The following is a 115,343-nucleotide window of genomic DNA, read 5'->3' as shown; positions in this document are numbered from 1 at the left end:
CGACATAGCCACGGCGCTGAATTGTATCGAGGGTCGGTGCATATGTGGACGGGCGCCCTATACCTAACTCTTCCATTGTTTTTACAAGACGCGCCTCTGAATAACGTGGTGGTGGCTGTGTGAAATGTTGCTTCGGCTCGATTTCAAGTGATTTTACTTGATCGCCAACTTCCATTTCAGGTAGAAGCTTGTTTGTCTCTTCTGTTTGATCATCTGTACCCTCAATATAGAGTTTCATAAAGCCGGCAAATTTAACTTGCGAGCCGTTTGCACGGAATAAAACATCACCATTTTGCAAATCAACAGCTACTGTATCAAGTACGGCCGGTGCCATCTGACTTGCGATAAAACGCTCCCAAATTAAACGATATAAGCGCAATTGATCGCGACTAAGCACTGCCTTTAATTCATCCGGAGTTCGCATCGTACTAGTTGGACGAATAGCCTCATGGGCATCTTGTGCATTTGATGCTTTTTTAGCCTGCTTCGACTCTGTTGAGATGAATTCTTTGCCGTATTTGGATTCAATGTAGGCTACTGCCTCTGTTTTTGCTGTATCTGAAATACGTGTAGAATCGGTACGCATATAAGTAATTAAACCGACTGTCCCCTCTTTTTTACCAACATCAATACCTTCATATAATTGTTGCGCAAGCATCATCGTTTTCTTAGCACGGAAATTTAACTTACGTGCTGCCTCTTGCTGTAAAGAAGATGTTGTAAAAGCAGGTGCTGCATTTCGTTTACGTTCTTTTTTCGATACATTAACAACTTCAAAACTTGTACCTTTAACATTTTTTAAAATAGATTTTACTTGTTCTTCATTTGTTAATTTAATTTTTTCTTTGCCATTACCGTAATAAAGCGCATCGAACGTTTTCTTCCCTTTTTCAAAAGAACCTTCAATTGTCCAATATTCTTCCGGTTGGAAGTTTTTAATTTCATTTTCACGATCAATAATCATGCGTAGTGCTACAGATTGTACTCGCCCTGCTGATAATCCCTTTTTAACCTTTTTCCAAAGAATCGGACTAATGTTATAACCAACAAGTCTGTCCAATATACGACGTGTTTGCTGTGCATCTACTAAATCCATATTAATAGGACGTGGGTTTTTAAAGGATTCTACAATCGCATCTTTTGTAATTTCATTAAAAACGACACGACAATCTGATTGAATATCGATATTTAATGCAGTCGCAAGGTGCCAAGCAATCGCTTCTCCCTCGCGGTCTGGATCGGCCGCTAGAAAGACTTTCTTCACTTTTTTAGCCGCAGACTTTAAGTCCTGTAAAACAGGCCCTTTACCACGAATAGTAATATATTTAGGTTCATAATTATTTTCTGGACTAACGCCCATTTGGCTACGTGGTAAATCACGAACATGCCCGATCGACGCTTTCACCTTATATTTTTTCCCTAAATATCGTTCAATTGTTTTTGCTTTTGCTGGTGATTCTACAATCACTAAATAATCCGCCATCTATGTCTCCCCCTTAGCGAGGTCTATTGCTAATTTTTTAAGTTACCTGTTGCAAAATGTATAACAGATTTTAAGATAATGCAACTTTTTTTCAATTTTTGTTAGAAAAGAGCGTAAGTGTTTCAACGATTTCGTGACCATTACACGCTGGAATAGCTCCTTCTAATAGTAGTTTATTTGTGCCCTTTGATTGCTCCGCATTAATTGGACCCGGTACAACAAATACATCTTTTCCTTGCTCTAATGCATTGTCCGTTGTAATAAGCGTGCCACTTCTTAATGCCGCTTCGGTTACAACTATAGCTTTGGACAATCCACTAATGATTCGGTTGCGCATTGGAAAATGCCATTTCTCAGGCTTCATATATGGAGGATACTCTGTGACAAGTAACTGATGCTCCGCCATATGCTCAGCGAGAAACTGGTTTTCCTTAGGGTATATATAATTAAACCCGTGACCAAGCACTGCAATTGTGGAACCGCCAACTTTTATAGTTGTCTCATGAGCGATCGTATCTGCCCCTCTTGCAAGCCCGCTTACAACTGTATATCCGTGTTCAACAAGAGGTGGCACGATTAGGTCCATCGCAGTTTTTGTATATGATGTAGCCTTTCTAGAACCTATAATGGCTACTTGTTTTTCTTTCGTCAATAGAGAATACCGACCTTTCACATACAATACAGTAGGTGGGTTGGATATTTCAAATAATTGCGCCGGGTAAAAAGGATGCTGAAAAGGTATCGGGGAAATATTGGCCCTTTCATAAGCTTCTGCAAACGACAATGTCATAATTTGTCGAAAACTCTTGGATATCTCCAAAGCTCTACTCGATGATAGTTGCAGAGCTTTTGCAATCTCGTAGGGGGGCGCTTCCTCAAAATAACTTAGTAAATCCACCGGGGACAATAATCGCTGAAGTTTTTGAAGTGGTAATGGGTATATATAATGTAAAGCTAGCAATCTTTGTGTATCAACTGAAAAAATCATTTAAGAGCCTCCTTTTATAATAGAAGAAATTAAATGACCGCATTTTTAATGACACCGCTTTTTCTAAAAAGTAAGTAGGAAGTTAGAAACATATTAATGCAGAGTCCATGACATCCGCCGGAAGCTTTAACTTCTTTCAGCATGTGTCCAAACACCCGCTGAAAGAAGTTAAAGAAAAAGATGTAGCCACAATGTGCTACATCTTCCATTTTAATGGGTTTTACACTTTTCGTATAGCCCTTTTTCTTTGATTACTTTAATAAGCGTGTCACCAATGACAGATGGCGTTTCTGCTACTTCAATACCAGCAGCATTCATAGCCTTAATTTTCTCTGCTGCTGTTCCTTTACCACCTGAGATAATAGCACCAGCGTGACCCATACGTTTACCTGGAGGGGCTGTTTGTCCACCGATAAAGCCAACGACAGGTTTCGTCATATTCGCTTTAATCCATTCAGCTGCTTCTTCTTCAGCTGTCCCTCCAATTTCCCCAATCATCACAACTGCATATGTTTCTGGATCGTTGTTAAACGCTTCCAAAACATCGATAAAGTTTGTACCATTGACAGGGTCTCCACCGATCCCTACAGCTGTAGTTTGACCGATACCAGCTTGTGTTAACTGGTGTACCGCTTCGTATGTTAATGTACCAGAGCGTGAAACAACTCCTACATGCCCTTTCGTATGGATGTAACCAGGCATAATACCAATCTTACATTCATCTGCCGTAATAACACCAGGACAGTTAGGACCGACTAGACGCGTATTTTTACCTTCCATATAACGTTTTACCTTAACCATATCAAGTACAGGAATATGCTCAGTTATACAGATTGTTAATTCTAATTCAGCATCAACAGCCTCTAAAATAGCATCTGCCGCGAATGGAGCAGGTACATAAATAACTGAAGTTGTTGCACCTGTTGCAGCCACAGCTTCCGCTACAGTGTTAAATACAGGCACTCCTTCGATTTCAAGACCGCCTTTACCCGGCGTTACACCAGCAACAATTTTAGTACCATACTCAAGCATCTGCTTCGTATGGAAAAGCGCTGTTTCCCCCGTAATACCTTGTACAATTACCTTCGTATCTTTATCAATAAATACAGCCATTGTTCTCCCCGCCTTCCTTAGCCTACTAGTCCCACAATTTTTTGTGCACCGTCAGCCATTGAATCCGCTGCAACGATGTTTAAACCAGATGCATTTAAAATCTCTTTTCCAAGCTCTACATTTGTACCTTCTAAACGTACAACTAAAGGCACAGTTAAGCCAAGTTCTTTGGCAGCTGCTACGACACCCTCAGCAATAATGTCACACTTCATAATTCCGCCAAAAATGTTTACAAAGATGCCTTTTACATGTGGATCAGAAAGGATAATTTTGAAAGCTTCTGTTACTTTTTCAGCAGTTGCACCGCCACCTACATCTAAGAAGTTAGCAGGGCTTCCGCCATAATAACTAATTGTGTCCATTGTAGCCATTGCAAGACCAGCTCCATTAACCATACAGCCAATGTTGCCATCTAATGAAATATAGCTAAGGTCATATTTTGATGCTTCGATTTCCTTTGGATCTTCTTCATCAAAATCACGTAATTCGACAATATCTTTATGACGATACAACGCGTTTGCATCGAAATTGAATTTTGCATCTAATGCTAGAACTTCTCCTTGTCCAGTGATAACAAGTGGATTAATTTCTACAATAGAAGCATCCTTGTCGATAAACGCTTGATACAAGCCTAACATTAATTTAACAGCTTTCCCTATTAGGTTAGCTGGAATATTCATATTGAACGCCATGCGACGTGCCTGGAAACCTGTTAACCCCACAACAGGATCCACAACTTCTTTGAAGATTTTTTCTGGATGTGATTCCGCTACTTCCTCAATATCCATGCCGCCCTCTTCAGATCCCATCATTGTTACACGGGATGTTGCGCGGTCTAATACTAAGCTTAAATAGTATTCTTTTTGAATATCAGAACCCTCTTCAATATATAAGCGTTTTACTTCTTTTCCTTCAGGACCTGTTTGATGAGTCACTAAAATTTTACCTATTAATTCTTTTGCATATGTACGCACCTCGTCAAGGTTTTTAGCGATTTTTACGCCCCCTGCTTTCCCGCGTCCACCTGCATGAATTTGCGCCTTGACTACAGTTACATTAGAGCCAAGTTCCTTCGCTACTTTCACAGCTTCATCAGGGGAAAAAGCAACTTTTCCGTTTGGTACAGCTACACCATATTTTCTAAGAATCTCTTTCCCTTGATATTCATGGATATTCATAATACATCCTCCCATCAAACATTTGCAAAATTGTTTTACTAACATAATCTATTCTAACGAAAGATTCTGATAAAGTCTATACCTTGTCTTTTATTCATTTTTTACATAAAAATATGACGGTTTTTTCTACTTCGTGTACTAAAACAGATATTTCCGAAAATCAGAATTCTCTATTTTTTCTATATTTTTGCGCATGTTGTTGATCTAGACGATAAATAAATGCAAAAACCTCAGCGACGGCTTCGTATAATTCTTCAGGAATTGACTCATTTAAATCTAATTGTCCGAGTAATTGAACAAGGTTAGGATCCTCATATATCGGGACATCGTGCTCATTCGCGCGCGCTAATATATTTTCTGCTACTTTCCCTTTTCCTTTTGCTACTACCGTCGGACTATCAAAACGACCTAACTTATAAGTGAGGGCGATAGCCTCTTTTCGAGTAAATTTTTCTTCACTCATATGCGGAAATCCACCCCACTATGTTCCTCCTGCTGTTCTACTACAGGGTTTTTTTCAGGTTGAGCTTTCTCAAATTGTTTAATAAAAACGCCTGAAAGTTGATACTCTTTTTCTGCTAATCCTATTTTTAATGCTGCTTTTAGTGGCTCTGCAAGCGGAATAATATCATTGTTTTCATTAAATACTGTCACAGAAACGACACGGTTTTGGACTTGCATATCAATAACCGTTTCTTTCATAGATTCCATTTGTAAATAAAATAATATGCGTGCGTAATTGGCGTCAATTTTACCATCTTCTTTCATGCGTCCATTCCACTGTAATGTTGCATCCATTTTCTTGCCGAAAAATTCTAATGGTACTTGCATAATAAGCTGATGCTGATGGCCATTTTCTCCTGAGGCTAGCTGCATGCCATTCATACGTGCCATTAACATTTCTGCAGCTTCCTTCAGCTGCGGAGTAACGTGCGCTTCCTGCAATAATGTATGTAATTGCGGTTTTAATTGATGTGCAATCTGCTGTAAATCGGCTGACTTGTTACTAAGAGTCGCTTCATAGCTAACTCCTAAATTTTTTAATACCGTTTTAAGCGCATGTTCCATTGCTTTACTGTCCATAGAATTTTGTACATGAGCATCCGCTTGTGTAACAATCTGCTGAATCATTGCTTGTGGGGATTCAACACTATTTCTCATGAGATTTCGCATAAATGCTTCGTTTTGTAGCGGAGTAGTTGCTTCATGCTTTAAAAGCGATAATAAATGGTCTTTCATAGAAAGAGCATTAGCGTCTTGTGTAAATAAACGCGCCGAAGAATTTTCTGCAAATGCCTTTATAAGGTGTTCTTGCATTTGTTTTGCAAAAATCTCTAGCGTTTGTTTAGTTGCTGGTAGCTGTTTAAATCGATCGATAAGTTCATTTAATGATTGCTTTTGTTCATTAGTTAACAAGCTTTGATTCGCTGTCCATGATCTAAGCTGATCAACAAGATGATGAATGTTGTCAGGTTTTGTCGTTAAAATTGTTTGAATAACTTCTCCAGCCTGTTGCAGCTGATTTGACTGTATAGGCTTTACATCGCTAAGGCTGGACCAATTTTGCAAGGTTGCCTGCTGAGGTAGTATCCCCGCCTCTTTTAAACTATTCATAGCTTGAATCTTTTCACTCATAGAAGACGCACTATTAGTTAATATTTGTATGGACTTAGCAAGGACTAAACTACCTGTTTCTACTTCAAAAGGCTTTGCAATTGCTTGTATTTGTTGCATTAGATTTTGCTTAAGATTTTCTGGTAAAGCTATATCCTTCGTTAAAAGCTGTGTAAAGTTTTCCATTATGGAAACCATGCCTGCAGTTTTTTGTCCACTTAGAAGAGCTTGAAACACATCATTTGTCATTGGCATTTTAAACTCTACCATTTTTTGAATGGCTTGCAGGGCATCCATTTTTGTTACGCCCTCAGGTAATGCCTTTAACCACATTTCTGCCTGCATCAGCTGCTCTTTTGAAATCGGAAGCTGCACCTTCATAAAATGAGCTAGAAGCTGCTGTGATTCAGCTGTTTTAGGTAAATTCATTGATTCAAGTAACTGATTAATCTGTTGACTTTGGGAAGCCGTTTGCGCCATAGGACCCGTAACAACTTTTAGTTCGGTTTGTGGGCTTGTACCAGTTACTTGAAAGAAATGTGCATCACCTGCTTTTAGCGGCACTTCGAGTTTAGCAATAAACTTTTGTTGACCAACCTGTATTTCTGCCATTTGATCTGGATATAATTGTTTGATTGTTCCTTGAAATATTTGTCCTTGTTTTAAAGTAAGTGGCTGATTAGCTGAGGTTATTGCAGCTTGTTGCATTTGAATCGGATTAAAAGATGTGGCTGTCATATACATACTCCTTTCATCAATTTTCTATTTTATTTGGCTTATCACTTAGAGCATTGACTTTATCGGTTCAAAGGACTTACGATGATGATTAGTTGGACCGAATTCTTCAAGTGCTTTTAAATGTTGTTTTGTGCCATACCCTGCATGCTGAGCAAAACCATACATAGGAAATTCTTCGTCCAATTGATCCATATAATCATCTCGCGCCGTTTTCGCTAATATCGACGCTGCTGCAATCGCTAGGCTTTTCGCATCCCCTTTAATGATTGAATCCTGCGGAATAGAGATTGGCAGCGTCATAGCATCTACTAGCACATAATTAGGTTTCATAGATAACGATTCTACACTTGTCTTCATCGATTGCTTCGTCGCTTCGTAAATATTTAACGCATCAATTTGTTGCGCTGGTTGAAAATGGATAAAATAACTTAATGCATACTCTTTTATTAAAGTAGCATAGGCATTGCGTTTATCTTTTGATAATTGCTTTGAATCATTTAAGCCGATTAGCGCCTCACAGTTTGCAGGTAAAATAACAGCAGCGGTTACTACTGGTCCTGCTAACGGTCCATTTCTTATTTCACTTTTTAAACTCATACACAAATAAGGTGACTATTTTGAAACATATGACACCCTAAGTTTTCAACCTAACTATCGACTATTTTTTGTCTGAGTACGTTAAATTAAATATGTCTAAGTATAACCAACTGAACTCAGGCTAATCTATCGCTTTTTCATACTAAAATGTATGACTTTATTTATAGTTTATTAAGATAATTGTATGTTCTCTAAATGATTATAAAAACATTAGAAATTATTTCTAATTATTAAATATCCCTTCTATTATATATTACTATTTTTCTGTACAAACTATCTCTTTTTGTATCGGCTATTTTTGCTAGGTATATATACGATTTTTCAATTTCATCAAAGATCCTGTTATCCTTTTTATAGATTTCTTATACATTGTTCATTTTCCTTTTCGCTATTAATGTTAAATACAATAAGTATTCTAAAGCTCAGAAATTCCACTGCTATTTCTGCATCTCACTTTTGACCTTATTATTAATGGATTATTTAAAAAAACATTATTTCGTTTTATACTTTTTGAAAAAATGTTACAACACGGATTTTCTAGGGTAGCATTTAACCTTATTTTAAAATCAATTCCTGTTGCTTTAATATCGTAATTTCGGAAGTGTAATAAACGGAGATATCTTCCTGTTTATCTATCCTTTTTTAATTCTAGGCTGTTTTCTCAAAGTTTATTGTTAATACACAAGGACCAAGTTGATTCTTCACATTTTGTAGATTAACTTGACCTTTGTTTTTTTACATACATAAATGTTTAACTTATTAGAAAACTTACCAAAAAGGAGATAGAATTTATGAGTAAAATTTTCATTTTTCTTATTACCTTATTAGTTACACTATTTACCTTGAACATACAAGGATTTGCCCAGTCTAATTCTGATGAAGAACCTTGGAGTAAGTATCCTGATAATTCAAAAACAAAATTCGAAGATGTAAATTCATTTTATGATTCTCTAGATAAAGAACAGTATGTTGAATTTAAAGATGCTCAATTGAATATTCGAAAAAAAACTTCTTTTAAAGATATTAATACCATACTATCAAAAGCAGATATCAATGGTTATTAATCAAGATCCAGTGGACAAGGTTTTCATCCTAATAGGCAAGTGTATGTCTTTGTAACAATATCAAAGTCAGAAAAGGAAAGAAGCAATATTTGATCCTGAGACTAAAAGACCAATTTCATTAAATTCAAATTAAATAAACGAAAACCAACTCATATTATTATTATCTAAGGTGAAATCTTTATAATCAAACTATTAAAAAGGTATTACATTTTAATGATGTAGTACCTTTTTATTGTAGTTATAAGTAAATATCAATGGTATTATATGTAATATTATAATCAAACTATAGGCATAGGTGAATATATATGAGATATGTTCAGGTATCTTCAAAATCATATAGGGATAATACAGGCAGGAGCATAGACTTTCCTACTCTTCTAGTAGAGTTTAATGGAGAGACAATGGTTTTTGAGCAATTACACAGATATCAAATAAAGAATCGTAGTAAAAGTAGAAGTTGGCATAAGAAGTTAGTACAAGCTGTTGGACTATTACTTGATTATATGGAAGCTAATCAGAATTATTATTCTTCCCCAAAAGAATTCTTTGATACATTTACGGAGTCTGTTTATTCAGGAACAATAAATGATGAAGGGTTAGCCCATCGGGACTTTATTGGTTACCAAAAAGAGTTGAAACAGCGAATATGCTTTTATCTGCTTTAAATGGGTTATCAGATTGGTTATATGAAGAATATGGAGCTGTTCAATTAAACCCTTGGAGAAAAGCCACAAGATATGAAGAACGACTTAACTGGATGGCACAGATAAGCAAAATAACCATTAACGATGATATCTTAGCAAGTATCTCCGAACCAACAACAAAAGCATTGGTTGGTATGCTTATGGCAGAGAATAAAAAGCTCAAAAGAGAAAACTCTCTGCTTAAAGAACAAACAACCTTTACGATTGATATGCGTCCTATAAACACTCTTAGCAAAAATAAGGATGTTGTTATAGTCGAGCCTTCTTATAAACTGACAGATACCGAAATAGATGCTCTTAGATATGCCATATCAAACGAATTTATGAGCCATCAGGGTTGGACTACCGATAATTATGGCAGAGTTAAAGAAAACGGGATTCAGATATATAAGGCTGGATATGTAACTGCCATACAAAAAATTCTTAATGGAATATAAAAGTAGCTTTAAAATAAAGTTTGAACAAAAACACCTCGTAAATCCTTACACTAAGATTAATAAGAAGCATCATTTTGAAAAAAGATTAATCAAAATGGATGCTTCTTTAGCATTTTTTAGTTTGCCTATTATAAAAAAGTTTGATCATTTTCTACAGCGTTACTTCATAATCGCGACCGATCGTATTATAAGGTCAGCCAGAAAATATTTCTGGTTGACCATTTTTTATATCGATATATGATAACGGTAGCCGGGGTAGAACGTTCGCGCCCGTGGGGCTAAGACCCCGTCCGCAAAACTGTTCGCCCCCTACTTGTAGAAATATGTTTGAGGCTAGTTGGGACAATGATCTCGTATAACAAGCGAAGCTATGACACTACAAAGAGGATTTAGGGGTTACCGGCAATTATCATTTTGAAGGAGGAATTATAATGAATCCAGTCATCGGTCTGGATGTAGCAAAAGGCGAAAGTCAGGTTCAAGCTTACTTGGAAAGAAAGAAGCCCTACAAGAAAAGTTTCAAAGTAAAACATGATCTTGATGGGTTAGCTAGTTTATTAGATTTTATTAAAGAATTAGAAGATATATCAGGAGAGCGTCCCCCTCTTGTTATGGAATCAACAGGCCATTATCACACACCAATTGTTCAATATTTTGAGGACAAAGGCTATTTAATAATTATCGTAAACCCACTCATCTCCTATAAAGCAAAAAATTCTAGTTTACGAAAGGTAAAAACAGATATCATTGATGCTAATCATCTCTGCGAGCTGTATTATAAGGAGGATTTAGAGCCTTATAAAAAGCGTGGTATCCAACTTACGAACTTACGTAACCTTACGAGACAGCACGATAATATTACAGGCATGTTTGTACAAACTAAACTACAATTTCAGGCAGTTTTAGATCAAGTTTTTCCTGAATATAGTAATGTTTTTGGAGACTTATATTCGGATGTTTCTTTGAAAATACTACATGCATTTCCTACTTCAGAGGATATATTGAAAGCCAATAATGAAGTATTAGCAACTAAAATAAAAGAATTCTGTAATTCTCGTTCTTTACAATGGGCATACAAACAGGCTGAAAAGCTAATGACTGCAGCAGCTCAAAACCCTTTTCAGAAAACTTTATATTCTAGTCTTGCCCTAAGCTTAAATATGTATATTAATATGCTCTTTGAATATAAAAAACATCTATCCATGCTTGAAAATGAGATAGATGCTTTATCAAAAAGTATTGAAGAATCTAAGATTATCCGATCAATTCCCGGTATCGGAGAAAAAATCGCTGCCACGATTGTATCTGAAATTGGGGAAATTGAAAGGTTTAATCATCCTAAGAAACTAGTCGCATTTGCCGGTCTTGATCCAAGTGTCTTTGAATCTGGTACATTCAAAGGTACTTACAACCGAATAACCAAAAGAGGCTCTAGCAGACTACGGCAAGCTTTGTATATGGCTGTTAAATGTGCTATTCGTGACTGTCGAAAACAGAAAACAACGGATGAAATCCTTCCTCGTAATAAGAAATTACGGGCGTTTTATGATAAAAAACGGGAAGAAGGGAAACCATTTAGAGTAGCTGTAATAGCTTGTGCAAACAAACTCTTACATTGGATTTATGCACTTTTAAAAAGCAAAACTTCTTTCCAAGACTTAGCTTGATTTAACAATTTAACTAAGTAGACCCGAACTTTCCAAATTAAGTATTTGGACGGTTATTTGGTATACACAAATTTAGTATAACATGATATTTTTATTATTTTTAATGAAAATTATTGACAACTATTAGCTGGTTTTGTTGAATTATGAAAATTAATTTTAGCATTATTTCACTAACATAAAATAGATATTTATTTTTTATTATTCAAGATATTATATCTGTCTTTTTTCGTGTTAAAAAGTAAGCTGTAATCCAAGCTGTAACAGGTATAACAAGGGTTACACCGATAGCTGAACAACAGATGGTAATCAATTCACTGCTGAATACCTTAGAATTGAAGATTTCTCCAAATGAATAAGATAAATCTTTAAACCATATGAGTAAAGCTAAGTAACTTCCAAAAAAGGCAAAAAATAGTGTATTGGTACTTGTTCCTAAAATATCACGACCGATGCTTAGTCCGAAATGAAATAGTTCTTTTCGTTCAATACTCGGATGATGAATATGCATTTCACGCATAGGAGAAGCAATCGCAATGGCTGCATCTGTAATCGCACCAATCGTACTCATAATAATAACTGATACAGCAATTTTCACAAAATCAATACCAATATAAAATGAGAACATTCCCATTTCTTCGGTTTCTTCCTCACCAAACCCTTGTATCATCGCACTATTCGTGATGATGCTAATAAAGATAACTAATACAATGGTTGTTACGATTGTTGCGTAAAAAGCTGTTTTTGTTGTCCAGTTAACTTGATTAATATAAAAAAGATTAATACAACTAATGAATATACAGGCAATTAGTGTGATGATAACTGGATTGAAATTTGGAACATTCATGAAAAATAGCACCATAACGATTACACCAAAATTTAAAAATAGCGCAATAAACGAACGAATCCCTTTTTTCCTCCCTATTATCGCCATTAAAACGAATAATAGTCCCGAAAGTAAAACTAATACATTCATGATTTTGCCTTCTTTCTATTGATAAAAAATATAGCAGTGTATAATCCAACTGGAATCGTTAAAACAATACCAATCCCACCAGATAATGCACGTACAAGCTCTAAGGATAGATTGATGGACATTGTGTATCCAAAGGGAGCCGCATTTTTAAAATAAAGTAAAAGGGTTGGAATCGATCCACTGACATATGCGAAAAATAAAATATTGGTCATTGTACCCATTATATCTTTGCCAATTTCTAAACCTGATTTAGTCAGTGCCTTAATTGAAATCGTTGGATCTTTTTCATACAATCCGAATATAGAAGAAGACATCGTAATTGCAACGTCCATTACTGCTCCTAAAGAGCCGATAAATAATCCAGCTAGAAAGACGGTTTTATAAGGTCGCGTTATAAATTGCAATTCTTCATAATGCAGCCCCTTTTCACTTGTGATCACTAAACATAAGTATGTAATGGCAAGTGATAAAAATGTGCCTACTAAAGTAGCAATAATTGCTGCAAATGTCTTTTCATTTCTGCCATTTACAAGTAATAATGAAAAAATTGTAAAGATGATAATGCTCAGTACACATATCCATAATAAGCTTTGGTTGGCATATTGAATATAAATATCAAGTGCAATCCATAGCAATGTTGCATTGAAAGCCAAGCTAATAACAGATAATAGACCTTGTCTTTTACCAACTGCAAGTAGGATAAAAATAAATACCCATAAAACGACGACGAGATATTTATCTCGTTTTACACCTGTTATTGATCCTGTTTGTATTTGATGTTCTTCCTGTACTGAATCAATAGATACAAACACTTCACTACCAACTTCAAATTTCTGATCAAATCCTTGTGACATTGAATAGTCATTTGTTAAATAAATGCGTGAGCCTTTTTCAACCCCATTTTTTACTTCAGCAATAAGTTCTTGTTGATATAACTCATCTTTATTTTGATAATTATCTTCTACTTTTGTTGAGCTATTCTCTGAAACCTCTATAATTTCTGCAATAGAGCTGTTGTAGAAAGAATAATTATGATGTACCCATAGTATTGAGCCTATAGCAAAACAAAAAAAGACTGCTAAGAATAGTCGCTGCTGTTTTGTATTTTTTTGATAAAACAATTGCAGAATTTGCATACATATCCCCCTCTTAATAAAAAGTTATTATATTATTCAATTTGAAAAAAAGCCATTAAAAAATATTATTTATTTACAAAATTCACCAATAGAAGTACACTATAAGTTTTATTTACAAAAAACAACCTATAAGAAAATAGCCAATGCAAAAAAGGGCCATTCCTTTTATTCCAGGAAAGCGCCCGTTTGTTGAACAGTTAATTTACACTTGACACTTATCTTTGTTAACCGGTAAACTAATATTATTAACCAGTTAACAAAAAATAAAAAGTTAGGTGATACATTATGAATCATATAGACAAAAAAATGGAAGCGTTGAATGCTTTGCAACGACTTATCCAAGAAAGAGAAGCCGTTCAAAAGAGAAAAAGCTTCAGTAAAAAAAATGAGGAAAACTCCATTATTATGGATTGGACTCTCACTCAATTACACATTGTTTCAGCCATCAAGGCGCAGGGTTCTGCGAATAATACATTCCTTTCGGAAACGTTAAACGTCTCCAAGCCAGCCATTACAAAGGCAATCAAAAAAATGCTCGAGAAGAACGTTATTGTCGAGACCAGACAGGAGGCCAATCAAAAAGAAGTTCACTATCTCCTTACTGCTTTCGGGAAGCAACTTTCCTCTATCCACGAACAATTACATGAGAAGGCAAGAAATCGATACCTGCGCCTATTGGATAGTTTCAATACAGACGAGTTAGAAACCATTATAACTTTTTTAGAAATGATTACTGATAAACTAAAAGATGATGACGTTCCAGTTGGAGAATAAATATGCAAAAGAGTGTAGCGCAAGAAAAATCGTTTGTCTTATATGCCTTGAGTATTAGCACGTTTTTTGCTTCTTTAAACCAGAACATCTATACACCGATCATTCCCCTTATTCGGGATTCGTTTGAAGTTTCAATCAGCTGGGTGAATTTTACGGTCAGTAGCTTTATCTTTATTATTGCGGTGATACAGATTGTTCTGGGGACTGTGGTTGATCATCAAAATAAAAAAAGATTATTGCTCATTAGCCTTCTTTTGATGGGCGTATCAGCAGTCATTTGTGCTTACACCAACAGTTTTATGTTGTTTACGCTGTTCAGAATGATTCAGGCAATCGGGGCAGGGATAATCCCTTTAGTTGCAATCAGTATGATTGCACAGTTATTTGAAGGTGAAGCAAGAGGAAGTGCCATGGGAACGTATCAAATCCTGCTTACCCTTGCACCCGCCGTTTCACCTGTGGTTGGAGGTTTTATTGGAGAGTTTTTTGGTTATGAGGGAATTTTCCTTTTTCTTTTGTTCATGGCGGTTTCCTTGCTGATGTTCATTGTTTATCTGCTGCCAAGTGAAAAACAGGATGAAACTGAAGTAAAACAGTCCAAAGGATTTATCCATTCCTATAAGGCAGTCTTTTCACATTATATTGGAACAAGTATTATGACCGTCGGCTTTTTAGTGTTTTTCATCTATTTTGCTATTCTCGTCTATCTGCCTGTCTTGCTCAATGATCATTATCATGTATCTTTACAGTTCATTGGATTATTATATTTACCTTTGACAGTCAGCATGATTGTCGGAAGTATTTTATTTAAAAGGTTGCAGAAAAAAATATCCCTAAATACTTTGTTTATCTCACTGTTAATTGTTATGCCATTGCAGGTCGTACTATTTGGTGTACTTCACGCTCAATCACTTGTGGCGTTAAGTATTATCCTATTTGGTTATGGAATTATGGTTGGATTTTCCGCCCCCCTTTTCTCAACGCTTATTAGCAATGAGTACAGCGAGCACCGAGGGACAGCTTTAGGAGTTTTTAACTTCGTCCGTTATTCAGGAATGGCGATTGGTGGAATGTCCTCCGCATTATATCATGTACTGCCTGGTTCTGCTTTATTTGTGCTGTTTGGTGTTTTACTGCTCTTGGTTTCCATTCTGCCTTATAAAAGATTTCAAAGCAGGAATGCTTCATAAACAAACAAAAAGACAACGGATATAGACACTTTTAATATCTGTTGTCTTTCTAGTTTTCACTTCACAATCTGGCCCTTTCCATGAATAAAGATGCTTTCCTTATTTCAGAAAAGCGCCAGATAATGGAATAACTAAATATGATTTCAATCAGATTATTTCTCCCAAATTAATACAGCACGTTCTAAAGCTGAATCCCAAGAATCCTTTCCTCCAGGAACCATCTCTTCTGAATCAAATTCAACATAATATACCGCATCGTTATTTCCACTTTCAGGTAGAACGAAGGTATCTTCTTGTCCAAGCCTCTTTTCATCATCAATCAGGTTTCTCGAAGGCGAATCAGCCATTGTTTTTGTATAATAAATAAAACTCACAATCTTTTTCTCTCCATCAATTTCAAATCCCATAGGAAACGTTCCGTGAACACCTGCACGGCTTTTGCCATAATATCGGGAAACCAACTGATGATCATTTTGTCTTTCGATTTTGATCAAATCTTCCGAATAAGGAATAACCGTTTCAAAATAGAAAACAGACAAATAGGTCCCCAATAAAATAAGTGCCGTTATGAAAACGGAAGTAATGGAAATGATCACTTTTTTCTTACGCCATTTTTTACTGATCTCTTTAAATTGAAAAGCCTTATTTTCTGCTGGGATATAAAGTTCCTGTTTCATGGCGTCATATTCTTTTTGACATTTTTCACAATGCTGTAAATGTTCGTCTACCATTTCTTTTGTATCTTGACTAACTACCTCATCAACATACAGAGGTAAAACATCTTGAATAATTGTGCATTTAATCTCTTTCATAATTCATCGCCTCCATATACTCGATAATTTGTTTTCTCGCTCTGTAAAAGGTAACCCTTACCCACCCTGCACTTTTTCCAAAAAGACGTCCTATCTTTTCAAAAGGTAATTCTCCAAAAGTACGTAATGAAAAGACCTCCTTATATGGCTCATTCATCGAGTGAAGAAACTGATGAACCATGAAGGCATCTTCTTCATTCATCAAATGCTTTACAATTTGCACTTCCATACTTGATTCTTCTACTGCACCTGAGTCTACTTGTCGTTTCTTTCTTTTGTAGTGTGAGAAATATGTATTTTTCGCAATTGTAAAAAGCCATGCTCGAATATCCTTAGAACCATCAAATTTTTTAATTGCTTTTAATGCCTTAAAAAATGCTTCTTGTGTTATTTCCTCGGCTATGCGCTCATCGTGACTTAATGATAGGATAAATAAATAAACTTCTTTAAAGTATTCGTGATAGATTTCCTCAAAGTCCACCTATTTTCACCCCTTTCACTTATATAACTCTTAGAATTTAATTACGTTACAAAAATATGTTATTTTCGATTATCAATCTATAAATGATTCAGGGGTAATATTGTTATTTTCACAAAAATAACAATAGGCATATTCAAAATAATATACCTCATCCTTCTTTAACTTCTTCTATCATTTAAGCACAATATCATTATAAGAATATTAATTTCTTTTAATATTCTTCCTCTATTAAATGGGCCTTTTATGAAGAAAGACGCTTTCCTTATTTCAGAAAAGCGCCAGATTCTGGATTACTCGAAAGTCCCCCTGTATGCATTTTATCTTTAGACCTAATTTCTTTGAACAAGAAATGTATCGAAGAATCATCTTTTATATTGAGTTAGTATCAAAATAATGAAAACTAACGTCAATCCTATTACACTGATTAATGATGCAACTTTTATATAACGGATTGCACCATCCGATTTCAGGTTCTTCTTTGTACATCCACCATTTTCCCCATAATAAGCTCTCTTGTGGGTAGAAATAACTCCATATTAATATCGCATATAATGGAATAGTTAAAAAAATATTAAAATTGTTTCTAACATTTTTAACATCTCCCCAGAAAAATTAATATTTAATATACGATTGAGTTTTCCATTGGTTTCAGATTGCTTCAGGCAATGATATAAATAACTAGCCTAGATCTGCACCCCAATGTTAGACACAAATCTAACATTGGGGGTGCAGATCAATTTCAGAAAAGCGCCCGTAAGTTAAAAAAACTGGTTTTCCAGTCATTCCTGTACATGTTTTCTAACCATTTCAATAAACGCTTTGACCGCAGGAGACAACCATTTGTTCTTATGATACATCAAATAAGTAGCAATTTTACCACCGGTTTGATACTCCATCCCCGATAATTTTTTTTCACTAAGCTCATTTTCCACAGTAACGTATGGAAGCATGGATATTCCAAGTCCACTGATTATTGATTGTTTAATAGCCTCAATACTCCAGAATTCAATAGTCGATTTTGAAGGAATATTATATTCCTGAATATACTGTTCAAACAGAAAACGATAGCTGCACCCCTTCTCTGTGTAAAGTAAATTGCTACAAGTATTATTCCAATCAAAATCATTCGGATACAAAAACATCATCCGTTCATCCCAAAGTTTTTCTGTCAGTATGTCTACATCATTTAATTCATTCCCCAATAAAAACGAGATATCTGCATTCCCAGTAATTAATTCTTCTTTAAAATTCATTGGATCTAAATGATGCCATTCAATATTTACATTTGGATATTTATCCTTAAATTCTTTAATTATCGGTGGAAAACGATAGATCAATAATGCTTCAGGTGCCGAAATAACAATATCTCCACCAACCTCTCCATTTACGGAAGTGACTTCTTTTATATCTTTGTAAAGTTGAAGCATTTTATTGGCATAGGGTAATAGTTGTTTTCCGGTTTCTGTTAAAATGATTTGTTTACCGATTCTATCGAAAAGTGGTTGATCGAGTTCAATTTCAAGGGATTTAATATGTGAAGTGATCGTTGATTGTGCATATCCTAGTTTGTCTGCAGCTTTTGTAAATCCACCAGTTTCAACTATCGTTTTAAAAGTTTTCAAATGGCGTATTTCCATTAACCAATTCCTCCTTTCAATCCATCAGAAAACATGATGGATATAATTCAAATTATCAATTTTATTAATTGAATGCAAATACTTATACTTGAAGTTATATTACATAAAGGCAGTGATGAATGATGAAAATAAATATAGTTGGGATATTTTATGCTTTTATTTGGGCGAGTGGAGCAATCGCAACAAAGATAGGTCTTTTTTCAGCCAGCCCATTGATTTTTGCTTCTGTACGATTGCTATGTGCAGGAGTTATACTGTTTTTGTTCGTATATATCTTCAGAAACTATCGATATCCTAAAGGGTCGGAATGGGCAAATTTAATTATACTTGGTATTTTAAATACAACTCTTTATGTTGGCTGCTCGTTCCTATCCCTTGCATATGTGGATTCCACAATTTTTAATTTATTTATTACAATAAATCCATTTATTGTAGCTTTTCTTTCCTCCATTTTTCTTCATAGAAAGATAGGACAAAAAGAAATTCTAGGAATGGCCATTTCTGCATTTGGAATCATGATTGCTATTGTTCCCTATTTAGAATCATTGAATGCCACATTATTTGGGCTAATTACTCTGGGAGTAGGAGTATTATCCATGGGCATTGGAAGTGTGTTTTATAATAAAATACAACTGAATCTGCCTCAAATTGTCGTTAATACCTGGCAAATTATTTTCGGCAGTTTAATTGCATTCCCCTTTGTTTTCTTATTAGAGCCGGATTTTTATATTCAGTTTGATCCATATTTTTTGATCGGACTTTTTTGGCAGGTTGTTATGACTTCTATTATTGCCATGATCCTTTGGTTTTACCTGCTTAAATTTGATGCTGTTAGAGCAAATAATTTTTTATTTCTAACACCTATTTTCGGTTACATCTTATCGGCAATATTCTTAAATGAGATGCTTACTGTTTACCATTACGTGGGTGCTTTATTCGTTATTGCAGGTACGTTCTTTAGCCAGTCAATGAAAAAACGACAACATGGAAATTCATAGCTCGTTCTAAATATCAAAGAAAAAATTTTAAAAAGTTGCATATCGAGTTATTTATTGAAGTGAATTATTCTTCAAAACCGAACAAAAATCTTGGCTACTTACTTCACTATTAAGCTATAACTGTGAAAAAGAAATATATTTTATTTTTGCACATAAGTTTTTCAAGATAATGGCCCGATTGTGGAATAAGAAACCTGCATTCCATACAGGTTTTTTATCAAACTTTATTATAAACGATCAAATTTATTTATAAATTATCAATCTTTATTAAAAGACCACAATAAAAAATACATCCATTATCTCAATAAAGATTTAGTGGATGTATTTTTATATACAAATAAAAGTTTGATTATAAAGTTTGGTTATATATAATCAAACTCAAATCCTCTAAATATAAGGTCTGGTTTTATTTTATTATACTATTTACCCTATATTATTAATGTTGAGTTGGTTTTTTATTCTAAACTACTCTTTTTAATCTTCTTTCTCGTAAATATGGGTTCTTTTTTTACGCTACCTTGCCAACATAATTATTATTATCTTACCCATACTATCTGGAGTTTTTTGGGTTTCCTTTTTATCTTCAAAATTATTTACGAACCATCTCCAGTAATACAAAAAAGACTCTTCTGATGCATATATTCGGTGTGCCAAGCGCCAACAATTGAATCTTTTTGAATACATAATACAAATGCTATATTCATAACTTTCCTTTCATTGAAAGCATCAAAAAGACTTAGGAATATCTCCTAAGCCCAATCCTCACATACTATTTCTATTTTAAATATCCTTTTCTTAGATGACAAATATAGATCAACTCCTTTATCATCATATTTTGAGATACTTTTTTATATTTCATCAAACGGTTAAATCATTTGCCATTGCTTTTAGGCTTTCAAAACCTTGCTACGCAAAACTTCGAACTCCCAGAAAAAGAAAGAAAACACGCCTTTTTGGGGCGTGTTTTCTTTCTACTCCACAATCTCTTGAACATAGTGGTTCATGTTCTTTTTATTATTAACTTACTTTAACAATTCTTACAGATACATTTGGAATGCTTGCAAACTGAGAGTTATAAATATTTCCTCCTAGTGAATCCGCTGCAATTTCCAAAGTATTAACAAGATTAGGTGCTACAACAAGAAACCCCGAACTTAAAGTTTGAAACGTTCCAGATGCTACTTGAGGACTGACAACAGTGGCTCCAACAATAGAAGAACCATTAAGGAGAGCTCTAGTAGATACAAAATTAGCTGTTGGGGCTGATGATTTGGTAGTATATTCTACCCAATAAGTACCAGCTTCTATATTTATAACACTAGAACCCGGTGTATGTGTTATTCCTGGTGTCAATATTAGATTAGTATCTAATGGTATCCCTGTACCCTGAGGAATGAGTCCAGTAGTAGTGAAGTTTACTATAAAAGCATGGATGTTAGTAGCTAATGATTCAGGAGGTGGACAACACATAGAACAAGGAATTGCATGAAGTTTGTAATTTCTTTTTGGACAACACATAGAACAAGGAATTGCATGAAGTTTGAATTTTCTTTTGTTATTTAGGCTCATATACAAGTCATACTCCTTTATCTTAGTAGTATATTTTATAAGGAATAAGTTTTTTTCTCCTGTATCTTTATCCATAACGATCGCGATAACATTTTTCAAAGTTTAACAGCCAAGCATGGACGCCGTTCGAAAATTCGTAGGGAACCTCAATTTTCATAAAAGTTTTCGATATTGTTCTCTTTCATTTTGCCACTGGCACGCACAACATCAAAGCTACGCTCTTGTAAAAATTTCGGCAAAGCACCATGAATGTAATTAATTTTTGCTTTGTTCATTACCACTCTTGCCTGCAATTTTCAGTTCTCTTTATTGACTTTCTCAAAGTACAAATGCATGTCATTCTCTTTTCCGAACTCCTTACAGAAAAATTCGTAGCAACCTTAAAATAATCATCTGCTTTTTTCTCGCCCCATTTTTCAGCTTGCTCTTGAGGGATCGTTAAAATATTGGAGTATATCACGACCGAATTCCTCTCTCTTTTAATTCGTCCACTCGCTGCTTATACAAATTTCCCTCTGACTCTACTAGGTCATAATTATTTTTTGTACGCTCCAGATCAATGTCTTCATTTTATTTAAAGGGTTGGTTCTGCAACAACCAACGGTATTTTAATAATTGGAGTGGAAAGTGGTGAAGCGATTACTGGAGTATTAGCACTATATAATTGTGTTTGTTCAGTTGATGATACGGGATAAGGGGGGAGAGGGTTGGATCTGATTATCAATTCATTACTCAAAAAAATTCCCTTTTCTCTTTATAGTAATAAAGAGGTCTCTATATAGCTAGAATATGTAGCAATCAAATCTATGCATGGACGTTTTACTAACATTTTTACTCATCTTAATAAAAGAGTTTTTTGAGCTTAAAGATTGATTTTTAATTATCCTCTAGTCCATTGTCTATCATTACTGCCTACTAAAACATTATTGACAGTAAATTACACTTCGCCTTTCTTGTAAAACACAATGCTTGAAGCGAATCACCTATAATCTTGATAAATTTGATTTCTTTTCGTACACTTTTAATACATTAACGGTCTTACAAGTTAAATATTTCCAAAATAAGAAACTCTTCAACTTTTCGGTGTTTAGCTCTGAATAAATCACTTTGTTTTTCAAACATAGTAATTGTCTAGACACTTACATTCACAAGTTTGTCGATCTCACCATTACAACTTTAGGTTCTTCTTTCTCTATAAAGTATATTTCTTTAGTTGAGTAAGAAATATGGCCCGATCGTTGAACAAAACTAAAAAAGTCAATTAATTCATTAGTCCATGGATAAAAGCCCCATAAACGAACGTTTACGGAGCCTTTGACTATTTTAAAAAAAAAACCTATCAACATTATAGCCTTCAATTTTAAACTCTACTTGCAGAGGACGGGAATTAATCACTCCCTCCTTCTCAATTTGTTAAATACTATTTTTAATTAGTCGGAATACAAATAGATAATTTTTCTATAATAAGATTAAATAGAAACTGTATATTCTTATTTAAGAAAAACATTCATTCTCTATGTCATTACTTAAGATAATGTAATCGTAATTTAAATCTAACCGTTAATCCAATAACTCCAGGTTTTATTCCGCCAAACTCAAAAGACACATCTAAGTCGGGTATTGATAAAAATAATACCTCTGTTAATTTGCAGAGGTATACCTTAATTAATTCCAGTAATTGTTTTGATATATAGATATCGAGACTAAAGAAAAAGCAATTACCATAATTAGGGAAGAGTTACTGAAAAGCTTTTAAATTCGACATCAGCTCCTTCATAAGGTTGGATTTCAGTTTTCGTTTCATTAACTTCAATATCAACTTCCACACTAGTTCCTCCATCAAGGAATTTAATATACGGGATAACTGTCAATGACTTTACATTATCTGTGATTGGGTCAATTAGTCGAGTACCAGTTAAATGTTCCTTGCCATCGATTATTTGTATTTTACTGCCACCTGAATGAGACTTCAGCTCGTTTCCTTTGTCATCAATTACTTTATAATCTAAATATCCATTAGATAAGTAATTTATTTGTTCTGATTTTGCACTAAAGGTAAATTGCATTCCTGCTGGACTTACTTTTAAATCAGAGACTGTTAGTTCTATGCCTTCAACATTCTGAGAATGATTAATGGCAACGGATCGGACTTTAGATTTTTTACTAACAGGAGTAGAAAAATCCCACTGTTTACCGTCAATACTTGTAAAGTTTACACCTAGCGTAAATGCTTCAGGCAAATCATCAATGAATCTATGTTAATGATGCCTGTTCGTTGGGTAGATGATATTTCAGATTCATAATAAGTACCAGCATGTGAAATTCCTTTTCCATTGATTGTGATATTAGGGGCTGAAAAGGATTCTTCAAAAGGTTCCTCGGATGTTATTGAAAATCCTATTGTAAAACGTGTTTCGTCATAGAAAACTTCATCAAGTGTGATTGAAGTTTTCCCAGTACTTTTCGTAGCGCCAATTTTATTAGTTAAACCTTGCTCATTTACCTGCTCTAAACCAGGATCTCCAGATTCACTAAAAACTGTACCTATAAACGGAATTTTTGATACTATATTAGCCATTACAGGTGAAACAAATGTCGAACTAATTAATAACATGGTTGCAACAGCAACAGAACTTACGCTATAAAACATTTTCTTTCTAATAGACTCTTTTCTTTTGCGTGAACTCCATTTATCTGTTTTCAAAATAATTTCGTCAAGTTTATCGATTGGGGCGTGAATATTATCAACTTCTTCTTTAAACAATCGAATTTTGTCTGTCATCGATGTAAACCCCCTTTAATTTTTGCCTTAATACTTGTAGCCCGCTACGGATATTCGTTTTCACAGTACCCTCTGGGCAATTGAGCAATGTTGCAATTTGCTTAACTGTATAATCTTCATAAAAACGTAAGAGTAGGACCGTTTTATACTTCTCATCAATTTCGTCCATTGCTTGAAGAAGATCAAGATGCTCCTCACTCTGAAAATACAGTATTCCCATTGTGAACAAGTAATTCATTACTAATCGGAATTACCTTTTTCTTCTTTTTAAGAGTTGCTATAGCTGTGTTAATAAGTATTCGGATTATCCAAGTTGAAAAATAATCGTTGTTTTTCAAAGTATCAATCGAAATAAAAGCTTTATATAGACTTTCCTGAAACACTTTTAGAGCATCGTCTTCATTTTGCATATACACATATGCCATTCTGTACATTTTTTCTTTTTCTTGGTGAATTAGTGTTTGAAATGCTCCAGAATCACCTTTCTTGGCACGTTTTACTAACTGTGATTTACTCTCCAATTTGGTTACCTCCTGGTTCGAATTCTTGATATAATATTTTTATATGAGGTTCGATAACGTCTTTATAGTTTGTTAACTGTCTACATCTGATTAGATAAATCTTCAGGTAGGAGGTAAAAAAAAGGAGAGGTTAGAATAATCACTCTTGTCTTTATCAACCCTCATCTTTTTCCTTTAGCGAATTTCATATAAAAAATTAAAGAGGTAAGGTTAATCAATTTGAAAACAAATAAAAAGTTTTATCAGAAAAAACGGTGGATGATTCCTGTCTACATTTTTGTCATTCCTGTTCTGTTTATATTTATGATTGGACAGTTTACACCTGTAGTTAATACCTTTATAATTAAGCAGCTTTTCGAAGCTGATTCTTTTTCATCCCCTAAGAACATTGAAAAAATAAAAAGACAAGTCCATGTTGAAAAAGATATTATTTACGATAAAAATGGATTTGAGAATAGTCTTTTAGATATTTACTATCCAAAAAATATTAAAAAAGAACTTCCTGTTATCATGTGGATACATGGTGGTGCATTTGTATCGGGTAGTAAAGAACAAACGCAAGAATATGGAATGGCATTAGCAAATGAAGGATATGTTGTAGCAAATATAAACTATGCTATTGCACCGGGACAAAAATATCCTATACCAATCATACAAACTAACCAGGCTCTTAAATATTTACAGGACAATGTCTCAAAATACGGCGGCAATATGAATCAATTATTTATTGGCGGTGATTCAGCAGGGGCTCAAATTGCCAGTCAAACAATTGCAATAATAACTAATGAAGTTCTAGCAAAATCAATGAATATTCAACCTTCTGTTGATAAAAAACAGGTAAAAGGTGCTCTTTTATTCTGTGGTGTCTATAACATGGAGAAAATAGGTGTTCAATCATCTCCAATAATAAAAAAAGGTATACAATCAGTATTTTGGGCATATACAGGAAAAAAAGATTTCAAGTCCTTCTCTAGATTAAATGAGATGTCTACAGTTAACCATATAACACCTAATTACCCTCCAACTTTTTTGACAGTTGGAGATGCTGATCCACTAGCTCCACAATCCACGGAGCTTATAGATGTTCTCCAAAAAAATGGTGTGGAAGTAGAAAGTGTTCTATTTGACGGAACAAATACTGACCTAGGTCATGAGTATCAATTTGATTTTACTACTACACATGCTGAACAAACGCTAGGAAAAACGCTTGCCTTCATAAAAAAACATAGTGAGAAATAGCTCAATTTATTTTTGGTTATATTACAATAAAACTTAGCTATAAAAATACCCTATGGTATTTCTATCTCTTTTATAATTTGAATAAATAAAACCGATTTCCAACTAATGAACTGAACCCCGAATAGTGGACACTTTAAAAAAAGTGGACCTATTCGGGTTTTTTCTATTTTCAACGTTTGAAAACCCCGTTATACTATCCATACCATTTATGAACGGGAGAACATCATGAGTAAAATAATTTTTAACGAACATCAACGCAGACAAATTGAAGCGAATCCAAATGTCGCCTCAGTATCCGACCGCTCAATTCAATATACAGCCGACTTTAAATTGAAAGCTGTTCAGGAAAATTCACAAGGAAAAGGTCCAGTCCAAATCTTCAGAGAAGCGGGATTTGACTTAGAGCTGATAGGAATTAAGAAAGCTAAAAGTGCAATTAGCCGTTGGAAGAAAACATATCAAACACATGGTAAGGAAGGCTTTTTAGAGGAACGTCGTGGAAAAGAGAGTACTGGTCGTCCACGCCTTGAAAACTTATCCGCAGAAAAAAAACTTGATAAAGCGGAAGCGCGTATTCAACTATTAGAGGCAGAACTTAATCTGCTAAAAAAGCTCGACGAAATGGAAAGGTAGGCGAAGAAGAATCGTTTTTAACACCAAAAGAGAAATACCAAGCCATCAATGAAACGATTCGTTTATATCAATTAAAAAATATGACTCGCCATCTTTGTCAGGTAGCGAATGTCAGTCCAAGCGGCTATTATAAATGGCTTCAAAATAGGGAGAAACACGCTTTACATGAAGAAGCTGATTATCAAGATTACATCTTATTAAAATCAATTTATGATCAAGCGAAAGGGAAAATTGGTTATCGTGGATTTTATATGGCACTGGTAGATGTACTGGACACACCGATGAACCATAAAAAGATTCTTCGTCTGATGCGTAAGTTCAATTTATATGCGAAAGTACGTCGTGCCAATCCGTATCGTCTGTTAGAAAAAGCAACAGAGGCGCATCGCCGTATACCGAACCATTTAAACCGTACATTTAAGCAAGAAGAGCCAGGAAAAGTATTCTTAACAGATATTACGTATCTGCAATATAGAGGTGGTCAAAGGGCGTATTTATCATGCGTGAAAGATGTCGCAACACGAGAAATTGTAGCATATGAATTATCTACTACGTTAAAAATGTCCCTTGTCTATAAGACGCTTGAAAAGTTAAAAACACATCTAGATGGCAATCTCCATCCGGAAGCGATGATTCACTCGGACCAAGGTATTCATTATACACACCCAGAATATCAGCAGCGTGTAAAAGAAATGGGACTTCTCCAGTCAATGTCCCGCAGAGGAAATTGTCTTGATAATGCGCCAATAGAATCGTTCTTCGGTCATTTCAAAGATGAAGTAGATTATAAACAAGCAGAAAGTTTGGCAGAATTACACACAATAGTGATGGACTATATGGACCATTATAATCACACACGAAAGCAATGGACATTAAAAAAGATGGCTCCGGCAATTTACCGAAGCCGTCTCATTGCGGCTTAACTTACAACTACATCCCTTTTTATTAAACTGTCTACAAAATAGAGTTCAGTTCATATACAGGTAATCGGTTTTTTCTTATCCTTTAAACTTAAGCCTTTCAATCTTCTTATAGTGTCTAACCGTACAACAGACCAAATTGACCCGATCTACTACCTCATTACATACAGCTAATAAACTTTTTTATAGCTTGTTCTCCCGCATGTACCCATTTATTTTTATTCCTAATGTAACCGTCTTTATCAAGAGGATCTTGAAATTGGTTAAATCCCGTGGCACTCAATAAAGAATTTTTATCATTGTCCAAACCAATATTTACGACGTGCTTTATAACGTATGGTTTGCTGAAAATAATGGATGCATCGTATTCGTCGAGCTCTCCTTCCAAAACTGAAAATGGAACTCTAAGTAAATGGTTTCTCCTCCTTCTCTCCACAAAATGGAATCAAAACATCCCCGATCATAATCCCAATTTCCTCCCAATGTATATCCTATTTCTTTAATTCGGCAAGAGATGTATGTCAAATATCTCAAGAGAAGCCATGTATTCAAGTACCACTGGCACCGAAAATGGTAACTTAATGTTTTGTTGATACTCACGAACTTTTTGATAATCACATGTTTTTAGACGGTTTGGAAACAGAAGTTGTATTTGAAGATGAAACATGTAATCACAATAAAACGTTAATTACTGTTACATCTGTAACGCCAACAGATGTCCAAACTGATGCCCAACCTGTTCAAGTTACCATTCAGACAAAAGGGTGTGATCCTCCGCTTATAGCGGTGATCACTCCATTTAATTCAAGAGCGTTTCAAATAGAAGATTTTGAAAGCTTAACTTTGACCAACCTTTCTACACTTCCTGCTGAAGTTGAATATAGTATACAAAAAACTCTCTGTATTTGTTGTGAAGATGATGATAAAGGAATGTTTCATTCCTGTGATCAAGGAGTAGGAGAATTATTTACTGGAAAACACATCCTTGATATCGATGCGATTTTTTCAGAAGAGACTACACTAATATTATTTGAAGATTTTACTTGTAATCACAATAAAACTCTATTAACGTTCAACGCATTCAGGAGCGCTGCTTTTACAATTAAAACAAGAGGCTGCTTGCCGAAGACAATAATCGTCGAGGGGAATCGCCTTAATCCACATGATCGTGCAATTCAGGTAGAGAATCTTGAAAGCGTTATTATAACAAACCTTACTTCCAGTCAGAATTTTATCTCTTTGATTGGGAGTAAAACGTTTTGCATATCCTATCCTGGTAAAGATCATAACCAGAAATGTGGTTCCTGTTGCAAGAGTTGTAACAACAAGAATAAATGTCATACATGTAAACGATGTAAAAAATGTAGTTGTTCTTGTAACCGTATGTATTAAAATAGTGAGGGTACCACCAATTGATGCAGGTGGTGCTACAGAAATCGTTTTTGAGGATTTCACCAAAAATCATAATAAAACCCTTTTGGTTTTGAAGAATAGATGATTTTCGGGGTATTTCCAGAACAATTAAAATAAGAACATGTAATACCCCAATTACTGCTGATATCCCCAGAAGAGAGTTACGTATTTTTCGGGTAGAGAATTTTAAAAGTCCCAGTTTAACAAACCCAATTCTTGGGCTCTCTGAAAAGGTGAAAACAAGCTCATCACCAATGACAAAAGGACTACAAACATGAAGAATACTAAATTAAAAAACTTTGCACCTTATTTTCTTATGTTGCCCTCAATCTTTATAGGGACTCTAGCAATGATATCGTATGGTGTTACGTCAACTATTTGGATGCAAAATATAATAATCTGGATTTTAGGAACAGTTTTAGGTTGTACTTTTTTAATTAGATCCAGGAAAAAACATTTAAATAAAAATAATTCTATACCCATCATTATGATAATAGCTGTATTAGTCTTGCCTTTTTGGTTTATTGGTTTAAATGGTGTTCAGCGTTGTTTGTCTTTTGGACCAATAAATCTTTATGTAGCAAGTGTTTTTTTACCTTTATTTATTGTATATTTATGGAGATTACTATTGAACCATCATGAAATTTATGTAATAGGATTAACTTTTATTGCATTAACAATATTGCTTTTTCATCCAGATGCAGGGCAAGTAACCGCATTTGCGTGTGCAGCTACAGTTATTTTGTGGAAAAAGATTATTAATAAGACGTTAAGGTTACTTATTCTAACACTTACAACTACTATGGTTATCGTATCATGGATACTTCTCGATGATTTAGCACCAGTTCCTTATGTAGAACAAATTATTTTTTTAGTTGCAGATATGGGAGAAGGCTGGTTCATTTTAGGTATTCTGTCGCTCATATTGTTATTATTTCCATTCTTTTTTTTCGGTAAAGTAACAATCGTCTCTCTATCGCTAGGAGTTTATTTTCTAATGACAATGATTGTAACTTTCTTTGGGAATTTCCCAATGCCAATCATGGGATACGGAACATCACCAGTTATCGGTTACTTATTTGCTATCACTTGGGTTAATAAAATCAATAGAAGTGTCTTAAATAAAGATTAAATGTAGTAAAGTGCTTAAAAAAGAAAATATTCTTTCACGAAAACAAATCCTAATTTTCTACAAAAGATAGTTGGGATTTGTTGATTTTTTGAATTAGGGGGAAAAAAATTAATATTATGTATGATTAATGTCCACTAAATTGTTTCGTGATTTGGTTCCATTGCTATATAGATCAAAATGAAGGAATTTTATCAAAAAACAAAGGAATGCATTGGACATAAAAGGATGACTAAGACCTACTTTTACACATATCGGCTGTACCTCTATATTCCTTCGACCATTGCGCGAAACCTATCCGTTGCTCAAAATGCCCTGACGCTAATATCCCCCCATACTAAATCGCATGATAGTAATGAAACAGATTGTAATATGGGAATATCAAATTATCGAATTCCATAGCATAACGATTAAGCCGTTCATTCGTAAATTCCTTCTTCTCGCATAGTCCTTTTCCAAAACCCTGTAAATAAAAGAACTTCTCCTTTTAAACCTATCTCAAATTATTATGGAGTGAAAGTTTTATTTAGAGATATAAGAAGGTTTATTTGAGTCAATAATAATAAATACTAAGACATGTCCGGTTAAGTTATTTGGCAACAAACATGGAGAGTATTGTTAGGAGGAGGTTTAAGATAAAATGAACAAAGTTATACAACCAATACATGTATATTGTTTGCTATTTTTATCCGTTAGTTTTTTAGCGCATTTTGTTTTAATTCCCACGATTTTCACAGTAGTCGAACGAGAAGCATGGATAAGCGCCTTGGCAAGTTTAATTCCAATATTTCTTTTTGCATTATTTATTTCTAGAATTACATCTTCATTAAATAATATTCCATTCCTTGAATTAAGTTCAGTCCGTTCAGTCCAAATTAATAGACCACTCTATTTATTAATAATTGTATCATGTATATTTTATTTAATTTCATCAACTTTCGTCTCCCTCAAATTTACAATTATTTGGGCTGAAGAAAGCTTTAACTCTGATTACCCATATTTTATAACAGTTATTTTATTTATATTATTATGCTTTTATGGTTCTCTAAAAGGTATCAAAACCATAGCTATCCAATCATTGGTTATTTGTTCACTATACATTTTTTTGTTTATACTCCTCAATTTAGGGAACTCAATGAACAATGAATACGAACTAATATTACCAGTAAATACAAGTAATACTCCGTCCGTTTTATGGGGAATATTATACATATGTATCGGTATTTTAGAAGTGGGGTTTATTTTAATTGTTTTAAATGGTTATGTAAAAGAGAGGTTGAATGGTAAAGGAATATTCGTTTTCTATATACTATTTGTATTATTTGTTTTTATTACAATTGTGACTACTATATCAGAATTTGGCATTTATATAACTCAAAAAATGCTCTTTCCTATAAACGAACAATGGAGAGTTTTGTCATTCGGTAAGTACTTTACAAGAATGGATTCTTTATCTGTTCTACAAATTTTATCAATGGCTTTTATTCGAATATGTTTATTTATGTATATTGTATCTACCTTTTTTAATAACCGAAAATTAATATTATTCATTTGCTATCTTTGTTTAACAATAGGATTATTAATTCCTTGGTCTGTTTCTGACTTTTTATCATTTATAAAAAACATTTATCTTCTTTTTATTTTTGTGTTTTTATTCTTATTTATTACTGGTATCTATGTATTAGAAAAAAAGCAAAAGGGAGTTAAAAACTTTGACTGAAGTTAGTAATAATAAGGATTTTTTTTATAAAGAATTTAGTCATCAATCCAATGTAACGATAAGTAGTAAATACTTTATTTTTAATAACGAAAAACACGAAGTGATTTTTATATATTGCCATAGTTTAATTGATAGTGTTATTTATTTTAATTCTTTATTACCGAATATTAGACTCCTGGCTGAACAAGGGAATTTATATGATGAAGAAATAATAAATCGTTATTTAGAGGTAAAAGAGATAAAAGAGTACTCAACAGATGAAATAAATAGCCAAATTTTCACAGGATTTTTATATTTTTATCATGTTCAATCAAAAAGGTTATATTCAACCAATTTAGCTAAACTACCTGAACGTTCAATTGAAGAATCAAATATGGAAGTTTCATTAAGAGGTCCACGAGATGGGTTTGTTGAAAATATAGATACAAATTTTTCATTAATAAGAATGAGATTAAAGAGTAAAAATTTAACAAGTGAAAACTTCACAATTGGAGACGCGAGTAAAACAAAAGTTTTATTACTCTACATTGATAACTGTATTGATCAAAACACTTTGATTAATGTAAAAAACAAACTAAATAAAATAAAAGTAGATAATATTGCAAGTAGTTACCATATTGAAGAATTACTTTATGATAAGTTGAGCCTCTTTCCCCTCCTTGATTATTCAGGAAGACCAGACTTTGCAGTAAATTCTCTTAATAAAGGTCGTTTTGTCATATTGGTAGATGGAAGTCCAAGCTGTTTAATTGGACCAGTAAATTTATTACTTATTTTGAAAGCACCAGAAGATGATCAAACTAATTTTTTATTTGTGAGTTTTTCACGCATGTTAAGGATTACATCTTTACTAACAAGTATATTTTTACCTGGTTTCTGGATTGCATTAACTGTCCATCAACTTAACCAATTACCTTTTCCCTTATTAATATCGATATCTGCATCTAAAATTGGACTGCCCGTCTCTTCTTCGTTCGAAATTCTTATAATGCTCATCTTTTTTGACCTCTTTCGAGAAGCTGGAATACGTTTACCTAAAGCTGTAGGTCAAACCGTTGCAGTCTTAGGAGGTTTAATAGTTGGTGATGCTGCCATAAGGGCAGGATTTACATCGCCATCAACGTTAGTAATTGGAGCACTTACAGTTATATCTAGCTATACACTAATTAATCAAAATATATTAGGGAATGTATTTTTAATAAGAGTTGCTACGTTAATAATTTCCTCCTTTTTTGGAATGTACGGCTTTGTTTTAAGCGTCATATTTTTCTTAACATATATCTCTTCATTAGAAAGTTTCGGACATCCTTACCTTTCTACATTATATAAAGTTAATATACCAAATCTTATTAAAGGTTTTTTTAAAATGCCATTTAGAAACAAAATAAAAGACTGACTGCTTTTTTAGCAGAAGGGAGTTTATAAATGTCCCATTACTATACTTCCACATTCAAATTAACAATAATTTTTCCTTTATTATTTGTTCTAGGCGGTTGTTTAGGTACGAAGGAAATACAAAGTGAAGTTTATATTACCGCCCTTGGTATCGATTATTCCAATGATACGTATCATTTATATTTTCAAGCTTTCGGATTTACTAATGTTGCGGGCTCAGATCCTGGCATTGCAACAGAGCCTGCTCCAATTGTTGTTGGTCATGGAGAAGGTGAAACTATTCAGGGAGCATTTGATGATATTGAAAAGAATTCTGTTAACCCTATGTATTATGGGCATATACAAACTTTCTTTATTTCCAAAAATGTTTTGGATGGGCATCTGGATGAATTTTTTGATTTTTTTAGCAGGGACTATTATCTACGTTACAATACTCTAGTTTATGGATTTGAAGATGATATTAAAGAGTTAATGAATGTACATGGTCTCTTTTATAAACCACCTTTATTAACATTTCCTTATGATCCAAATGAACAATTATTCTTTAATTCATTCATCTCAACCAGTACTGTACAAGATATGATTAAAAGATATTATGAACCAGTTGGATCAATTATGGTCCCCTCAATAAAAATTAGTAATGATTATTGGATGGAGGATAGTAAAACCAAGGAAATATTAAAAATAAGTGGTGCCTATTTTATTCCACGTCAAAAATTAAATGGTTGGATAAACGAAGAAGAACTATCAGGGTTAGATTGGTTTAATAAAGATTTTAATAACATGAAATTATCAATAAAGGATAAGTCTGTTTCTACGTTTATTGATAATATAAATTATGACATAGAAATTACGGATAATAAAATTCCTAAATACAATATTAATTTGGAAATAAAAGCATCAATCAGAGAAAATCCAAAAAATATTAAAAAAGAAACAATTGAAAACGATATTAAAAACATTGTTATATCACAGTTTCAAAGTACATTTAATAAAGGCTTGGAAATAAACTCTGATATCTTCAATTTTTCAGAAAAGGCTTATCGTTTTAAGTCCCAATCACGGACTATAGATGAATTAAATTCCATTACTGACAATTCTATCGAGAGATTTAATATAAATGTTTTCATAAAAGATGAAGGAGCTAAAAAATAATAAGTTCGTTATTAATAGTGTAGTGTAATTTTAAAAAAATTCTTTTGTTGCATAATCTGAATTAAATATTATATATTTTATGTTTATGAAGTACAAAGTAGAAGACGAGGAAATTTAAATGAACAAATTAGAAGAAGCAACAAATGCATTACTTCAGGCAGGCTATACAATTGAGGAAATTAAAGAAGCTTTTGATGAAGCGTTTAAAAAAGCTATACAATCAGAGACTAACGAGGAAACAGATAACTAATATTGGTTGTCTGTTTTTTATGTACTTTCATAATTCTCCCTTATAACCATCCCTAATTTTGTCTATGCTATAAGTAGCAACTTTTAAATACAAAATACTAAAAGTAGGGATTATAAATTGAAGAGTAAATTTATTTTAATCATAAGTTTAACCGTAATATTGTTACTCTCTGGATGTTGGGATGTCACTGAACCGCAGAGGATGTACTATGTCCATGGAGTCGGTGTGGATTTTAAAGATAATCAATATGAAGTTTTTTTACAATTAATTAATTTTGCCGATGTTGCAAAATCTGAATCGATGAATACGCAAGCAGCAAAGGCAGAAATTGGTCGTGCTAAAGGAAAAAACTTAGAAGAAGCTATTTATAAATTATATAGATCCATTGATCAAGAAGTATTTTGGGGACATATGGCTTATCTAGTACTTACAGAAGAAGCTATGAAAAGTGAACTTGCTATTCCTGTAATCGATAGTTTTTTACGTTTTAGAGAAACAAGATATCAAATGTATATACATTGTACACAAGAACCGCTAGAAGAGATTCTTTTAATATCACCTATATTAGATAAATCACTACCTAATTCGAAACTATCTAGTCCATTAAAAACCGGTTTTTTGGAAGCATATATTGAACCAGTTACTTTTCGAAAGCTAATTGTCGACTTAAATGAACCAAGTCATGAAGTTGCGTTACCCCTAATTTCAATAAACAAGGAATGGAAAGATTCAGAAAAAGAATCATCAAAGGAAACTCACTTACAGGGTATAGGCATACTTTCAAAAGATGGATTTAAAGGAATGATAAAAGGTGATAAAGCTAGAGGTGCTCAATGGATGCGAAAAGAGACAACCCGGGGGGATTTAACCTTCAAGTTAGACAGTAGTGAGGAATATTTAACCGTAGATTTAGAAAAACGTGCTCTTGATATAAAACCAATTGTAAAAAGTAATGAAGTGCAATTTGAAATAGATATCCAAGTCGATGCTACAGTTAATGGTTTTAAAGGTAAAGTTACATCAGATGAAATAAGAAAAGGAATCATTAAGGAACTATCAAAAGAAATAAAAACAACATATGAAGCAGGAGTGAATTTAGACGTTGATATTTACCGGTTATCCGAATACCTTTATCGAGATAATGTTAAAGCATGGAAGCGATTAGAGAAAGATGGAAAAGTACCTTTAACTAAAGATTCGATTAGTAAAATAAATGTAACTGTTAACAAAATAAATCCAGGCAGAAAAACATTTCAAGAAACGATTAAAGAATAAGCTCAAAAAGCACAGGTACTCACCTTTCAGTGAGTGCCTGGACTTTTGTTTATCTAGCTTAATCAAAATCGTTTTCTTCTTCTATTTTTCGAATTACCCCTGTTTTCGCATTTACTTCTACTTCATATATCTTATTTTGAGAAGTCAAAATGAATATTTCATATACTAAAGTACCGTTTTCCATATCCATACCATAATGTATGATTTGACCTGGTACTCTTTGCACGGCAATCTGCATTGCTTGTTGGGGAGAAACTCTTTGATTATATGATGGCAATACCATAAATACATCCTCCTCAATAACTCCTAAGCCTTTCAATCTTCTTAAATTGTCTAGATCATCAATCAAGCACCGATTGAATATCGACAAAAGATGGCAGCATAGTCTTTTTCAGATGCCTACTTGGCAGGTGTAAGACCATCATGAAGTGATCTTGTTTTATAACTGCTCAACTTAAATCAAATAACATTTAAATAAAATATTTCATTCTCTTAGCTTTATCTACTAGTCATTTTCTACATATTTTTACTTTGTTGAAGGAGTTTAGATTCTCCTGTTCTTTCCCACTCTTCTACTGTCTCATACGCTTTTTCAGGAGAATACCCTTTCCCTACAAGAACTCCCATTAGAATAAATTCTTGAAGAATGTGTGTAGAATTTATTCCTCTCTTAACATCCTCTAACCCTTCATTCACCAAAAATTCCGTGTGCTGTATCCATTCATCTGGAGTCTTGCCAAAAATTTTAGTATTTTCTTTACCATGGTCTATTTCTTTTGCCATTGCATCAGCCTTCGTAACATGTACAGTACCAAATGGATGATTAGGAGGAGCATATATCGTGTAAAGCTTTAATGGTTCATTCCCTGTATTCGTGACGTTATGCCATGTTCCTGCAGGAACCATTATTGCAAAATCGTCATAGACATTTTTTTGGAAGTTTAAATTATCAATACTCGCCCCCATTCTAACAACACCCTGACCTTTTTCTATGCGTAAAAACTGATCAACATCAGGATGCATTTCCAAACCAATATCTTCACCTACTTGTAGACTCATTACAGTAACTTGTAATTTTGATCCTGTCCATAATGCTGTACGATAATTATTGTTTTGTTTAGTTATTTTTTCAATATCAATAACATAGGGTTTAGGTCCATAATCCTTTAGTATGTTTCTTTCCTCGAAATAAGGATTTCCTCCTGTGTGCTCTAACTGATTTGGATAGGTCCAGTAAACTGGATGATAACTATAATAATACGTAGGGGCAATACCATAATAAGGATAGTGCATTTACCTCAATCCTCTCAACGTTATAAAATTATATTATGCAGTCTGTTGAAAGAATGTGTAGCTTCAGACATAGCGATATTATTCTAACCATTGTAGAATAGCACTTGACGCTCTTTGTACGCTTTGTCCTCTACCGATAATTTAACGAAGACAAAAAACCCCCGTAAAAGTTAGATTGATGTCTAACTTTTACGGGGCAGTTCATCACGGAGTGGTTTTTTTTTGAGATATTTAACTGAAGAACTCGTATATTTAATGCAACTTATTAACTATTGGTTATTATTTTCGTGATTATTACGCTTATCATTTTGCTTTAGATCTTCTTGATGTTCAGAAGGTTCTTCAGTTGGAGCTGGCTCAGTTTCATCATTAGGTGTATTACATCCAAACAATAATCCAGTAGATAGAATTACTGAAAACGTACCTAATATTATTTTTTTCATGTATTCACCCCATTATAAGAAATTTTTATTCCCTTTATTATTGTCCAAATTATTTTTACGCATACAATATTTTTTAACGACAAAAAAGTTAGATTTAAAATCTATATCACCCTTAAAACTTCAATTCAAAAGTCTCATTGTAAACGTGAAATATTTTATGAGTTTAAATAAGACTTACAATGTAAATACTTAATTGTGTATTTACCAATTGTTATGAAGTTCCCTTTCGAACTTTCATATGACTCCCCCAAAGTCATAACAATTGGTTCTTTTTAATTTTCGTAGTAACTTAGTAACTATAGATTAAAACAATATTTTGTTTAGGTCTATAGAAGAAGAATTGAACTTATACCCTATTGTTTTGAATTACTAGTTAAATTATTTGCTTCAGCTTGTAAAGGTTGATTCATTTGTTGTAATGGCTGCATCATTTGTTGTGCGTTCTGTAGATTTATTTTGTGGGAAATATTCTTTGTGAACTGTTGAAGAGTACCATTTTGCAACCCTCTAGCTATACCCAAAATAGCAGCTCCAATTACACCCCATGTGAAAAATCTCACTAATAAAAGCCTCCTTCCTCAATATTTTTGAAAAAGGCTTAGTATTGAAAATCATGCTAATACTATACTGAACATTTTTTGGACTATTTTTAGTATCTCGAATCATTTACATATCTTTTTTAGAGTAATTGATTGTTTAGATTAAACTTGTTGAGTGAATACTAAAATATGTTAGGGGGAATCGCTATGAACATTAGTTTGATTAACTCCGTTTTCCAATCACCCCAATAGTTTATAGCGATTAACGTTCCAGCCAATTTTCTATATTTGAACTGTTAGTTATTTATGTACGGCTTTCACGTTGTTAAAGCCAGTTATAAAAAGGCACAGGACTTCTATGCGAGCTTCGGCCTCCACAATTAAATTGAATATCCAACAAAAAAACCACTTTCATCAGAGTGGTCTTTTTATAAGATATTTAACTTTAAAGTTCTAGTTAATCTTTTCTTAACAGTTTTTTTCAAACCATCCAAATGCCATTTCTGCCTCGATATATTCATTGTCTGTGTCTGCTGAAACTAAAAAAATAATAAATGATTCTCCTGATGGGAAAATATATTTTCCATCTTCATCACTCGCCAAAGTACTTTGCGGGGGTACTATTCGCTTAAATGCGTTTACCCCTTTTTTAGGAAACCCGTCAACAAGTTCAGCAAACTTAATTTTTACTTTAGGCTTTGGAACTGGAGAAAGGGCTGTGTTTGCAGATGTCACGTTTTTCGAAATCACTGAATTTCCAGGAGGTATTGCATTAAACCAAATTTCAGCAACAAAAGGTTGGTTAGAATGATTCGTAATGGTAAATACATTTACAAATAAATCTACATTCGAATGATGAGGGTTACTTAAGCTCCCCCAAGCATTTTTTCCTTTTCCTAAACAAATTGGTTCAGTTTGACCAACAAAATATCTACCCTGTAATGATTGATATAATGGGTTAGGTATGTTAACAGACTTAATAAAACGGTCATCATTTTTCATATTTACACATCACTCCTTTCCACACTTTATGTAGCATTATTAATTCTTGTGAAACAAAGTACGATTAAAGCTGAAGGTATTATGCTTGAACATTTACTCCTTTCATCGGTCCTTTTATAATTTTATTTGGTTTCATTTCTATTGTGATTGTAACCAAATAATCAATAACTTTACTATCTTATCCTTAATTTCTATCCCCTACTGTTCTGTTATTATAATTTGTATCCCTTCCCAGAACCCGTAGGATTATTCCTTTTTAAACTAAACTTTCATAATAGACACCAAGCGTATAAAAAATAAACCAATTTGGTATTTTACCGCAAATACCATGCTTTTTTTGTAAAATGTACTCGTTTTTAGTTTTTATAATTTAATTTCCTACGATAACCAGAACCACCACCAACTTCGATTTCAAGTTTTCCACGTAGTGGGCTTTCTCCTACTAAATAATCGAAGATATCAATACACTTGTAGAGAAGAAACAAAACAGTTAAAAAAAATATTAAAAACTAACGGCGTTGCTCTCCCACCTGCACCACCGGAGAGACCAGTTGCACGAATTGAGGATATCCCTCATGGCGCTAAATTTAATGATCCAGAAATTAGCGCTGCTATAACAGGTGACATTGCTGCTGGACCAGTTATATGCTGTCAAGTTATGGGGATCTCAACTAGGGAAGATATTGATCTAAAGTGCGATCAATTCCACACAGGTATGAAAACATTTTCATGGTTATCAAAAACTATTTGTTGTATTTCTTATCCAATGAACATGAGATTTTATGATTTTTTAGAGCGATGTTTCAATCGCTCTTTTTTTCATTAATACATCATATTGATCAGTACCACTATCAAGCCTACAATAAAATTTATATCGTCACCTTTATTTCCTTTAATACATAACATACAGTTGAGGTAATTTATCACTATGAAAATAAAGGGGATAATGTAATGAATAATTATAAAAAATATCCACAACAATCTTTAGAACCAACAGAAATTCAAATAGCCAGACTTGCATATCTCGGAGCTTCAATCGCAACATTAGGCGACGGTCTGTCTGCTGTTGCAGCAGGTCTAGCGCTAAATGCTTTAGAAAAATCGAATAACCAGAATCTTCAAAACCAAAATAGTGATCAATCTAAGGAGCTAGATGATCTTCAAAAACAGATAGATTTTTTAATAAAAGAATTAAAACAAGTAAAAAAAATGATTTGATAACTGTAAGTTCCTTTTAAAAAGTGGTTTTGAAACATTAAAAAATGGGGTGTAATCTTTGCAAAACGTTGTACAACCAAATTCAAACAATAAATTTTCTATCTTGTTAAAGCCATTAATGGCGAATATAATGCTATTCGATTTTACGAACATTTGGCTCAACTTGCTCCAAATGAGGAAGTTAAAAATCGTATTCTAGAAATAAGAGAAGATGAAATAAGACATTACAAAGGCTTTGTTTATACTTATACTTACCTTACTGGTCAACAACCTTCTCCACAAATAACCGAGCCATTACCACTTGATTTTAAAAGTGGCATCGTAACTGCTTTTAAAGATGAACAAGAAGCAGTTGAATTTTACCACCGTGTAGCTAGAGAATCTAATATTCCGTATATCAGGAATCAATTTAGTTCAAATGCTTCAGACGAACAGAATCACGCAGTTTGGTATTTATTCTTTATTAACCAATATTGACGGAGCCATCACCGACTATTCGGTAGTTTCTTTTATTTCTTAGCTTTATGTAAATACTGAACAATATCTTTCTTTTGGTCCTCACAATATTCTGGAATCACATTCAGAATTACAAATTATGGAATATTGAAGATAATTAATTATAGGGTTTTCTTAAATCATTATTGAAAAAACATCATCTTATTATACAAAATAAGGTTCTTTTGATGCATATCTTCGGAGTGTCAAACGCTAACAAAAGAATCTTTTTAAATACATAAAAAAATGCTATTTTCATAACTTTTCTTTCATTAGAAGACCTCAAAAAGGCTTAGGAGCATCTCCTAAGCCTTCATTCATTTTTTAAAATCTCATCTATCCTTTCACATCAGATTAAATTGAATTTGCAATTTAACCGAATGTTTCAGGTGTTACTTTATTGGCTTCTTCTTTATATATCCCGAGTATATATTGTAAATTTTTTTTTTAAAAGTTAAACATTCGGTGTTCAAAATATATTCCTTTCGTTCCATCTTGAAGTGTATATTTCTTACCTTCAAAGTTCAATTTATCTTTTAGTAAACAAATATCAATTTTAAATATATTTTCTTTGATATCTTTATTAACAAACCTTATTGCAAAGTTATCATTCATTTTATATTCTTCGTCTTCAAAAAATCTACCATACTTATGCGGAAAAGAAATAGGAAGTAATAATGTTGCCAACTTTACAACACAATTAGCATGTTCCCCCGTATTCTTCAAAATTATATTTTCATAGCTTTCATTTATTTTAGGTATTGAAAAAATCCCATCTTTTCATAAAAAAATTATTTAGTTCTCTTTGATAGACATATTACCAATCACCTTCCACATTAATTCATAAAATATTAGTGAATGAGCTTTCTTAATTAATAAGTAACAAACGCCTATAACTTACGGGGTTACCAACATATTACGAAATGGAGGTGACAAATAATGAAAAAAGTGGACCCACAAAATTTGATTTGTGACAGTTGTTGTGAAAATAACCGAATATTTTTGCCCCGTATAAAAGCTGTTGACATATGTTCTATTCAACCTCCGCCAGTGGTTATCCCTGAAGGAACTATTATTCCAACGATAAATAGATATTTCTATATTGTTACAGAAGATATTGATTTAACAAATGGAGTAACCCTTCTAGCTAACTTATTTACAGATGATAATGGCGATCCAGTATCAGAATTCAAACTTTTTAATCCCAATGGCTATGTCAATCTTTACATTAATGCAGTGATGCAAGAGGGCGGTGCATATAAAGTAACCCCTGATTCGTTAATCCTTAATCCATTTAGTGCAACAATTTTCGCTGGAACTCCCATCATTATTGAATCATTGGGTTTCCAACAAATGTGATATAAAAATCCACTAAATTATTCTTTTTCTTTTGAAAGGAGGTGAAAAAAATGGCACTTTCCATTATTAATATTCATGTAAACGTTAATAGTACTTCCACAAGATTTTTTGATGTGTTAGCAGCAGATTTAACAGTTGCTGACGGTACTACAGTCCCTGCAACTGCCTTTCTAGATGATAGTGGGACTGCTGCGACTGCTTTTCCTGTAGTAACACACGGCTACTATAATTTCTATATCAACGGTGTATTACAAGAAGGTGGTTCGTATACCATTTCTGCAACAGAGCTAACTTTTAACGGTGTTACTGGCACAATCTCAGCCGGAACTCCATTAGTAGTAGAAGCTGTAGAATTAATTACACAAACTTAATGATTAATTTTTACCTAATCGCAAGTTGAAAATGTCTAGCCTTTCTTCTACTTTTTGTACAAGGGTCACTTTTATTTCAAGTGACCCTTTATTTTTAATCGGCGCTAAACTTTTCGTCTTAATAAAACTAAAGGTTGGTTAGTGCCACCACCATTACATGTAGATTATCCAGAAAAGTAAAAATGATTTACCTGACAAACCTTCTCCTGCAACTCAAAAAAGGTTCTTTTGATGCATGTCTTGGGTGTGCCAAACGCCAACAAAAGAATCTTTTTAAATACATAAAACAAGTGCTATATTAGAAGACATCAAAATGGCTTAGGAATATCTCCTAAGCCTTTCAATCTTCTTGTAGTGTCCAACGTATATGAAGACCAACTTGACCCTATGCTACTTTTGCACAGTTACGCACCATTCGCACGTAGTTTGTTTATTTATATACTGACATCCTTGTAAAGGGTTATATATTTTTGTTGGATGTTCATGTGTAACAATATACTCAGGTTTTAACGTTTTTGAAATCCATACTGCAAAGTTGCTATTTCGAGGATTATAATGTTCAGATATAAGATCTACTTGATATTGCGGTAATAAGTCTATCGGTATATCACAAACAAAAATGGTAGGGATTCCGCTATTGGACAACATATCGTGATATTCCCCATATATGCCTTTATCTAATTGCCCAGCAATTGCGGCAAGGTATTCACTCCCCCAACATAAAAGTGTCCGCTTAAGTTGAGTAGTTCTTCCTTGAACAAGCTAAAATAGACATGCTTGGAATCGGAAACTTGCAGTGTAGAGTCATTATCCATAACCATGTCTACTGATATTCTAAAAGTGTCAGCTGCAATTTTACGCATTTCCTCTACTTGAATAGGTATTATCCCCTCTACAAAGTAGCTTTCCATATCAATAGGACGACAGGCATGATATGCACGGATATGCGTGTAATTTCTAAGGTCAATTCCTTGTTTTTTATTTTCTTTATCATCAGGAACAAATACTTTTTTGTTGCTATACTCCATCGTTCTATCCTCCTTGGCAATACTTTTCAATTATTCATTGAATAGGACATTTAAAAAGTTTGATCTTTTTTGCTACGTTGCTCCCCAACAACGATTCCTTGTTTTTATGTATTAATCTTAGACATTTTAAAATAAGTCTCTTCTTCTTTTAGTTTATTATACAATCAATATATAATAGGATGACCCTTTTCAACGTTTCTAATTGGATAGTTGCCTTGTATGCTTTCTTATTTTCCTTATATCTATAACTAAATCCTAAACTATCAATACAATCTATTTCTAAAGGGATTTTACTGAAAATCAACTCAGGAAGCACTTCTATATCATTATCAAACCTTATCAATAGTCTTACTGGATGAGGACTTTCCTCTTAAAAGAATGCTATTGTATCCAGGGCTGGTATCAGCATTGGTGAAATTCTATCAATTATTCTATTATCATGGATACTAACGATTTCAATGTCGAAATAATCAGTCAATATGTATTTGGGGCTATTTATTTTTAATATAACATTCTTCTTATAACATTCGTTCTGAAAATCTTTATCTCCTTTTAATAGGGTGAATATCCCATTAATATTTTCTAATTGATCATCAAAATAACTTTCCCAATACTCCGGTATTTAAAATTCGGTTACATCTAATAATTCTAATAACCATTCTATAAGATTTTTGAAGATGTTTAATGGATTCAGAGTCAACATGTAAATAATTTAAATAGAACTCATTAATAAGTCTGTAAGCATTATCAATGTCCACCATTATTTTATAAAACTGCATTCCGGAAACATATGCAAAATGAGTAATTGAATTACGAACTTTATTAAGTGCTCTCATTGTTTGTACAACATGAGAATCTTTTAAATCATATAGAAACTCAATTCTATTTATTGTTTCTTCATAAGTAATAGTTTTAACACCAGAATTTTGAACCAGTGATACAAACTCATGTAAAGATCCATTTAAGCCTAATTTTTCTTTTCCTTTTATAACTTTTAATATATCATCTGATTTGCTAATATCAAAAATCAATAAATCATTGTGATTACTTAAAATCAATTTATTGAATATTTCCAAAGCATGCTGTAAAAATATAACACTGGCTTTTAAATGAGTACCTGCTGCATGTTCATATTTATTATCAAAACTCACATATTTTTGATATTGTTCAAGTGAAAATCTATACGAATCAATTCCGTTTTCAATCATACCAAATTCCAATTTATATCAACTCCCGAATAACCCCTTTTATGAACTATCTTCTCATATAGGATTTAAAATTATAATTCTAACGGTTATAATACAAGTCCTTTAATCAGACCTCTTGTATTTCCACCATCGAAAAATTATACCAAATAGAGGATAATTTAGAAATCGAAATCCAAAATATGTTCTATTTCACTAGATTATTTTCACACTTCTTTTCTCCATTATAATCGTATCATGCCATTTCCCATGTATCTGAGCAATTTTTTCTCTCGTACCCACTATTCTAAAACCCATCTTTTTATGTAATTGAATACTAGGGGTATTTATTGCAAAAATAGATGATTGGAGCGTCCAAAAACCTTGTTTTTCACTCTCCTCAATCAACATACAAAACAACTTTGAAGCAATCCCTTTCCCTTTATTATCATTCGATATATATATACTTACTTCTCCAACTCCCCTATAAACCTCTCGAGTAGATACAGGTGAAATCGCAATCCAACCTACCACTCTATTGTTGATTTCTGCCACAAAGCGTAAAGTTACATGATGCCTTTCGTCCCATACTCGTTCGCTTGGTATATTTGTTTCGAAGGTTGCCATCCCTGTTTCTATTCCTTCTTTATAAATCTTTAATACCTCTGCTAAATCTTTTTGCTCCATCTTACGAATAAATACTGCGTTCATTCAAATCCCCCTTATTATGTTCAAAAGGACTGCTAGCTTTCGCTAACAGTCAAGTAATTAAACTTTATAGATTTTCCACATCGGACTTACCTATTTTATATTGGTACTAGTTATGTTTCTTTTTTCTTATCCCAAATGACATATATAATAAACGCTATAGGTCCAGTTAAAAAAACACCAATTAACCATATTAGAAAATGTTGTTTACTTATTTTATTTTTCAGATATTCAAGTGTAAAATATGAAAGCATTAAAATAATTAACAAATATATTCCCACTATAAATAGCTGATCAAACAAACATATCCCCCATTCCAATTAACTACATGTATTTGATTTATTTACAAGATTAATACTACATACCCCTGTTTCCGGTAACTCTAATTCTACACGTTGGGAAGCTTCATCATCCCCTGAAAGATACGCAGTTATTGAACGGACTTGTTCATAGCCTGTTGCCATTAAAAATGTTGGTGCGCGTCCATAACTTTTTGCACCGACAATATAGAAGTCCTTTTCTGGTTGTCGTAGTATTTCTTCTCCATGCGCTCGAACTGTTCCACAACTATGCTCATTAGGATCAATTAGTGGTGCTAATGCTTGCACACTCTCCGTTGTAGTATCAACGGAAAGACGTAGTTCGCTGTTAATTGTAAAATCTGGTCTATTTCCTGCATTTACAATGAGCTCATCGAATCCTGTTAATACTTTCTGTTCTCCATTTAAAGTACCAACAATATTTATTTTTCCATCTTTTTTCACCATTGAAATAAAGAATGGTGTAACTACTTCAATCTTACCTGTATCTACTAATTCGTGAATACGTATACCTAGAGCACCACGTGCTTCCAACGCATCTTTTTCTTCGCCACCATATGCTTCTTCTACAGATTTTTTACGCATAATCCAAACAAGTTTCGTTGAAGGATTCTCTTTTTGTAATTCAGCCAAAGATAATAAGGTATTGATAGCTGAATGACCGCCTCCAATAACAGCAATCTTTTTGTTCGCGTATCTAGTAGAATTCCTTTTTATATCAGGAATTCCATACTCGATGTGATCTACTAATACTTTTTCAGTTTGTAGCCAAACACCTGTTGAGTTTGCTGGATTCGGATTCCCCCACGTACCGGTTGCATCAATAACAGCTTTCGCCTCAATGATATTTACGTCTTCCCCCTTTTCAACATAAATCTTAAAGGACTGATTTACTCTATTTTTTGATTTCATCTTATCATTCAATTGACGTGAAATCCCCACTACTTTTGAGTTTAGTTGAATGTAAGATTTTATTTGTGCTAACTCTGCTAAAGGTTTTAAATAGAGATCAATTAACTCATGTCCTGTCGGTATAGTTTCTAAGTCAGGCTCTTTCCAATCCGTACCCTCCAGTAAAGCTTTAGCAGCTTTATTGATGTTATATAGCCATGGAGAAAATAATGTGACATGACCCCAAGTACGAATATTATGAGCAATTTCTTTACCAGACTCTAATAAAATAAAGGACTGATTTTGTTCCACTAAATGAGCAGCTGCAGCTAACCCGATTGGACCAGCACCAATTATCACAATAGGTAAATTCTTATTTAAATCATTAAAAGTTTCTTCTACCTCAATGTCTTTAGCAATAGTACAACAAGAATCATTTTGTTTGAATACTTTAAGTGTTTTCATAAATAAACCCTTCTTCTCTATAAATTTTTAACATAAGCATTTTCTTATATATAGTGTATTTTTATTCAAAATTTCCTGACGCAATCAACATGCTTCAATCTCACACATTTTTTTCTCAATTTCTATTTTAGCTTTCTCGAATTGGGACCATGTTGAAGAACCATACCGTTCTTTATCTCCTTTAAAGAAGAAATCAAAAGCAAACGAATTGGCTTGAGCTACTGTATATTCCCTACTAGTCATAATAAGAGTCAAATAGGAAATGAAATATTCTTTTGTTAACACACTGGCATGATTTACTGGCATGATTTACTGTCATGATTTTTCATCCCCCTATTTATCAGCTTAAAAATTTGCTGTGACAATGTATTTTTTACCTTTACTCATTGATGCGGAATATCAACTTCATCAGCAAGATTTTGGTGAATACCCTAATAACACTAATCCTAGTTCGCCATTCTCTTCTTCTGCATGAATTGTGACTTCTATTAATTGCGGTGCAATATCTGGATGGATTGCAACTTCGATACCTTCAATTGTCTGTACAGCATCTTCATTTGTTGGTGCTTCTAAGCCCACACCTAAATTAACTCCACAGCATCCTGGAATGCCGAAGAAACGCAGTGTTTTTACCTCAGAATCAGCTAATACTTGCTCTAAATAATTTTTACCTTCTGGACTCATTTTCATTTGATGTTCTCTCCTTTAAGTTCATGTAAACCTTTTGTTCCTACTGGTGGCGTTTTTACCCATGGAATTGCCACGAATTGATTGTTGCTGATGGATTTGATTTCTTCTAACCATTTTGTTTCAGCTTGTTGCTTTTGTATTAATGTTGGACTAGTTGTTTCAATAGATGAAAATGTCTGATTGACAACCCACCAATCAACGGATAATCCAGCACGTTGTAAATCTTCCCGTAATCGTGTTGCTTCAAAAACAGGTGTTGCTTCAGGCAATGTTACTATTGCTACACTTGTATAACTCGCATTACGTAACCGTGGTAACAGGTTTGAAACAGCTGGAGGGATGTCACCTTGCGAACGGCTTATCTCACGATGATAGGCTTCAGTCGCATCTAGTAACAACAATGTATGTCCTGTTGGTGCAGTATCAATAATAATGACTTCATCTTGATGATTTTCTACAACATTGGCAAAAGCTCGGAATACGGCAATTTCTTCTGTACAAGGGGAAGTCAAATCTTCTTTAACAAATGCTATGCCTTCTTCATTCATCGTTTCACTTGCCTTTGCAAGCACTTCTGCCTCATAGTTTGCAACTTCTACTTTCGGATCAATACGACTTACCGTTACATTTTTAACTTGGTCATCACCAAATGTCCAATTTAAATGAGCAGCTGGATCTGTCGTAGTTAAATGTACGTGCATACCCTCTTCTGCTAATCGAAGGGCAATATACGAAGCAACTGTTGTTTTACCAACCCCACCTTTACCCATCGTAAAAATAAGCTTCGGTTTACGTTCTACATAATCGGCAATCATTTCTTCAACTTCAGGAATCGTTGTTCCTTTTTCTAATTCATTTTCATGTGTGATATCTTGGTCTGTCATCCATGCTTGCATACGCTCAATACTTGATAATGAGTATGGTACAAACGGTAAGTAATATTGTTCAAACTGTTTTAGCTCATTAGGAATCACCTTTAATGCCTCAGTTTGACGAGCAATGAATGCTTTCTCAATTTCATCATAAGAATTAACATTTTCCATATATCCATTAATTAGTAAAATCTGATTTTGAATACCGATTTCATACAGTTCATGAGAAGCACGTGCTGCTTCTTTTAAAGGGTTTCCATCTGGACGTGTCACTAGCATTAGTGTCGTTTGATTGCCATTTTTCAAACGTTCAACTGCCTCTTTATAGATTTCACGTTGTGGCTCTAGTCCTTTTAACGGACCTAAACACGAAGTACCAGTAGTGTTGTCATCTAAAAACGTAGACCATGCAGAAGGTAGTTGTAATAGACGTAATGTATGCCCTGTTGGAGCTGTATCAAACACGATTGTATCGAAATTTTCAATCACTGAACGATCTGTTAATAGTGTTGCAAATTCGTTAAATGCTGCAATCTCAACTGTACATGCGCCTGAAAGTTGCTCCTCCATATTTTGAAGGACCACATCAGGAAGTTTCCCACGGTACGGACCAACCATTTGCTCTTTGTAATGTTGGGCTGCCTGTTCAGGGTCTAAATTTAAGGCAAATAAATTATCTATACCTTCTATTTTTGTCGGTGTATTAGAAAGCGTTTGATTGAAAATATCTTGCAAGTTGGATGCTGGGTCCGTACTAATTAACAGCACCTTTTTTCCTTCACTTGCAATTGCTATTGATAAACTGCAAGCAACAGATGTTTTACCAACGCCCCCTTTCCCTGTAAAAAAGAGGAAAGGAGTGTCCGGAAATTGACTTCTTGTAAAGCGTTCCACTTTTACGCATCTCCTTTTAGTGATAAACGTACTTTTGGTTTTTGTACTAATTCTTCTTCAGAAAGTCCTGACCACTGTGAAAATTGTGCATTAGTAGGGTATTTTCCTTTGCAAATTAGCTCTCCATCTACAAATGTTGCTGGTAGGGCATCCATACCTTCTGACATTAATAACGCATTAACAGCTTCATTTTCTACAAAAGCACTAGGCTCATTTGTAAGATTAAATCGTTCAGCTTCTATATTTGTTTTCTTTAAATTATTCATCACAAATGACATACGTAATAATTCTGGATCAATAGATGGTCCACATACACCTGTAGAACAGCACATTGCTGGCTCATAAATATGAATTTTTTTCAATTTACTTCAGCTCCTCAGTTATAAATTGTTCAATACGTTTTCCAATAGCATCGCGTACGTTTTGGAAAACTGCCCACTTCTCTTCTTCTGTACCTGTAGCTTTCGCAGGATCTTCAAATCCCCAATGCTCTCGCCGAACGTGAGATGGCGTCATCGGACATTTGTCAGCTGCATCTCCACAAAGTGTAACAACTAGCGTTGCGTTGTTTAATGTTTCGATATCAATTAGGTCTGATGTATGATTCGAAATATCAATTCCTACTTCCGCCATAGCTTTGATAGCATTCGGATTTACTCCATGTGCTTCTATACCAGCACTTTTAACTGTCCAATTACTAGGCAATAATTTTCTTGCCCACCCTTCAGCCATTTGACTACGACATGAGTTTCCTGTACATAAGAAATAAAGTGTGTTTGTCATATTAAGTGCTCCTTATGATTCTTATAATTTAATAGTTTTAAAATATTTCTTTTGCCATCGTAGAGCAACCCATACAAGTCCAATGAGTACTGGTACTTCGACAAGTGGACCAATAACAGCGGCAAAAGCTACGCCACTATGAAGTCCGAAAACGCCTACAGCTACAGCAATTGCCAACTCAAAGTTGTTACTAGCGGCTGTAAAAGAAAGGGCTGCTGTGACGGGATAAGATGCACCTACTTTACGTGAAGAAAAGAATGAAACTGCAAACATTATCACAAAGTAAATAAATAATGGAATAGCAATTCGTACTACATCAAGTGGTAGTTCCACTAATTTCTCGCCCTTTAAGGCAAACATCATCACAATAGTGAAAAGCAGTGCAATCAAAGTAAGTGGAGAAATCTTAGGTAAGAATTTTTCTTCATACCACTGTTTCCCTTTTGTTTTGATACCGATCCATCGTGTTAGAATTCCGGCAGCAAATGGTATTCCTAAGTAAATAAGAACACTTTTCGTAATTTCCCACATTGAAATTGACACATTAAAATTCTCTAAACCAAACCAACCAGGTAATACATTTAAGAAAAAGTAGGCAAAAATCGAATATGTTAAGATCTGAAAAATTGAGTTAAATGCAACTAAACCAGCTACATATTCACGGTCTCCACGCGCTAAATCATTCCATACGATTACCATAGCAATACATCGAGCTAAACCAATCATAATAAGCCCAGCCATATATTCGGGATAATCTCGTAAGAAGATTATCCCTAAAAAGAACATTAAGAACGGTCCAAGTAACCAGTTTTGAAATAACGACAGTAAAAGTACCTTCCAATCCTTAAACACTCGCCACATTTCCTCATATTTCACCTTCGCTAGTGGTGGATACATCATCACGATAAGTCCTATGGCAATCGGTATGGATGTTGTACCAACCGACATGGATTCTAATGCTTCACCAATATTGGGCATTGTAATACTAAATAAAACGCCAATACCCATAGCAACAAAAATCCAAAGAGTAAGGTAGCGATCTAAAAACGAAAGCTGTTTTGTTAAAGATTCATTACCCATTAATCTCCCTCCCCTATATGTGTACAATCAGAGCCACAATTACATCCATTTAATGGCTCAATTTGTTCTAAAATGCCCTCCATAAGTGGCGTCTGTTCCTCCACTAAACGATAATGTTTCCATGTACCAACCTTTCGTTCGGTAATAATACCTGCTTCCTTTAATTTCCGAAGATGCTGACTAACTGCTGGTTGTGAAATGCCTAAAACATCCACAAAATCACATACACATACCTCCCCTTTTTTCATACATGCAAGTAATTTAATACGGTTCAAATCAGCTGCTGCCTTTAGTTGTTTTTCTATTAGTGTGTTTTCCATATCCGCTCTCCTTATATAACCATTTGCTTATATTTTTATTTTAAATAAAATCACCCAAATACTTCCAGGTGATTAAATCAATATATAACTATACGCTTATATTATGCTTCCATTTCTTAAATTGCAATAGTTATATGGGAAAAATTTTTAAAAAAATTACTGCTTACAAAAAAAGAACTGTTTTGGAAATTTAAATCTTCCACATGACGATGGGACACTTATATAGGCACAATTTCTCCACTGTTTTTTGTATCCTTTTTATCTTCAAAATTATTGTCGAAACCTTCTCCTCCAACTCAAAAAAGGTTCTTTTGATGCATGTCTTGGGTGTGCCGAACGCCCACAAAAGAATCTTTTTGAATACATAAAACTTATGTTTATAATCATAACTTTTCTTAATTTGAAAACCTTCAAAAAGTATTTAGCCCAGTCACCTATTGTGAAAGATTTGTTGCTTAAAAGAAAAACCAGAGTGAAGAAATCCATTACAAAGATAAATTGTAACTTTACTTATGACGTAGATTGAAGATTCAAGCAAAGTTAATTTTCTTTTTCTCCTAATTTTCTTAAAGTGTCTATAGTAATAGACTGAATATAGAAGTAATATTATTCCTGATACTTGGAATATGTTTCCCAATACACTAACCAAAAAAATCATCTCCTCACATTAAATCTCCTGAGATCAGTTAGTACACTCCCCTTTTAAATTTAGGCTGTTTTCTCAAAGATTGTTGCTTCTGGTTTATCTATCTTATTCAACTAAACCAGCTAATAGGATGTCAATATTTTTCTCTAAAATTCTAATTAACCTTATGTTATACTATTTTGAGCATGACAAATAGCCCTCCAAAAACCTTTTGGAAGGTTTTCTCTTTATTACTTGTAACCGTTAATTACGCTATATCCAGGAAAACTTCCTTACTATTTAATAAAGCATAAATCCAATGAAGCAGTTTGTTAATGCAGGCTACTATCGCTACTTTGGCTGGTTTTCCTTCTGATTTCTTCTTATCATAGAAATCTTTCAGCTTTTTGTTTCTTGATCTTCTAATACCGCACAATAAGACAAGATACAAAGCATGGCGTAATCTACTGGAGCCTCGCTTTGTAATACGATTGGTTGTGGAAGTAAACTTTCCTGATGAGTGAATACTGGGATCTATTCCTGCAAGGGCAACCAGTTTCTTCGGGTGACTAAACCGATCAATTTCACCAATCTTGTAATCTTCCAATTCATTTGCCAAGGTCACTATACGAATTTCTAATTTCTTCAACTAAACTGCACCGATAGTTCAATAACGAAAAAAGGCTACCTTATGCAACTCAAGTAACTTGTTAGTTGAATAAAGTTTTTCACCATATAAATCACATTCAAATTCACATACACTACTATATTTTTCCGTCTAGTGTTTTATTTTGTGTTTTCATACGTGAAAAATCAAATAAAATGCAATAAAACCTGATTTTATAATAAAAAATGCACGGTGATTTCTTATGAGAAATACCGTGCGTATTAGCTGGTTATTGACTTATTTGCACCTCTGGATTAAACCCGTTCTATATCCTTTCTTTTTTTATTTTTAAGATTCTAAACAACTTAAAATATCACTTGCTAAAACTTTTGACCCTGCCGCACCTTTTAAATACTTTAAGTCTCCAGTAGACAACCAATCAATCTCGATTAAGTTCACTAGAAGGTTAGCAATTTTCGCAGAATCTGGTTGTTGCGATTTAACTAAATAATTATCATTTATGATTCTGTTACCCGCTATAGCAAGTGCATTTAAACAAGTTATATGCGTCATTCTATATAATTTGTTGTCCTCCCACTGCTCTGGAAACAGTTCCTTTATAGTATTAAAATAAAACAAGCAAAGATTCAACTTTTTCTCTTTCGAAAGCTTTTCAAGATTAGATTTTTTCGTTAACAATTTTACAATGTTGTATAAATTTTGTAATGTAATATTTTTTTCCTTGCTGCGTTTTCCTGTTAATGTCCCCTTGCTAAAAAATGGACTTTCTGGCTTTAATATTAGATTGGTTGCAACCCAACTTAAATCATCGTTATCACGATTTAAATAACGACTTAATGAAGTCCCAATTCCCTTTGCTTTCGTATTAATGACATCAAATAACTTAATTTCCTCATCATCATCTAAATAATGAAATACCAGAAAAGGAACGTTTAATGTACTATCAGTTTCCCTAATATACTCCTTTATTCCACCAAGACGGTGTTGACCATCCATTAAGGTTGCTTTCTTTTTACAAATTAGCCTTCCTAAGTTTGGTCGATGTTTATCATATGCATAGAATTCCCAATTACCTGCTGCATTTAATAATATCGGTGTATATAGTGAATCCTCCCCTTTAGATAAATAATTCGCAAAATCCGTGCAACGCTTTTTATTAATTGGTCGCTGATACCCCTTTCCTGAAGGATCATTATATAACTTTGAATATGAAAAATTAACAGCTACTTGTGAAGAAACAAACCCTTGATAAGCAACCCGTCCTCGAATTTTCGATTGAATTACGTTCTCTATCGCTATATTTGATGGTAAATTATTACTCATTACTCTGCTCCTTTTATATTAATTAATATCATTTTAATACCAAAAGATAATATAAATCAATTAAATTTAACTCATAAGTTATTTTTTTTATATTTCAATGGTATGTAATGTTTGTTTTACCTCACATAGGCTTAAATTGAGGTGATGCAAAATGGATTTAACAAAACGAGTAGGTATGAACATTAGATCAATTAGAAAGGTACAAAAGTTAACAATTGATGAACTAGCAGAGAAATGTGATTTTCAAGCGCCTTATTTATCCGATGTTGAACGTGGAGAAAGAAATATTACATTACAAACTTTAACTAAAATTTTAGATGCACTACAGGTAGATCCAGGAAGTGTCCTTATACCTGAAAATAGAGCAAATAACGGTCAAGAGAATGTTAGAGAAGAACTTCTAAAAATTCTATTGAACACGCTTGAAGATAAAAATGAAGACGATATTCGTATGTTGCTAAATATATCAAATGAAATCTTTGGGCGTTTCAAACAACTATAAAAAGCAGCTTGCGAGTTTATTCACAAGCTGCTTTTTCATTATGCTATTCTTTCTTAGGGTGACAGAAAGTTTGGATATCTATTTACTCTTTTAATAAAAATCTAGCATCTTATATCCAAAATAAACCAAACGTCAAAATTTAAGCCTTCAATAAGCTTATATGTTAGTATCAAATTGATAAAAAAATAGCCGAAGTCTATATAGCTGCCTAAGATATCTAACATCCTTTTAGCAAAATATTCATACGAAATCTTATAGATGAATCTCAGAGTCATCATCATTTTTGTTTTCAAAAACTTTAAATATTTCTTGGTTAACTGGGTCTTCAAGTACATCTAATAACCCATTATGAAAATAGCGATTCACCAAATGGACATAGTACTTATATGTTGTTTCGATATTCTCATGTCCCATCCATTCTCGTAATTCGGCGTCTATGACAGCATTATAAACATAAGATTTCCCTAACATTTCATATTGATTTAATCTATCGAGTATAAAATATGTTGCAAAAGCATGTCTAAACATATATGGAGTAATTTTCTTCTCGGGACATCTTGGATTTTGAGCAACTTTATTAAAATTGTCTCGAATCATTTTTCTTGTAACAATCGTCCCATTCTCCGATAAAAACAACGAATTATTTGGTGGCATTTTACCGTTATTTTTTTCTTGATATCTTGCAGCACGTTTAACCCATTCAGGCATCCATTTTTTGCATATAACTGCCCATACATCAGGCGGGAACTTTATATCCCTATTTTTCCCTTTTGATTCAAACCGAAACAGGATTGCTTTTAGATTTGCTAAATCTTCCTCCCGATAACGCTTTAGTCCAGCATTTAAGACTGTACCCTTATATGGTAACTGAAGTAATTCTTTAGGTCTTAGTGCCGTTTTCCATAAAACAAGCACAATGAAGGAGTATACAACATCATCGAATAATTCTATTATTATTGGAATATTTTCCCTATGAATAAACTTATCTTGCTCACGATTCAAATGCATAGTTGCCCCGTTTCCTATACGCATTCGTTTTTCTAGTTGTTTCTCCATTTTAACCATTGCGGAGCTACCCTTTATTTTAATAGTTACCTTCTTTAAATCCATTTTCCAATAATGTTTATATCCTTTTTCTGTTGCCCATTTAAAAAAGTAACTCAATGTAGCTATATAATCCTCAATAGAATTATTACTAGGCCTTCCTTTAATATCTCTATTATTTATTAAATATCCGATATAAGCATTTATTACATCCTCATCTGTTAATTGCCAATCGGTTGCTTTAATCCCATTATCATCTCGCCATTGAAGGAATCTCGCTAAAACTGTTGTGTATTGCTTTAGAGTTTCTATGCTTCTGGACCTTTTTTGCGCTAATGCAATTGCCCAATAACTTGGTCCTTCTATAACCTGGAAATTGTCATTTAGAAAAATTGGGACAGTATCTTTAGGGTATATATCAGTGTTTTTTAAGCCGTCAGTATTAAACAGATGCATATGATCTTCCTCTACCTATTTTATTATTCAATCCTTATGAGAAGGTATAAGTTATTTCCAGAATGTATTAATCTAATTTTTCCAGTTCGGATTGGTATAAAGTAATCATCTTTCTAACCATATCCATATTATCTTTAAGTTTAATTAACTTTATGTCATAAAATTCAACAAACTCTTCCTGGTCAGGGTAACTAAATTCTTCCACATTCAAGGAAATATTTCTTAACACTCCTTTGTGCATTAACTCCAACTCAAGATTCTTTAGCATACCTTTAATGCGTGGATTTTGGCTCAAGACACTTTTACTAAAGCCACATTCTTCACATATAGCCGATCTCCTTACCTTTTTTTCACTCGAATTAAGGTAATTAAGCCAATCTTCTTGTTGATTATGTAGTTTAATAAATTCAGCAAATGCCTTTACGTTGTTAGCGCCTTTAGTCCGTCCCGATTTAGACAATATGCGTCCCCCCGATAATAATTTCATTGAATCCTTCATTAATTAAAACCTCTTCAAAGTTCTCTCCAAGCCCCTCGATTAATCGGCTGTGGATAGAGGTTTTGAGATTAATCCTACTCTCGTTTACATTTCTCTCCAAACACTCTCTCGTATCACACAAAATTCTTACACAGACAATCTTACACTCTGAATTTAGGTTTCTTATATACCTCAATATAATTCTCCTAATTGCTTGAGTATGATTTGTTCCTTCAAAGTACACCGCAGAACCCGCATTCTGAGATTTGTGATTTGCTATCCAAGAAGATTTGCCACTTGCGAAGTTACCGCATAAAACATAAACAATAGTAGGTGGATAACTCCTAGCGAATAATTTGTTGAAATCTAACAATGCTTCATATGTTAATTCAAGTAAATCCAAATTACTTATGTTTGCTCTTTGGGTTTCCGAGTAAACGTCTATTATTTCTTTTTTGACAAAGGGAACCATCTTTGAATTATGATTTGAATCGATTTTTAGTCTTTTAATCTCTGTTTCATAGAATTCACAACGATCCTTTAGTTCTTTTAACTCCAGAAGAATATTGGTTTCTCTTTGTGTTTGTTCAGGTGTTTTTTTGGCTAAGTACATATATTTGTGAAGTTCATCAAGAAGTTTTTGGAATACATTATCAGCCTGTCTACTTATGAAATCCAACTTTTCTTGACAAACACCTAATTCATTTTCAAGACGTTGCGCTTCTATTTTCCACTTCGTTTGTTCATAATTTTTTGATGTAGCTAATTTAAGATGTGAAGATGGCTTATTATTTTTTATAACATCACGTACTTCAACCCAATCTGAATGTTTGGAGTAAATAGTAGCACGACTAACTCCAGAAATTTCAGCTACCTCTGTAACTGAAATTTTTTCTTTTCCGTTAGTTCGTAACGATGCAATCACGGAATATACGAGTTCAAGAGCTTCGTCATGCTTTAATATCTTGTTTGTCATTTTTATACCCCCATGTTTCCGACATAAGAGCATTTTCTTTTATGAAATCAGGAAAACGTCTTCTTACATAATCAATTCCCTTTATTTCATACAATCTTTCAATACAATCCCTTATAGTTTTTTTCGAAAAACGCTTCTGCCCATCGCTACAATAAACATCTTTTATAAAGTTCGTATGAAATTTGATTGTATCTTCAAGATCTTCTATTGAGTTATCAGTGAACACAGACCAATTGCAATCAGTAACATTGCAATTACAAGATTCCGGAGCTAAATGAACTAATCCAGAATGAGTATTTGTACAAATTGCTCTAAAGGAAGTCCGATGTAAAATGTTTAAACCATCCTGTAGTAAGATTTGAATATACTGCCCTAGGCCCTCCCAACCGTCATCATTCAATTTGGCTTTTATTACCGATGACTCCTCAGCTATTCTTTTAATCCTGTTTCCTGCAATACCACCAATACAATTTTTGTCTAAAGCTTCAAGCAACTCACTAAGTAACTCTTTATTTTTTTCAATAACAGCTAGTTTGATTTCTTCAGTCATCCCAGGCATTTTCACGATATATGAGAGTGTCATCGCTAGACTTTTATGTGAAAATAGTCTCCTAATAACTCCGATGTAATTCGGATTCTGGTAAATTGCAAACATCGCAATTGTTTTACGAAACTGATGGGGATAAATATGTTCGATTCCAAGTTTTTTACACCAATTTGATAGAAATTGATTGATACTTTGAGCTAGAATTTCTTTACCAAAATTCGTAGTAGGACTAACCATTAATTTTTTTGATTTCCCTCGTATACGTGCCTGTTCTGTTAAAGACTCTAAACATTTATATGCTTTATATGCTATATCTGGTAGTGGAAGAACTATTGGGTCACCTGTGGAACCTTCAGATGTTTTAGAAACTGTAATCCTAATTCGAAAATCATCTTCAGCCCCGTCAACTTGCCAACAATTATCGGCTTCAAGAAGGTACATTTCACTCTTTCGCATTCCCGTAACTAAAAAGAGAATGACTACACATGAATTTCTTAAATCAGTTACAAGTTCAATAGCTTTTCTCTTAATTTTTAATACATCATATACAATAGCAATGTCTAGACTCTCTAATTCAATCCCAAGTTTCAATGCTATATTTACTACTTCACTTTGCTGTACTTTCATAATATTAGAAATGTAAATTGGATTCGCTTCATGCCAATTAGGGTGAACCTTAACAGCATTTCTAAGTTTGTTACTTAAATCTTGACTCATTGTAACTTGACGATAATCCGTGAATTTATAACTTTGTAAATCTAATATCTTCAGATCCATTTTTAATAACTTAGAAATAGCGTTCCCCCATTCAAAGGACTGGATTTTAACATCTTCCCCACCAGCAATAATGGGCCAAAGGACGCTGTAGAGTTTTAATATTCCGACAGATTTTTTTTCAATATTATTTATACAATAAGGAATTAACTTAGAAAGCGTATCAATTGAAATCGGCAAATACTCACCCTTATTATTTTCTGCATTTTTAGCAATTTTTGAGTACATATCATCATCGAATGGTTGAAAATTCAGACGATATTCAATAGGAATTAATTTACTTTTAGATAGTCCTGCCCAGTGTTTAACTTGCCTAGCAAAGTCATAGATAACATTAGGATTTTCTAAATCATTATTTATAAAATCTATAAAATGTTCTTTTGTTAGGTAAACAGTGTTAGTAAAAAATCCATTTCCTTGAATATCAATAAATAACCTATGTTTATAAAGAAACTTTCCTAAAAATTGAAGTTGGCGCAAAATTACTTTCGATGAATTAAAAGATTTTACATTTTGTAAACAAGCATTTTGAGGTAAGGAATAAAAAGCTATCATTTTGAGTAAACGACAGAGGTATTTATTCTCATTTACAAGTAGTGAAACGCCGTCTGAAACTTCTTTATCCCAATTAAAAAAACAATTATCTTTATAAATTTGGCTTCCTTCTTGCCTCCAATCCCAAAGAACATCTTTAAAGCTGCTTAGTTTACTAACCTTAAAATCTTGTATTTTATCAAATGGGATTTCTGATAAACTATAGAAATTTACAGACACTTCATCTACGTCTTTGTCCTCAAATTGAGGATTAACATCGTCTAACTCTTCATCCATAAGCTCTGCCTTATATTTATCTGCTATTTGATTAATAGCTAAATCATACAGATTATTCCCCATCCTACACACCTCTCATTATTTGTGGTAGCACTACAAAACCCAGCCTAGCCAATTCCCAAGCTTCTTTTACTTGTTCATTATTGTTCCAATATTCTAAAATTTTATTCCATGCGTCATACTCATCACCGTATTGAAGTACCCAATCAGAAGAACTATGTGATTTCTTTAGCTTATCCAAATCTAAAATCCTGCGTGCAATATACGGTAGAGCTTCTGGGAACACAATAGCTTGGCTACAAAGGGCGCATTTGTTAAAATATCTACATTTTTTCCCTTCACCAATATAATCATCCCACCCCGGCCATGATGGATTCAAAGCGTCTTCACAAGCAAGAATATATTTTTGTGAACCTGCATCTAGTAAGTGTATTATTGTTTTTTCGTCTAAGTGAAGTATTGAAGCTTCTTTTTTTATTAATTTAAGCTTCTCTTGCTCTGTTTTGGTATCATTGATAGCGTTGCGTAGGGATTGAAGTGAAGTTGATTCAACTAGTCTAATTTTAAAATTAGTTAAATCTTCAATAAATTGCTTTTGAATCTCTTTTATCGTTAGATCAAGTACAAAATTGGTACTTTCATCAGATATATAATGTTCGATAGACTCTATGGCATTATGACTTAAATCCTCACTGAGTTCACGTTCTGTTGCACCTAAAAACTGTTTCAGTGAAACATATCCTGACCGAACTTTTGGATGAGAAACACCTGTAATATCACGAAAATATTTAAAATTATGCCTATTAATGAATCTTTTACTAATCAATGTAAAATAAGGTTGTTCATTGAATGATGAAATAATTTCTTTTTGAGATTCAGGTATAGTGAATTGCCATAAATATCCTTCCCTATAATAAGGACTATCCTTGTACTGCGTAATTATACTTTCAACATATTTGAGCAACTGATAAGTGTCTAACATTTTGTTTTTATTTGAGCGACGTGTAACGTTTAAAAATTCCTTATCATTTGCACCACGTATTTTTCTACCGTGAATTATTACATAATTTTCAGGATCTATTAAATCCGGCGTAATATGTGCATCTACATCATCACTTATTGAGAGTAGAGTTTCAACATTCCATCCAGTATTTATCAAAGCGAGAAGGAAGAATGGATATAAAGTATCTCCTACAAAGTGTTTTGCTGCGTAAACTGCCATTTTCCCTAAGGTTCCTTCCATGAATTTGATTTTCGTACAACTGTTAAATACAGCTCTATTAACCATGAATTTCAATGGATCTTTGGCCATTTGTATTGCAGCTTTGTTAGAATGTTTGCTATTTAATAAATCCTTAGCCTCATCAACAGGTAAATAATAAGGGAAAAGTGGGAACCTTTTCTTTAATGTGGCTAAAGCCAAATTAAATTGTGATATAGCTCTTTCTTGATCAGGAGTTTGAGAAATTCGAGTCGCATACGGTGAACGTCCTTGGGAAGCTAATTCTGCTCCTCTTTGTATGTATAAATCTTGTAGTTGCTCAATTGTATACCCTATTTCTCCCATTCTTTTTTGAACATTTTTGGACCTATTAATAATCCTTTTAATCCAACCTTTTTCCGTTTGCCTACTCTTAATACGACCCTCCCCACTTTTCAGCATACTATCACGTAAATAATACATAAAGTTCTCTAAATTCCACTCTTCAGTTAGAAGCTCTTTATCTAGGCGGCTCAGATACGCCTGATGAAAACTCTTAATTTCCTTTATATCCTGTATACAAGCATTAATTAGCTCTTTCATTTCTCTAGGATGATACCCCTCTATTGTACCCACATTTTTTCCCGGACCATTAGGCCACGTGAAACCCACTCCTATTGACGGATCTTTCGGAAATAGCTCTTGTAGTCGTTGTACAATTCGTTTAATTGCTGAATACCATCTGCGACTACGACTAGCATTCGGATAGGTACTCCGTAAGTAATTAGAGAATGATTTAGCTACCAAGATATTAATGTCAATTATATTTGTTACATAATTATTACTCAAATTGGTTTCACTATTCAGAAACTCAAGAAAAACTTTAACTCCTTGAGTATTAGTTCTAATAGTATCTTGGCTACAATTTGGTACTGTAATTTCGTTAAAGCCTACAATAAGTTGCTCAATTAAAGCCTTATTTTTAGGATATTCACGGATTAATTCAGAGAAATCAACTGTGTAGATACCAGTTTTCCCTCTATCCTTTACACGATAATTATTTACATATGTTACAGAAGGCAAATACTCTCTTGCAGCAGCCCTTGAAAGTATGGACTCCTCAGAAACATCCAGTTTTAGAGATTTAACACTCGATTGTTCTTCAGCCTGCTTTACTACCATTTTCTTTAACTGTGCTTTTTTGGCCATCAAAACAGCTCCAATTGTTTTTCTAATAACTCACGAATAGGACCATAGGTTTTTCTATGGATAGGACAAGGCCCGTACTCACTTAATGCCTCCATATGAGCTTTTGTTAAATAACCTTTATGCTTATCAAATCCATATTGGGGATACATTTGATGTAACTCCTTAATAGCTTTATCCCGTTCAACTTTTGCAATAATAGAAGCTGCACTAATGGAAGGGATTAAGTCATCTCCCTTCACGATTGCTTCTGCTGGAATATCAATATTAGGTATTCTATTCCCATCTACAAAGACTTTATTAGGCTGAATATTTAGGCTTTCTATAGCTCTTTTCATTCCAAGAAGAGTAGCATTTAAAACATTCAGGTTTTCTACTTCCTCAAGAGATGCTATATTAATACTCCAACTAAGAGCTTTACTTTTAATTTCTTCAGCTAATTCTTCACGTCGTTTAGCAGACAGTTTCTTAGAATCTTTTAACCCTTCTATAGGATTGTTAGGATCAAGTATACACGCTCCAACCCAAACTCCTGAAATTGCCGAACCTCTTCCTGTTTCATCCACTCCACATACAATCATTACTCATATTCCTCCATTTAATTACTTAATACTTAGATCTATTATATATCATCCTATATGATTATAAATTTATAGATTATATCCTTAATAGAGCATCATTAAATCAATCATATCTATAAAACCATAAATTTACTTCCTCTGACCTCAAACTACGATCCACTAAATAACAAAAAAAATCACCTCTTCAGGTGATACATAACTATATTCATTCTAGATAACACCCCATAGTTAGTCAAACAAATTATTGGTAATATATTTTTTAGTTAGACACTCTTATCTAAAGTCATATAACACGTCCCGCTTCGTCTACCCCTGCAATGAGTGCCCCTATTCCTCCATAGCTGTGGTCAAAATCGACTTTCGCTTGATGATCCTGGAGTAACTGTTGTTTTTTCTCTTGGCGCTTATTCCAGCTTTGCCAAGCCTTTTGCACCCCTGCCCGTTCATCAGTTGCTACGCTTGTCATCCAGTCCTGCCATTCTTCAGTTTCCTTCAACGCTGTCGTAATTTCTTTAATCGTTTTCATCTATTTACTGCTACTTAAAATACGGACAAATATACCCATATCAAGAAATTTGCGGAGCTTATGCCAATCAGTTTAGACCAATTGTTTATTCCACATTACTGCTTCCTCGAACTCCGCCTTGCCAGTTGCTCGCTACTACGGTTTGTATAGCTCTCCACAGTCGTTAATTCCCGACTAGCCATCGGTACATATATACAGTTGCGTTTTGCTTTATAGCGGTGCTAACACTGTGTATTCTTTCGCATCTCTCAAATTTAAACTCGCATTGAAATCTCGGTCTGCGGTATAACCACAATGTTCGCACTGGTATGTCCTGTCAGATAGTTTCAAGTCTACTTTCTTTTCACCACAATTATGGCAAAGTTTCGAACTTGGATACCAACGGTCAACCATGCGTAATTCGAAGTAGCCTTGTTTCGCTTTCCATTCAAGTTTTGTACGCAATCCGTATAATTTCTGTTGAGCGACTGCTTTTGAAAGATGTTTATTCTTCATTATGGCCTTGATATTCAAATCTTCGATTGTAACGTATGACGGCTTGGTTTTCGCTATGTCTGCCACAATCTTGTTTTGAAAATCATTACGCAAATTCGTAAGGCTGTAATGAATACGTTGTACCTTTAAGACTTGTTTTTGGATATTTCGTCTAGTAGCTTCTCCTTTTTTAATTTCTTTATTTTTGATACGCAATTTTTCCGCTTCGTATTTTCTCGATAGCTTGCGTTTCCGCTCAAGTTTTCGCACTTTCGCACTTTTACTGATGTTTTTATGAGTTACCCTATCACTACGGATTGCCGTCTCTTTAATACCCAAGTCAGCACCAAGCCCCTCGTTATCGAGATTGAGTTCTGATTTGGTATCAGGTACTTCCACCAATACGGAAACGAAGTATCGGTCAGCCTTTTGACTAATCGTACCGCTTTTTACGATTGCACTAGGCGAATGCGGTGGGATATATCCCTTTTCTTTTAATTTCACCCAACCAAGTGTTGGCACTTTCATACGATGACGTTCCACCTGGATAATGGTTTTAGCGTCATTTTTCACAAAATACATAGACACATCTTGATTGCGTTTCTTCTTGAATTGGGGAAAATCGCTTTCACCTTTGAAGAATTTTGTGAACGCTGTATGAACATTCTGTAAACCACGTTTAATGGCTTTCGCATATACATCTTTTATCCACGAAAATTCGGGGTGCATAGGCACGAATGTATTGTTAAGCCATTTCGAATAGTCCATATACCCTACGAAAGAACCACCATTTTCATAAACTTCAATGTTATGTGCGAGGTATTTATTTTCGACAAAGCGAACGACACCAACAGTGCGATTAATCTTTGTCTTTTGTTCGTTTGTCGGATTGATTTCCGTCTTGTATGCAATTAACATCTTTGTCACCTTCAATCTGTTTTTTATACTTCCTTAAGCCGTAAATACGACAACTGAATACATGGATAATCGAAATCAACTCTTCGACTAATTCCTATTGCGGAGATAAGTCTGGATTGTTCAAACCAGCCATATCCAAAACGCACAAACCTATCTTTGAACGTGATATAGATTGCTTCAACCTCCCCACGCATAACTTCATCAAGAAGTACGTTCCATTTTTTTCGTTTGTAATTCAGTCCACTACTCTTCGGTATAGTACCTTTGATTGGTCGGTGTTCGATGTGCTACAAGCGTTCCATCGTTATCCCATCTTTGGAGTGTTTTAAGCGAAACACCTAAGCGTTTCGCCATTTCATTTGGTTTAATCATCTTTATCACCTCATGAACGCCATACCACTTTTGTCTATATTTGTTCATGTTTGTCCATGAAAATGACTACTGTTTAAACACTCCCAACTCGTTAATTTTACGTTCTAGTACGTTTTTCGTTTCTTTTAAGCTAAAATACTAATCCCAAAATAATTATAACTTTTTTTTCATGCTCTATATCATTTATCGGCAAGAAGAAGTATTCCTAAAAGAAAAACTGTCACGCTCACGATTTATGACGTGAGTATGACAGTTTTCTTTATTGCTGCTCTGTTTCTTTTTCAAGTTGTTCGTCAACAAAGTCAAATGTTAGTTTGCCTAATTGTAAACCACGAATATCTCGAACGATTAGTTGAGCTACTTGATCATAATCGATTTCTCCACCAGGACCGAACACACGACGAAGTTTACCGATATGGTCGAAAGTCTCAACTAAATCTTCATGTACAAACTGGAAGCCATAGCGCTCTTCCATTCGCGCTGGATAATGAATGGATAAAAAGCGTAGACCATATACAGCTAAATCCTCCATATTCGTTATAGTATCCTTTATAGCACCTGTTAGGGCTAATTTGAAGCCTACTTCTTGATCTTCAAATTTCGGCCATAAAATACCTGGGGTATCGAGTAATTCAAGCTCCTTCCCAACCTTTATCCATTGCTGAGCCTTAGTTACCCCTGGCGTATTACCTGTTTTGGCTATATTTTTCTTTGCAAGACGATTAATAAGCGTAGATTTCCCTACGTTAGGAATTCCAACAATCATTGCGCGAATAGCTCTTGGCTTCATCCCACGTGACTTCATACGGTCAAATTTTTCTTTCAATATTTCTTGGGCAGCCTTTGTCACCTGCTGTAAGCCTTTGCCTTCAAGAGAATTGATTGCTACCGCCTTATGACCACGTTGTGCAAAATACTCTACCCACTTACGTGTTTCATGCTCATCTGCCATATCTGATTTATTTAAAATAAGAAGACGTGGTTTTTGATTTATCACTTCGTCTATCATCGGATTTCGGGAAGATAGAGGTAAACGTGCATCTATTAATTCAAAAATAATATCAACGAGCTTTAATTTTTCTGTTACTTCTCTGCGGGCCTTTGCCATATGCCCTGGAAACCATTGTATAGTCATACCTATACCTCCTAAACTAAAAGAAAAAGGGAGTATTTAACCCTCCCTTTCAAGAATTACTTTACAATTTTAATATCACTAAACGGCCAGAAAATCAGACTTGTATTACCAATAATCTCTTTCTGATCGACAAGTCCAATATGACGACTGTCCTTACTGTATCGACGATTATCTCCCATAACAAAAACATAACCTTCTGGAATTACATCATCTTTTAGGTTTACATCAATGTCGTTTAACTTAAAATCCTCTGTTAAAGTACCTTCTGTAATTTCTGATTTGTAAGCATCTAAATAAGGTTCGTCTATCGGTTCACCGTTAATGTATAATTGATCATTTTTATATTCCAAAGTATCTCCTGGTAGCCCAATAACACGTTTAATATAGTTCTTCTTTTCAGGAGCGTGGAATACAACAATATCAAAGCGTTTTGGTTCACCTATTTTATAACCAATTTTATTCACAATCATACGATCGCCATCTTCAAGGGTTGGCATCATGGACTCTCCATCTACTGCAATAGGTGTAAATAAAAAATATCGAATAATCGCTGCAATCGCAAATGCAATTAGAAGTGCCTTAGTCCATTCCCATAGTTCATTCTTTTCCTTAACCTGCTTTTCCATCGAGAATTGCCCCCTTGTCTATCCTCATTTTAGTTGATAGCTATTTAAGATGACAAGCAAAAAGAAAAGGGGCTTGTTGTACAAGCCCCTCACTTTTAAGTCATAATTATCGAATTTCTTTAATACGAGCAGCTTTACCACGTAGGTTACGTAGGTAGTAAAGTTTAGCACGACGTACTTTACCACGACGTACAACTTCTAAGTTAGCGATTTTTGGTGTGTGTACAGGGAATGTACGTTCAACACCTACACCATAAGAAATTTTACGAACTGTGAAAGTTTCGCTAATACCGCCACCACGACGTTTAATTACTACACCTTCGTATACTTGGACACGTTCACGAGTACCCTCTACTACTTTCACGTGTACCTTAACAGTATCACCTGGACGGAAAGATGGTAGATCAGTGCGAAGCTGAGCTTTAGTAATTTCTGTAATAATGTTTGACATTGTTTTCTCTCCTTAGACAGATGCTCTTGCACGCAATCTATGCCACAGCGGAACACCGTAATTCAGTACTCCACATAGAAGTACAGATTAGATGTTATCATAAAAATAGATAGCAATCAAGCATCTTTATTATTGTTTTTAAGTTTTTCTAAATACAATTTTTGCTTATCTGTTAACGGATAATTCTCGAGTAAATCTGGACGACGTTCGAACGTTCTTTTCAAAGATTCTTCCTCGCGCCATTGCTCAATCTTCGCATGATTACCCGATAGTAAAATATCAGGTACTTTCATTCCGCGAAATTCAGCAGGTCGTGTATAATGTGGGTGCTCTAGAAGGCCTGTTGAGAACGAATCTTGTATGTGGGAATCCTCTTGTCCTAAAACCCCCGGCAGAAGTCGTACAACGCTATCTATAACCGTCATAGCCCCTAGTTCGCCACCAGTTAATACGAAATCTCCAATTGAAATCTCGTCTGTAACAAGATGTTGGCGAATGCGTTCATCATAACCTTCATAATGACCACATAAAAATACTAGTTCTTGTTCTTGCGCTAGCTCTTCTGCCTTTTTTTGAGTAAAACGCTCACCTTGTGGACACATCAAAATGATACGAGGATTTCTTCCTTCTGTAATAGACTCGACAGCGCTAAACATAGGCTCTGGTTTTAATACCATGCCCGCACCACCGCCATACGGATAATCATCTACTTGATTATGCTTGTTACCCGAAAACCCACGGATATCAGTTACTTCTAGCTTTACAGCCCCTTTTTCCTGTGCTTTCTTTAATATGGATGCACCAAAAACGCCTGTAAACATATCAGGAAATAGACTTAACACATTGATATTCATCATAACAAGCCTTCCATTACATGGATCACAATTTTCTTCTCATCCACATCAATTTCCTTGACGATGTCTTCGATATATGGGATGTAATGCTCTTTTTTACTTGCCTTGACTACCCATACATCATTTGCTCCTGTTTGAAGGATTTCGGCTACTACTCCGATCGTTTCGCCTTCTTCAGATACAATTGTACAGCCAATTATTTCATGGAAGAAATATTCATTTTCCTTTAATAAATCATCTGTCATTTGATCCTTCGTAATTTTAAGCATTCCTTCTTTAAAAGGTTCAACAATATTAATGTTGTTCATGCCTTCAAAAGTTAATAAGATGAAGTTTTTATGACGACGCATTGATTCAATCGTTACCCATGTTGGCTTTTTATCGTCTTTTTTAAACGCCGCAAGCTTATTTCCTACTGCGAAGCGTTCATCTTCAAAGTCTGTTGTTGATAACACACGCACCTCACCGCGAATACCGTGTGTATTGACAATACGACCTACATTAAACCATTCCATTCAAATCTCACCTCGTATGCATTTCGCCTTGACATAATTGTGCTGTCACTTCTCTTTCGCACAGTACACAATTGCTAAACATGCCTATCCCCGTCAAGCTACTAGCTAGCCAGAACAAAAGTAACCTTCTCTCACTTTCACCTAAAGTAGCAGATTAACTTTTGGCGGACGATGTTATAGCTAAGAAGTCCCTTAATGTCATTATGTTCAATTACTTCTCAAAGTAATGATGATAATGAAAAAAGGAAGGAACCGGCAAGCTCCTTCCTTTGTAGTCCAGATTTCCCGCTTTACCTCAAAGCCACTTCGAATTCCTAAGTGCATGTAAACATACCTATCAGGACTCTCCAGTGCTTGTTGCATGTAAAAGAGCGTGAAAATCTTTTCTATCAATCCAATATATCGACGTAGGTCTTTTTTTGATGGTGACTACCCGCCGCTGAATAAACAATTGTACGAATTGCTTTCGCTACTCGCCCTTGCTTGCCTATGACTTTCCCTCGATCCTCTGGATGAACAAAAAGTTTATAAACAATTCGATTTGCATTTTCATCCGTCTCAATACGAACTTCTTCTGGATAATCGACTAACGGTAAAACGATTGCTTCAATCAGCTGCTTCAAAGACGTCGCCCCCGATTATTTACTGAATTTTTGGTTATGGAATTTTTCCATGATTCCTTGTTCTGAGAACAAGTTACGCACTGTATCTGATGGTTTTGCACCGTCAGTTAACCATTTAAGAGCTTTCTCTTCATCGATGTTTACAGTAGCTGGTTGAGTTAGTGGGTTGTAAGTACCAACTGTTTCGATTGAACGACCGTCACGTGGTGAACGAGCGTCTGCAACTACGATACGATAGAAAGGAGATTTTTTAGCTCCCATACGTTTTAAGCGAATTTTAACTGCCATTTTAATAGCACCTCCGAATAAGTTTCACACAAGATAGTATATTATCAATGTTTAGGTTGTTTGTAAAGTGTTTTTTCTTAACACCTAAAAATTATTATTTAAACAATGAATCGAAGCCTGGTAGTTTCATCTTTTTCTTTCCTTTGCCACTTGCCATGCCTGTCATTTGCTTCATCATTTTTTTCATTTCATCAAATTGCTTTATTAAACGATTTACCTCTTGAATTGATGTCCCAGAACCCTTCGCTATGCGCTTTTTACGGCTACCGTTAATGATTTCCGGATTCGTCTTTTCAGCAGGTGTCATCGAATAAATAATCGCTTCTACGCGGCCCATTTGCTTATCATCAACTTTAACATTGTCTAAGCCTTTGATTTTGCCAGCGCCTGGTAACATTTTTAAAATATCCTCAAGCGGACCCATTTTCTTTACTTGCTGCAATTGCTCAACAAAATCATCGAATGTAAAGCTCTGAGTTTTAAATTTTTCCTCTAGTTCTTTAGCCTTAGCTTCATCAACATTTGCCTGAGCCTTTTCAATAAGCGATAAAACGTCACCCATACCTAATATACGAGATGCCATACGCTCTGGATGGAAAGGTTCCAGCGCATCCATCTTCTCACCCATACCGACAAATTTTATCGGCTTCTGCGTAACGGAACGAATTGATAACGCCGCACCACCACGTGTATCACCATCAAGCTTTGTTAAAACAACCCCCGTAATACCGATTGCTTCATTAAAACTATCTGCCACGTTTACAGCATCCTGACCTGTCATAGCATCTACAACTAGGAACACTTCATCCGGCTCTTTTAACGCACGAATATCTTTTAACTCTTGCATTAATTCTTCATCGATATGCAAGCGACCCGCTGTATCAATTATGACAACATCATGATGTTCTTCTTTTGCCAATTCTATTGCCTGTCTTGCGATTTCTACTGGAGATACATCAGTACCTAACGCAAAAACAGGTAGAGATAACTGCTTCCCTAATGTTTGTAGCTGTTGAACAGCCGCTGGACGATAAACGTCAGCAGCAACTAGCAATGGCTTACGATTATATTTTTTACGTAACACATTTGCCAATTTACCAGTAGTAGTCGTTTTCCCCGCACCTTGTAAGCCGACCATCATAATAACTGTCGGTGGCTTAGTATTAAATTTGATTGGGCTTTGCTCGCCACCCATTAATTCTGTTAATTCGTCTTGTACGATTTTAATAACTTGCTGACCTGGCGTTAAGCTTTGCATAACATCCACGCCGACAGCACGTTCACTGACCTTTTTAACGAATTCTTTGACAACTTTTAAGTTAACATCCGCCTCGATTAAAGCAAATCGGACTTCTCGCATCATTTCTTTAACGTCTTGTTCCGATACTTTACCTTTACCTTTAATCTTTTGGATCGTTCCTTGGAGTCGTTCCGCTAATCCTTCAAAAGCCATTGCTTTCGCCTCCTAATCCCATTCTTTCAACTGTTCTATAAGCGCTAACTGCTCTTCACCTGTCATACTTTGTTCTGTAATCCCTATTGTTAGCTGCGCAAGCATTTGTGTACGTTGTTGAAATTTTTCCAATAAACATAGTTTTTCTTCATATTCTTCAAGCATCGCTTCTGTTCGACGAATATTATCATAGACAGCTTGGCGTGAAACTCCATACGATTCAGCGATCTCTCCAAGAGAGTTGTCATCTAAATAATATAGCTCCATATAACTTCGTTGCTTATCTGTTAATAATGCTTGATAAAAGTCGAAGAGAAAGTTCATGCGTGTTGTTTTTTCAAGTAGCATCGAATGTTTCTCCTCCCGTTATTAGTCATTTGTATCATATCGAAAAGCGCCCGTCTGTGTCAAGGTAATCTCCTTGTCTAAAAGCCTTAATTAACTGCTTTTTAGGTGTTTTTCACCTATAGCTAGTATTTCCCTTTTAAACAACGCGATTCCCCTGCACAGACGAGCGCCACAATTAACAATTATTTGTTAATCCTCATTATTTTGTAATTCTTTATCTAAACCCTCCGCAAATAAACCATACACATAGCGTTCTGCATCGAATGGTTGTAAATCATCCATCTTTTCACCAAGACCTACAAACTTCACAGGAATGTGTAATTTATTTCGAATAGCAAGAACAATACCACCTTTAGCAGTGCCGTCAAGCTTTGTTAAAACAATTCCTGTTACATTTGTAGCTTCCTTAAATGTTTGTGCTTGAACAAGTGCATTTTGACCTGTTGTTGCATCTAATGCTAATAGTACTTCATGCGGAGCATTCGGTATCTCTCGAGAGATTACTCGATGAACTTTCTCAAGCTCATTCATTAAGTTCACTTTATTTTGCAGACGTCCTGCTGTATCACAAATCAACACATCTGCTTTACGGTTTTTCGCTGCACGAATAGCATCGTACATAACCGCTGCTGGATCTGAGCCTTCCGATTGTTTAATCACTTCACAGCCAACACGGTCTCCCCAAACTTGTAATTGGTCGATGGCACCAGCACGGAAAGTATCACCTGCCGCTAAAACAACTGTTTTACCTTGTGATTTTAGACGATGGGCAAGTTTACCGATAGTAGTCGTTTTCCCAACACCGTTTACCCCCACGAATAAAATGACAGTAAGCTCCGCTTCAGGTTGCATATTAAGTTCGATTAAATCTTCTTCTCCTTGCTCATAAATTTCCACAAGTTTTTCAGAAATAATCGTTTGAATTCCGTTTGTATCTTTGATATTTTTACGCTGAACCTCGAAGCGTAATTTATCCATTAGCTCCATTACTGTTTCAAAACCAACGTCTGCCTGTAATAATAAGTCTTCTAACTCTTCAAAGAAATCTTCGTCCACTTTTCGATAACGAGCAACTAGATCATTCACTTTTGAAGTAAATGAATTACGCGTTTTTTCCAGTCCAGCCTTGAACTTTTGTGTAATAGACCATGCAGAAGGCTTTTTCTCCTCTACTGGTTCTTCCACTATCGCAACTTCTTGCACTTCTTGTTGTTCAAGTTGTTCAAGTTGTTCAAGTTGTTCAAGTTGTTCATGGTCAATTTCTTCAGGAATTTCTGTTTCAATTAAGCTTTCCGTTACAGAAACTTCCTCAACTTTTTCAGCTTCCTCTACAGTTGCTTCCGTTTGAACGGGCTCAGTTGCTTCCGTTTGAGCGGGCTCAGTTGCTTCGTCTTCCTTCGGTTCAGCAACTTCTTCTTCATTACTCTCTTCTACCTTTTTTTCTTCCTCAACTGGGTTGCCTACCAATTTATCTTTTAAACGTTTAAAAAAACTCATGCTTGTTCGCTCCTTTGCTCCGCAAGTACGGGTTCATCTTCTAATTTTACTGATACAAGTTTAGATACACCAGATTCCTGCATTGTAATACCATACAGCACATCTGCTCCCTCCATCGTTCCTTTACGATGTGTGATCACAATAAATTGCGTATTACGGCTAAATTTCTTCAAATATTGGCTATATCGAACGACATTTGCCTCATCTAAAGCCGCCTCTACCTCATCGAGAATGCAGAAAGGTACAGGTCGTATATTTAGAATGGAGAATAATAAAGCGATTGCAGTTAGTGCCCGTTCGCCACCTGAAAGCAAGCTTAGATTTTGTAGTTTTTTTCCTGGCGGTTGAGCTACAATTTCAATACCTGTTTCAAGCAGGTTTTGAGGGTCCAATAATACTAAATCTGCCTGACCTCCACCAAACAATTCACGGAATACACGTTTAAATTGCTCTCGAATGGCATAGAAAGTTTCACTAAATCGTAGCGTCATTTCTTCATCCATTTCTTTAATAGCCTCATGTAATGTTTCCTGTGCAGCAAGTAAATCTTCACGCTGCTCAGTTAAAAATGAATGGCGTTCAAGTACCCGATCGTATTCCTCAATAGCGCTCAAGTTAACCGGACCTAGCTCTTCTATAGATTTCTTCAGTAATTTCACTCGACGTCGCATATGCTCTTCATCTTCAATGGCTAGAGCTAACTCTTCAGCTTCCGCAAATGTTAGCTGATAATTTTCTTCTAGCTGTTCATTGAAATTATTGATTTCGAATTCTACGCGACTTCGTTTCAATTCATTTGCACGAATCGCCTCAAGATAACCTTTATGCGTACGTTGCAATTCTTTCAGCTGTTCTTCTAAAGTAGTAAGCTCTTGTTGTTGTGCTACTTTTTCATCTTTTTTCTGTGAAATAGTATCCTGCAGCGAATCTCTTCTCACTTTCCACGTAGCAACCTGCTCATCCACTTCTTCATCGCTTAAAAGTTTTGTCGATTCATCAGATTGAAGCCAGATTATTTCCTGAGAAATATTGTCGACTTTTTGACGAGCTTTGTTTAATTGTAGGGCTAACTCTGCTGTAGCAATTTGCACTTGTGACATTTGCTCCTGCATTACCGCTAACTGCGAGCGTTTTTCTGCAGACTGCTCACGAATTACATCTTTTTCCGATTCACTTTGTAGCTTCACTTTACTTAGTTGTTCCACTGTTTCATTTATTTCTAACAGCTCTGTCGCTAATGCCGTTAAACGCTCCGTGGCCGCTTCCTTTTGAGCTAATAATGCTTCTTCGCGAGTTTTTACATCTTGCGTTTCATTAGAAGCAAAAGATACTCGGGCAGATAAGCTTTTCTCAACAACCTCTAACTCACGAATACGACTCGCTTGCTGCATTTCATCTTTTCGTAGTTGTTCACCGTCAAGTTTCAATTGCTCTACTTTGTCTCGCAATACTGCAAGCTTCTCTTTTTCATCCGAGACAGACTGTTCAGCACTATAAATAGATGCTTCCAACGATTCTAACTTTACTACTAAACCATCTAATTCTGCTTTCCTTGTAAAAAGTGAAGATTGTTGCTTCGTTGCACCACCTGTTAATGAACCACCTGCATTGACGATATCACCATCAAGTGTTACAACACGATATCTAAATCCGCATAATCGAGCAATTTGACTTGCACCTTCTAAATTTGATGCGACGATGACATTGCCAAGGAGGTTCTCGACAATTGTACGGTTCTCTTCACCGAACGTGACAAGTGCATCAGCCATTTGAACAAATGCTGGGTGCTCAGTAGCTAACTGGATCATAGATAGATTAATTTTTCGTGACTTGATAACTGTCTTCGGTAAAAATGTTGCGCGTCCAGCTCTCTTTTGTTTTAACCAATGAATCGCCTGTTGAGCATATCGTTCATCGGTTGTCACAATATGCTGAGAAGCTGCCCCTAATGCCGTTTCAATAGCCTGTGAATATTTCCCATCCACTTGGATTAACTCAGCAACAGCTCCCTCAATCCCAGCTAATTCACCTTTATCACGCGCTAATAATACTTCTTTTACTCCATGGAAGAACCCAGAGAAATCGGCTTCTAGTTCAGCTAACGTATCTTTTCTAGCCTTAAGTTGCTGCTGATGCTGATAAGCTTTATAAAGCATATCCTGCTTTTCATTAAACGATGCATTCACATTCTTAAGCTGTATTTGCAATGCTTCATATTGCTCAAGCTTGTTCTGTAATTCGCTTGTTGTTGTAGTATGATCAACAACTAGCTTCTCTTTTTCCGCTAAAGCTTGCGAAAGTTCTTGCCCGATTTCATCCGTTTGGCCTGACATTCGTGCCGCCATCGCTTTTTGCTGTACTATTTGTTGTTCAATATTTTTTAATTCATTTTTTACTGTTGCTTCTTCGTTTAAGGAGTCGATATATCGGTTTTTTTGTTCTTCAATTTCTTGTTCAATTTCAGAAACAGAGCGATTTAAAGATTGTTCTAATTGCTTAATGCTTTGTTTCAGCTCCGATACCTCTTGCTGCTTTTCTCCAAACAATTCTTTTTTCTCTTGCTCTTGAGCTATAAGAGACTCAACCTCATCTTTTGCTTCTTGTAATGCCGTATTTAATTGAAGTAGTTGATTAGAAGCATTTTGTCGCTTTTCAGCCATTAACGCTTTACGACCATCCCAGCGCTCTACCTCCATCGTTGCATTAACAAACTCAGCCTGAGTAGTATCTAAATAATCATCTAGCTCTTTTAAAAGCTTTCGAATACTGGCAGTTTGCTTTTCTATCGAAGAAATATGATGAGCTTGTTTTTGCTCTGTTTCATAAAGCTCTGTGTACTCTGTTTTTAGAGCATGCAAAGATTGTGCACAATTTTTTAAATCGTGCACAAGGATGGCAATATCAAAATCCTTTAACTCTGTTGACATTTGCACATAATCTCTTGCACTTGATGCCTGAATTTCTAACGGCTCCAGACGACTATCTAGCTCATGTAAAATATCTAAAACACGATACAAATTTTCATCTGTTTCAACAAGCTTATGCTCTGCCTTCTTCTTTCTTAATTTATACTTTAACACGCCAGCTGCCTCTTCAAAAATTGAACGACGGTCATCAGGTCGGCTATTTAAAATTTCATCAACACGGCCTTGTGAAATAATGGAGAAGGCCTCTTTCCCAAGTCCCGAGTCCATAAACAAGTCCGTAATATCCTTCAGGCGACACTGCTGGTTATTAAGTAAATATTCACTATCACCTGAACGGTATACGCGTCTTGTTACGCTGACTTCTGTATATGAAAAAGCAAGCTGCTCATCTGTGTTATCTAAAATAAGCGTTACCTCTGCAAAGTTTAGTGGCTTACGTGAGTCACTCCCAGCAAAAATAACATCCTCCATCTTTGCCCCACGTAACGACTTTGCCGATTGCTCCCCAAGTACCCAACGAATGGCATCAGTGACATTACTTTTCCCACTGCCATTTGGTCCAACCACTGCTGTAACACCGGGTACAAAATCAATTCCAATGCGCTCCGCAAAAGATTTAAAGCCAATCACTTCGAGTCGTTTTAGGAACATCTATTAAGCCTCCTCTTTTGCAGTGCGTTCACGCATCGTACGCATTGCACATTGCGCTGCTTGCTGCTCGGCTTCTTTTTTTGATTTCCCACGACCAATTCCAAGCTCCTGTCCATTCAACAGTACGCTCGATACAAAGGTACGGTTATGCGCTGGACCCTTTTCATCAACAATTTCATAATGAAGAAGACCGTTATTTGTTTGCTGCACCATTTCTTGCAATTGGCTTTTAAAATCCATCACATGCGAAAAAGCACCGACTTCTACTTTCGGGAATACGATTCGTTCTAAAAAGCACACAACCGTTTGTAAGCCTTGATCTAAATAAAGGGCGCCAACAAATGACTCAAATACATCTGCAAGTAGCGCTGGGCGTTCCCGTCCACCTGTTAATTCCTCACCTTTTCCGAGTAATACAAAGCGGCCAAAACCTAATTCATTTGCAAAGATAACAAGTGATGGCTCACATACTATGGATGCTCGTAGTTTCGTCAACTCACCCTCACTCATATTAGGGTATTTCTCAAAAAGGTATTTAGAAACAGACAGTTCAAGTACTGCGTCTCCTAAAAATTCAAGACGCTCATTATCCGTAAACAATTTACGGCGATGCTCATTCACATAAGATGAATGCGTGAATGCTTGATACAATAAATTTTTATTACTAAATGTGATATTTAATTCATGCTGTAACAGCTCGAATTGATTGCGTACTTTTTCAGGAAGCACGCCAGATTTCTGCATAGTTCCTTTTCTTTTCATAGCCATTGAACAATCTGCCTTCCTAATAGTTTCTACCGTTTAAGTGTACCTTTTTCAAGGCATTTATGCAAAATTATTTCGGCTTAAATGCAATGTTTTGGAAGTTTAATCATTTAATTTTTTTCCAAAATAAAAAAAAGGGACGTTCACAGTTCGCACAACGAACCATTTCGTCCCTTTTTTTAAATACACCTTAGCATTTTCTGCTCTTCACATGAAAGAAAAGCAAGAGTAATTTCTGCCAAAGGCTTTAACTTTATTGAATCATAAACTTTTATTGTAAAATGACCGCAGTCATGTCAACACCGCTAGAGGTGATTAATTTCTGCTAAATAAAGTTAAAACGCATTAGTTGATTTTAGTTTCGATGTATGAAATTGCAGAACCAACTGTTGAGATTTTTTCAGCATCTTCATCAGAAATTTCCATATCGAATTCGTCTTCAAGCTCCATTACAAGCTCAACTACGTCTAATGAGTCAGCACCTAAATCATCACGGAAAGAAGCTTCTAGAGTAACTTCACTTTCCTCAACACCTAAACGGTCCACGATTACTTTTGTTACGCGTTCTAATACTGTAGTCAAATTATTCACCTCCCCTCAAATGATTATACAAAAAATCATTATTTATGACTAATTGAAATTACATGACCATGCCGCCATCTATATGTAACGTTTGACCCGTCATATAGCTAGCATCATCTGAAGCTAGGAAAGTTACAGCCTTTGCGATATCCTCAGGCTGCCCAAGTTTTGCTAGCGGAATTTGCGTAAGCATACCTTTCTTTATATCTTCTGGTAGTTGATCAGTCATTTCAGTTTCGATAAAGCCTGGTGCAATCGCGTTTACTAAAATATTTCGTGATGCTAATTCCTTAGCAGTCGTTTTAGTTAATCCAATAACACCTGCTTTTGCAGCTACGTAATTAGCTTGCCCCGCATTACCAGCTACACCGACAATGGATGAAATATTAATGATACGGCCTGCACGTTGCTTCATCATTTGACGTGTTACTGCTTTTGTACAAAGGAAAACGCCCTTTAGGTTCGTATCTAACACATCGTCCCATTCATCTTCTTTCATACGCATTAACAAGTTATCACGTGTAATCCCCGCATTATTTACTAAAATATCAAGCGAGCCGAATGTTTTCACCGTTGCATCCATTAACGCTGTAACTTCCTCTGTTTTTGAAACACTTGCTTGTACAGCTATTGCCTCGCCACCATTTTCTTGAATCATTGCGACAACTTCTTCTGCTTTTGCTTGTGAACCGCTGTAGTTTACGACAACTTTAGCACCCTCATTAGCAAGCTTTAATGCAATAGCACGTCCTATTCCACGTGAAGCACCAGTTACAACAGCTACTTTACCTTCTAATTTACGCATTAATCGTCCACTCCTTCGATGCTTCTAGTACAGCCTCTAATGATGTTTCATCATAAACACAGTATGTCGTGACAGATCGATCGATTTTTTTCACTAATCCACTCAATACTTTTCCTGGTCCACATTCAATAAAGACATCCACACCTTGCGAAATCATTTCACGCACAGATGCTTCCCACTGCACAGCACTATATACTTGTTCTACTAGTTCATGTTGAATAGCCGGAACATCCTCTAGCTCTTTTCCCATTACATTACCGACTACTGGAATTTGCGGAACTGACAATGATATATCAGCCAACGCTTCTCTTAGCTTTTCAGATGATGGTCGCATTAACTCTGAATGGAATGGACCACTAACAACTAAAGGAATTGCTCGTTTTGCACCAGCTTCCTTAGCCGCTAAAGAAGCTTTTTCAACGCCTTCCTTTGTGCCAGAAATAACAATTTGTCCAGGACAGTTTACATTCGCTACTTGAACTGGATCACCTGCTACAGATACTTTTTCCGCTACTGCATGCAATGCCTCAAGCTCCATCCCTAATATGGCAGCCATAGCACCTTGCCCTGCAGGTACAGCTTCATTCATATAAAGTCCACGCTTATGCACAACAGATACGGCATCCTCAAACGACAGCACACCAGCGATTACTAATGCGCCATATTCCCCAAGTGAATGTCCAGCTGCATAATTTGGCATAATACCTGCTGCACGTAATTTTTCAGCAACCATCACACCTGTAGTTAGAAGTGCAGGCTGAGCATGGTAAGTTAATGTCAACTCCTCAGCCGGTCCCTCTAGCATAAGCTTAGATAGCTCAAAGCCAAGTGATTGATTTGCACGCTCATAAAATGCTTTACTTTCTGCCGAATTCTCAATAAACTCTTTCCCCATCCCAACTACTTGAGAACCTTGGCCTGGAAAAATAAATGCTATTTTTGTCATTTTTTATTAATCCCCTTTTTAATCAATTCTGCCTCGGCATAATTTGCGTCCGGAATCGGCTTTGCGCCTAGGCCTGCACGAGGGCCGACACGATGTCGGTCATTTCGGTAATGCCACAGGACGTGGCGTTCTTAGACTGAGTTCCTCTATTTTAGTGGGTGTTTGGACACCCGCCGAAAGAAGTTAATCGATTTCTATGTGACGTACTGTATCTGTAATTGTCGAGATGACTGTATGCTCAACCATCGTATTCGCTTGGCGAATTGCACTGTATATTGCTTTAGCATTGGATGAGCCATGCGCCTTAATCACAGGTGCTTGTAAACCAAACAAACCTGCACCACCGTACTCCGTATAGTCCATTTTATTTTTTAGGTCGCGTAAATTATTTTTCATAAGTACTGCCGAAATTTTTGTTTTAGTTGAAGCCATAAACGCCTCTTTTAACATTGAAAATAACGCGCCAGCAGTACCTTCTATTGATTTAAGCACCATATTACCTGTAAAGCCATCTGTTACAACAACGTCTGCTACCCCTTCAAGTAAATCTCGAGCTTCTACGTTGCCGATAAAGTTTAAATCTGCTTCTTTTAATAAGCCAAAAGCGGCCTTTGTTAATTCATTCCCTTTTTTATCCTCAGTACCGATATTTAACAAGCCGATACGCGGCTTTTGTAAGCCACCTACCTTTTTCGCATAAATATCTCCCATAATTGCATATTGCAATAAATGCTCAGGTCGCGCATCTGCATTCGCCCCTAAATCAAGCATTAAAAAGCCCTTACCATCTAAAGTAGGAAGTGTAGTAGCTAGAGCAGGTCTAGCAATCCCCTCAATTCGTCCTACTTTAAATAAGCCTCCTGCCATTAAAGCACCTGTATTACCAGCTGAAAGACAAGCATCCGCCTTACCTTCTTCAACTGCATCCATCATTCGTGCCATCGATGAATCCTTTTTACGACGAACCGCGCGTGCTGGATCGTCTGTCCCTTCGACAACTTCATCACAATGTACTACAGTTAATCGATCATGTATTTTTATAAATGGCTCAAGCTTTTCCTGCTGACCATATAATTGAATTTCTAAATTCGGAATTTGCTCTAAAGCTAATAAAGCACCTTCAACAACTGATTTTGGTGCGTTGTCTCCACCCATTCCATCAAGCGCTAATTTCATTGTTGTTCACCTTTACCTTTCGTGCGGTACATATCAAATTCACCAACAAAAACTGTTTCACCGTTAACAGTGGACGTTAACTCTACTTTTGTACGATGACTTTTTTCATCACGTCCGATAACGATTGCTTTTGTAATAACACGATCTCCAGCTCTAACAGGTTTCACAAAGGAAATGTTAGAATGTACTGTTAATGCTAGTTCATCGTCAATAACTGCTACCGCTAATGAGTTTGCCTGCGCAAACAAATGATGTCCACGTGCGATGCCATTGCGCTGAAAAACATGTTCTTCTTTTACGTCAAAAATAGATAATGCACGATTATCCAATTCAATATCAATTATTTCTCCGATTACTTCATCAATCGGTAGTGATTTTACTTCATTTTCATAGGTTTTTGAAGCAACATCTTTAATTCGTTCTCGTAATTCCGGAATCGCTAACTCCATACGATCTAAACGAATTGTTTGGACACTAACCTGAAACTGTGTTGCTAGCTGTTCATCTGTGACGAATGGATTATCAGCTATCGTTTCGGATAATAGTCGCTGTCGCTCTTTTTTCGTTCGTCTCAACATCATTCGCCACCTTTTTAGTTGTTATTAGCACTTGGTACTAATATCAGTATATAGAGTATAAAAAAAGAATGCAAGACTTGTTTTATAAACAAGTGCTCACATTCCTATTTGAGCATCGATATTCAACTAATCGAAGCGATCCCCTTGTAAAACGCCAGAATTTTCAAGCATGTCACGTAAATATTTATACTCATCATCATGCCAAAAAGCATCTGTTTCAATCATATCCGTCGCATCTTTTCTCGCAGTTTCAAGTATTCGATAATCGTGCACTAAATCCGCTACTTTAAAATCTGGCAAGCCACTTTGTTTACGACCAAAGAAATCCCCTGGACCACGTAGTTCCAAATCCTTTTCAGCAAGGCGGAAACCATCATTCGTTTCCGTCATCGACTGCATTCGCTCTTTACCTTCATCGGATTTCGGATCGGCAAGCAACACACAATACGACTGATGTTCTCCTCGTCCAACACGCCCTCGTAGCTGATGTAGCTGAGCTAAGCCGAAGCGTTCAGCGTCATAAATAATCATAAACGTTGCATTCGGCACGTTAACCCCAACCTCAACAACGGTTGTAGACACAAGCACATGAATAGTTCCTTCACTAAAGGCTCGCATGACAGCGTCTTTTTCATCAGCAGTTAGACGACCATGCATTAATCCGACATTGTAGCGCCCACTAAAATATGTTGCAAGCTGCTCATAAATTTCTACAGCATTTTGTACATCTAGCTTGTCTGATTCCTCGATCAGCGGACAAATAGCATACGCCTGTCTACCGGCGGCAAGCTCTAATTCTAGCTTTGACATAACAGAACCAAATTGCTCTTTTTTCATCCAATGTGTTTCAATTTGCTTACGCCCTGCCGGCATTTCATCGATCATTGAAACATCCATTTCTCCAAATGCTGTAATCGCTAGAGTACGCGGGATTGGTGTTGCCGTCATAAAGAGCACATCTGGGTTTTCTCCTTTATCACGCAATATTCTACGCTGCTCAACACCAAAACGGTGCTGTTCATCTGTAATAACAAAACCTAGCTTGTAAAAAACGACATCTGGCTGAATTAGCGCATGTGTACCAATTAAAATATCGATGTCTCCATTTACTAGTTCTTCTAAAAGCAAACGACGTTCCTTCGCCTTCGTCGATCCCGATAATAAAGCTACACGTACGCCAAATGGCTCAAACCATTCCTTCAAACTCTCAGCATGCTGCTCTGCTAAAATTTCCGTTGGTGCCATTAATGCCCCTTGAAAACCAGCAGTTATAGCCGCATATAAACATATTGCCGCGACAACAGTTTTCCCTGACCCTACATCACCTTGGAGTAAGCGGTTCATACGATGTGGCTCTTTTAAATCTTTGCAAATTTCATTGACGACGCGTTTTTGCGCACCCGTTAATTCATATGGTAACGATGCAATAAAGGCACGTATCTTTTGCAAATCAAACTGTATAACAGTACCGTGCTCACTGTCCTTTCGAATTTTACGTAACGCTTGAACACGTAGTTGAAAGTTTAGTAACTCTTCATAGGCAAAGCGCCTTCTAGCCTGCTTTGCATGTCCTGCATCAATAGGAAAATGTATTCCCTCAAGCCCATCACGTATTGTAGCGAGCTTATAATCCGTGCGTAAGCGCTGTGGAACAGCATCAGGTATGTCAGCACCAAACTCATCTAGCCCCTGGCGCATATATTTACGAAAACGTTTTTGCGGGATTAAACCTTTTAAACTATAAACAGGTTCAAAGTCAACTTGATCTGTCTTAGGACCAAATGTTACAGACGTTCCATTAATAACTTGTCTGCCCCTGTCCCATTTACCTGTAACGGTAATAATTGCTCCAGGTACAAGCTTTTGCTTTAAGTAGCCTTGATTAAAAAAAACAACCTTCACTAAATGTCGACCCGCCAGCACCGTCACTTGTAATCGTGATTTATTGCGACCTAAAAACAATACTGTTGGTTCACGCTCAACTTTACACTCAACAGTGACACGTTCATTATGTGGTGTTTGCGCCAAATCTTTTAAACGAAAATCCTCGTGCCGATGCGGAAACGTCCATAACAAATCAGCTACCGTCTCGATGCCCAATGCTTCTAAATGTCCTGCTGTTTCTTTCCCGATTCCCTTTAAATTAGTAACGGGGTTCGTTAAATCAGTCACCTTGCACGACAGCCCCTTCTAAATTTTTCACCACAAGTACTTTATCTACAGTCATTCGTATCACCATACTATTTTTCAGCATATGAGTTTCCCCTTTCTTACGATTACTCTAAGCTCGTTTTAGCATTTAAACATTTGAACACGTATTATTCTCCATATTATTATATAACTTTTCATTTTAAGTAAGATAGCAATTCAATTCATTTATAGTTAATTATAACGAATGAATAATCACTTTTCTTGGTGATACCCCTAATTCTAGACTCATCACCGTAACGAGTGGTTGATTTCCGTTCCGGCTGAACGCTTTGTTGGTCACGAAGATCAACTTATATACATGGCATACGTTTTATCTTCACAGCGATTGTTTTCGTAGCGAAAGTGAAACGTCAGATACAAATGTTTATTGTATCGAAAGCATAGCGACAGATACAGAAGTAGAATATCACCAAGAGAATGTATCCTCTTTGCCCAAACTACCCTTCCGTACTATTTCAACATAGTTTTCATTTTCTCCATACATGTAGAACCTCAAAAAAACACGCCTTCCACTTAGGAAAAGCGTGTTTACTATCTTTTATTTTTGAAGTGACTTAATACTTTCTAAATTGCCATTATCAAAAATGGCTCTGCTAATAGCTTTACCTGTTGGAGTTGCAGCTAGGCCTCCACGGGCAGTTTCTTTTAAATTCGGACTCATAGATTGTCCAATTCGATACATTGCGCCAATCACCTCATCACACGGGATGCGACTTGTAACCCCCGCAAGTGCCATATCCGCTGCCACAAGTGAATTCGCCGCTCCCATAGCATTCCGCTTAACACAAGGAACCTCTACTAATCCAGCTACTGGATCACAAACAAGCCCTAGCATATTTTTGAGTGTAATGGCAAACGCTTCTGAACATTGCTGCGGGGTACCACCAGCCATCTCAACAATTGCAGCCGCTGCCATACCAGCAGCTGAGCCAACCTCTGCTTGACAGCCACCGGCAGCGCCTGAAATCGAAGCATTATTGGCAACAACGAAGCCAAAAGCACCCGACGTGAATAAATAACGAATCATTTGCTCACGTGTCGGATTTAGCTTGTTCTTCACTGCAAACAATGTCCCTGGTACAACTCCAGCCGAGCCTGCAGTTGGGGTAGCACAAATTGTACCCATAGCCGCATTAACTTCATTTGTCGCAACCGCTTTACTTACCGCATCTAGTAATAAATCCCCCGACAATGAATTTCCTTGTGCAATGTAATTCTGAAGCAATACCGCGTCACCGCCTGTTAAGCCCGTTACAGATTTAACACCATTCAAGCCTCTTTCAATAGCTTCCTCCATCACCGTTAAATTATTGTCCATTTGCTGTATAATTTCTTCTCTAGTGCGTCCAGTTATTAACATTTCCTGCTCTATCATAATTTCAGATATTAGTTTTCCTTCTTGCTCTGCTCGTTCAACTAGTTCACGAACATTATGAAACAATACGTCCATATCGGGACACCTCCTTAGTTATTAATTTTAGAAACCTTCGAAATATGTGGTATTAAAGAAATTTGTTGTAATACTTTATCCTCGATGTTTTGATCGACTTCTATCACCATAAGGGCTGTTAAACCACGTTCAATACGAGAAACTTCCATATGCCCAATATTGACCGCATGCATCGCTAAGCAATTTGCCACATTGGCAATACAGCCAGCACGATCATCATGGACAACAAGAATCGCTGGCATGCCACCTGTTAGACGCAGCTTGAAGCCATTAACCTCACTAACTTCAATCTTACCGCCACCGATTGAAATACCAACAACGGACATCTCTCCTTCATCATCGCCAATTACAAGGCGAGCCGTATTCGGATGTTCCATGTTAGCTGTTTCTGGGATAAACTCATAGTCTAATCCCGCCTTTTCTGCATCGGCAAAAGCAGTTTTAATTCGCTCATCGAATGTATCGTAATTTAATAGACCCCCAATCAAAGCTACATCTGTTCCATGTCCTTTATACGTTTCCGCAAACGAACCATATAAGTGTATTTTTGCCCACTTTGGTTGTCTTCCAAATAAATCTCTAGCAACACGCCCAATTCGTGCCGCACCTGCGGTATGAGAAGAAGAAGGCCCAATCATCACCGGTCCAATAATATCAAATACTGAAGTAAACTTCATACTAACACCCCTCTATTCTATCTATATAATATTTTTGATTTTTTACTTATATAATGCTTGATAGTTACTATAAAAGCAAAGCATTTCTTTATCAACTTTCAGAAAATTTAAGCGACTATAATTTACACAGTGGAATTTTTAATTAACTTTTGTCTACTCCAAAAAAACAATAATTTCAAATTGCTGATATTCCAGCATTTACAAACACATCGTCTTCTGGATACGCACACCAAATCGTTTATTTCAGCTGATTTATATCCAATATAATCCCCTAGTCTCTTTGTACCATAAACAAAAGCAGTACACATTGTGTGCACTGCTTTATCTACTCATTCATAAAGTAGCATCGGATTATTCTACTGAAATAATATACGGATATAATCCTTGTTTACCATTAAATAACTCTACTTCAACCTCTGGATAATTCTCTTCAATAAATTTCACTAATTCTGAAGCATTTTCTTCCGTTGTATCTTCACCATAAATGACTGTTACAATTTCTGCATCTTCATCCACTAAATCAGTAATTACCTTCTCAGCGGCATCTTTTAATGCCGGAGTAGATAATACAATTTTACCTTCTGCAAGAGCCATGAAATCGTCCTTATGAATTTCCACACCATCAATTGATGTATCTCGAACTGCATAAGTTACTTGACCTGTTTTAACATTTGCATAAGCTTCTGTCATTGTTGCTTGGTTCATTTCAACTGTCGCCTCTGGATTAAACGATAAAATCGCTGCCATACCTTGAGGGATTGTTTTCGTTGGAACTACAGCCGCTTCTATATCTAATAGCTCTACTGCTTGTTCTGCTGCCATGACGATATTTTTGTTATTCGGTAAAATCAATACTTTTTCAGCACCAATTTCCTGTACCGCCTTCACAATATCTTCAGTTGAAGGGTTCATTGTTTGACCGCCTTCAATAACATAAGAAGCACCAATTGAACGAAGTAATTCAGCAACTCCCTCGCCCATTGCAATCGTTACAATTGCATATGGATGCTTTTCTGCTTTTTTGACTGGAGTTGGTGCTTTATGATCCTCACCAACAATGGCAGAATGCTGTTCACGCATATTGTCGACCTTAATTTTAATAAGGCTACCATATTTTTGACCCATTGCTAAAACAGAGCCTGGTTGCTCAGAATGAATATGCACTTTTGCGATCTCTTCATCAGAAATAACAAGTAAAGAATCACCTAGTGGGTTTAATTCATTACGGAATTGTTCCTCGCTAAACGGCTCTTTTCCTTCTTCAAAACGTACCATGATTTCTGTACAATACCCAAACTCAATATCCGAAGTATCCATGAAATCTTGCGCTCTATGATGTTCTGCATTAATTAAATCATCTAAAGTTGCTTCATTTTTCACCGGTAATGGCTCACCTTTTAAGGATGCTAAAAATCCTTCATACACAAACAATAGACCTTGGCCGCCACTATCTACAACACCTACTTCTTTTAAAACAGGTAAAAGATCAGGTGTACGCTCTAATGAAGCCTGTGCTTCAGCAGTAAATGCTTCCATTACTGCAATGATATCGGTTTCAGTTTCTGCCACTTCCACGCCTTTTTTCGCCGCTTCACGTGCAACTGTTAAAATTGTACCTTCAACCGGTTTCATTACTGCTTTATAGGCAGTTTCAACGCCAGCTTGGAAAGCACCCGCTAAGCCCTTAGCATCAATTGTCGCTTCTTTTTCAATAAATTTACCAAAGCCACGGAATAACTGCGATAAAATAACGCCAGAATTCCCGCGTGCTCCCATAAGTAAACCTTTTGATAAAGCTTGGGATGTTTTGCCGATATGTTCTGAGACATACTGCTCCGTTTCCTTTGCTCCAGATGTCATCGATAAGTTCATATTCGTTCCTGTATCACCATCTGGTACTGGAAATACATTTAATGAATCAACATAATTTGCATTTTGGAATAGGTGATGGGCACCCATTTGCACCATTTCTGCAAACTTTATTCCGTCTAAAGACTGCATTAGATTTAGTTCCTCCTCTTAATCATTCGCTACACGAACGCCCTGCACAAAGATATTGACAGATTTTACGCTCATACCTAATGTTTTATCCACTGTATATTTCACTTTCGATTGTACTTGATAAGCAACTTCCGAAATTTTTGTCCCGTAACTAACAATAATGTACATATCAATATGTAAATCGTCGTCCTGTTTTCGAATTACAACACCTTTTGCAAAATTTTCTTTACGTAAAATATCAGTTAGACCATCACGAATTTGATGTTTAGATGCCATGCCAACAATACCGTAGCATTCTACAGCAGCGCCACCAGCTATTTGTGCAAGTACATCTGTTGAAATATCAATTTGGCCGAATTCATTGTTTAACTCAATTGACATAGAAATGCCCCCTTGGCTCTTTTTGACTAAATGATATTGTAACACTTTCGTTATACATTAAGCAACCTTGGAAGGCATGAAAGCGCACTGTATCAACGTTTTTCTGACATTATAAAGGCAAACATACATCTTCATCGAAATTTCCACTTTTGCTGTAAAAGTTGTTACGACCGTGGTGCTTTGCTGTGTATAATGCTTGATCAGCTAATTCACAGCATGTTTTTAATTGCTCGCTATTTGTAATTTTAACATGGCACATCCCGATGCTGACCGTTACAATATCAGCTACTATCGAATGCTCATGACGAATGTTTAAGTTGCGTACTTCCTCTAAAATTTCCTCACAAACATGCTCTGAAAACTTGGCGGCATGCTGGCTAACAATTACGAATTCTTCGCCTCCCCAACGTGCTGCAAATGCATTATATTTTTCTGCAATTTCATTTAAAAGAGCCGCCACTTTTATTAATGCTTCATCACCTTGTAAATGACCGTAATAATCATTAAAATTTTTAAAGAAATCAATATCGATCATCATGACAGATAAAGATTTTGATTTACTAAGTTGTTGACCAATTTGTGTCAATTTATTATTTAAAGCCCGTCGATTGGGTAAATTGGTCAACGTATCCCGAAGTGCTTGCGCTGATAGTTCATTATTTTTCTCAGCTAATAATTTTGACAATTTCTTGGATTTCGTCATTTCTTCTTGCAATAAAATATGTTCTTTCGTAAATTGTCTTTGCATTTTATAAGTATGTCGCTGAATAACTAGCCCTATAGGAATAATAAGGGACATCGGTAAAAGTATTTTAATACCTTCGCCTGATATCCCAACACTCAGATAAGCACTTATTAAAATTGGTGGTACTGTTATTACCATAATCCGAAAAATTTTCCGGAAAGGGATGGAAAAAACAGTGCAAATCATTAAAAATAGTACCTCATAAAGAGCTGCATGTTTAAAGAAATAAACGTCCATTACAGTTATTACAGTAATCAATAACAATATCGTATAGATATATGCAAGTAAGATAGATTCATATTTTCGCATATTAAACGTTGTAACCCGAAATTTCTTCTCTTTTACAAATACTAACACCGCTAAATCTATATAAAACAATATCGTGTGAATAGCTATATATGCTGGCACCATCGCTCTTTCTGAATTCGAAAAGAAGACCTCACCATAATGAATAATCGTAATGATAGTTGATATATACATCAATGTCCATGCTACCACTCGCATCCGTTTTAAATTAAATTGAATCATTTCTTTCTGTATAGAGAGAACTAGCTTTTCTTGATTTTCCATAATGTCCGCTCCTAATAAAACAAACTTGCAAAAACATTTGTTGCTGTCGCACAGAAAACATTGCTGAATGAAGATAATTTGTTCTATTTTTATCGTCTAAATAATGAAAAATACAAGTATTCTTTGCAAAGTTGTTGAAAAAGGAACTACTCTACCTTGGCTGATTTTCGTAGTCAAAAACAAATTTTCTAGATCTGGCGTTCCACTTTCGCTGTTTAAAATCTCGAATCAATAAAAAAAGCTGATGTTTATATACACCAACTTTTTTAACAAAATTGAAATTACATATAATTTTTGTAAACTCCGAAAAGTTCAAAGTGAATATTACGGCTCCTCACCATATAATCGAACAGAATAAATATATAAACAGCGCTTCGATTATACATCCCTTGATGCCATTCTATTCCTTAAATCAAAACAGGCTTTTAATAAGCGAATCAATCATCACTGGCATTTCCTTAAATGCACTATCCACATGTAGTCTTTCCGTCTTTTGGTGAGCATCCTTCCCAAACGGTCCAACATTTAAAACTGGTCCCTTTAATGAGGACATTTCCTCAAACGGAATACTATATGTCTCTCCCCATACAGGCGTGTTTCGTTCGAATGCTATCCATTCATTAGAGTTATCCGAATAATTGACATAGCTCAAATCACAAATTCCATTAAAATAGTGAATTTGCTCCACTTCAATATTAAATGTTTTGGCTGTTTTCTTCATCAATTCAATGGATCGAATAACAAGAGAATCATTAGATGAATTGATTGCCGGATAGTAAGGTGGTGCATATAACAACACTGTCGCTGGTGATAGTTCCTGACAACGAATCATTAGCTGATCCACAATGCGAATAGATTTCTCTCGATCATCCCATGCGCTATTTTCAATAACTTGACTTTTAATTAAATCTACTTCCTTGGCGCCTAATTTATTAATCGCATACTCTAAAAGTGCCTCATAACGAAGTACGTTTACTTCACCTACACCTTGTACCTTTTCTCGCTCACAAATTCGCTTATACTGTTCATTACAAGCTGACATTGCTTCCAATGCAACTTGTTCAAAAATATCCATTACTTGCGATGCTGTGCGCTTTAATAAAAATACATTGTAAAGGGCTGCTGCACGATATGGTGTTTGTGTAGAATACTCCATTTTCAAATCTTTTAATTGTAAGGATACAGGTAATGGCGTACTTTCACCGAGATCTGTCTCACGGAAAACAGGATTCCACTCCATATGCTGCGTCATGTAGGAAGCAATAAAATTTGCGGTCATTCCTTTTAATGGCTCACCCACATGTGTCTCTTTTCCGTAAAATAAGGCAGCAGGCATAATTTTACCGATAGTTCCTGAATAAATATATTCATTGATATCAGCTGGACCTTGTGAAAAAGAAGGCTCACTATTTAAAAATAGTTTATAAGAGAGTCCATGCTGTTCACGAAGTCTGACAAGCTCTACAACTGCTGCTCGCATTCCAGCAGAATTCACTTCTTCATCTGGCACCGCCGTTAAAATAAGGTTGATGGGCCATTCTTCGATACTTGCCTTTTCAATCAACTGCATATGCAAAGCAAGCCCCATTTTCATATCCATCGTTCCACGACCGAATAAATAGTTGCCTGATTCCAAATCAATTCTTGCTGCTTCAGGTAAATCCTTTTTGTATTTTGGTTCCATTAGCTTTTTTGTCAGCTCTTCAGGGTAAAAGGCTAATGGTTCCAGCTCGCCATATTCTTCAGTATGGACCGTATCAAAATGACTAATTAACACAACCGTTTCTGTTGCAGAAGGATGCTTATACAAGGCAGTTACAGCATTGCGTTCAAGACCTGCATCATGTAATTCAATAAATTCCGGGTTTTCCTGAAAATAAGAAAGCGTTTGCAATTTATTTTTTAATTTATAGGCAAATTCATGTTCACCTTTAGTTAATGTCCTACTCTCCGATACGAAAAAACATATACATTTCTTAAAAATGTAGACATATCTACTGTGACACAACTTATATCTTCCGACTTTCGTATTTGTGTCTTCCTTATTCTTCGAGTCTGGTTTCGCAAAAAGCTACTGCCATTTAATATGACTCTCCAAAGGCTTAAATTCCGCAGTATCATTGCGTACACATCTAAGGTTTAGTTTCGGTTAATTTCCTCAGATTGAATAATTTGCTAAATTAATATTTTCGTTCAAATCTCGACCAAACTTTATTCCGCAAGAGCAGATAAATAATCTGTCTTTCAGTCTCAAATCTGATTTGATTTGTCCACAACTAGAACAAGTTTTGGATGATGGAAACCATCTGTCGGCTTCAATAAATTCAATTCCGTATTTTTGACATTTGTATTGAATTTGCCGTTTGAATTCATATAGCTTTTGCCCGGCTACCGCCTTCGCCAGATATTTATTTTTCATCAACCCTTTTACATGTAAATGTTCCATTACAATACGAGATAGCTTGGTTTTCACAATCTCATTAGAACATTGATATAAATGATTTGTTCGGATGTCATTAAGTCACTTATATAAATTGCGGATTTCAGAGTTTAGCAAATTTCCCAATGGACATTCATTCCATGCGTATCACCTCTCTTTCACTCGGATAAAATCACATTACCCTATTTAGAGAGTTTGTTAACATTTTTATAGTTGTATATGTTTTTCTTGTTCACATGAAGGCGCAACCCTTCATGCAGTCTTTCTCTCACGAGTAGACCTCTTATGCTTTCACATAAGCGCAGACTATATCTTCATCTTATCCTCTGATAAGAGCCACATTTTTCTTCCGCCATTCGCTTGCGGTTTTACTCTCCCTCAAGGAGATAGTCGTTGAACGTCTTCCTTGTCTCATGAGAGATTTAGGAGTTTCGCTGCTAAACATCCATTGCCAAAGCACTTAGCGCCACCGTTTTCCGTTGTCACGATGATCCTTTACGGACACTGAGTGATTTTTTTCAGCTTATGCCATCCTTGTTGTTTTTTCTGCTTTCGCACCGTTACGTCTGCCGTTTCCAGCTCCGCTTTGGTCACAAGGCTTTAGGAGTTAAAAGCAATTAACGTGGAGTTCGCACCAATCGCTTGATACGAAGGGTATTCTGTTAGAAATTTATGCTTCTATACAGATTTGTATAGTTTTGTCTAAATTCGTTGTAACAGTTTAGTTACCCAACTGACAAGTTCACATAATAATGCGCGTAGTTTTTCAGGTGTATTCCAAAGATAATTAGTCATAATCATTCTCCTTCATTTTCTCAAAATCGAAGCATTTCGTTTCAATGTAAATCAAACGATTCCTCATATTGGTGTTCACCAAAAGTTGTGGATGACATTTGTTAAGACATAGCAGGATCATCGTACGCCCTAGGAAGGTTTGCTCTGTGCGAAAGAAGCGACAGCAACAACAAATGTTTTAACTGTGCGAAAGCGTAGCGACAGCAACAAATGTTTTAACTGTGCGAAAGCGTAGCGACAGCAACAAAACGCTCAGGCGGAAACGGACATCAGCCACACATCATGGTGACGAGCTAATCTCAGAAGAAACTGTATTTGATTTACTCAATTTCAATTTATAGAAAATCATGCAAGCAATAAAGAACCCAACTCCATATAATAAACCAGCTCTTTGTGTTGGGTCGAATGCTAAAAAGACAAGAATTAGCATACAAAAAATAATACAGAACACCGGGATCAATGGATAAAATGGCGTTTTAAATTTTAAATTAGCCACATCCCCTCCTGCTTTCACATAACGATACCGGAACATCAATTGAGATGCGCAAATTCCCATCCATGAAATTGTTACAGAAATTCCTGCAATAGACATGAGTAAAACAAATACTGCATCTGCTTCCATCACACTCGTTAATAAAGAAAGCAGCGAGAAAAGCATCGTAAAAACGAGTGCATTAAATGGCACTTTATTTTTCGTTAGTCGTCCAAATAGTTTAGGCGCCATTCCCTCTTTTGACATCGACCATAATAAACGTGTGGACGCATAAAGACACGAGTTACCTACTGATAATATCGCCGTTAAAATAACAAAGTTCATGATGCCAGCTGCATATGGAACACCAGCTAAATTCATCAATGTGACAAATGGACTTTCCAATAGTCCAAGCTCCGTTGAAGGGAATATCGCAGATAAAACAATAATAGAAGCAATATAGAAAACAATAATCCTAAAAAGAATTGTCTTTATTGCCCGAGGAATATTTTTTTCCGGACTTTCAGTTTCTCCTGCAGCAATACCAACAAGTTCAGAACCTTGATAAGAAAAGATAACATTCATCATTGTGACAAATATGATTGAAATACCTGCCGGAAATAAACCAGATGGTGCTAAATTCGTAAATTGTGGTGTCGGACGATCAGCTAACGGAATCATTCCAAAGATTGCTGCAACTCCTATAACGATAAATGCAATCACCGCAATAACTTTAATACTTGCAAACCAAAATTCCGCTTCCGCAAAGCCTCTTGTTGTTAATGCATTTAGAGTAAATAACAGGACCATAAATACGGCACACCAAATCCAAATAGGAACATGCGGGAACCAATGCTGCATCAAAATTCCTGCTGCTGTAAATTCCACCCCCGCTGTGGCAGCTGATCCGACAAAATACATCCATCCTAAAGAAAATCCTGCTGAAGGACTAATAAAACGTGTTGCATAGGTTTGGAAAGAACCAGTTACAGGCATATACACCGCTAATTCTCCAAGACAATTCATAACCATGTACAATATTAAGCCACCAAATAAATAACCAATTAATGCCCCTCCAGGACCTGCCTGATTAATTGTAAAGCCAACATTTAAAAATAGCCCCGTTCCAATAACTCCTCCGAGCGATAGCATTAATAAATGACGACTCTTCATTGAACGGTTTAATTGATGATCTTGCCGTTGTTCCCCTTTACTCAACATCCATCCCCACTCTCTAGTTGCAATCAATATATTGAATATTCCGATATCAATTCTACTAAAGTACCCAATCAATTTATCCACATTTGACTTCTTTCAGCGGGTGTCATGGAATTATGCCGAGACATAGTTGATATTGATTGGGTATTTTTTTATTGACCTAAAAACGTAATGATAAACAACTTAGCCCACCATCATGTTTTCTAAATTCCGACATTTCAAGCTCAATTGTTTGGTAGCCTAAATCGTTTAATTTACGATTTGTTTCTGGATAGCCTGCTGGAATAATGACATAATCATTTACTTGAATACAGTTTGCTGAATACTCATCTTCTTTTGGAATAATAATTTTTTCATAGGATTCGAATGCAGGATGATCGATAAACTCCCCCGCTACTACCATACGATTTTCTCCAACATACGCGATGCCCGTCTTTAAATGGAAAAATTCTGTTAGCGGAACAATCGTTGCCTCATAGCCTTCTTTTTCTACGATTTCTTTAAATTGTCGAGCCCCTTCTTCATTTGTACGATCTGAGATGCCGACATAAAAATTTTTTTCTGCCTGCAATACATCTCCGCCATCAAGTGTTCCAGTGCCATCGATATAATATAATTTTTCATAGAACTTTTTAACTGCTGGTACGATCTCCTCAATCTCACGATTACGAGCTTCGGCCCCTGGATTTGAGATAATGGCAAATTCAGATGTTAAAACAGCCGTATCCTCTACGAATGTTGAATCTGGAAAGGCTTCATTCGCTTGAAGCTGTGAAACCTCCACGCCACATCTTTTTAAGGCTTCAACATATTTTTCATGCTGCTCAAATAATTTTTCTAAAATCGGTTTTCCTAAGTCGCTAGTCGTTAAACCATTTACATAACTATTTCCTGGGTCTTTTACAATAACATTTTTAAACATTTTACTTCATCTCCTTTTTTTCTCTTACTACTGGGCAGGTTAAACATGTTGGTCCACCTGTTCCTTTTATCGAAATTTCATTTCCTTTATATTCATAAACTGTTACACCTGCATGAAGTAATTGTTGCTTGGTCATTGGATTTCCAATTGGAACAATACATACTCTAGGCGCAAGTGCTAGAACGTTACAACCTAGCGCATCATACTCATCTTTCGGCACCTCAACTAATTGAATACCTCGGTCGATTAGAAGCTGACGGAAGAAAACTGGCATTAATCGTGAATGTACAACCGCTAAATCCTTATCTACCATACTAATGAAAGACATTAAGTGTAAACATTCTGCTTCACCTAAATCATGCGGTAGCTGTACAACAATGAATTCATCGACCACATCCTTCGTCATGTCTTTTAGCTGACGAATAGCTTCATCATTCGTTCGATACCCTCGACCTACAACAAGTGTACGATCATCAAGCCAAACAATATCGCCACCATCTGATACCGCCTCTCCAGTCAATTCTCCGATAACCGGAATACCCTTTTCCTGTAAAAACTCTTTATAAACAGCTGCTTCTGGCTGTCTTGATTTTTTACCGGATTTTAAGATAATAGCACCATTTGGTGTGAATTTTACTGGATCATGCGCATACAGCGAATCGAGCCCTACTTCATCTGATTCTGGTAAAAAATCAATTTTTTCAACATACTTTTCTAGAATGCTCATAAATTGTGCATATTCTTTAAGAGCCTCATTATAGCTAGGTTCCGATAAGTAGTTAAATGTTTTCCATTCATCGCTAAGATGTTCTTGGTTTCGAAAAGCATCTTTTGGATGTTTTACTATTACGTGTCTCAAAGGTGCATACATTGATGAACAATAATGCATTCCTTTCACCCCTTTTCCGCGTAGTGGAAAACGTTTCCGTTAAGAGGAAAGTTTATATGAAAAATATATGTGCTTTAAGATATAATGTCAATATATTTAGAAAAATTTATATATTCATTCTCTTTAAGGATAACAAAACAAATATCCACGATTATGTATCTAGACGTAGACAATGAATAAAAATAAAATAAATGAAAGAGAGGTGGGTTATAAATGCAATTATTAGAACGAGCTATGACAATCGCTAAAGTTTTGGCTTCTGAAGCAAATGAAAACAGTTTGTCCATTTCAGAGCTTTCGGCAAGATGCAATTTACCACTTAGTACACTACATAGAATTTTAAAAGCGATGATTAAAGAGGGAATGATTGAACAAGACGATCAAACTAAACAATATCGTCTCGGTACAATATGGATGGAACTTGGCCTACAAGTGTATGATACGATGGACTACATTAGTAAAATTAGGCCAGAACTAGAGTGTTTAGCAAGAGAAGTCGAGGAAAGCGTCTATTTAAGTAAGCCCGCTGGTTTAGATACAATTATCATTGAAAGAATTGACAGTACAACTAACCCGATTCGAATTTACGATCAGTTAGGCATTCGTATTCCGATGAATATCGGGGCTGCAAATAAAGCAATTTTAGCCACAATGCCTATTTCTCAAGCAAGGGAAATTATTGAACAGCTTATTCCTCATGAAGAAATCTCTGAATTAGAGTCACAGCTCGATCAAATTAGGCTACAAGGGTTTGCCATTAGTCATGGGGAAAGAACGGCTGGAACATCCTCGATCGCAGTATCCATTGTAAATGGTTTCAATGAAATAGTCGGTGCAATAAGTATAGGTTTTGTTAGCTTTAACGCTTCAGCAGAACATACTAATACTCTTACAGAGCGTTTAGTGAAAACTGGTAAACGTGTTTCCATGAAGCTTGGCTACCGAGGAAAATAAAACGTTATGGAAGTGAGTTTTCTTTATCCCCTACTGATTATGAGCCTTCTCCAATCGGGCGGAATAAAATTGAAAACTTCCAATTATTTCTCCTAATAATTGTTTCATCTAGGAATTATCACCCATTATTTAACAAGTGTTTTTAGTCTGTAAAGGTTTTTTTCTTGAAAGGTTATATGAAAACTATTGCACTGAACGTCATCGTATGTTAAATTATTATGGTATGTGAAATACCGAACTGAAATAATAATCTTTCAGCATTGACAGTAAGGAGGGAATACAACATGCCAAAACAATGTGTAATCACTGGGCGTAAAGCTCGTACTGGTAACAACCGTTCCCACGCTATGAACGCTAGCAAACGTTCTTGGGGTGCTAACCTTCAAAAAGTTCGTATCTTAGTAGACGGTAAACCAAAACGTGTATGGGTTTCTGCTCGTGCATTAAAATCAGGTAAAATCGAGCGCGTTTAATCGCCGCTTCCAAAAAATCGATTTCGCATTTGGCGCAAATCGATTTTTTTCTTTCTCAATAACTAGGCAAGCTATCAACCGCCTTTATGAGTATTTATTTACATGAATAAGTCGTATTTAATCATCCTACTAGTGGATTTACTATAAATACAATAAAATGACTAAACCGCAAGCAATGACAAAGAAACGTAATTGCTAGCGGCTTTCTTTACATATAGCTGTCCAACTCAACAAAGCGCTTATAAATCTATAGGAATGGCAGTTGCGATATAATATAAAGTATAGTTCTTCTGCAAAGGGAGGGGGCGAAAGCGAAGCGGCAGCGACAAAGCGAGTAGCCTGGAACGGAAATTACCCACCACAATATTCACAAAGAATTCCTTGACCATTTTTTCAACACCACAAAAAAATCCGACTAGTGTTAGTCGGATTTTTTTACTTTCTTATCTTTTTTGAAAATGTTGATACACGTACGCGTAATACTGCTTACAAATTTCGGCAGCTGGAATGTATATACTTTCAGGACTCTCTCCCCCTTACGCTAATCTATGCTTCTTATCATTAAACATATGCCTTGTGAGAAAGATATAGACCCTGAATTGCCTATTATTTCATTACTTGTAAAGCGGGATGTACCAAGAGAGATTTCTTCATTTGTTGTTTCATATTTTACTTGCCTTAATGTAACATCTTTAATCGGCTCTTCATGTGCAAAGAAAGATAAATAACGATATTGCTTATCTGCTTCTATGATGTGCTTGCCTGGCATTAAAAATTGCAACATATTTGCATGATTAATAATCTTCAATACTACGTGTGGATACTCTTTTTGTAAACGATAAATCGAACGAACTGCCGCCTCATAATGATCTAAACGTCCACCCGTAACACCTGTAAGAACAATTTCTAGAGGTGTATAGGTCAAGGCTTTTAATAGCGCTAAGTCCGTATCTGTTTCATCTTTTTCTTCTTGGAATCGTTGTCTATCATTTGTAAGTGCCATCACCAGTTCGTATTCCTCTTTTGATAAAGAGTCAAAATCTCCTACTATGGCATGTGGTGTGATGCCTTGCTCGATTAAATATAGCGCTCCTCGATCAGCTCCGATAAATAATACATCACTTTGCTCTTTAAACGGACTAAATGAACAGAGTTCCTCTTTTGGTCCACCTGCACAAACAACGACTTTGGTCATCCTTGAATCGCTGCCTCACCAGCAGCTAAAATTTCTTGAAGTGCCGCTGTACGATCTTCTTTACTATAAATTGCTGAACCAGCTACAAAAATAGTTGCTCCTGCTTTTGCACAAGGAACAATAGTCTCTGCATTAATTCCACCATCGATCTCTATAGCAATATCAAGATTACGTTCTTTAATAATAGCTGCTAATGCTTCAATTTTTGGCACTACAGAATGAATGAATTTTTGCCCGCCAAACCCTGGATTCACAGTCATGAACAACACCATATCAATATCCTCTAATATGTGTTGAATGGATTCTATTGATGTATGTGGATTTAATACAACACCCGGTTTGACTCCAAATGAACGAATTAATTGGATTGTACGGTGTAAATGGCGACAAGCTTCTACATGCACCGTAATATAGTCTGCCCCTGCTTTGGCGAATTGTTCAATATACTGATCAGGATTTTCGATCATTAAATGTACATCTAATGGTAAATCCGTTAAAGGGCGAATGGCGTCTAATACGATAGAGCCAAATGAAATATTTGGCACAAAATGACCATCCATAACATCGATATGAATAAGCTGTGCACCTGCTTTTTCTACTTCCTTAACTTCTTCTCCTAATTTTGCAAAGTTGGCTGCTAAAATTGATGGTGCTATTTGTATCATCATTAATACCTCGGCTTTCGATCCATAATTTCTTGTAAAAATTGTTCGTAATGTTTATAGCGGTAGTCACGAATTTCCCCCGTCTCCACCGCTGCTTTTACTGCACATTTCGGCTCCTTCAAGTGTAAACAGCCTCTAAATTTACAATCATCTGCCATACGGGCCATTTCGGGGAAACATGCGCCTAATTCTTCTTTTTCGATTTCATCAAAATCAAATGAACTAAATCCTGGAGTATCTGCTAATAAACCGTCACATACTTCGATTAGTTCGACATGGCGAGTTGTATGTTTACCACGCCCTAAGCTTTGTGAAATAATGCCTGTTTTTAAATTTAAATCTGGAATCAATGTATTTAGTAGTGTAGATTTTCCAACTCCAGATTGCCCTGCTAATACGGAGGTTTTCTCCTTTAAAATAGGTTGTAGACGTTCAACTAATTCTTCCTCACCCTTATAGGTTTGTAGCACGGTATAACCCATACGCTCATAATCTGCTATATAGCCTTGCAATTCCTCACGTTCATGATCTTCTAGCAGATCCATCTTTGTTAAACAAATAATCGGATGAACATAAAATGACTCTAAAACAACTAAGAAACGATCGAGTAAAATTGTATTAAAATTAGGTTCTTTTACAGAAAACACAAGAATGCCTTGATCAATATTGGCTATAGGGGGACGTACTAATTCATTTTGGCGTTCCATAATTTTTTGAATAGTGCCGTCCGAGCCTTTTGTTTCCAGAGTATATTCTACAATGTCGCCAACGAGTGGGGATTCCCCTCGATTGCGAAATACCCCACGTCCTCGACATTGTATTAGTTCTTCTCCATCATATACATAGTAATAACCGCTTAATGCTTTACGAATTTGGCCTTGCGCCATCCAATTCCCCCTTATTTGACATCATCGTAGTTGAATGTTTCTTCAGCAATAATTTCTGAATCACGAATAATTTTATAGGCTGCATCCTGACCATCTGCAATAACAAGCTGTATTCGGTGCTCTTGATCAGCCGTAATAGTAAATGTTTCAACTGTTGTTAACATTTTATTGTTTTTGTCTTGAATATCAATTCGAATAGTTTGCTCTAAACCTTCCTCATTTGGTTTATATTCAATTTTCACAGTTTTCACCAAAGTTTTATCTGGCCTTGCTGCAGGTCCTTTACTTAAAATAACAGCGATTGCAGTGCCCGCTTCAACCTGAGTTCCTGCTCTTGTCAATTGTGATTTAACACTTCCAGCTGGTATTGTATCATCATTTTCTTCACGAACAACACGCCATGTCAAGCCTTCTCTTCTTACATACTCATCCATTTGAGCTTTAGTGTACTTCACAACATCATCTACGGTGATCATTTTTACACCTGCGCTTACCGTAAATTTCATTATTGTATTCTTAGCGACTACCTCTTCTTGTGGTGCTGGCTCTTGTTCAATAATTTGTCCTTCAGGATCTTTTGAATTTACATAGCTAACTTCAGAATCTAAAAATTTATCCTTTAGCATTGATTGAACTTGGCTGATTTGCTGGCCTCTATAATCTTCCACTTTCGTCATTTCTACCCCAAGACTCACGATTAAGTCTACTTCTGTGCCTTTTACACGCTCCGTACCCTCTGTAGGGTCAGTTTCTATAACCTTATCCTTTTCGACGTCCTCGTCATAACGCTCCTGTGGCGACTGACCCACCGTAAAGCCGTCAGCCTCTAATTTCTTAGTAGCCTCTTCAACTGTCATATTAGCCACACTAGGTACAGGTACCTTTTTTGGATTAAATAGATCTGTTCCAAAGAAAACGAATAGGAAAATGGCGATCGCTGCTATTACTAACCCAGCAACAACTATTGGCCATTTTTTCTTTTTCTTTTTCTTTACAGGTACTGTCTTTTCAATAGGCTTCTTCGCTTCGGGTTTCGGCGTTGATTGTGTAATTGGTTCGATTACTCTTGTCTTCGTTAAATCTTCGTCTTTATGTGCAGTTGGTTCTTTTATAATCGGAATAGCCTTCGTCACATCATTATCTACCGGTATGACAAACTTCGGTTCATTCATACGATTCGGCGATAAAACTGTTTCTAAATCTGCTTGCATTTCATCTACAGTTGAATAACGATGAGAAGCATCTTTTGCTGTAGCTTTTAGCACAACATTTTCCACACTTTGTGGAATTGTAGCATCGAAGGCACGAACTGATGGCGTCTCCGATTGTAAATGTTTAAGTGCGATAGAAATAGCTGACTCACCTGAAAATGGCAATTCCCCAGTTAATAATTCATATAAAACAATGCCAAGTGCATAAATATCAGATTTGTTTGTTGCTGTACCACCACGAGCCTGCTCAGGCGATAAATAATGCACCGTTCCAAGCACGGAGTTCGTTTGTGTAAATGATGTAGCACTCAGCGTCATCGCTATACCAAAATCAGTTATTTTCACATTACCTTCTGCATCCATTAAAATATTTTGAGGTTTAATGTCACGGTGGATAATATGATTTTCATGAGCATTGGCAATTGCTGACGTTAACTGCTTCATAATATGCACACATCTGGCAGGAGAAATTGGTGCAAATTCCTGTATGTACTGCTTTAATGTTTTCCCTTGGACATATTCCATCACAATATAATGTAGGTCACCATCATCACCGACATCATAAACACTAACGATATTCGGATGTGTAAGGCTTGTAGCAGAAAGTGCTTCACGTTGGAAACGGCGATACAATTCATCCTCATTGGTAAAATCATAACGCAATATTTTGATCGCTACATCACGGTTTAAAATCATGTCATGCGCTAAATAAACATTGGACATACCACCGCCACCTATAAGCCCTATAATTTTATAGCGGTCACTAATTCGTTTACCTACAAGCATACTTACACCTCCTCATCTTGCCTTGTGAGCAGCACGAGGGAGATGTTGTCTTCTCCCCCGCTTGCATTTGCTAATTCTACAAGTTTTCGTCCTTTTTCTTCTACTGAATCTGGATACGTAATAATTGATGCCATTTCATACACTGTAAGTTTATTGCTTAAACCGTCAGAGCAAATGAGTAAATACGATTCTGATGCTAAATCAACTTCATAAAAGTCTGGCTCAATCGTTTCTTCTGTACCAACTGCCTTTAAAATGAAATTTTTCTTCGGATGCGTCAACGCTTCCTCTTCACTAATTTCACCATTTTCAACCAGAACATTTACATAAGAGTGATCTCTTGTTATTTGTTGTGCACCATCCTCAAAGAAATAATACACACGACTATCACCAACATGTGCGATAAAGCAATGATTTTTTTCAATTAACACTGCAATAAACGTCGTGCCCATTCCTTTACAGTCTTCATGTGATAAAGAATAGTCATATATACTTTTATTCAATTGCTTGACTGCTTGTAATAACCACTCTTTTTTTGATGTTGTTGACGCAAAATGATGTGCCTCTGCCTGTAAAAAAACGGTTTCCATCTGTTTCATCGCCATATCACTCGCTACATCGCCAGCATTATGACCACCCATGCCGTCAGCTACAAGTGCTAGTGCAAACCCGTCTTGGCGATTAAAAAATCCCGCACGGTCTTCATTAATTGCCCGTTTTAACCCAATATCACTTTCGACTGTGTATTCCAACACTGGTCACCTCGTCTCTTCAGATCTCTCTTGCGCACGTAATTGACCACACGCTGCTGCAATATCAGCACCTTGCTCTCGGCGGATCGTTACGTTAATACCATTCTTCTTTAATGTTTTTTCAAAGGCAAAAATTTGACTTCGAGATGTACGAACATAATCACGTTCTGGTACATAGTTTACAGGAATTAAGTTCACGTGGCATTTAATTCCTTTTATTAAAGCAGATAATTCTTCTGCAATTTCAACTGAATCATTTTCACCAGACATTAAACCATACTCAAAAGTAACACGTCTGCCCGTTTTTTTAGTATAGTATTGAACGGCTTCCATTAATTCATCTAACTTATAAGCACGTGCAATTGGCATAAGTTTTTGACGATCCTCTTGGTTTGGTGCGTGTAAGGAAACTGCAAAGTTGATTTGTAGCTGTTCATCAGCAAATTGATAAATTTTAGGAACTATTCCTGATGTTGATACAGTGATGTGACGAGCACCAATGTTTAACCCTTTTTCATGATTGATGACTTTTAAGAAGTTCATCATCGCATCATAATTATCGAAAGGTTCTCCAATACCCATAATGACGATATGTGATACACGTTCGCCCACTTCATCTAAAGTCTGCTGTACTTTTACAACTTGCTCCACGATTTCCCCTGCTAATAAGTGTCGCTTTAAACCACCTAAAGTTGAGGCACAAAACGTACAGCCAATTCGGCAGCCTACTTGTGTCGTCACACAAACAGAGTTGCCATATTCATGACGCATTAATACAGTTTCAATAGAATAGCCGTCTTGTAATTGGAATAAAAACTTGATCGTACCATCTTTAGATTCCTGTTTAATAATTGTTGATAATGTCGTTAATGAAAAACTTGCTTCAAGCTTTTCACGTAATCCCTTTGAAAGGTTAGACATTTCTTCAAATGTTTTTACTCGTTTATTATAAAGCCAATCAAAAATTTGCGCCGCACGGAACGGCTTTTCACCATTTTCCTTTAACCATTCTTCTAGTTGTTTCGGCTGTAATGAGTATACCGATTCCTTTAAATTTGGTTTTTCTTTTTTTGCGCGTCGAACAGGCTTGTCTTCCGCTTCGTCAACTAAGTCGTTTATACGCTCATTAAATTTCTCTTGATCCACCATTAGTTGGATTCTCCTTTTTTACGAAAGGCGGCAACGAAGAAACCGTCACTGCCGAAGTCTTGTGGAAAGACTTGAAGCATGCCATTTGCTTGCTTTTCCGCTAATTTTGTTGGTAAAGATTCTAGTTGTATAGCTTCCATTTCTGGATGCGTTGATAAAAAGGCATCTACAGTACCTTCATTCTCTCTTTTATCTACTGTACATGTACTGTACACAAGCTTGCCATCTATTTTCAATACTTTTGTTGCAGCATCTAATAGCGCTAATTGTATTTTTTGAAGGTTTTCTAAATCTTCTTCACGTTTTGTATATTTAATATCTGGCTTGCGGCGCATAACACCTAAACCACTACAAGGGGCATCGACTAAAATAGCGTCGTATGATTCTAGTTGTAGAAAATCCGGTGCCTTACGTCCGTCAATAGGAGCAGTCTCTACTATATCAATCCCTAGACGATCCGTATTATGGTCGATTAAATCTAATTTATGAGGGTGAAGGTCGGTCGCTAAAATCGACCCTTCATTCTTCATAATCTCAGCTATATGTGTAGTTTTTCCACCTGGTGCTGCACACATATCTAAAACGCGCATGCCAGGAGATGGATTTAACACATTTGCTGGAATCATGGAGCTTTCATCCTGAATAGTAATAAGCCCTTCTTGGAAAGCCTTTGTTCTAGCTGGCTGACCATTTGTTACATGTAAGCATTCAGGCATTAGATCGCTTTTTTTCGCTGTTAAACCTTCTGCTTCTATACTGGCAATCGCTTGATCGACGCTTGCTTTCGTCGTATTTACACGTACAGTTTGTACTGGAGGTATATTATTTTCATGTAACATTTGAGCCGCTACTTCAATACCATAGTTATCGACAAAGCGTTGTACTAACCACTCCGGATGACTCGTTTCAATAGCAAGGCGCTCAATCGGATCTTTAATGTCATCAGTAGAAGCTACACCTTGACGTAAAATAGATCGTAAAATACCATTGACCATTGAAGCTATCCCTTGGTGACCTCGACGCTTAGCAATTTCTACAGCCTCATTCACCGCAGCATGAGGTGGTATACGTGTTAAATAATGCATTTGATATAAAGATAAACGTAAAAGCCAGCGCACCCAATGATCTACTGAACCACGAATAAATGGCTCTAAATAGTAATCAAGTGTCATTTTATATTGGAGAGTGCCATACGTAATTTCTGTTAAAAGAGCACGATCCTTCGCTTCAATTTTATGTCGCTTAATCGTTTCATTTAAAAGCAAATTACTATAGGCTTGATTTTTATCTACTGCTAACAGAATAGAAAGTGCGGCGTCACGCACATTTCCATCCCAAATTACTACACTTTTTTTACTCATTTAAATTGGTCCCCAATCTGTAATTTAGAACCTGTACCACGTAAATAATCCTCTGCTGTCATGCGTTTTTTACCAGCTGGTTGTACATCATACAGGGCAAGTGTTGTACCATTTCCTGAAGCAACTTCAAAATGATCCTTTGAAATCGCAACGACTGTCCCAGGAACAGTTTCATGCTTAGAGTTACCAACCTGTGCCCACCAAATTTTAAAGTTGCCATCTTCAAATGTTGTATAGGCAACTGGCCACGGATGAAGACCACGCACTTGATTGTATAAAGTAGTAGCATCCTTTGTCCAATCGATACGTTCTTGTTCACGTGAAATATTGCTTGCAAAGGTTACTTGTGCTTCATCCTGAACGGAACGATTATTTGTTCCATTTATAATAGAAGGAAGTGTCTCTTTTAATAAATCGCTGCCCACAGCACTCAGCTTATCAAATAGTCTACCCGTATAATCATCCTTTTCAATTAGGATAGCCTTTTGGGAAATGATATCACCAGCATCTAGCTTTTGCGCCATATACATAATCGTTACACCTGTTTCTTTTTCACCATCAATAACCGCTTGGTGAATAGGTGCTCCACCACGATACTTCGGTAAAAGTGACGCATGGACATTAATACATCCAAGCGGTGGTGCATCTAGCAATTCTTTTGGCAAAATTTGTCCAAAAGCAGCTGTTACGACTAGGTCAGGCTGTAAATCAATAATTTGCTGTAATTCTTCAGAACCACGTAGTTTTTCAGGCTGAATAACAGGTAAACCTAACTCCATCGCTGCTACCTTAACAGGTTGTGGTGTTAGCACACGCTTACGCCCAACTGGACGATCTGGTTGTGTAACTACAGCTTTAATATCATAACCTTCATGATGTAGCATACGCAAAATTGGCACGGAGAAATCCGGTGTTCCCATAAAAATTATTGAAGTCATATTATTCCTCCTCTTCAGCGTACATTGCTTCAAGCTCTTCTTCAGTTAAAATGCGTTTGATTTTCGAATCAAATAGCACGCCATCTAAATGGTCGATTTCATGTAAAATTGCTCGTGCATCAAAACCTCCCGCTTCTAGCTCATATACACGCCCTTCACGGTCACATGCTTCAATCTTCACATAATCAGGACGTTCAACCTCACCGTATAATCCTGGGAAGCTTAAGCATCCTTCAATATCTACTTCAGCTCCATCCGTATTAATAACAGTTGGATTAATCATTTCTAAAACATCTCGTTCTTCGCCAAGCTCGACAATTGCAACACGTAATCCTACATTTATTTGAGGCGCTGCAATACCAACGCCATCGTATTCAACCATTGTGTCATATAAATCATCTAGTAATGTAATAATTTCTTCATTGATTTCTGTTACTTCCGCGCATGGTGTTGATAATACCTTTGCTGGATGTTCTACAACTTTTTTAATTGCCATGTTATGTTCCTCTTTTCTATATTTAAGGTCAAGTCTGTTTATTAGACATTTTTATCCATTTTAGTTATTTTGAAGGATTTGATTTCCGCTACGGGCTACTCGCTTTCCTGTGGGAGTCGAGCACCCCTCCGCTTCAATCAGTAAAAAATGGGGATATATTAGCAAGATAGCAACAAAAAAATTCTTCTATCAGCTAACAACAAACCTATATTTACCAATCAATATACCTAATTTAAAGTTATACATTATTTAATTGGACTCCATATCACTAGCTACGACTCTTTAAGCATTTAATAAGCTCAGCATCATAACTCGTAGCTGATTTTCGTTCTGGCTGGGCGCTTTCCAGCAAATGTTTTATATGTGCCAAAGCGAAGCAACAACAGCACCCAAGTTGGTCACGAAGGGGTTTCCACAGGATGTCATGCTTTTAGCCTTCGTTCACTGACTGCTGATCCCTGAGGAGTCGCCCAGCCCACACTACAATCAACCTGTCCGCATGACATACGTTTCAACAAAATGTCATGTCCGATCTGGTGATGAATCATTTTATATAGTTGACGGATCTAAATCTACCGTCATTAAAATACCCTGTTTAATCCATTCCGCGCGATACATAGCAAGAAGCCGCTGTAATACTGGAATGAGATTTGGTTCAATTTTATATTTTATCAAACATTGATAGCGATATCTATTTTGGAGACGGCTGATACTAGCAGTTGTTGGACCTATAATGGCAACTCGTTCTGATAAATTTCCCTTTAGCCAATCTGCCGCACGTCCAGCATACTCTGCAGCCATCATGACATCTTCATGAGATATTTGAACAAGTGCTACATAATAATACGGTGGATAGCTAGAGCGACGGCGTAAAAACATTTCACGTTCGTAAAATGGTTCGTAATCTTGAATTTTTGCCAACTCAATTGCATAATGCTCTGGTGTATACGATTGAATAATAACCTCACCATGCTTATCATGACGTCCCGCTCTACCACTAACCTGCGTTAATAGCTGGAATGTACGCTCCGCTGCACGGTAATCGGGTAGATGCAGAGATGTATCAGCACTAAGTACACCAACAAGCGTAATATTAGGAAAATCAAGACCTTTAGCAATCATTTGCGTACCTAGCAAAATATCTGCCTGTCCTTCCCCAAATGCCTGCAAAATTTCTTCATGAGCACCTTTTTGCTTCGTTGTATCAACATCCATTCGGAGAACCCTCGCCTCAGGAAACAGCTTATAAATTTCTTCCTCGACTTTTTGCGTTCCCGTACCAAAATAACGGATATGCTCACTCTGGCATTGTGGACATATTTGAGGAACACGCTCGTCATAACCGCAATAATGACATTTTAATTTCTCTGTTGTCCGATGATATGTTAACGAGATGTCACAGTTTGGGCATTGTACAACCGTTCCACAATCACGACAAAGCACAAAGGAAGAATAGCCACGACGATTTAAAAACATGACCATCTGTTCATTTTTCTCTAGTCTTACACGTATTGCATCAACAAGCTGCTCGGAAAACATGGAACGATTTCCTTTTTGAAGCTCCTCTCGCATATCCGCAATAAAAACTGTCGGTAATGCTTGATGCAAAGCACGTTGTTTTAATGATAGCAAACCATACACGCCCTTCTTTGCTCTCGCAAATGATTCCAGCGCAGGCGTTGCACTGCCTAATATAACAGGACATTTGTAAAATTCACTTCGCCATATTGCCACGTCTCTAGCGTGATAACGTGGTGAATCTTCTTGCTTGTATGTTGATTCATGCTCTTCATCTAAAATAATAAGACCTAAATTTGTAAAAGGTGCGAAAATTGCCGAACGAGCTCCAACAACAACGCTTACCTTACCTTGTTGAATTTTACGCCATTCATCATACTTTTCACCGACAGATAAGCCACTATGCATGACAGCAACCATCTCACCAAAACGACTACGAAAACGCTCTGTCATTTGTGGTGTTAATGATATTTCAGGTACTAGCATAATGGCTTCCTTACCTTCATCTAACACCTTTTGAATTGCTTGCAAATAGATCTCCGTTTTACCACTCCCAGTAACGCCGTGTAGTAAAAAAGTTTTTGCTGTCTGTTCTTCCATCGATCCAGTAATAGCCTTTAATGCTATGTGCTGCTCTTCCGTCAATTGTAAAGATTGAGTACGAGAAACCTCCTTCGTAAAGGGATCTCGATACACCTCTTCTTGTATAAAGTGAGCAGCTCCTTTTTCGATAACTGACTGTAATACCGTGGAAGATGCACCTGTCTCCTCATAGATTTTCTGCGGCAAAAGAACCTCCCCAAGATGTTTGCCCATCCATTCAATCAGTTGGCGCTGTTTGGCTGCTCTCGCTGCATCTTCCATAGCCTTGTCGATATCTTGCTGATGATCTGTAATTTTGACCATACGTATTTCTTTTACATTCCCTTGTTGCTTCACAACATTTTCAATTTTGACGATTTTATCAGTTATAAGCTGCTTTAATAAAGGAAGTAATTCAGCACGTTCGAATTCTTTGAAATTAACCTGTTGTCGCTTGCCAAAAATAGCATTAACCTCATCTGGTAAAACATCTTTCTCCGTTTGTAGTGTGATGATTTTTTCATACTTCGCTCGAAGCGCTGACGGAAGCATAACCTGTAAGGCATCAATTTCATAGCAAATCGTTTCGTTTTTCAGCCATTTAGCCATTAACAGCATTTCTTCGGTTAATACAGGCTCAATATCTAAAATTTGTGCAATAGACTTTATTTTGTTAGATGGTACATCTGTTTCATTTTTTAATCCGACGACAAAGCCGAGAACATTTCTTGGCCCAAACGGTACTTTTACACGACAGCCCATTTCTATAACATGTGCCCATTCTGTAGGAACTTCATAGTCAAACGGACGATCTACATGGTAAGTCGAAACATCCACTATAACCTCTGCAATCAAAAAACTCATTGCATCTCACCCTGTAATATATATGTCCAAAATGCCTGGGCAAATTGCTTGGCATCTGTCGCATCCCACATTTGACCATTTACTTCTGCCGTGTCACTAAAATCAATCCACTTGTCTGACATAATTGTTACTATTGGTTCACCAATAACCTTTTGTCCAAAAGTTATTGCGGTCATTCCTTCTATGGATAATATCGGTGCCTCTTCAGTTGTAGGCGTATTTGCTGCATGGATAAAAAATGCGGATGGATATTGTTTTTTATAATCCTCAAGCTGTTCAACAAGCTCATACACGCTTGTTGCTTTCTCATCTAGCAGGATTACATTTGCTCCAAGTGTTTGTGCCTCTTTAGCTATCGCCTGTCCAATTCTACTATTCGACTGCGTGCTAATGACATGACGCTCATCTAATGGTACATAAAACGCTCCAGCTGTGACCACTACTGTTTTACTAGCTAATGGCTTTGCCTTCTCTGAAAAAAATTCTTGAACGATTGCTGTTATTTTTTCAGGTTCTTCTAAACGGCCTTTACCAACATAACCACATGCCAAAAATCCTTCTGAAGGCTCAATAAATTGATAACCATCAGATTGTAACTGAGCCAAATTTCGCTTTACGGCTGGATGGTCATACATATGTACATTCATCGCTGGTGCAAGCCATACAGGAGCAGTTGCTGCTAGCAAGGTCGTCGTTACCATATCGTCCGCAATTCCATTCGCCAACTTCCCAATAACATTTGCGGTAGCTGGTGCAACTAAAATTAAATCTGCCCAATCTGCCAAATCAATATGGGCAATAACACTCGAATCCTTTTCATCAAAAGTATCGAAAAAAACATCATTTTTTGACATAACTTGAAAGCTCAATGGATTCACGAATTGTCTTGCTGATGCTGTCATGATGACCTTTACATTTGCCCCAGCCTGAGATAGCTTGCTAACTAGAGCGACAGCCTTATAAACCGCTATACCACCTGAAACACAAAGTAAAATATTTTTATTCATGCACAATCGTCCTTTCAAATGATAAGCTCCCAAAGGAAAATTCCTCGGGAGCTCTCGGCATTCTGTATAATCAAAAATCCACTGCAGACGTTAACATTTTCGCAAAAGCTTATTTACATCAATGTTAGATTTCGTCTTCGTACACAGTTGACTCATCCTGTGATACCTTCGTAAGTACACCTGCCGCTACTTCTTCAAGTGCTTTTCCTACGTACTTATGAGAAACATACTTGTGTAAACGCTCAGTGTCTTGTTCCTCTTGCATTTGACGAGCACGTTTAGATGCTAAACTTACTAACGAGTATTTTGAATCGATTTCTTTTTTTAATGTATCTACTGATGGGTATAACATAGATTTATTCTCCTCTCAACATTGACAAATATCTTTTTTCTACACGTTCTCTACGACAATGCTCGGCTTTAATAATCGCATTTATACGATCACAAGCATTTGTCACTTCATCATTTTCAACTACGTAATCATAAAGGCTCATCATTTCAAGCTCTTCACTTGCAGTTGCTATACGTTTTGCAATAACCTCTGCTGTTTCCGTCCCTCGACCAACTAAACGGTCCTTTAATTCCGTTAAGCTTGGTGGGGCTAAGAAAATAAATAATGCATCTGGAGCCTTTTGGCGGATTTGTGCAGCACCTTGCACTTCGATTTCTAAAAACACATCACGCCCTGCATCCAGTGTTTCATTTACGTAGGCTAACGGTGTTCCGTAATAATTCCCTACAAATTCAGCATGCTCCAACAAGCCACCCTGTTCAATCAACGTTTCAAATTCTTCACGCGTCTTGAAAAAATAGTCTACACCATCTACTTCACCTTCGCGAGGATTTCGTGTTGTCATCGAGATGGAATACTCATAATTCGTATTCGGCTGAGAAAATAATTCTTTTCGCACTGTCCCTTTACCTACACCAGATGGGCCAGACAGAACAATTAATAATCCACGTTCTTTTATCATTTATTCTCTATATCTCCCTTAATTTATAACAGATACATGCAAGCTATTCGATATTTTGAACTTGCTCGCGCATCTTTTCTAAAATTGTTTTCGCCTGAACTACTGCGATGGCCGCCTCTGTTGATTGATTTTTTGAACCAATCGTATTGATCTCGCGGTGTATTTCCTGCATTAAAAAGTCTAATTTACGGCCAACCGAAATCGTTTCTTGTAATGTTTCTTCTAGTTGATTAAAGTGACTATCTAATCGGTCCAATTCTTCAGTGATATCTACACGTTCTGCAAATATTGCTACTTCGGCAAGTAGGCGATCTTCTAACAAAGCTCCATTCGCCACTTCAGTAACTCGTTCCAATAATCGGGTACGATATTTTTCTACAGCTAGGGAAGCACAAGAACGAATCTGATTCACTTGTTCTTTTAACTGTTCTTTATATTGTACAACAACATCATGCAATTCTTGCCCTTCACGCTCACGCATTTGAATGAGCTGTTCCAGTGCTTGCATAATAGCCTTTTCAACAGCACTAAGTAAATCCTCAGGTGTAAGCTGTGGCTTTTCTTGTACAAGCGCTTGTTCAAGCGATAGTAGCTCTTGCATCGTCCATTTTTCTTCTAGTGGTACTTTATTTGCTAATTGCTCTTTTGCCTTACGATACGCTTCAATTAATGACCAATTAATTTCAATAGATTGCTCGATGTTATCTAAGTCCTTAACATAAACCATCACATCAATTTTCCCACGTGACAAAGCTTTCGAAATTAATTTCTTTGCAAAAATTTCTGCTTCAAGCCATTCTTTCGGGAATTTCGCATTAATTTCTAAAAATCGATGGTTGACTGAGCGCATTTCTACTGTTAATTGAAAGTCTTTTGTTGTTGTGACACCTCTGCCAAAACCAGTCATACTACGCACCAAGGTTCGTCACACCCTTCTTTGCATACTGGGATTATTATAACATAAGCTCTGTCATTTATGACGTAAAAAAATAGATCAATTTCGCCCTGGCGTAATTGTTGCTGTCGCTTCGCTTTCGCACAGATAAACAATGCGTCCGGATTTTGAATTGCGCCTAGGCCTGCACGAGGGCCGACACGAAGTCGGTCATTTCGGTAAGGCCACAGGATGTAGCGTTTTTACCGATGCAGGTCAGTTAGCCGTTTTCGCAGGATGTGAAGATTTTAGGCTAACATCCTTTATTCATTCTTTCAAAATCCATGACATCCGCCGGAGGCTCTATCTTCATTCAGTGGGTGGTTGGACGCCCACTGAATGAAGATAGAGCAAAAGCTAATTCTACCACAGTTGAAGCTATATTTTAATATTCACCTAAAAAATGCTATGATAAACATAAGAAAAAACTCATTAGCAAAGCATAGCGATGACATTTGTTAAAATGTATGCAATGTCTAGAAGAAGATTAAAGTGAAGAACAGTCAACTCATCGGGGGAAACAGATTTCCGTTACGGGCTACTTACTTTGTTGCTGTCGCTTCGCTTTCGCACAGTTAAAACATTTGTTGCTGTCGCTTCGCTTTCGCGCAGAGCAATGCTTCCTGCGGGCAGCGTCGAGCCGCTTCCTCCGCTAAAGGAACAAATGCTAAATGCGTCACGTCCTGTGACAATGCCTTCGTGACCAACATCATGTTGGCCTCAGGGTTTCGTCTGTCTCGCTTTCTCGCGGAGTCAAGTTGCCCTTCAATACAATCTGGTAAAAACGGGCACTTATAAGCAAAATATCAACAAAAAACCCTTTAATTGCTCAAAACAATGTTTTCTAATCAACAGTTCTCCTCAAATTAATTCAGTTGCAATCTAACTAATTTAGGAAGAGAAAAGTGGTTAATCAATACACCTAATCAATTTACCTCGGCATAATTGCGCCCGGAAACGGCTTTGTACTTTGACCTGCAGATGTTTTTTGCGCGAAAGCGAAGCGGCAGCAGGAGATGTTTTTTGCTAAAGCTCGGTGCTCACGCAGCGTCAGTAACAACATTATGCAGGTCAGTTAGCCGTTATCGCATGGATGTGATGATTTTAGACTTACATCCTATGTGAACTCTTTTCCCGATTCCAGGAAAGACCCCAATCGGAACGGAAATCAACCACACGTTATGGTAATGTGCATACAAATGATTTAATGATTTCTAATAAATTGATCCATCTTCTGAATTTAGGGAAGACACTTTGCTAAAACATATGTCATGCAAATAAGTTGATTGGAGTGGAGGCTGGGCGACTCCTCGGGGATCAGCGTCACAGATGAGACCCTGCAGCGAAGATAAGCGGCTCATCGGACGCCCCCAGGAAAGCGCCCAGCCGGAACGGAAATCAACCACACACTTTGGTGGAAAGTTTGCTACACTATTAAAATAATAAATACGAAAGTACCAAGGATGCTTATATCGTTGGAAAGAGGAATTCATATGGCATTTGACGGCTTATTTACTTATTCAATGACAGCCGACCTACAACAATTAGTAACAGGTCGGATTACTAAAATACATCAACCAAACGCTCAAGAGGTTGTTCTACATATTCGTGCGAACGGAAGCAATCATAAATTACTTTTTTCGATTCATTCTTCATACGCACGCGTTCACCTTACTGAGCATTCGATTGAAAATCCAGCAGAACCCCCAATGTTTTGTATGCTGTTGAGAAAGCATATAGAGGGTGGTTTTATTTCTTCTATTAAACAGCACGATTTTGATCGTATTATAATAGTAGAAATCGAAAGTAAAAATGAAATTGGCGACCCGATTGTAAGGGAGTTACATGCTGAAATTATGGGCCGTCACAGTAACCTATTATTAATAGATAAAGAGCAGGGAAAAATAGTCGACAGCTTAAAGCATTTACCACCATCCGTAAATAGCTTCCGTACAGTATTACCTGGTCAGCCTTATATCGCACCACCCGCACAAAATAAATGGCACCCTTTAGCAGTAACCGACGAACAAATTACACTATTTTTCTCAGAACCAAAAACAGCTAAGGAAATTGTTTCGCAATTTACTGGTTTCTCACCAATACATGCTGAGGAATTATTATTCAGATTTACAGACACAGATGATCGTTTAAATTGCTTTAAAAACTTTATAGCTTCCTTTACTAATGGTGGGGCAAAGCCAATGTATGTAATGGCAAATAATAAAACTTACTTCTCCCCAATTGCTCTAACCCATTTACAAGGAGATGTAACGATTTATCCGAATGTCCATGAGCTTCTTGACCGCGTATTCTTTGCTCGAGCTGAGCGTGATCGTGTCAAACAGCAGGCTGGTGATTTGGAACGATGGCTGCAAAATGAAATTGACAAACTTATATTAAAAACTAAAAAGTTAAATAAAGACTACGAACGCGCATCTAAGCTAGATCAGTTCCAATTATATGGGGAGTTACTGATGGCGAATATTTACGCGTTTGAAAAAGGTGTAAAGGAAGTAACTGTCACTAACTATTATAGTGAAACTGGAGATGAGAAAATCACCATTCCAGTAAGTGAACGTAAAACACCTATTGAAAATGCTCAAA

Annotated in this window: 111 protein-coding genes and 6 pseudogenes (2 of these 117 running past the window's edge); 25 read left to right on the top strand and 92 right to left on the bottom strand. The window is 36.0% G+C overall.

Annotation, left to right across the window (positions count from 1 at the left end):
• From topA to ACVYAD_RS01340, 7 genes and pseudogenes are all read right to left on the bottom strand, one after another.
• Positions 1-1,483: the 5' portion of a type I DNA topoisomerase gene (topA, locus tag ACVYAD_RS01370; RefSeq protein WP_349660849.1), read on the bottom strand. Its footprint begins 596 nt before the window's first position; the window shows 1,483 of its 2,079 coding nt (coding positions 1-1,483); it begins with the start codon at positions 1,481-1,483; its stop codon lies beyond the left edge, outside the window.
• Positions 1,484-1,574: 91 nt separating this feature from the next.
• Positions 1,575-2,471 (bottom strand): DNA-processing protein DprA, encoded by an 897-nt coding sequence (gene dprA, locus ACVYAD_RS01365; protein WP_476424128.1) that lies wholly within the window; start codon positions 2,469-2,471, stop codon positions 1,575-1,577.
• Positions 2,472-2,681: 210 nt separating this feature from the next.
• Positions 2,682-3,584, bottom strand: coding sequence for a succinate--CoA ligase subunit alpha (gene sucD, locus ACVYAD_RS01360; RefSeq protein ID WP_476424126.1), 903 nt, complete (start codon positions 3,582-3,584; stop codon positions 2,682-2,684).
• A 17-nt stretch (positions 3,585-3,601) separates the two neighbouring features.
• The gene (sucC, locus tag ACVYAD_RS01355; RefSeq protein WP_349660845.1) at positions 3,602-4,762 is read right to left on the bottom strand and encodes an ADP-forming succinate--CoA ligase subunit beta; all 1,161 of its coding nucleotides are present in this window, start codon (positions 4,760-4,762) and stop codon (positions 3,602-3,604) included.
• Positions 4,763-4,922: 160 nt separating this feature from the next.
• Positions 4,923-5,225, bottom strand: a complete 303-nt coding sequence (locus ACVYAD_RS01350) for an EscU/YscU/HrcU family type III secretion system export apparatus switch protein (protein WP_197141877.1) — start codon at positions 5,223-5,225, stop codon at positions 4,923-4,925.
• A complete protein-coding gene (locus ACVYAD_RS01345) occupies positions 5,222-7,114 on the bottom strand; it encodes a hypothetical protein (RefSeq protein ID WP_476424124.1) in 1,893 nt (630 codons plus the stop codon). Before ACVYAD_RS01345 ends, ACVYAD_RS01350 begins: the two co-directional genes overlap by 4 nt.
• A 45-nt stretch (positions 7,115-7,159) precedes the next feature.
• Positions 7,160-7,696: pseudogene (locus ACVYAD_RS01340) on the bottom strand (ribonuclease HII); the annotation flags it as partial.
• Between the two features lie 806 nt (positions 7,697-8,502).
• On the opposite strand from ACVYAD_RS01340, the gene ACVYAD_RS01335 reads away from it, so the two are divergent.
• The 4 genes from ACVYAD_RS01335 (at position 8,503) to ACVYAD_RS01320 (ending at position 11,583) form a co-directional block, all read left to right on the top strand.
• Positions 8,503-8,775, top strand: coding sequence for a hypothetical protein (locus ACVYAD_RS01335; protein ID WP_476424122.1), 273 nt, complete (start codon positions 8,503-8,505; stop codon positions 8,773-8,775).
• Positions 8,776-9,176: 401 nt separating this feature from the next.
• A complete protein-coding gene (locus tag ACVYAD_RS01330; RefSeq protein ID WP_476424120.1) occupies positions 9,177-9,440 on the top strand; it encodes a hypothetical protein in 264 nt (87 codons plus the stop codon).
• Positions 9,422-9,916, top strand: coding sequence for a gamma-mobile-trio protein GmtX (gene gmtX / locus ACVYAD_RS01325; protein ID WP_476424119.1), 495 nt, complete (start codon positions 9,422-9,424; stop codon positions 9,914-9,916). Before ACVYAD_RS01330 ends, gmtX begins: the two co-directional genes overlap by 19 nt.
• Before the next feature lie 431 nt (positions 9,917-10,347).
• Positions 10,348-11,583 carry an IS110 family RNA-guided transposase gene (locus tag ACVYAD_RS01320; protein WP_476424117.1) on the top strand — a complete coding sequence of 412 codons (1,236 nt, stop codon included), beginning with the start codon at positions 10,348-10,350 and terminating at the stop codon, positions 11,581-11,583.
• Positions 11,584-11,785: 202 nt separating this feature from the next.
• Here ACVYAD_RS01320 and ACVYAD_RS01315 read toward each other — a convergent pair whose 3' ends face one another.
• On the bottom strand, positions 11,786-12,556 hold the full coding sequence (locus ACVYAD_RS01315) for a YibE/F family protein (protein WP_476424115.1): 771 nt from the start codon (positions 12,554-12,556) through the stop codon (positions 11,786-11,788).
• The gene (locus ACVYAD_RS01310; RefSeq protein ID WP_476424114.1) at positions 12,553-13,692 is read right to left on the bottom strand and encodes a YibE/F family protein; all 1,140 of its coding nucleotides are present in this window, start codon (positions 13,690-13,692) and stop codon (positions 12,553-12,555) included. Before ACVYAD_RS01310 ends, ACVYAD_RS01315 begins: the two co-directional genes overlap by 4 nt.
• Positions 13,693-13,977: 285 nt before the next feature.
• On the opposite strand from ACVYAD_RS01310, the gene ACVYAD_RS01305 reads away from it, so the two are divergent.
• The gene (locus tag ACVYAD_RS01305) at positions 13,978-14,466 is read left to right on the top strand and encodes a MarR family transcriptional regulator (RefSeq protein WP_476424112.1); all 489 of its coding nucleotides are present in this window, start codon (positions 13,978-13,980) and stop codon (positions 14,464-14,466) included.
• Positions 14,467-14,468: 2 nt separating this feature from the next.
• Complete coding sequence (locus tag ACVYAD_RS01300) at positions 14,469-15,656, top strand: MFS transporter (protein WP_476424110.1); 1,188 nt, start codon at positions 14,469-14,471, stop codon at positions 15,654-15,656.
• Positions 15,657-15,808: 152 nt separating this feature from the next.
• Here ACVYAD_RS01300 and ACVYAD_RS01295 read toward each other — a convergent pair whose 3' ends face one another.
• From ACVYAD_RS01295 to ACVYAD_RS01285, 3 genes are all read right to left on the bottom strand, one after another.
• Positions 15,809-16,468, bottom strand: a complete 660-nt coding sequence (locus ACVYAD_RS01295) for a zf-HC2 domain-containing protein (protein ID WP_004229990.1) — start codon at positions 16,466-16,468, stop codon at positions 15,809-15,811.
• Positions 16,455-16,949 (bottom strand): RNA polymerase sigma factor, encoded by a 495-nt coding sequence (locus ACVYAD_RS01290; RefSeq protein WP_476424108.1) that lies wholly within the window; start codon positions 16,947-16,949, stop codon positions 16,455-16,457. Before ACVYAD_RS01290 ends, ACVYAD_RS01295 begins: the two co-directional genes overlap by 14 nt.
• Before the next feature lie 779 nt (positions 16,950-17,728).
• The gene (locus ACVYAD_RS01285) at positions 17,729-18,586 is read right to left on the bottom strand and encodes a LysR family transcriptional regulator (protein ID WP_476424107.1); all 858 of its coding nucleotides are present in this window, start codon (positions 18,584-18,586) and stop codon (positions 17,729-17,731) included.
• Positions 18,587-18,705: 119 nt separating this feature from the next.
• On the opposite strand from ACVYAD_RS01285, the gene ACVYAD_RS01280 reads away from it, so the two are divergent.
• On the top strand, positions 18,706-19,584 hold the full coding sequence (locus tag ACVYAD_RS01280) for a DMT family transporter (RefSeq protein WP_476424105.1): 879 nt from the start codon (positions 18,706-18,708) through the stop codon (positions 19,582-19,584).
• A gap of 1,017 nt (positions 19,585-20,601) precedes the next feature.
• Here ACVYAD_RS01280 and ACVYAD_RS01275 read toward each other — a convergent pair.
• From ACVYAD_RS01275 to ACVYAD_RS01250, 6 genes are all read right to left on the bottom strand, one after another.
• A complete protein-coding gene (locus ACVYAD_RS01275; RefSeq protein ID WP_476424103.1) occupies positions 20,602-21,252 on the bottom strand; it encodes a hypothetical protein in 651 nt (216 codons plus the stop codon).
• A 47-nt stretch (positions 21,253-21,299) separates the two neighbouring features.
• Entirely contained in the window at positions 21,300-21,428 is a 129-nt protein-coding gene (locus ACVYAD_RS01270; protein WP_476424101.1) for a hypothetical protein, read from the bottom strand.
• 1,452 nt (positions 21,429-22,880) lie between these two features.
• Complete coding sequence (locus ACVYAD_RS01265) at positions 22,881-23,393, bottom strand: DUF5643 domain-containing protein (RefSeq protein WP_476424099.1); 513 nt, start codon at positions 23,391-23,393, stop codon at positions 22,881-22,883.
• On the bottom strand, positions 23,372-23,935 hold the full coding sequence (locus ACVYAD_RS01260) for a DUF4179 domain-containing protein (RefSeq protein ID WP_476424097.1): 564 nt from the start codon (positions 23,933-23,935) through the stop codon (positions 23,372-23,374). Before ACVYAD_RS01260 ends, ACVYAD_RS01265 begins: the two co-directional genes overlap by 22 nt.
• Positions 23,910-24,155, bottom strand: coding sequence for an RNA polymerase sigma factor (locus ACVYAD_RS01255; RefSeq protein WP_476424095.1), 246 nt, complete (start codon positions 24,153-24,155; stop codon positions 23,910-23,912). The genes ACVYAD_RS01260 and ACVYAD_RS01255 overlap by 26 nt, the downstream gene beginning before the upstream one ends.
• The gene (locus tag ACVYAD_RS01250; protein ID WP_476424093.1) at positions 24,130-24,456 is read right to left on the bottom strand and encodes a sigma factor; all 327 of its coding nucleotides are present in this window, start codon (positions 24,454-24,456) and stop codon (positions 24,130-24,132) included. The genes ACVYAD_RS01255 and ACVYAD_RS01250 overlap by 26 nt, the downstream gene beginning before the upstream one ends.
• A gap of 219 nt (positions 24,457-24,675) precedes the next feature.
• Between ACVYAD_RS01250 and ACVYAD_RS01245 the strand changes: the two genes are divergently transcribed.
• Positions 24,676-25,695, top strand: a complete 1,020-nt coding sequence (locus ACVYAD_RS01245; RefSeq protein WP_476424091.1) for an alpha/beta hydrolase — start codon at positions 24,676-24,678, stop codon at positions 25,693-25,695.
• A gap of 225 nt (positions 25,696-25,920) precedes the next feature.
• Positions 25,921-27,251, top strand: a protein-coding gene (locus ACVYAD_RS01240; RefSeq protein WP_476424089.1) for an IS3 family transposase whose coding sequence is annotated in 2 segments (ribosomal slippage) — positions 25,921-26,299 and positions 26,299-27,251 — 1,332 coding nt in all. Because the reading frame shifts where the segments join, the coding sequence is not laid out codon by codon here.
• A gap of 157 nt (positions 27,252-27,408) precedes the next feature.
• Here the strand turns inward: ACVYAD_RS01240 and ACVYAD_RS01235 are convergent.
• A pseudogene (locus ACVYAD_RS01235) lies at positions 27,409-27,848 on the bottom strand (YugN family protein).
• A gap of 18 nt (positions 27,849-27,866) precedes the next feature.
• On the opposite strand from ACVYAD_RS01235, the gene ACVYAD_RS01230 reads away from it, so the two are divergent.
• From ACVYAD_RS01230 to ACVYAD_RS01200, 7 genes are all read left to right on the top strand, one after another.
• On the top strand, positions 27,867-28,640 hold the full coding sequence (locus ACVYAD_RS01230) for a hypothetical protein (RefSeq protein ID WP_476424087.1): 774 nt from the start codon (positions 27,867-27,869) through the stop codon (positions 28,638-28,640).
• Positions 28,641-28,935: 295 nt separating this feature from the next.
• Positions 28,936-29,793, top strand: a complete 858-nt coding sequence (locus ACVYAD_RS01225; protein WP_476424085.1) for a hypothetical protein — start codon at positions 28,936-28,938, stop codon at positions 29,791-29,793.
• Positions 29,794-30,430: 637 nt separating this feature from the next.
• Positions 30,431-31,510: a GerAB/ArcD/ProY family transporter gene (locus ACVYAD_RS01220; RefSeq protein ID WP_476424083.1), complete on the top strand. Its 1,080-nt coding sequence runs from the start codon at positions 30,431-30,433 to the stop codon at positions 31,508-31,510.
• On the top strand, positions 31,503-32,906 hold the full coding sequence (locus ACVYAD_RS01215; RefSeq protein ID WP_476424081.1) for a spore germination protein: 1,404 nt from the start codon (positions 31,503-31,505) through the stop codon (positions 32,904-32,906). Before ACVYAD_RS01220 ends, ACVYAD_RS01215 begins: the two co-directional genes overlap by 8 nt.
• Positions 32,907-32,935: 29 nt before the next feature.
• Positions 32,936-34,060, top strand: coding sequence for a Ger(x)C family spore germination protein (locus tag ACVYAD_RS01210; protein ID WP_476424079.1), 1,125 nt, complete (start codon positions 32,936-32,938; stop codon positions 34,058-34,060).
• A 118-nt stretch (positions 34,061-34,178) separates the two neighbouring features.
• Positions 34,179-34,310 carry a hypothetical protein gene (locus ACVYAD_RS01205; RefSeq protein ID WP_476424077.1) on the top strand — a complete coding sequence of 44 codons (132 nt, stop codon included), beginning with the start codon at positions 34,179-34,181 and terminating at the stop codon, positions 34,308-34,310.
• Between the two features lie 117 nt (positions 34,311-34,427).
• The gene (locus tag ACVYAD_RS01200; protein ID WP_476424076.1) at positions 34,428-35,585 is read left to right on the top strand and encodes a Ger(x)C family spore germination protein; all 1,158 of its coding nucleotides are present in this window, start codon (positions 34,428-34,430) and stop codon (positions 35,583-35,585) included.
• 58 nt (positions 35,586-35,643) lie between these two features.
• Here the strand turns inward: ACVYAD_RS01200 and ACVYAD_RS01195 are convergent, their stop codons facing one another.
• From ACVYAD_RS01195 to ACVYAD_RS01175, 5 genes are all read right to left on the bottom strand, one after another.
• Complete coding sequence (locus tag ACVYAD_RS01195; protein WP_476424074.1) at positions 35,644-35,868, bottom strand: PepSY domain-containing protein; 225 nt, start codon at positions 35,866-35,868, stop codon at positions 35,644-35,646.
• 233 nt (positions 35,869-36,101) lie between these two features.
• Entirely contained in the window at positions 36,102-36,878 is a 777-nt protein-coding gene (locus ACVYAD_RS01190; protein ID WP_476424072.1) for a cupin domain-containing protein, read from the bottom strand.
• A 269-nt stretch (positions 36,879-37,147) separates the two neighbouring features.
• Entirely contained in the window at positions 37,148-37,321 is a 174-nt protein-coding gene (locus ACVYAD_RS01185; protein ID WP_476424070.1) for a hypothetical protein, read from the bottom strand.
• A 353-nt stretch (positions 37,322-37,674) separates the two neighbouring features.
• Complete coding sequence (locus tag ACVYAD_RS01180; RefSeq protein WP_476424068.1) at positions 37,675-37,881, bottom strand: hypothetical protein; 207 nt, start codon at positions 37,879-37,881, stop codon at positions 37,675-37,677.
• A gap of 447 nt (positions 37,882-38,328) precedes the next feature.
• The gene (locus tag ACVYAD_RS01175; RefSeq protein WP_476424067.1) at positions 38,329-38,862 is read right to left on the bottom strand and encodes a DUF6143 family protein; all 534 of its coding nucleotides are present in this window, start codon (positions 38,860-38,862) and stop codon (positions 38,329-38,331) included.
• Between the two features lie 466 nt (positions 38,863-39,328).
• Here ACVYAD_RS01175 and ACVYAD_RS01170 point away from each other — a divergent pair.
• The 3 genes and pseudogenes from ACVYAD_RS01170 to ACVYAD_RS01160 all read left to right on the top strand — a co-directional run.
• Positions 39,329-39,574 (top strand): annotated as a pseudogene (locus ACVYAD_RS01170) (DUF3231 family protein); the annotation flags it as partial.
• 239 nt (positions 39,575-39,813) lie between these two features.
• Complete coding sequence (locus tag ACVYAD_RS01165; RefSeq protein ID WP_476424065.1) at positions 39,814-40,080, top strand: translation initiation factor 2; 267 nt, start codon at positions 39,814-39,816, stop codon at positions 40,078-40,080.
• A gap of 153 nt (positions 40,081-40,233) precedes the next feature.
• The gene (locus ACVYAD_RS01160) at positions 40,234-40,557 is read left to right on the top strand and encodes a ferritin-like domain-containing protein (protein ID WP_476424064.1); all 324 of its coding nucleotides are present in this window, start codon (positions 40,234-40,236) and stop codon (positions 40,555-40,557) included.
• Positions 40,558-41,022: 465 nt separating this feature from the next.
• Here the strand turns inward: ACVYAD_RS01160 and ACVYAD_RS01155 are convergent, their stop codons facing one another.
• Positions 41,023-41,262 carry a hypothetical protein gene (locus ACVYAD_RS01155; protein WP_476424062.1) on the bottom strand — a complete coding sequence of 80 codons (240 nt, stop codon included), beginning with the start codon at positions 41,260-41,262 and terminating at the stop codon, positions 41,023-41,025.
• A 252-nt stretch (positions 41,263-41,514) separates the two neighbouring features.
• On the opposite strand from ACVYAD_RS01155, the gene ACVYAD_RS01150 reads away from it, so the two are divergent.
• Positions 41,515-41,934, top strand: a complete 420-nt coding sequence (locus ACVYAD_RS01150; protein WP_476424060.1) for a DUF4183 domain-containing protein — start codon at positions 41,515-41,517, stop codon at positions 41,932-41,934.
• Between the two features lie 50 nt (positions 41,935-41,984).
• Positions 41,985-42,305: a DUF4183 domain-containing protein gene (locus ACVYAD_RS01145; protein WP_476424058.1), complete on the top strand. Its 321-nt coding sequence runs from the start codon at positions 41,985-41,987 to the stop codon at positions 42,303-42,305.
• Between the two features lie 677 nt (positions 42,306-42,982).
• Here the strand turns inward: ACVYAD_RS01145 and ACVYAD_RS01140 are convergent.
• From ACVYAD_RS01140 to ACVYAD_RS01075, 14 genes and pseudogenes are all read right to left on the bottom strand, one after another.
• Positions 42,983-43,333 carry a hypothetical protein gene (locus ACVYAD_RS01140; RefSeq protein WP_476424056.1) on the bottom strand — a complete coding sequence of 117 codons (351 nt, stop codon included), beginning with the start codon at positions 43,331-43,333 and terminating at the stop codon, positions 42,983-42,985.
• Positions 43,334-43,926: 593 nt separating this feature from the next.
• Positions 43,927-44,553 carry a hypothetical protein gene (locus tag ACVYAD_RS01135; protein ID WP_476424054.1) on the bottom strand — a complete coding sequence of 209 codons (627 nt, stop codon included), beginning with the start codon at positions 44,551-44,553 and terminating at the stop codon, positions 43,927-43,929.
• 180 nt (positions 44,554-44,733) lie between these two features.
• Complete coding sequence (locus tag ACVYAD_RS01130) at positions 44,734-45,228, bottom strand: N-acetyltransferase family protein (protein WP_476424052.1); 495 nt, start codon at positions 45,226-45,228, stop codon at positions 44,734-44,736.
• A gap of 110 nt (positions 45,229-45,338) precedes the next feature.
• On the bottom strand, positions 45,339-45,527 hold the full coding sequence (locus tag ACVYAD_RS01125) for a hypothetical protein (RefSeq protein ID WP_476424050.1): 189 nt from the start codon (positions 45,525-45,527) through the stop codon (positions 45,339-45,341).
• A gap of 18 nt (positions 45,528-45,545) precedes the next feature.
• Entirely contained in the window at positions 45,546-46,901 is a 1,356-nt protein-coding gene (locus tag ACVYAD_RS01120) for an NAD(P)-binding domain-containing protein (RefSeq protein WP_476424048.1), read from the bottom strand.
• A gap of 84 nt (positions 46,902-46,985) precedes the next feature.
• A complete protein-coding gene (locus tag ACVYAD_RS01115) occupies positions 46,986-47,207 on the bottom strand; it encodes a hypothetical protein (protein ID WP_476424046.1) in 222 nt (73 codons plus the stop codon).
• Between the two features lie 102 nt (positions 47,208-47,309).
• Positions 47,310-47,591: a Fe-S cluster assembly protein HesB gene (locus ACVYAD_RS01110; protein WP_476424044.1), complete on the bottom strand. Its 282-nt coding sequence runs from the start codon at positions 47,589-47,591 to the stop codon at positions 47,310-47,312.
• A complete protein-coding gene (arsA, locus tag ACVYAD_RS01105) occupies positions 47,588-49,357 on the bottom strand; it encodes an arsenical pump-driving ATPase (RefSeq protein WP_476424042.1) in 1,770 nt (589 codons plus the stop codon). Before arsA ends, ACVYAD_RS01110 begins: the two co-directional genes overlap by 4 nt.
• A gap of 2 nt (positions 49,358-49,359) precedes the next feature.
• The gene (gene arsD / locus ACVYAD_RS01100; RefSeq protein WP_476424040.1) at positions 49,360-49,719 is read right to left on the bottom strand and encodes an arsenite efflux transporter metallochaperone ArsD; all 360 of its coding nucleotides are present in this window, start codon (positions 49,717-49,719) and stop codon (positions 49,360-49,362) included.
• A 1-nt stretch (position 49,720) separates the two neighbouring features.
• On the bottom strand, positions 49,721-50,140 hold the full coding sequence (arsC, locus tag ACVYAD_RS01095) for an arsenate reductase (thioredoxin) (RefSeq protein WP_476424038.1): 420 nt from the start codon (positions 50,138-50,140) through the stop codon (positions 49,721-49,723).
• A gap of 21 nt (positions 50,141-50,161) precedes the next feature.
• The gene (gene arsB / locus ACVYAD_RS01090; RefSeq protein ID WP_476424036.1) at positions 50,162-51,220 is read right to left on the bottom strand and encodes an ACR3 family arsenite efflux transporter; all 1,059 of its coding nucleotides are present in this window, start codon (positions 51,218-51,220) and stop codon (positions 50,162-50,164) included.
• Entirely contained in the window at positions 51,220-51,540 is a 321-nt protein-coding gene (locus ACVYAD_RS01085; protein WP_476424034.1) for an ArsR/SmtB family transcription factor, read from the bottom strand. The genes arsB and ACVYAD_RS01085 overlap by 1 nt, the downstream gene beginning before the upstream one ends.
• A gap of 893 nt (positions 51,541-52,433) precedes the next feature.
• Positions 52,434-52,814 (bottom strand): annotated as a pseudogene (locus ACVYAD_RS01080) (transposase); the annotation flags it as partial.
• Between the two features lie 306 nt (positions 52,815-53,120).
• Positions 53,121-54,116 (bottom strand): DGQHR domain-containing protein, encoded by a 996-nt coding sequence (locus ACVYAD_RS01075; protein ID WP_476424032.1) that lies wholly within the window; start codon positions 54,114-54,116, stop codon positions 53,121-53,123.
• 151 nt (positions 54,117-54,267) lie between these two features.
• On the opposite strand from ACVYAD_RS01075, the gene ACVYAD_RS01070 reads away from it, so the two are divergent.
• A complete protein-coding gene (locus tag ACVYAD_RS01070; protein ID WP_476424031.1) occupies positions 54,268-54,618 on the top strand; it encodes a helix-turn-helix domain-containing protein in 351 nt (116 codons plus the stop codon).
• Between the two features lie 252 nt (positions 54,619-54,870).
• Here ACVYAD_RS01070 and ACVYAD_RS01065 read toward each other — a convergent pair whose 3' ends face one another.
• The 37 genes and pseudogenes from ACVYAD_RS01065 to ACVYAD_RS00885 all read right to left on the bottom strand — a co-directional run bounded on the left by ACVYAD_RS01065 (position 54,871) and on the right by ACVYAD_RS00885 (position 95,993).
• Positions 54,871-56,118 (bottom strand): tyrosine-type recombinase/integrase, encoded by a 1,248-nt coding sequence (locus ACVYAD_RS01065; RefSeq protein WP_476424029.1) that lies wholly within the window; start codon positions 56,116-56,118, stop codon positions 54,871-54,873.
• Between the two features lie 67 nt (positions 56,119-56,185).
• Positions 56,186-56,578 carry a hypothetical protein gene (locus ACVYAD_RS01060; RefSeq protein WP_476424027.1) on the bottom strand — a complete coding sequence of 131 codons (393 nt, stop codon included), beginning with the start codon at positions 56,576-56,578 and terminating at the stop codon, positions 56,186-56,188.
• Entirely contained in the window at positions 56,571-57,572 is a 1,002-nt protein-coding gene (locus ACVYAD_RS01055) for a hypothetical protein (RefSeq protein WP_476424025.1), read from the bottom strand. Before ACVYAD_RS01055 ends, ACVYAD_RS01060 begins: the two co-directional genes overlap by 8 nt.
• Positions 57,547-59,787, bottom strand: coding sequence for a site-specific integrase (locus ACVYAD_RS01050; protein WP_476424023.1), 2,241 nt, complete (start codon positions 59,785-59,787; stop codon positions 57,547-57,549). Before ACVYAD_RS01050 ends, ACVYAD_RS01055 begins: the two co-directional genes overlap by 26 nt.
• A 1-nt stretch (position 59,788) precedes the next feature.
• Entirely contained in the window at positions 59,789-62,134 is a 2,346-nt protein-coding gene (locus tag ACVYAD_RS01045) for a hypothetical protein (protein ID WP_476424021.1), read from the bottom strand.
• Positions 62,134-62,712 (bottom strand): ribonuclease HII, encoded by a 579-nt coding sequence (gene rnhB / locus ACVYAD_RS01040; RefSeq protein ID WP_476424019.1) that lies wholly within the window; start codon positions 62,710-62,712, stop codon positions 62,134-62,136. The genes ACVYAD_RS01045 and rnhB overlap by 1 nt, the downstream gene beginning before the upstream one ends.
• A 283-nt stretch (positions 62,713-62,995) precedes the next feature.
• Positions 62,996-63,238 carry a hypothetical protein gene (locus tag ACVYAD_RS01035; protein WP_476424018.1) on the bottom strand — a complete coding sequence of 81 codons (243 nt, stop codon included), beginning with the start codon at positions 63,236-63,238 and terminating at the stop codon, positions 62,996-62,998.
• A 210-nt stretch (positions 63,239-63,448) separates the two neighbouring features.
• Positions 63,449-64,630, bottom strand: a complete 1,182-nt coding sequence (locus ACVYAD_RS01030; RefSeq protein ID WP_476424016.1) for an RNA-guided endonuclease InsQ/TnpB family protein — start codon at positions 64,628-64,630, stop codon at positions 63,449-63,451.
• Positions 64,572-65,008: pseudogene (locus tag ACVYAD_RS01025) on the bottom strand (IS607 family transposase). Before ACVYAD_RS01025 ends, ACVYAD_RS01030 begins: the two are co-directional and overlap by 59 nt.
• Positions 65,009-65,261: 253 nt before the next feature.
• Positions 65,262-66,137, bottom strand: coding sequence for a ribosome biogenesis GTPase YlqF (ylqF, locus tag ACVYAD_RS01020; RefSeq protein WP_349660842.1), 876 nt, complete (start codon positions 66,135-66,137; stop codon positions 65,262-65,264).
• 56 nt (positions 66,138-66,193) lie between these two features.
• Positions 66,194-66,763 carry a signal peptidase I gene (gene lepB / locus ACVYAD_RS01015; RefSeq protein ID WP_349660841.1) on the bottom strand — a complete coding sequence of 190 codons (570 nt, stop codon included), beginning with the start codon at positions 66,761-66,763 and terminating at the stop codon, positions 66,194-66,196.
• A 106-nt stretch (positions 66,764-66,869) separates the two neighbouring features.
• The gene (rplS, locus tag ACVYAD_RS01010) at positions 66,870-67,214 is read right to left on the bottom strand and encodes a 50S ribosomal protein L19 (protein WP_079560440.1); all 345 of its coding nucleotides are present in this window, start codon (positions 67,212-67,214) and stop codon (positions 66,870-66,872) included.
• 116 nt (positions 67,215-67,330) lie between these two features.
• Entirely contained in the window at positions 67,331-68,068 is a 738-nt protein-coding gene (gene trmD, locus ACVYAD_RS01005) for a tRNA (guanosine(37)-N1)-methyltransferase TrmD (RefSeq protein WP_349660910.1), read from the bottom strand.
• Positions 68,068-68,583 (bottom strand): ribosome maturation factor RimM, encoded by a 516-nt coding sequence (rimM, locus tag ACVYAD_RS01000; protein ID WP_349660840.1) that lies wholly within the window; start codon positions 68,581-68,583, stop codon positions 68,068-68,070. Before rimM ends, trmD begins: the two co-directional genes overlap by 1 nt.
• Before the next feature lie 389 nt (positions 68,584-68,972).
• Positions 68,973-69,206 (bottom strand): KH domain-containing protein, encoded by a 234-nt coding sequence (locus ACVYAD_RS00995; protein ID WP_004269410.1) that lies wholly within the window; start codon positions 69,204-69,206, stop codon positions 68,973-68,975.
• A 15-nt stretch (positions 69,207-69,221) separates the two neighbouring features.
• Entirely contained in the window at positions 69,222-69,494 is a 273-nt protein-coding gene (gene rpsP, locus ACVYAD_RS00990; protein ID WP_053483320.1) for a 30S ribosomal protein S16, read from the bottom strand.
• Between the two features lie 94 nt (positions 69,495-69,588).
• The gene (gene ffh / locus ACVYAD_RS00985) at positions 69,589-70,947 is read right to left on the bottom strand and encodes a signal recognition particle protein (RefSeq protein WP_349660839.1); all 1,359 of its coding nucleotides are present in this window, start codon (positions 70,945-70,947) and stop codon (positions 69,589-69,591) included.
• A 12-nt stretch (positions 70,948-70,959) separates the two neighbouring features.
• The gene (locus ACVYAD_RS00980) at positions 70,960-71,295 is read right to left on the bottom strand and encodes a putative DNA-binding protein (protein WP_349660838.1); all 336 of its coding nucleotides are present in this window, start codon (positions 71,293-71,295) and stop codon (positions 70,960-70,962) included.
• 189 nt (positions 71,296-71,484) lie between these two features.
• Positions 71,485-72,792 (bottom strand): signal recognition particle-docking protein FtsY, encoded by a 1,308-nt coding sequence (gene ftsY, locus ACVYAD_RS00975; RefSeq protein ID WP_476424010.1) that lies wholly within the window; start codon positions 72,790-72,792, stop codon positions 71,485-71,487.
• Positions 72,789-76,370 (bottom strand): chromosome segregation protein SMC, encoded by a 3,582-nt coding sequence (smc, locus tag ACVYAD_RS00970; protein WP_476424008.1) that lies wholly within the window; start codon positions 76,368-76,370, stop codon positions 72,789-72,791. Before smc ends, ftsY begins: the two co-directional genes overlap by 4 nt.
• Positions 76,371-76,373: 3 nt before the next feature.
• Entirely contained in the window at positions 76,374-77,138 is a 765-nt protein-coding gene (rnc, locus tag ACVYAD_RS00965) for a ribonuclease III (protein ID WP_349660835.1), read from the bottom strand.
• Positions 77,139-77,480: 342 nt separating this feature from the next.
• Positions 77,481-77,717 carry an acyl carrier protein gene (acpP, locus tag ACVYAD_RS00960; protein WP_349660834.1) on the bottom strand — a complete coding sequence of 79 codons (237 nt, stop codon included), beginning with the start codon at positions 77,715-77,717 and terminating at the stop codon, positions 77,481-77,483.
• A gap of 58 nt (positions 77,718-77,775) precedes the next feature.
• Complete coding sequence (gene fabG, locus ACVYAD_RS00955; protein ID WP_476424006.1) at positions 77,776-78,522, bottom strand: 3-oxoacyl-[acyl-carrier-protein] reductase; 747 nt, start codon at positions 78,520-78,522, stop codon at positions 77,776-77,778.
• Entirely contained in the window at positions 78,515-79,468 is a 954-nt protein-coding gene (gene fabD, locus ACVYAD_RS00950; RefSeq protein ID WP_476424005.1) for an ACP S-malonyltransferase, read from the bottom strand. Before fabD ends, fabG begins: the two co-directional genes overlap by 8 nt.
• 183 nt (positions 79,469-79,651) lie before the next feature.
• Positions 79,652-80,644 carry a phosphate acyltransferase PlsX gene (gene plsX / locus ACVYAD_RS00945; RefSeq protein ID WP_349660831.1) on the bottom strand — a complete coding sequence of 331 codons (993 nt, stop codon included), beginning with the start codon at positions 80,642-80,644 and terminating at the stop codon, positions 79,652-79,654.
• Positions 80,641-81,219 (bottom strand): transcription factor FapR, encoded by a 579-nt coding sequence (gene fapR / locus ACVYAD_RS00940; RefSeq protein WP_079560862.1) that lies wholly within the window; start codon positions 81,217-81,219, stop codon positions 80,641-80,643. The genes plsX and fapR overlap by 4 nt, the downstream gene beginning before the upstream one ends.
• 129 nt (positions 81,220-81,348) lie before the next feature.
• Complete coding sequence (gene recG / locus ACVYAD_RS00935; RefSeq protein WP_386826823.1) at positions 81,349-83,394, bottom strand: ATP-dependent DNA helicase RecG; 2,046 nt, start codon at positions 83,392-83,394, stop codon at positions 81,349-81,351.
• 577 nt (positions 83,395-83,971) lie between these two features.
• Positions 83,972-84,883, bottom strand: a complete 912-nt coding sequence (gene sdaAA / locus ACVYAD_RS00930; protein ID WP_349660829.1) for an L-serine ammonia-lyase, iron-sulfur-dependent, subunit alpha — start codon at positions 84,881-84,883, stop codon at positions 83,972-83,974.
• A 14-nt stretch (positions 84,884-84,897) separates the two neighbouring features.
• Complete coding sequence (gene sdaAB / locus ACVYAD_RS00925; RefSeq protein ID WP_079560428.1) at positions 84,898-85,560, bottom strand: L-serine ammonia-lyase, iron-sulfur-dependent subunit beta; 663 nt, start codon at positions 85,558-85,560, stop codon at positions 84,898-84,900.
• A 351-nt stretch (positions 85,561-85,911) separates the two neighbouring features.
• Positions 85,912-87,561: a DAK2 domain-containing protein gene (locus ACVYAD_RS00920; RefSeq protein WP_349660828.1), complete on the bottom strand. Its 1,650-nt coding sequence runs from the start codon at positions 87,559-87,561 to the stop codon at positions 85,912-85,914.
• Positions 87,562-87,579: 18 nt separating this feature from the next.
• Entirely contained in the window at positions 87,580-87,942 is a 363-nt protein-coding gene (locus tag ACVYAD_RS00915; protein ID WP_053594173.1) for an Asp23/Gls24 family envelope stress response protein, read from the bottom strand.
• A 109-nt stretch (positions 87,943-88,051) separates the two neighbouring features.
• Positions 88,052-89,257: a GGDEF domain-containing protein gene (locus ACVYAD_RS00910; protein ID WP_476424001.1), complete on the bottom strand. Its 1,206-nt coding sequence runs from the start codon at positions 89,255-89,257 to the stop codon at positions 88,052-88,054.
• A gap of 412 nt (positions 89,258-89,669) precedes the next feature.
• Complete coding sequence (locus tag ACVYAD_RS00905; RefSeq protein WP_476424000.1) at positions 89,670-91,265, bottom strand: M20/M25/M40 family metallo-hydrolase; 1,596 nt, start codon at positions 91,263-91,265, stop codon at positions 89,670-89,672.
• A 150-nt stretch (positions 91,266-91,415) separates the two neighbouring features.
• A pseudogene (locus ACVYAD_RS00900) lies at positions 91,416-91,811 on the bottom strand (RNA-guided endonuclease InsQ/TnpB family protein); the annotation flags it as partial.
• 961 nt (positions 91,812-92,772) lie between these two features.
• A complete protein-coding gene (locus tag ACVYAD_RS00895) occupies positions 92,773-94,185 on the bottom strand; it encodes an amino acid permease (RefSeq protein ID WP_349659099.1) in 1,413 nt (470 codons plus the stop codon).
• A 157-nt stretch (positions 94,186-94,342) separates the two neighbouring features.
• Complete coding sequence (locus tag ACVYAD_RS00890) at positions 94,343-95,104, bottom strand: dimethylarginine dimethylaminohydrolase family protein (RefSeq protein ID WP_476423998.1); 762 nt, start codon at positions 95,102-95,104, stop codon at positions 94,343-94,345.
• A gap of 1 nt (position 95,105) precedes the next feature.
• Positions 95,106-95,993 carry a dimethylarginine dimethylaminohydrolase family protein gene (locus ACVYAD_RS00885; protein WP_476423996.1) on the bottom strand — a complete coding sequence of 296 codons (888 nt, stop codon included), beginning with the start codon at positions 95,991-95,993 and terminating at the stop codon, positions 95,106-95,108.
• A 213-nt stretch (positions 95,994-96,206) separates the two neighbouring features.
• Here ACVYAD_RS00885 and ACVYAD_RS00880 point away from each other — a divergent pair, with 213 nt between their 5' ends.
• Positions 96,207-96,947, top strand: coding sequence for an IclR family transcriptional regulator (locus ACVYAD_RS00880; protein WP_349658868.1), 741 nt, complete (start codon positions 96,207-96,209; stop codon positions 96,945-96,947).
• A gap of 284 nt (positions 96,948-97,231) precedes the next feature.
• On the top strand, positions 97,232-97,420 hold the full coding sequence (rpmB, locus tag ACVYAD_RS00875; protein WP_079560418.1) for a 50S ribosomal protein L28: 189 nt from the start codon (positions 97,232-97,234) through the stop codon (positions 97,418-97,420).
• A gap of 421 nt (positions 97,421-97,841) precedes the next feature.
• Here the strand turns inward: rpmB and spoVM are convergent, their stop codons facing one another.
• The 16 genes from spoVM to ACVYAD_RS00795 all read right to left on the bottom strand — a co-directional run bounded on the left by spoVM (position 97,842) and on the right by ACVYAD_RS00795 (position 113,452).
• Positions 97,842-97,943: a stage V sporulation protein SpoVM gene (gene spoVM, locus ACVYAD_RS00870; protein WP_139376952.1), complete on the bottom strand. Its 102-nt coding sequence runs from the start codon at positions 97,941-97,943 to the stop codon at positions 97,842-97,844.
• 18 nt (positions 97,944-97,961) lie between these two features.
• Positions 97,962-98,615 carry a thiamine diphosphokinase gene (locus ACVYAD_RS00865; RefSeq protein ID WP_476423994.1) on the bottom strand — a complete coding sequence of 218 codons (654 nt, stop codon included), beginning with the start codon at positions 98,613-98,615 and terminating at the stop codon, positions 97,962-97,964.
• Complete coding sequence (gene rpe / locus ACVYAD_RS00860) at positions 98,612-99,280, bottom strand: ribulose-phosphate 3-epimerase (RefSeq protein ID WP_476424243.1); 669 nt, start codon at positions 99,278-99,280, stop codon at positions 98,612-98,614. Before rpe ends, ACVYAD_RS00865 begins: the two co-directional genes overlap by 4 nt.
• A 2-nt stretch (positions 99,281-99,282) precedes the next feature.
• Complete coding sequence (rsgA, locus tag ACVYAD_RS00855) at positions 99,283-100,167, bottom strand: ribosome small subunit-dependent GTPase A (protein WP_349658870.1); 885 nt, start codon at positions 100,165-100,167, stop codon at positions 99,283-99,285.
• Between the two features lie 11 nt (positions 100,168-100,178).
• Positions 100,179-102,164, bottom strand: coding sequence for a Stk1 family PASTA domain-containing Ser/Thr kinase (gene pknB / locus ACVYAD_RS00850; RefSeq protein WP_476423992.1), 1,986 nt, complete (start codon positions 102,162-102,164; stop codon positions 100,179-100,181).
• Positions 102,165-102,166: 2 nt separating this feature from the next.
• The gene (locus ACVYAD_RS00845) at positions 102,167-102,916 is read right to left on the bottom strand and encodes a Stp1/IreP family PP2C-type Ser/Thr phosphatase (RefSeq protein ID WP_386827017.1); all 750 of its coding nucleotides are present in this window, start codon (positions 102,914-102,916) and stop codon (positions 102,167-102,169) included.
• Between the two features lie 6 nt (positions 102,917-102,922).
• Positions 102,923-104,065, bottom strand: a complete 1,143-nt coding sequence (gene rlmN / locus ACVYAD_RS00840) for a dual-specificity RNA methyltransferase RlmN (RefSeq protein WP_476423990.1) — start codon at positions 104,063-104,065, stop codon at positions 102,923-102,925.
• Positions 104,065-105,426: a 16S rRNA (cytosine(967)-C(5))-methyltransferase RsmB gene (gene rsmB, locus ACVYAD_RS00835; RefSeq protein ID WP_476423988.1), complete on the bottom strand. Its 1,362-nt coding sequence runs from the start codon at positions 105,424-105,426 to the stop codon at positions 104,065-104,067. The genes rlmN and rsmB overlap by 1 nt, the downstream gene beginning before the upstream one ends.
• Entirely contained in the window at positions 105,423-106,364 is a 942-nt protein-coding gene (fmt, locus tag ACVYAD_RS00830; RefSeq protein ID WP_476423986.1) for a methionyl-tRNA formyltransferase, read from the bottom strand. The genes rsmB and fmt overlap by 4 nt, the downstream gene beginning before the upstream one ends.
• Before the next feature lies 1 nt (position 106,365).
• The gene (gene def, locus ACVYAD_RS00825) at positions 106,366-106,860 is read right to left on the bottom strand and encodes a peptide deformylase (RefSeq protein ID WP_349658875.1); all 495 of its coding nucleotides are present in this window, start codon (positions 106,858-106,860) and stop codon (positions 106,366-106,368) included.
• A gap of 549 nt (positions 106,861-107,409) precedes the next feature.
• Positions 107,410-109,824, bottom strand: coding sequence for a primosomal protein N' (priA, locus tag ACVYAD_RS00820; protein ID WP_476423984.1), 2,415 nt, complete (start codon positions 109,822-109,824; stop codon positions 107,410-107,412).
• Positions 109,821-110,831 (bottom strand): bifunctional phosphopantothenoylcysteine decarboxylase/phosphopantothenate--cysteine ligase CoaBC, encoded by a 1,011-nt coding sequence (gene coaBC, locus ACVYAD_RS00815; RefSeq protein WP_476423982.1) that lies wholly within the window; start codon positions 110,829-110,831, stop codon positions 109,821-109,823. The genes priA and coaBC overlap by 4 nt, the downstream gene beginning before the upstream one ends.
• A gap of 124 nt (positions 110,832-110,955) precedes the next feature.
• On the bottom strand, positions 110,956-111,183 hold the full coding sequence (gene rpoZ, locus ACVYAD_RS00810) for a DNA-directed RNA polymerase subunit omega (protein ID WP_053483349.1): 228 nt from the start codon (positions 111,181-111,183) through the stop codon (positions 110,956-110,958).
• Between the two features lie 4 nt (positions 111,184-111,187).
• Positions 111,188-111,805, bottom strand: coding sequence for a guanylate kinase (gene gmk / locus ACVYAD_RS00805; RefSeq protein ID WP_349658878.1), 618 nt, complete (start codon positions 111,803-111,805; stop codon positions 111,188-111,190).
• Positions 111,806-111,848: 43 nt separating this feature from the next.
• Positions 111,849-112,724 carry a YicC/YloC family endoribonuclease gene (locus tag ACVYAD_RS00800; RefSeq protein WP_349658879.1) on the bottom strand — a complete coding sequence of 292 codons (876 nt, stop codon included), beginning with the start codon at positions 112,722-112,724 and terminating at the stop codon, positions 111,849-111,851.
• 590 nt (positions 112,725-113,314) lie between these two features.
• Complete coding sequence (locus ACVYAD_RS00795) at positions 113,315-113,452, bottom strand: hypothetical protein (RefSeq protein WP_476423980.1); 138 nt, start codon at positions 113,450-113,452, stop codon at positions 113,315-113,317.
• 780 nt (positions 113,453-114,232) lie between these two features.
• Between ACVYAD_RS00795 and ACVYAD_RS00790 the strand changes: the two genes are divergently transcribed.
• On the top strand, positions 114,233-115,343 hold the 5' portion of the coding sequence (locus tag ACVYAD_RS00790; protein WP_476423978.1) for an Rqc2 family fibronectin-binding protein. The gene runs 587 nt beyond the window's last position; only the first 1,111 of its 1,698 coding nucleotides appear in the window; it begins with the start codon at positions 114,233-114,235; its stop codon lies off the right edge, out of view.

This window comes from Lysinibacillus sp. G1-3, assembly GCF_056322905.1.
This window is presented reverse-complemented; position numbering and strand designations above follow the sequence as displayed.

Coding starts and splice junctions, on each gene's coding strand:
- coaBC (WP_476423982.1), bottom strand. CDS start 110,831: ATGAATAAAAATATTTTACTTTGTGTTTCAGGTGGTATAGCGGTTTAT.
- ACVYAD_RS01210 (WP_476424079.1), top strand. CDS start 32,936: ATGTCCCATTACTATACTTCCACATTCAAATTAACAATAATTTTTCCT.
- arsC (WP_476424038.1), bottom strand. CDS start 50,140: ATGACAAACACACTTTATTTCTTATGTACAGGAAACTCATGTCGTAGT.
- ACVYAD_RS01150 (WP_476424060.1), top strand. CDS start 41,515: ATGAAAAAAGTGGACCCACAAAATTTGATTTGTGACAGTTGTTGTGAA.
- rpoZ (WP_053483349.1), bottom strand. CDS start 111,183: ATGTTATACCCATCAGTAGATACATTAAAAAAAGAAATCGATTCAAAA.
- ACVYAD_RS01330 (WP_476424120.1), top strand. CDS start 9,177: ATGGTTTTTGAGCAATTACACAGATATCAAATAAAGAATCGTAGTAAA.
- ACVYAD_RS01220 (WP_476424083.1), top strand. CDS start 30,431: ATGAACAAAGTTATACAACCAATACATGTATATTGTTTGCTATTTTTA.
- ACVYAD_RS00910 (WP_476424001.1), bottom strand. CDS start 89,257: ATGGAAAATCAAGAAAAGCTAGTTCTCTCTATACAGAAAGAAATGATT.
- ACVYAD_RS01205 (WP_476424077.1), top strand. CDS start 34,179: ATGAACAAATTAGAAGAAGCAACAAATGCATTACTTCAGGCAGGCTAT.
- ACVYAD_RS00885 (WP_476423996.1), bottom strand. CDS start 95,993: ATGCATTATTGTTCATCAATGTATGCACCTTTGAGACACGTAATAGTA.
- smc (WP_476424008.1), bottom strand. CDS start 76,370: ATGTTCCTAAAACGACTCGAAGTGATTGGCTTTAAATCTTTTGCGGAG.
- ACVYAD_RS00890 (WP_476423998.1), bottom strand. CDS start 95,104: ATGTTTAAAAATGTTATTGTAAAAGACCCAGGAAATAGTTATGTAAAT.
- ACVYAD_RS01175 (WP_476424067.1), bottom strand. CDS start 38,862: ATGAAAAATGATGACCGTTTTATTAAGTCTGTTAACATACCTAACCCA.
- ACVYAD_RS01335 (WP_476424122.1), top strand. CDS start 8,503: ATGAGTAAAATTTTCATTTTTCTTATTACCTTATTAGTTACACTATTT.
- ffh (WP_349660839.1), bottom strand. CDS start 70,947: ATGGCTTTTGAAGGATTAGCGGAACGACTCCAAGGAACGATCCAAAAG.
- ACVYAD_RS01050 (WP_476424023.1), bottom strand. CDS start 59,787: ATGGGGAATAATCTGTATGATTTAGCTATTAATCAAATAGCAGATAAA.
- trmD (WP_349660910.1), bottom strand. CDS start 68,068: ATGAATATCAATGTGTTAAGTCTATTTCCTGATATGTTTACAGGCGTT.
- ACVYAD_RS01230 (WP_476424087.1), top strand. CDS start 27,867: ATGTTTTTAGACGGTTTGGAAACAGAAGTTGTATTTGAAGATGAAACA.
- plsX (WP_349660831.1), bottom strand. CDS start 80,644: ATGAAATTAGCGCTTGATGGAATGGGTGGAGACAACGCACCAAAATCA.
- rplS (WP_079560440.1), bottom strand. CDS start 67,214: ATGTCAAACATTATTACAGAAATTACTAAAGCTCAGCTTCGCACTGAT.
- sdaAA (WP_349660829.1), bottom strand. CDS start 84,883: ATGGACGTATTGTTTCATAATGTTCGTGAACTAGTTGAACGAGCAGAG.
- sdaAB (WP_079560428.1), bottom strand. CDS start 85,560: ATGAAGTTTACTTCAGTATTTGATATTATTGGACCGGTGATGATTGGG.
- ACVYAD_RS01085 (WP_476424034.1), bottom strand. CDS start 51,540: ATGGAAAACACACTAATAGAAAAACAACTAAAGGCAGCAGCTGATTTG.
- ACVYAD_RS01305 (WP_476424112.1), top strand. CDS start 13,978: ATGAATCATATAGACAAAAAAATGGAAGCGTTGAATGCTTTGCAACGA.
- ACVYAD_RS01345 (WP_476424124.1), bottom strand. CDS start 7,114: ATGACAGCCACATCTTTTAATCCGATTCAAATGCAACAAGCTGCAATA.
- rpe (WP_476424243.1), bottom strand. CDS start 99,280: ATGATACAAATAGCACCATCAATTTTAGCAGCCAACTTTGCAAAATTA.
- ACVYAD_RS00895 (WP_349659099.1), bottom strand. CDS start 94,185: ATGTTGAGTAAAGGGGAACAACGGCAAGATCATCAATTAAACCGTTCA.
- ACVYAD_RS01115 (WP_476424046.1), bottom strand. CDS start 47,207: ATGCCAGTAAATCATGCCAGTGTGTTAACAAAAGAATATTTCATTTCC.
- fmt (WP_476423986.1), bottom strand. CDS start 106,364: ATGACTTCAATAATTTTTATGGGAACACCGGATTTCTCCGTGCCAATT.
- rnc (WP_349660835.1), bottom strand. CDS start 77,138: ATGGCTATGAAAAGAAAAGGAACTATGCAGAAATCTGGCGTGCTTCCT.
- ACVYAD_RS01165 (WP_476424065.1), top strand. CDS start 39,814: ATGAATAATTATAAAAAATATCCACAACAATCTTTAGAACCAACAGAA.
- ACVYAD_RS01270 (WP_476424101.1), bottom strand. CDS start 21,428: ATGAACAAAGCAAAAATTAATTACATTCATGGTGCTTTGCCGAAATTT.
- ACVYAD_RS01070 (WP_476424031.1), top strand. CDS start 54,268: ATGGATTTAACAAAACGAGTAGGTATGAACATTAGATCAATTAGAAAG.
- ACVYAD_RS01055 (WP_476424025.1), bottom strand. CDS start 57,572: ATGACAAACAAGATATTAAAGCATGACGAAGCTCTTGAACTCGTATAT.
- lepB (WP_349660841.1), bottom strand. CDS start 66,763: ATGGAAAAGCAGGTTAAGGAAAAGAATGAACTATGGGAATGGACTAAG.
- ACVYAD_RS01260 (WP_476424097.1), bottom strand. CDS start 23,935: ATGACAGACAAAATTCGATTGTTTAAAGAAGAAGTTGATAATATTCAC.
- ACVYAD_RS01315 (WP_476424115.1), bottom strand. CDS start 12,556: ATGAATGTATTAGTTTTACTTTCGGGACTATTATTCGTTTTAATGGCG.
- gmk (WP_349658878.1), bottom strand. CDS start 111,805: ATGATAAAAGAACGTGGATTATTAATTGTTCTGTCTGGCCCATCTGGT.
- arsB (WP_476424036.1), bottom strand. CDS start 51,220: ATGGGTAATGAATCTTTAACAAAACAGCTTTCGTTTTTAGATCGCTAC.
- ACVYAD_RS01295 (WP_004229990.1), bottom strand. CDS start 16,468: ATGAAAGAGATTAAATGCACAATTATTCAAGATGTTTTACCTCTGTAT.
- ACVYAD_RS01140 (WP_476424056.1), bottom strand. CDS start 43,333: ATGGAGTATAGCAACAAAAAAGTATTTGTTCCTGATGATAAAGAAAAT.
- ACVYAD_RS01065 (WP_476424029.1), bottom strand. CDS start 56,118: ATGCATCTGTTTAATACTGACGGCTTAAAAAACACTGATATATACCCT.
- ACVYAD_RS01030 (WP_476424016.1), bottom strand. CDS start 64,630: ATGTTAATTGCATACAAGACGGAAATCAATCCGACAAACGAACAAAAG.
- ACVYAD_RS01110 (WP_476424044.1), bottom strand. CDS start 47,591: ATGAAAATGAGTCCAGAAGGTAAAAATTATTTAGAGCAAGTATTAGCT.
- ACVYAD_RS00795 (WP_476423980.1), bottom strand. CDS start 113,452: ATGATGTTGGTCACGAAGGCATTGTCACAGGACGTGACGCATTTAGCA.
- ACVYAD_RS00915 (WP_053594173.1), bottom strand. CDS start 87,942: ATGTCAATTGAGTTAAACAATGAATTCGGCCAAATTGATATTTCAACA.
- ACVYAD_RS00980 (WP_349660838.1), bottom strand. CDS start 71,295: ATGCTACTTGAAAAAACAACACGCATGAACTTTCTCTTCGACTTTTAT.
- ACVYAD_RS01045 (WP_476424021.1), bottom strand. CDS start 62,134: ATGGCCAAAAAAGCACAGTTAAAGAAAATGGTAGTAAAGCAGGCTGAA.
- ACVYAD_RS01285 (WP_476424107.1), bottom strand. CDS start 18,586: ATGGAAATACGCCATTTGAAAACTTTTAAAACGATAGTTGAAACTGGT.
- ftsY (WP_476424010.1), bottom strand. CDS start 72,792: ATGAGTTTTTTTAAACGTTTAAAAGATAAATTGGTAGGCAACCCAGTT.
- rnhB (WP_476424019.1), bottom strand. CDS start 62,712: ATGATTGTATGTGGAGTGGATGAAACAGGAAGAGGTTCGGCAATTTCA.
- pknB (WP_476423992.1), bottom strand. CDS start 102,164: ATGCTTGTAGGTAAACGAATTAGTGACCGCTATAAAATTATAGGGCTT.
- fabG (WP_476424006.1), bottom strand. CDS start 78,522: ATGCGTAAATTAGAAGGTAAAGTAGCTGTTGTAACTGGTGCTTCACGT.
- rsmB (WP_476423988.1), bottom strand. CDS start 105,426: ATGAGTAAAAAAAGTGTAGTAATTTGGGATGGAAATGTGCGTGACGCC.
- sucC (WP_349660845.1), bottom strand. CDS start 4,762: ATGAATATCCATGAATATCAAGGGAAAGAGATTCTTAGAAAATATGGT.
- rpsP (WP_053483320.1), bottom strand. CDS start 69,494: ATGGCAGTTAAAATTCGCTTAAAACGTATGGGAGCTAAAAAATCTCCT.
- ACVYAD_RS01310 (WP_476424114.1), bottom strand. CDS start 13,692: ATGCAAATTCTGCAATTGTTTTATCAAAAAAATACAAAACAGCAGCGA.
- ACVYAD_RS00880 (WP_349658868.1), top strand. CDS start 96,207: ATGCAATTATTAGAACGAGCTATGACAATCGCTAAAGTTTTGGCTTCT.
- ACVYAD_RS01195 (WP_476424074.1), bottom strand. CDS start 35,868: ATGGTATTGCCATCATATAATCAAAGAGTTTCTCCCCAACAAGCAATG.
- ACVYAD_RS01255 (WP_476424095.1), bottom strand. CDS start 24,155: ATGGGAATACTGTATTTTCAGAGTGAGGAGCATCTTGATCTTCTTCAA.
- gmtX (WP_476424119.1), top strand. CDS start 9,422: ATGCTTTTATCTGCTTTAAATGGGTTATCAGATTGGTTATATGAAGAA.
- rimM (WP_349660840.1), bottom strand. CDS start 68,583: ATGGAATGGTTTAATGTAGGTCGTATTGTCAATACACACGGTATTCGC.
- ACVYAD_RS00865 (WP_476423994.1), bottom strand. CDS start 98,615: ATGACCAAAGTCGTTGTTTGTGCAGGTGGACCAAAAGAGGAACTCTGT.
- rsgA (WP_349658870.1), bottom strand. CDS start 100,167: ATGGCGCAAGGCCAAATTCGTAAAGCATTAAGCGGTTATTACTATGTA.
- ACVYAD_RS01225 (WP_476424085.1), top strand. CDS start 28,936: ATGAAGAATACTAAATTAAAAAACTTTGCACCTTATTTTCTTATGTTG.
- ACVYAD_RS01185 (WP_476424070.1), bottom strand. CDS start 37,321: ATGAAAAAAATAATATTAGGTACGTTTTCAGTAATTCTATCTACTGGA.
- ACVYAD_RS01350 (WP_197141877.1), bottom strand. CDS start 5,225: ATGAGTGAAGAAAAATTTACTCGAAAAGAGGCTATCGCCCTCACTTAT.
- ACVYAD_RS01035 (WP_476424018.1), bottom strand. CDS start 63,238: ATGAAAACGATTAAAGAAATTACGACAGCGTTGAAGGAAACTGAAGAA.
- priA (WP_476423984.1), bottom strand. CDS start 109,824: ATGAGTTTTTTGATTGCAGAGGTTATAGTGGATGTTTCGACTTACCAT.
- ACVYAD_RS00920 (WP_349660828.1), bottom strand. CDS start 87,561: ATGCAGTCTTTAGACGGAATAAAGTTTGCAGAAATGGTGCAAATGGGT.
- rlmN (WP_476423990.1), bottom strand. CDS start 104,065: ATGGTGGATCAAGAGAAATTTAATGAGCGTATAAACGACTTAGTTGAC.
- sucD (WP_476424126.1), bottom strand. CDS start 3,584: ATGGCTGTATTTATTGATAAAGATACGAAGGTAATTGTACAAGGTATT.
- ACVYAD_RS01320 (WP_476424117.1), top strand. CDS start 10,348: ATGAATCCAGTCATCGGTCTGGATGTAGCAAAAGGCGAAAGTCAGGTT.
- ACVYAD_RS01280 (WP_476424105.1), top strand. CDS start 18,706: ATGATGAAAATAAATATAGTTGGGATATTTTATGCTTTTATTTGGGCG.
- ACVYAD_RS01300 (WP_476424110.1), top strand. CDS start 14,469: ATGCAAAAGAGTGTAGCGCAAGAAAAATCGTTTGTCTTATATGCCTTG.
- def (WP_349658875.1), bottom strand. CDS start 106,860: ATGGCAATTAAAAAAGTTGTAGAACATCCAGCAAAGGTATTATCAACA.
- fabD (WP_476424005.1), bottom strand. CDS start 79,468: ATGACAAAAATAGCATTTATTTTTCCAGGCCAAGGTTCTCAAGTAGTT.
- ACVYAD_RS01145 (WP_476424058.1), top strand. CDS start 41,985: ATGGCACTTTCCATTATTAATATTCATGTAAACGTTAATAGTACTTCC.
- rpmB (WP_079560418.1), top strand. CDS start 97,232: ATGCCAAAACAATGTGTAATCACTGGGCGTAAAGCTCGTACTGGTAAC.
- ACVYAD_RS01130 (WP_476424052.1), bottom strand. CDS start 45,228: ATGAACGCAGTATTTATTCGTAAGATGGAGCAAAAAGATTTAGCAGAG.
- ACVYAD_RS01190 (WP_476424072.1), bottom strand. CDS start 36,878: ATGCACTATCCTTATTATGGTATTGCCCCTACGTATTATTATAGTTAT.
- ACVYAD_RS01075 (WP_476424032.1), bottom strand. CDS start 54,116: ATGAGTAATAATTTACCATCAAATATAGCGATAGAGAACGTAATTCAA.
- ACVYAD_RS01120 (WP_476424048.1), bottom strand. CDS start 46,901: ATGAAAACACTTAAAGTATTCAAACAAAATGATTCTTGTTGTACTATT.
- dprA (WP_476424128.1), bottom strand. CDS start 2,471: ATGATTTTTTCAGTTGATACACAAAGATTGCTAGCTTTACATTATATA.
- ylqF (WP_349660842.1), bottom strand. CDS start 66,137: ATGACTATACAATGGTTTCCAGGGCATATGGCAAAGGCCCGCAGAGAA.